Source organism: Streptomyces sp. NPDC104581, from assembly GCF_055583685.1.
Window position 1 is genome coordinate 269,194 of the sequence record NZ_JBVJNN010000001.1, and the last position, 100,553, is coordinate 369,746.

At 71.1% G+C, this 100,553-nt stretch carries 83 protein-coding genes and 1 pseudogene; 36 read left to right on the forward strand and 48 right to left on the reverse strand.

The window, feature by feature from the left end; genetic code table 11:
* Positions 1-114: 114 nt before the first annotated feature.
* Together ACZ61E_RS01150 and ACZ61E_RS01155 are read right to left on the reverse strand one after the other, a co-directional pair.
* Complete coding sequence (locus ACZ61E_RS01150; RefSeq protein ID WP_469696494.1) at positions 115-1,056, reverse strand: endo-beta-N-acetylglucosaminidase H; 942 nt, start codon at positions 1,054-1,056, stop codon at positions 115-117.
* Positions 1,057-1,290: 234 nt separating this feature from the next.
* Positions 1,291-1,746, reverse strand: coding sequence for a DUF5707 domain-containing protein (locus tag ACZ61E_RS01155; protein ID WP_469696496.1), 456 nt, complete (start codon positions 1,744-1,746; stop codon positions 1,291-1,293).
* Positions 1,747-1,895: 149 nt separating this feature from the next.
* On the opposite strand from ACZ61E_RS01155, the pseudogene ACZ61E_RS01160 reads away from it, so the two are divergent.
* The 4 genes and pseudogenes from ACZ61E_RS01160 to ACZ61E_RS01175 form a co-directional block, all read left to right on the forward strand.
* A pseudogene (locus ACZ61E_RS01160) lies at positions 1,896-1,973 on the forward strand (VOC family protein); the annotation flags it as partial.
* A gap of 214 nt (positions 1,974-2,187) precedes the next feature.
* Positions 2,188-3,414 (forward strand): hypothetical protein, encoded by a 1,227-nt coding sequence (locus tag ACZ61E_RS01165; protein ID WP_469696498.1) that lies wholly within the window; start codon positions 2,188-2,190, stop codon positions 3,412-3,414.
* A 152-nt stretch (positions 3,415-3,566) separates the two neighbouring features.
* Positions 3,567-4,424, forward strand: coding sequence for an aldo/keto reductase (locus ACZ61E_RS01170; RefSeq protein WP_469696499.1), 858 nt, complete (start codon positions 3,567-3,569; stop codon positions 4,422-4,424).
* A 245-nt stretch (positions 4,425-4,669) separates the two neighbouring features.
* Complete coding sequence (locus ACZ61E_RS01175) at positions 4,670-4,861, forward strand: hypothetical protein (protein ID WP_469696501.1); 192 nt, start codon at positions 4,670-4,672, stop codon at positions 4,859-4,861.
* A 29-nt stretch (positions 4,862-4,890) separates the two neighbouring features.
* On the opposite strand, the gene ACZ61E_RS01180 is transcribed toward ACZ61E_RS01175, so the two are convergent.
* Together ACZ61E_RS01180 and ACZ61E_RS01185 are read right to left on the reverse strand one after the other, a co-directional pair.
* Entirely contained in the window at positions 4,891-5,271 is a 381-nt protein-coding gene (locus ACZ61E_RS01180) for a hypothetical protein (protein ID WP_469696503.1), read from the reverse strand.
* A gap of 182 nt (positions 5,272-5,453) precedes the next feature.
* The gene (locus ACZ61E_RS01185) at positions 5,454-5,912 is read right to left on the reverse strand and encodes an ATP-binding protein (protein ID WP_469696505.1); all 459 of its coding nucleotides are present in this window, start codon (positions 5,910-5,912) and stop codon (positions 5,454-5,456) included.
* A gap of 324 nt (positions 5,913-6,236) precedes the next feature.
* On the opposite strand from ACZ61E_RS01185, the gene ACZ61E_RS01190 reads away from it, so the two are divergent.
* The 3 genes from ACZ61E_RS01190 (at position 6,237) to ACZ61E_RS01200 (ending at position 8,264) form a co-directional block, all read left to right on the forward strand.
* Positions 6,237-7,103, forward strand: coding sequence for a helix-turn-helix domain-containing protein (locus tag ACZ61E_RS01190; RefSeq protein ID WP_469696506.1), 867 nt, complete (start codon positions 6,237-6,239; stop codon positions 7,101-7,103).
* Positions 7,100-7,366, forward strand: a complete 267-nt coding sequence (locus tag ACZ61E_RS01195; protein ID WP_469696508.1) for a DUF397 domain-containing protein — start codon at positions 7,100-7,102, stop codon at positions 7,364-7,366. Before ACZ61E_RS01190 ends, ACZ61E_RS01195 begins: the two co-directional genes overlap by 4 nt.
* A gap of 79 nt (positions 7,367-7,445) precedes the next feature.
* The gene (locus ACZ61E_RS01200; protein ID WP_469696509.1) at positions 7,446-8,264 is read left to right on the forward strand and encodes an SAM-dependent methyltransferase; all 819 of its coding nucleotides are present in this window, start codon (positions 7,446-7,448) and stop codon (positions 8,262-8,264) included.
* Positions 8,265-8,279: 15 nt separating this feature from the next.
* On the opposite strand, the gene ACZ61E_RS01205 is transcribed toward ACZ61E_RS01200, so the two are convergent.
* Positions 8,280-9,926 (reverse strand): hypothetical protein, encoded by a 1,647-nt coding sequence (locus ACZ61E_RS01205; protein ID WP_469696510.1) that lies wholly within the window; start codon positions 9,924-9,926, stop codon positions 8,280-8,282.
* Between the two features lie 476 nt (positions 9,927-10,402).
* Between ACZ61E_RS01205 and ACZ61E_RS01210 the strand changes: the two genes are divergently transcribed.
* The 3 genes from ACZ61E_RS01210 to ACZ61E_RS01220 all read left to right on the forward strand — a co-directional run bounded on the left by ACZ61E_RS01210 (position 10,403) and on the right by ACZ61E_RS01220 (position 14,000).
* Entirely contained in the window at positions 10,403-11,086 is a 684-nt protein-coding gene (locus ACZ61E_RS01210) for a LuxR C-terminal-related transcriptional regulator (RefSeq protein ID WP_469696511.1), read from the forward strand.
* A 348-nt stretch (positions 11,087-11,434) separates the two neighbouring features.
* A complete protein-coding gene (locus tag ACZ61E_RS01215; protein WP_469696513.1) occupies positions 11,435-12,502 on the forward strand; it encodes a ParB/RepB/Spo0J family partition protein in 1,068 nt (355 codons plus the stop codon).
* Positions 12,503-12,572: 70 nt separating this feature from the next.
* Positions 12,573-14,000, forward strand: coding sequence for an amidohydrolase family protein (locus tag ACZ61E_RS01220; RefSeq protein ID WP_469696515.1), 1,428 nt, complete (start codon positions 12,573-12,575; stop codon positions 13,998-14,000).
* Between the two features lie 94 nt (positions 14,001-14,094).
* Here the strand turns inward: ACZ61E_RS01220 and alaS are convergent, their stop codons facing one another.
* From alaS to ACZ61E_RS01255, 7 genes are all read right to left on the reverse strand, one after another.
* A complete protein-coding gene (gene alaS, locus ACZ61E_RS01225; protein ID WP_469696517.1) occupies positions 14,095-16,776 on the reverse strand; it encodes an alanine--tRNA ligase in 2,682 nt (893 codons plus the stop codon).
* 129 nt (positions 16,777-16,905) lie between these two features.
* The gene (locus tag ACZ61E_RS01230; RefSeq protein WP_469696518.1) at positions 16,906-27,696 is read right to left on the reverse strand and encodes an amino acid adenylation domain-containing protein; all 10,791 of its coding nucleotides are present in this window, start codon (positions 27,694-27,696) and stop codon (positions 16,906-16,908) included.
* A complete protein-coding gene (locus ACZ61E_RS01235; RefSeq protein WP_469696520.1) occupies positions 27,635-29,011 on the reverse strand; it encodes an MFS transporter in 1,377 nt (458 codons plus the stop codon). The genes ACZ61E_RS01230 and ACZ61E_RS01235 overlap by 62 nt, the downstream gene beginning before the upstream one ends.
* Positions 29,012-29,075: 64 nt before the next feature.
* The gene (locus tag ACZ61E_RS01240; RefSeq protein ID WP_469696521.1) at positions 29,076-30,089 is read right to left on the reverse strand and encodes a beta-ketoacyl-ACP synthase 3; all 1,014 of its coding nucleotides are present in this window, start codon (positions 30,087-30,089) and stop codon (positions 29,076-29,078) included.
* A 57-nt stretch (positions 30,090-30,146) separates the two neighbouring features.
* Positions 30,147-30,830, reverse strand: a complete 684-nt coding sequence (locus ACZ61E_RS01245; RefSeq protein WP_469696522.1) for a nucleoside/nucleotide kinase family protein — start codon at positions 30,828-30,830, stop codon at positions 30,147-30,149.
* The gene (locus ACZ61E_RS01250; RefSeq protein ID WP_469696523.1) at positions 30,827-31,567 is read right to left on the reverse strand and encodes a dTMP kinase; all 741 of its coding nucleotides are present in this window, start codon (positions 31,565-31,567) and stop codon (positions 30,827-30,829) included. The genes ACZ61E_RS01245 and ACZ61E_RS01250 overlap by 4 nt, the downstream gene beginning before the upstream one ends.
* Before the next feature lie 96 nt (positions 31,568-31,663).
* Complete coding sequence (locus tag ACZ61E_RS01255; RefSeq protein WP_469696525.1) at positions 31,664-32,491, reverse strand: hypothetical protein; 828 nt, start codon at positions 32,489-32,491, stop codon at positions 31,664-31,666.
* 173 nt (positions 32,492-32,664) lie between these two features.
* On the opposite strand from ACZ61E_RS01255, the gene ACZ61E_RS01260 reads away from it, so the two are divergent.
* Positions 32,665-33,621, forward strand: a complete 957-nt coding sequence (locus ACZ61E_RS01260) for a phosphotransferase enzyme family protein (RefSeq protein ID WP_469696527.1) — start codon at positions 32,665-32,667, stop codon at positions 33,619-33,621.
* Positions 33,622-33,743: 122 nt separating this feature from the next.
* On the opposite strand, the gene ACZ61E_RS01265 is transcribed toward ACZ61E_RS01260, so the two are convergent.
* From ACZ61E_RS01265 to ACZ61E_RS01305, 9 genes are all read right to left on the reverse strand, one after another.
* Complete coding sequence (locus tag ACZ61E_RS01265; protein ID WP_469696528.1) at positions 33,744-34,109, reverse strand: thioesterase family protein; 366 nt, start codon at positions 34,107-34,109, stop codon at positions 33,744-33,746.
* Between the two features lie 115 nt (positions 34,110-34,224).
* A complete protein-coding gene (locus tag ACZ61E_RS01270) occupies positions 34,225-35,553 on the reverse strand; it encodes a preATP grasp domain-containing protein (RefSeq protein ID WP_469696530.1) in 1,329 nt (442 codons plus the stop codon).
* 11 nt (positions 35,554-35,564) lie between these two features.
* Entirely contained in the window at positions 35,565-36,821 is a 1,257-nt protein-coding gene (locus ACZ61E_RS01275) for an aminotransferase class III-fold pyridoxal phosphate-dependent enzyme (RefSeq protein ID WP_469696532.1), read from the reverse strand.
* Positions 36,821-38,014 (reverse strand): acyl-CoA dehydrogenase family protein, encoded by a 1,194-nt coding sequence (locus ACZ61E_RS01280; RefSeq protein WP_469696533.1) that lies wholly within the window; start codon positions 38,012-38,014, stop codon positions 36,821-36,823. The genes ACZ61E_RS01275 and ACZ61E_RS01280 overlap by 1 nt, the downstream gene beginning before the upstream one ends.
* On the reverse strand, positions 38,011-39,066 hold the full coding sequence (locus ACZ61E_RS01285) for a 3-oxoacyl-ACP synthase III family protein (protein ID WP_469696534.1): 1,056 nt from the start codon (positions 39,064-39,066) through the stop codon (positions 38,011-38,013). Before ACZ61E_RS01285 ends, ACZ61E_RS01280 begins: the two co-directional genes overlap by 4 nt.
* Positions 39,066-39,998 carry an ATP-grasp domain-containing protein gene (locus ACZ61E_RS01290; RefSeq protein ID WP_469696536.1) on the reverse strand — a complete coding sequence of 311 codons (933 nt, stop codon included), beginning with the start codon at positions 39,996-39,998 and terminating at the stop codon, positions 39,066-39,068. Before ACZ61E_RS01290 ends, ACZ61E_RS01285 begins: the two co-directional genes overlap by 1 nt.
* A 268-nt stretch (positions 39,999-40,266) precedes the next feature.
* A complete protein-coding gene (folE, locus tag ACZ61E_RS01295; protein ID WP_469696537.1) occupies positions 40,267-40,839 on the reverse strand; it encodes a GTP cyclohydrolase I in 573 nt (190 codons plus the stop codon).
* Complete coding sequence (locus ACZ61E_RS01300) at positions 40,840-41,592, reverse strand: 7-carboxy-7-deazaguanine synthase QueE (protein ID WP_469696538.1); 753 nt, start codon at positions 41,590-41,592, stop codon at positions 40,840-40,842.
* A complete protein-coding gene (locus ACZ61E_RS01305; RefSeq protein ID WP_469696540.1) occupies positions 41,589-42,140 on the reverse strand; it encodes a 6-pyruvoyl trahydropterin synthase family protein in 552 nt (183 codons plus the stop codon). Before ACZ61E_RS01305 ends, ACZ61E_RS01300 begins: the two co-directional genes overlap by 4 nt.
* 451 nt (positions 42,141-42,591) lie before the next feature.
* On the opposite strand from ACZ61E_RS01305, the gene ACZ61E_RS01310 reads away from it, so the two are divergent.
* A complete protein-coding gene (locus ACZ61E_RS01310) occupies positions 42,592-44,226 on the forward strand; it encodes a dihydroorotase (RefSeq protein WP_469696542.1) in 1,635 nt (544 codons plus the stop codon).
* Complete coding sequence (locus ACZ61E_RS01315; protein WP_469696543.1) at positions 44,223-45,035, forward strand: isochorismatase family protein; 813 nt, start codon at positions 44,223-44,225, stop codon at positions 45,033-45,035. Before ACZ61E_RS01310 ends, ACZ61E_RS01315 begins: the two co-directional genes overlap by 4 nt.
* A 39-nt stretch (positions 45,036-45,074) precedes the next feature.
* Here ACZ61E_RS01315 and ACZ61E_RS01320 read toward each other — a convergent pair whose 3' ends face one another.
* The 3 genes from ACZ61E_RS01320 to ACZ61E_RS01330 are packed head-to-tail and all read right to left on the reverse strand — an operon-like array spanning position 45,075 to position 47,607.
* The gene (locus ACZ61E_RS01320) at positions 45,075-45,554 is read right to left on the reverse strand and encodes a peptidoglycan recognition protein family protein (RefSeq protein WP_469696545.1); all 480 of its coding nucleotides are present in this window, start codon (positions 45,552-45,554) and stop codon (positions 45,075-45,077) included.
* Positions 45,551-46,300: a type 1 glutamine amidotransferase gene (locus tag ACZ61E_RS01325; protein WP_469696546.1), complete on the reverse strand. Its 750-nt coding sequence runs from the start codon at positions 46,298-46,300 to the stop codon at positions 45,551-45,553. Before ACZ61E_RS01325 ends, ACZ61E_RS01320 begins: the two co-directional genes overlap by 4 nt.
* Complete coding sequence (locus ACZ61E_RS01330) at positions 46,297-47,607, reverse strand: MurT ligase domain-containing protein (protein WP_469696547.1); 1,311 nt, start codon at positions 47,605-47,607, stop codon at positions 46,297-46,299. Before ACZ61E_RS01330 ends, ACZ61E_RS01325 begins: the two co-directional genes overlap by 4 nt.
* A 208-nt stretch (positions 47,608-47,815) precedes the next feature.
* Here ACZ61E_RS01330 and ACZ61E_RS01335 point away from each other — a divergent pair, with 208 nt between their 5' ends.
* The 7 genes from ACZ61E_RS01335 (at position 47,816) to ACZ61E_RS01365 (ending at position 54,510) form a co-directional block, all read left to right on the forward strand.
* The gene (locus ACZ61E_RS01335; RefSeq protein ID WP_469696549.1) at positions 47,816-49,168 is read left to right on the forward strand and encodes a diaminopimelate decarboxylase family protein; all 1,353 of its coding nucleotides are present in this window, start codon (positions 47,816-47,818) and stop codon (positions 49,166-49,168) included.
* Positions 49,165-50,622: an aldehyde dehydrogenase family protein gene (locus tag ACZ61E_RS01340; RefSeq protein WP_469696551.1), complete on the forward strand. Its 1,458-nt coding sequence runs from the start codon at positions 49,165-49,167 to the stop codon at positions 50,620-50,622. Before ACZ61E_RS01335 ends, ACZ61E_RS01340 begins: the two co-directional genes overlap by 4 nt.
* Positions 50,619-51,659 carry an ABC transporter ATP-binding protein gene (locus ACZ61E_RS01345; protein WP_469696553.1) on the forward strand — a complete coding sequence of 347 codons (1,041 nt, stop codon included), beginning with the start codon at positions 50,619-50,621 and terminating at the stop codon, positions 51,657-51,659. The genes ACZ61E_RS01340 and ACZ61E_RS01345 overlap by 4 nt, the downstream gene beginning before the upstream one ends.
* Positions 51,656-52,435, forward strand: a complete 780-nt coding sequence (locus ACZ61E_RS01350) for an ABC transporter permease (RefSeq protein ID WP_469696555.1) — start codon at positions 51,656-51,658, stop codon at positions 52,433-52,435. Before ACZ61E_RS01345 ends, ACZ61E_RS01350 begins: the two co-directional genes overlap by 4 nt.
* 13 nt (positions 52,436-52,448) lie before the next feature.
* Complete coding sequence (locus tag ACZ61E_RS01355; protein ID WP_469696557.1) at positions 52,449-53,237, forward strand: ABC transporter permease; 789 nt, start codon at positions 52,449-52,451, stop codon at positions 53,235-53,237.
* Positions 53,238-53,299: 62 nt separating this feature from the next.
* On the forward strand, positions 53,300-54,202 hold the full coding sequence (locus ACZ61E_RS01360) for a hypothetical protein (protein ID WP_469696558.1): 903 nt from the start codon (positions 53,300-53,302) through the stop codon (positions 54,200-54,202).
* Complete coding sequence (locus ACZ61E_RS01365) at positions 54,199-54,510, forward strand: PqqD family protein (protein ID WP_469696559.1); 312 nt, start codon at positions 54,199-54,201, stop codon at positions 54,508-54,510. The genes ACZ61E_RS01360 and ACZ61E_RS01365 overlap by 4 nt, the downstream gene beginning before the upstream one ends.
* Before the next feature lie 103 nt (positions 54,511-54,613).
* On the opposite strand, the gene ACZ61E_RS01370 is transcribed toward ACZ61E_RS01365, so the two are convergent.
* Both ACZ61E_RS01370 and ACZ61E_RS01375 read right to left on the reverse strand, forming a co-directional pair.
* Positions 54,614-55,480 carry a GyrI-like domain-containing protein gene (locus tag ACZ61E_RS01370; protein ID WP_469696560.1) on the reverse strand — a complete coding sequence of 289 codons (867 nt, stop codon included), beginning with the start codon at positions 55,478-55,480 and terminating at the stop codon, positions 54,614-54,616.
* A gap of 61 nt (positions 55,481-55,541) precedes the next feature.
* Positions 55,542-56,354, reverse strand: a complete 813-nt coding sequence (locus ACZ61E_RS01375; protein WP_469696561.1) for a phytanoyl-CoA dioxygenase family protein — start codon at positions 56,352-56,354, stop codon at positions 55,542-55,544.
* A gap of 535 nt (positions 56,355-56,889) precedes the next feature.
* On the opposite strand from ACZ61E_RS01375, the gene ACZ61E_RS01380 reads away from it, so the two are divergent.
* Positions 56,890-57,132: a phage holin family protein gene (locus ACZ61E_RS01380; RefSeq protein WP_469696562.1), complete on the forward strand. Its 243-nt coding sequence runs from the start codon at positions 56,890-56,892 to the stop codon at positions 57,130-57,132.
* Positions 57,133-57,288: 156 nt separating this feature from the next.
* The gene (locus ACZ61E_RS01385) at positions 57,289-57,870 is read left to right on the forward strand and encodes a M23 family metallopeptidase (protein WP_469696563.1); all 582 of its coding nucleotides are present in this window, start codon (positions 57,289-57,291) and stop codon (positions 57,868-57,870) included.
* Positions 57,871-57,995: 125 nt separating this feature from the next.
* Here ACZ61E_RS01385 and ACZ61E_RS01390 read toward each other — a convergent pair whose 3' ends face one another.
* The 5 genes from ACZ61E_RS01390 to ACZ61E_RS01410 form a co-directional block, all read right to left on the reverse strand.
* Positions 57,996-60,884, reverse strand: coding sequence for an AfsR/SARP family transcriptional regulator (locus ACZ61E_RS01390; RefSeq protein WP_469696565.1), 2,889 nt, complete (start codon positions 60,882-60,884; stop codon positions 57,996-57,998).
* Between the two features lie 196 nt (positions 60,885-61,080).
* Positions 61,081-61,410, reverse strand: a complete 330-nt coding sequence (locus ACZ61E_RS01395) for a MerR family transcriptional regulator (protein WP_469696567.1) — start codon at positions 61,408-61,410, stop codon at positions 61,081-61,083.
* Between the two features lie 631 nt (positions 61,411-62,041).
* The gene (locus ACZ61E_RS01400) at positions 62,042-64,288 is read right to left on the reverse strand and encodes a bifunctional serine/threonine-protein kinase/ABC transporter substrate-binding protein (RefSeq protein WP_469696569.1); all 2,247 of its coding nucleotides are present in this window, start codon (positions 64,286-64,288) and stop codon (positions 62,042-62,044) included.
* A gap of 3 nt (positions 64,289-64,291) precedes the next feature.
* The gene (locus ACZ61E_RS01405; RefSeq protein WP_469696570.1) at positions 64,292-66,622 is read right to left on the reverse strand and encodes a bifunctional serine/threonine-protein kinase/ABC transporter substrate-binding protein; all 2,331 of its coding nucleotides are present in this window, start codon (positions 66,620-66,622) and stop codon (positions 64,292-64,294) included.
* Complete coding sequence (locus ACZ61E_RS01410) at positions 66,619-67,473, reverse strand: hypothetical protein (protein ID WP_469696571.1); 855 nt, start codon at positions 67,471-67,473, stop codon at positions 66,619-66,621. The genes ACZ61E_RS01405 and ACZ61E_RS01410 overlap by 4 nt, the downstream gene beginning before the upstream one ends.
* 902 nt (positions 67,474-68,375) lie before the next feature.
* Here ACZ61E_RS01410 and ACZ61E_RS01415 point away from each other — a divergent pair.
* Positions 68,376-71,531 carry a tetratricopeptide repeat protein gene (locus tag ACZ61E_RS01415; protein ID WP_469696573.1) on the forward strand — a complete coding sequence of 1,052 codons (3,156 nt, stop codon included), beginning with the start codon at positions 68,376-68,378 and terminating at the stop codon, positions 71,529-71,531.
* A 240-nt stretch (positions 71,532-71,771) separates the two neighbouring features.
* Here ACZ61E_RS01415 and ACZ61E_RS01420 read toward each other — a convergent pair whose 3' ends face one another.
* Entirely contained in the window at positions 71,772-72,068 is a 297-nt protein-coding gene (locus ACZ61E_RS01420; RefSeq protein ID WP_469696575.1) for a hypothetical protein, read from the reverse strand.
* Positions 72,069-72,102: 34 nt separating this feature from the next.
* On the reverse strand, positions 72,103-73,068 hold the full coding sequence (locus ACZ61E_RS01425; protein ID WP_469696576.1) for a pirin family protein: 966 nt from the start codon (positions 73,066-73,068) through the stop codon (positions 72,103-72,105).
* Between the two features lie 147 nt (positions 73,069-73,215).
* On the opposite strand from ACZ61E_RS01425, the gene ACZ61E_RS01430 reads away from it, so the two are divergent.
* On the forward strand, positions 73,216-73,569 hold the full coding sequence (locus ACZ61E_RS01430) for a tetratricopeptide repeat protein (RefSeq protein WP_469696578.1): 354 nt from the start codon (positions 73,216-73,218) through the stop codon (positions 73,567-73,569).
* 61 nt (positions 73,570-73,630) lie between these two features.
* Here ACZ61E_RS01430 and ligD read toward each other — a convergent pair whose 3' ends face one another.
* The 8 genes from ligD to ACZ61E_RS01470 all read right to left on the reverse strand — a co-directional run bounded on the left by ligD (position 73,631) and on the right by ACZ61E_RS01470 (position 78,318).
* Complete coding sequence (gene ligD / locus ACZ61E_RS01435) at positions 73,631-74,590, reverse strand: non-homologous end-joining DNA ligase (protein WP_469696580.1); 960 nt, start codon at positions 74,588-74,590, stop codon at positions 73,631-73,633.
* A 76-nt stretch (positions 74,591-74,666) separates the two neighbouring features.
* Positions 74,667-75,044: a WhiB family transcriptional regulator gene (locus ACZ61E_RS01440; protein WP_469696581.1), complete on the reverse strand. Its 378-nt coding sequence runs from the start codon at positions 75,042-75,044 to the stop codon at positions 74,667-74,669.
* Positions 75,044-75,220 carry a hypothetical protein gene (locus ACZ61E_RS01445; protein WP_469696582.1) on the reverse strand — a complete coding sequence of 59 codons (177 nt, stop codon included), beginning with the start codon at positions 75,218-75,220 and terminating at the stop codon, positions 75,044-75,046. The genes ACZ61E_RS01440 and ACZ61E_RS01445 overlap by 1 nt, the downstream gene beginning before the upstream one ends.
* Before the next feature lie 279 nt (positions 75,221-75,499).
* On the reverse strand, positions 75,500-76,000 hold the full coding sequence (locus ACZ61E_RS01450) for an ATP-binding protein (RefSeq protein WP_469696584.1): 501 nt from the start codon (positions 75,998-76,000) through the stop codon (positions 75,500-75,502).
* A gap of 232 nt (positions 76,001-76,232) precedes the next feature.
* The gene (locus ACZ61E_RS01455; protein WP_469696585.1) at positions 76,233-76,607 is read right to left on the reverse strand and encodes a VOC family protein; all 375 of its coding nucleotides are present in this window, start codon (positions 76,605-76,607) and stop codon (positions 76,233-76,235) included.
* Positions 76,608-76,655: 48 nt separating this feature from the next.
* Positions 76,656-77,048, reverse strand: coding sequence for a hypothetical protein (locus ACZ61E_RS01460; RefSeq protein WP_469696587.1), 393 nt, complete (start codon positions 77,046-77,048; stop codon positions 76,656-76,658).
* Positions 77,049-77,085: 37 nt separating this feature from the next.
* Positions 77,086-77,388 carry a hypothetical protein gene (locus ACZ61E_RS01465; protein WP_469696589.1) on the reverse strand — a complete coding sequence of 101 codons (303 nt, stop codon included), beginning with the start codon at positions 77,386-77,388 and terminating at the stop codon, positions 77,086-77,088.
* A 138-nt stretch (positions 77,389-77,526) separates the two neighbouring features.
* Positions 77,527-78,318 carry a VOC family protein gene (locus tag ACZ61E_RS01470; protein ID WP_469696590.1) on the reverse strand — a complete coding sequence of 264 codons (792 nt, stop codon included), beginning with the start codon at positions 78,316-78,318 and terminating at the stop codon, positions 77,527-77,529.
* Between the two features lie 275 nt (positions 78,319-78,593).
* Between ACZ61E_RS01470 and ACZ61E_RS01475 the strand changes: the two genes are divergently transcribed.
* The 3 genes from ACZ61E_RS01475 (at position 78,594) to ACZ61E_RS01485 (ending at position 85,685) form a co-directional block, all read left to right on the forward strand.
* Positions 78,594-79,733 carry a magnesium and cobalt transport protein CorA gene (locus ACZ61E_RS01475; protein ID WP_469696591.1) on the forward strand — a complete coding sequence of 380 codons (1,140 nt, stop codon included), beginning with the start codon at positions 78,594-78,596 and terminating at the stop codon, positions 79,731-79,733.
* A gap of 130 nt (positions 79,734-79,863) precedes the next feature.
* Positions 79,864-82,134, forward strand: a complete 2,271-nt coding sequence (locus ACZ61E_RS01480; protein ID WP_469696592.1) for an ATP-binding cassette domain-containing protein — start codon at positions 79,864-79,866, stop codon at positions 82,132-82,134.
* A 164-nt stretch (positions 82,135-82,298) separates the two neighbouring features.
* Positions 82,299-85,685: a hypothetical protein gene (locus tag ACZ61E_RS01485; protein ID WP_469696593.1), complete on the forward strand. Its 3,387-nt coding sequence runs from the start codon at positions 82,299-82,301 to the stop codon at positions 85,683-85,685.
* 160 nt (positions 85,686-85,845) lie between these two features.
* Here ACZ61E_RS01485 and ACZ61E_RS01490 read toward each other — a convergent pair whose 3' ends face one another.
* Positions 85,846-87,276, reverse strand: a complete 1,431-nt coding sequence (locus ACZ61E_RS01490) for a dihydrolipoyl dehydrogenase family protein (protein ID WP_469696594.1) — start codon at positions 87,274-87,276, stop codon at positions 85,846-85,848.
* Between the two features lie 129 nt (positions 87,277-87,405).
* Here ACZ61E_RS01490 and trxA point away from each other — a divergent pair, with 129 nt between their 5' ends.
* On the forward strand, positions 87,406-87,819 hold the full coding sequence (trxA, locus tag ACZ61E_RS01495) for a thioredoxin (protein ID WP_469696596.1): 414 nt from the start codon (positions 87,406-87,408) through the stop codon (positions 87,817-87,819).
* A 23-nt stretch (positions 87,820-87,842) separates the two neighbouring features.
* Here trxA and ACZ61E_RS01500 read toward each other — a convergent pair whose 3' ends face one another.
* From ACZ61E_RS01500 to ACZ61E_RS01510, 3 genes are all read right to left on the reverse strand, one after another.
* Positions 87,843-89,033: a thiolase family protein gene (locus ACZ61E_RS01500; protein WP_469696638.1), complete on the reverse strand. Its 1,191-nt coding sequence runs from the start codon at positions 89,031-89,033 to the stop codon at positions 87,843-87,845.
* Between the two features lie 131 nt (positions 89,034-89,164).
* Positions 89,165-89,467, reverse strand: a complete 303-nt coding sequence (locus ACZ61E_RS01505; RefSeq protein ID WP_469696598.1) for a hypothetical protein — start codon at positions 89,465-89,467, stop codon at positions 89,165-89,167.
* Positions 89,468-89,519: 52 nt separating this feature from the next.
* Positions 89,520-90,641, reverse strand: coding sequence for a LacI family DNA-binding transcriptional regulator (locus tag ACZ61E_RS01510; RefSeq protein ID WP_469696599.1), 1,122 nt, complete (start codon positions 90,639-90,641; stop codon positions 89,520-89,522).
* A gap of 102 nt (positions 90,642-90,743) precedes the next feature.
* On the opposite strand from ACZ61E_RS01510, the gene ACZ61E_RS01515 reads away from it, so the two are divergent.
* Positions 90,744-91,451 carry an alpha/beta fold hydrolase gene (locus ACZ61E_RS01515; RefSeq protein WP_469696600.1) on the forward strand — a complete coding sequence of 236 codons (708 nt, stop codon included), beginning with the start codon at positions 90,744-90,746 and terminating at the stop codon, positions 91,449-91,451.
* Positions 91,452-91,537: 86 nt separating this feature from the next.
* Complete coding sequence (locus tag ACZ61E_RS01520) at positions 91,538-92,011, forward strand: type II toxin-antitoxin system PemK/MazF family toxin (protein WP_469696602.1); 474 nt, start codon at positions 91,538-91,540, stop codon at positions 92,009-92,011.
* Here the strand turns inward: ACZ61E_RS01520 and ACZ61E_RS01525 are convergent.
* Complete coding sequence (locus ACZ61E_RS01525) at positions 91,996-92,961, reverse strand: TIGR02452 family protein (protein ID WP_469696604.1); 966 nt, start codon at positions 92,959-92,961, stop codon at positions 91,996-91,998. The two genes, ACZ61E_RS01520 and ACZ61E_RS01525, sit on opposite strands and share 16 nt — an antisense overlap.
* A gap of 163 nt (positions 92,962-93,124) precedes the next feature.
* On the opposite strand from ACZ61E_RS01525, the gene egtA reads away from it, so the two are divergent.
* From egtA to egtD, 4 genes are read left to right on the forward strand one after another with little or no spacing between them, the layout of a single operon-like run.
* On the forward strand, positions 93,125-94,399 hold the full coding sequence (gene egtA / locus ACZ61E_RS01530; protein WP_469696606.1) for an ergothioneine biosynthesis glutamate--cysteine ligase EgtA: 1,275 nt from the start codon (positions 93,125-93,127) through the stop codon (positions 94,397-94,399).
* Complete coding sequence (gene egtB, locus ACZ61E_RS01535; RefSeq protein WP_469696607.1) at positions 94,396-95,787, forward strand: ergothioneine biosynthesis protein EgtB; 1,392 nt, start codon at positions 94,396-94,398, stop codon at positions 95,785-95,787. Before egtA ends, egtB begins: the two co-directional genes overlap by 4 nt.
* Positions 95,787-96,542, forward strand: a complete 756-nt coding sequence (egtC, locus tag ACZ61E_RS01540) for an ergothioneine biosynthesis protein EgtC (protein WP_469696609.1) — start codon at positions 95,787-95,789, stop codon at positions 96,540-96,542. Before egtB ends, egtC begins: the two co-directional genes overlap by 1 nt.
* Positions 96,539-97,501 (forward strand): L-histidine N(alpha)-methyltransferase, encoded by a 963-nt coding sequence (gene egtD / locus ACZ61E_RS01545; RefSeq protein ID WP_469696611.1) that lies wholly within the window; start codon positions 96,539-96,541, stop codon positions 97,499-97,501. Before egtC ends, egtD begins: the two co-directional genes overlap by 4 nt.
* Positions 97,502-97,694: 193 nt before the next feature.
* Here the strand turns inward: egtD and ACZ61E_RS01550 are convergent, their stop codons facing one another.
* Positions 97,695-98,936, reverse strand: coding sequence for an extracellular solute-binding protein (locus ACZ61E_RS01550; protein WP_469696613.1), 1,242 nt, complete (start codon positions 98,934-98,936; stop codon positions 97,695-97,697).
* 236 nt (positions 98,937-99,172) lie between these two features.
* Between ACZ61E_RS01550 and ACZ61E_RS01555 the strand changes: the two genes are divergently transcribed.
* Positions 99,173-99,397 (forward strand): dodecin, encoded by a 225-nt coding sequence (locus ACZ61E_RS01555; RefSeq protein WP_469696615.1) that lies wholly within the window; start codon positions 99,173-99,175, stop codon positions 99,395-99,397.
* A 79-nt stretch (positions 99,398-99,476) separates the two neighbouring features.
* Here ACZ61E_RS01555 and ACZ61E_RS01560 read toward each other — a convergent pair whose 3' ends face one another.
* Complete coding sequence (locus ACZ61E_RS01560) at positions 99,477-99,944, reverse strand: phosphatase domain-containing protein (RefSeq protein WP_469696640.1); 468 nt, start codon at positions 99,942-99,944, stop codon at positions 99,477-99,479.
* 333 nt (positions 99,945-100,277) lie between these two features.
* On the opposite strand from ACZ61E_RS01560, the gene ACZ61E_RS01565 reads away from it, so the two are divergent.
* Positions 100,278-100,553: LLM class flavin-dependent oxidoreductase (locus tag ACZ61E_RS01565; RefSeq protein ID WP_469696642.1), on the forward strand; the 276-nt coding region annotated here is incomplete at its 3' end.

Consider the following 100,553-nt stretch of genomic DNA (forward strand, 5'->3'; position numbering starts at 1 on the left):
ACCGGGGTGGGCTTAAGCTGAAGGTTGTGGGAAGGAGAGGGGAGACACGACACCACCCCCCCTAGCAACACCGTTGTCCCCCTCCCCAGAGGGGGCCGGGGCCACACGGTCGCCCTACGGGGTGTAGACGGCGTCGCTGCCGTACAACTCCCTGGTGAACGCCGAGACATCGGCACTGCGGTCGGAGCCGTCGAGGTTGTACGTGAGATAGACGCCGTACCCCTCACCGACGGTGCGGCGGGCCAGATCGGCGGCCGTGGTCTGCGAGGTCCGGCCGATCTCGACGGCGGCCGGGGACAGCTTCGACTTGGGCAGCGCGATGCGGGGGACCTGCCAGGAGCCGTAGTACGGGTTCCAGGCGTAGTCGAACTTGGACGAGAGGTCGACGCCGCCGTAGGAGAGACGCGAGGCGGCCGGGCCTATGTTGTAGAGGCTGATGATCTTGTCCGGCATGTTCGCGCGCAGCGCCGTCACCAGGTGCACGAACGAACTGTCGTTGGGCTGGCCGGTGCCGTTCTTGCCGTACTCGGCGTACTCGTCGTCGAAGTCGATGCCGTCGAGACCGTACTGGGCCACGGTGTCCGACAGTTGTACAGCGAACGCCGAAGCCGCCTGCTGGTTCGGGAAGTTGGCGAAGCCCGCCCCCTGGTGGTTGCCGAGCACCGAGAGGACGACCTTGATGCCCTTCTGCTGCAACGGCCGGATCTCGGTGGCTGCGTTGTCGAGGACGCGCCGCACGTTCTCGTTGAAGTGCAGATACGCCGCCTTCGTGCCCGTGTCGTAGTTGATGTTCGCCGCGAAGATCACGGCGACGTCGAAGACGCTGTCCGTACCGCCGGCGAGGGTGTACTTGCCGACGTTGAGCATGCTGTGGTTGTTCACCTCGACGTACGCCACCGAGGTCGGGCCCTGCTTCGCGGGTGCGGGACCAGGGGCTGGGGCGGGGGCGGGCGCGGCTGTCGCGCCGGTCGTGGTGGTCGTACCGAAGGCGAGGGCCGCGACGGCCGAGAGCGCGAGCGCGGCAGTCCGCGCTCTGCTCCGTACCAGAGTGAACATCGTTGATCGGTCTCCCATCGCATGGGGGGTGCCCGGCCAGTTGGAGCGCCGAGTGAGCCCTCCAAGTTTTCCGCTCCCGTGACCGAACCCCGAGAATCTTGCACGAACCCTCACGACCTTCACGGGACGTCCCACGCCAACGCGGGCTCTGCGTACGGGAGTTGACGCACCCGCGCCGATCGTCCGGAGGCACCGGACGCGTCGGTACGCACCGTACGTCGAAGTGATAAGGCGTCAGCCGACGTTGAACCGGGTCGCCTTCGGGTCGAGCGTCGTGGAGCCGTCACCGGCTCGGGCCAGTACCGCGACGTGCCAGGTTCCACGGGGGGATTCGGCGGCTTCGGCGGCGGTCACGGGCACGGTGTAGGCGCAGCGCACGGTGTCCTCACCGGAGGACTCGCACGTGGCCGGCTCGGCGGTGGCCATGTCCCGGGCGGTCAGCTCCTTCTCCGCGAACGCCGAATCCGCGGGCCAGGCGAGCACCTTGACGTCCTCGACGCCGGAGGACGCGGTCGCGTCGGTCGTGAAGACCAGCGAGCCGGCACGGTCGCCGTCGGGGGCCGTGTAACGGGCGGTGCTCCGCTCCAGGGCGGGCGGCTGCTCCCCGGCGTGCGCGAGGGCGAACGCCCCCGCGCCTCCCAGCACGGCGACCGCGGCGGTCACGGACAGAAGAACGGTGCGTCGGGACATGAGGGTTCTCCACCATCGTCGTCGTCTGAGGTGTCCGAACCGGCGTTCGCTGCGCCGCCGGTGGGTCGATGCTCGTCCGGCGAGGCGACACCGGGCATGAGTACCGGCACTCAGATCGATTGAGTAGAGGCGGCCGGGCGAGCGGCGGGGCAGCGTTGTACGGCATGCTCACCGACCGGTTCGGAGTCACCTGGGTCCTCGACGTCGCCGCCCCGTACAACGGCTGATGCGACCGGCCGGGGCGCTCCGGATCAGGTGAGGGGCAGCCCGTACTCGTTCGGTACTCCGATGACCGGCTGCCCGGAGGTGCGGCCCGACGCCGCGCGGTTGCCACCGGCGGCCGTTTCGAACCGGAAGCAGGACCGGCGGGCCGAAAGGCATCCGTGGAGCACCTGTTTGCGTCCTTCCCAGCAGGTTCCACCACGGAGAGAGGGAAACCCGATGGATCAGCGAACGTCCGACCGGAACGCCGACGCGACCACCGAGTTCGAGCGGGACGTCGTCCAGCTCCTGCTGGAGACGATGATCAAGGTGGCCAAGGAGGAGCGCGAGGACGTCGGTACGGAGAGCGTGCTGAACGCGCTCGTGTCGGGTGACTCGGCCGCGGGTTCCGCGATCGCCCCCGGTATGAGGGCCTCCGGCTCGCTCGCCGGTTCGATCGGGTGCCGGGGGACGTCCGTGTGGGTCAGTGCCGACGCGGGGGACGCTACGGCGGAAGTCCGGGACGACGACGAGCGGGAGATCGACGCCCTGTGGCGGGAGGTCCGGCAGGAGGAGGCCAAGCGGCTGCGCTGGAAGAATCGGAAGAAGACGGATGAGGAGCAGGAGAGCATTCAACTCCCGCCGATGACAGGCGCGTTGCGGTCCTGCCTGCGCAAGGCGCTGGAGACCGCGCGGGAGGAGGGCACTGTCTCGGTGCGCGTGCGCCATGTGGCGCGCGCACTGGTCGAGTTGGACGACACGCGGGCCCGCGAGGCCATGCTGGTGGAGAAGCTGGACGTCTCGGCTGCCGCGACGGCTCTCGACGCGTTGCGGGGCAGCGACGGAACGCCGGAGCCGTCGACGGTGCTGGTGCTGCGCAAGGCGGGGACGTTCGGGAAGAGCGGCAATCCGCTGACCCGGAAGTTCACCGAGTGGGTCTTCGGGGGCGGTGCGGGGTTCGGCTCGGCGGTCGTCGGTGTGGTGAGGTCGGAGGCACGGCGGGGCGCGGTGCGGCGCGGGGTGCCGAAGATCGAGCCGGTCGATGTGCTGCTGGGAATCCTGGCGCTGGACCGGTCGCTGACCGTCGCCGACCGCGAACTGCCCGAGAAGCTGGCGGGCGCGAACCGGGGTGCGGAACTCCTGCGCCGGCACGGTGCGCGACAGGACGCCATCACCCGGGTGCTGCTGCCCTCCACCGGGGTCGCCGATGAGGAGCCCCCGGAGGTCGACGGCACGGCCGACTTCGACCGGCGCCTGCTGCATGTCACACAGCTCACCGCCGCATCTCAGGACTCCCCCACGGTCGGCACGACCCATCTGCTGGCCGCGCTGCTGAAGGGAACCGGGACGGACGCGGAGTCCGCGGCGACGATCGAGCGCGTACTGACCGAGAGCGGTGTGGACGTCGCCGGGCTGCGGGCGGAGCCGGAGCTCCGGGTCCCGGCGGGATCCGCGCGAGCCGCGTGAGCCGGGGCCTCCCGAGCGCCGGTGCCGGTTCCTGTCCGGGGTAGGGGAACGGTGGGCCCGACGGGTACGGAACGCTCCGCCGGGCAGGGACCTGGGGGGAGCCTGCCGGGGACCCGGCAGCGCACGACAGCGGCAAGGGAGAGCGACACACCATGAAGACTCGCCGTATTGGTACCGCCGAGGTGGGCGCGATCGGCCTGGGCGGTATGCCCATGTCGATCGAGGGACGGCCGGACGAGGCCCGTTCCCTGGCCACCGTCCACGCGGCGCTGGACGCCGGGGTGACGCTGATCGACACGGCGGACGCCTACCACCTGCACGCCGGCGAGGTGGGCCACAACGAGTCCCTGATCGCGAAGGCGCTGGCGACGCACAGCCGGGGCTCCGAGGTCCTGGTCGCCACCAAGGGCGGCCATCTGCGGCCGGGTGACGGCTCCTGGACGGTGGACGGCTCCCCCGAGTACCTCAAGCGCGCCTGTGAGGCTTCGCTCGGGCGGCTCGGGGTGGAGGCGATCGGGCTGTACCAGTTCCACCGCCCCGACCCCGGGGTGCCGTACGAGGAGTCCGTCGGCGCGCTGCGGGACCTGCTCGACGAGGGGAAGATCCAGCAGGCCGGTGTCTCCAACGCGAATCCGGAGCAGATCCGGCTGGCCTACGACATTCTCGGCGGCCGGCTCGTCTCCGTACAGAATCAGTTCTCACCGGCGTTCCGTTCCAGCGAGCCGGAGCTGGAGCTGTGCGCGGAGCTGGGGATCGCGTTCCTGCCGTGGAGTCCGTTCGGCGGTATCAGGAACGCAGGCGGGCTCGGCTCCGCGCACTCCCGGTTCCGGACCGTCGCCGACGCCCACGGAGTGAGTCCGCAGCAAGCCTGCCTGGCGTGGCTGCTGGCGAAGTCCCCCACGGTGGTGCCGATCCCGGGCTCCAGCCGGCCGGAGACCGTCACCGACTCGGCCGCGGCGGCCGATCTGGAACTCACCGCCGCCGAGCTGGCGGAGCTCGACGCCGCCTGACACTTCTGGACGGCTGGTCGCCAGGCCGGGGGCGACCAGCCGTCGCCGTACGGGGAGTCACCGGTCACCGGTGCGGCCCCACCGCGGGACGGCCCCGCCGGGCGCCGCCATCACCGTTGGTCGTCGGCGGACGCGACTTGTGGCGACTGTTCCCGGTCCCTTCCTGGCGGTGACGATGGTTCAACTGCCGACCGAGGTCGGCGCAGTCGCGACAGTCCGTCCGCCGAGACCAGGTGCCGAGGATCATGACCAGATGCAAGAAGTGCGGGGCGCGCAAGCGCCGTTGGCCTCGTCCCTGTCCCCGGTGCCGTGCCGGTGACGACGCGCTGGAGACGGCCACGGACGCCGCCGAACTGGCCGTGGAGGTCGGGCTGTTCCAGTGGGCCGTGCGCGGCGCCGTGGGAGTCGTGCGGATGCTGGCCCGCGCTCTGGGATGACTGGCCGGGCGTCGTCGGACGGGGCCGGATCACCAGGCCCCGCAGCCCTTCGACGAGAGGGGCGCCCAGGTGTACCGGACGTGCACGCCCTGGTCGTGGAGCCAGGCGACCTCGCGGTGCCGGAGCTCGTGCGCGGGCTCCGGGGCGATGGAGCTGGGCCAGCGGACCAGTACCGCCGTGACGTGGCCCGTCCGTGCCAGCTGTCTCACCCGCTGCCACCCTCTGCGCAGGGCCGGGTCGGGCTCACCGTACGTATCGGTGACGACCTCGGCGATCGCCAGTCCGCGCTCCTCGGCGTAGGCGTGGCCCTCCGTCCGCGCGCGCTGCGTGGCTCCCGTCTGCACGCCCCGGGCCCGGTCGGCGCACACGTACAGCACGACGGGCGGAGCGGCTTCCTCGGGTGGGGTCATGGGCACCTTCCGCAGGGGGTCGGGGAGGAGGGGTTCCACCGCGCGAAGGGAACTCAGCGGTGCCGTGCGCTCGCTGCTGTCTCGGACGGGGCGACTCGTCCGGTGGGCGGCCGGCCGGTCCCGGCCACGCCGGTCCGGGCTTCCGCCGCCGGGACCGGCGCCGTCCGGCGTCGACCGCCGCGTCAGGGGTGGGCCGTCAACTCCGCCCAGACGACCTTGCCCCCGGCCCACTTCGAGCGCGCGGAGCCCCAGCTGTACGAGAGCTGCTGAACGAGCAACAGCCCTCGTCCGCCCTCCGCCCCGGGACCGACGGCGGTCTCGGGCGGACGGACCGGGGTGTCGCCCTCGTCGTGCAGTTCGATACGCAGGCGCCGCTGGTCGCCGGTCAGCGTGAGACCGCACAGGACATGACCGCTGCTGGTGTGGAGCACCGCGTTCGTCGTCAGCTCGGAGACCAGCAGCACCGCGTCGCAGCAGGTGTCGCCGGGCAGCTTCCACGCGCGGAGCAGGTCGCGCACGGTGTCCCGGGCGGATCTGGCGCTGGTGGGCAGGGCGGGCAGGCCGAACCAGTACTCCCGGCGCGACTTGGTCCCGGCTAACGAGGGGGTCGATGCCGGGACTGAGGGCGTGGACAGAGTCACGGTTGTCGCCTTCCAGCGCCTTCCGGAGGTGGGCGCGATGAGGTGGTGGGGGGATGCGGGACTCAACTCGAACCGTGAAGAGGTCTACGTCGAGCCGGACACCCGGCAACGGGGGCCGACGACGGCATCGACATCACATGCCCTCTCCGGACCGGATCCGCGCGCCATTGCTGAGACTTGACCGCTCACACGTCCACTATGCAAGTGCTGACGCTCATGCTGCAACCGACTCCCTGATAATTTCAGCGGCGCCGGTATCACCCTGGCGTCGACATCAAGTCGCTGTCAGAATGGTGTTATTGACGGCTCCTCAGGAGGTTGGGTGTGAGCGAAGCCCGTTCCAGCACCAGCGCACCGACAGTTCTGCGCATGATCCTCGGCCGCCGGCTGCAGGAGAAGCGGCAGAGCGTCGGTGCCTCGCTGGAGGACGCGGCGCAGGCTCTGCGGGTGACCACCCTGACGATCCGCCGCCTGGAGAAGGCCGAGGTCGCCCTGAAGCCTCTCTACGCGGAGAAGCTTCTGGAGACCTTCGGCGCGGACCGCCAGGAGATCGAAGAGTTCGTCGACCTCGCCGAGCAGGCCAACAAACCCGGCTGGTGGCACTCCTACCGTGACGCCGTCCCCAGCTGGTTCACCGCCTACGTCAGCCTGGAGGCCGGCGCCAAGACCCTGCGCACCTACGAACCCCAGTACGTCACCGGTCTTCTTCAGACCCCTGACTACGCACGCGCCGTGCTGCGCGGCGGGTTACCGAACGGCAGCGAGGAGGAACTCGCACGCCGGGTCGAGCTGCGTCTGCGCCGCCAGAGCCTGCTGGACCAGGAGAACGCCCCCACGTTGTGGGTGGTCATGGAGGAAGCCGTGCTGCACCGGGTGGTGGGCAGCCCCCATGTGATGCGGGAGCAGCTCGAACGCCTCCTGGAGGTCTCGGAGTTGGCGCATGTCAGCCTCGACATCGTGCCCTTCGCCGCGGGCGCGCATGTCGGAGCGTGCGCCCCGTTCACCTACTTCCGGTTCGAGGAACCCGAACTGCCGGACATCGTCTACAGCGAACTCCTGTGCGCCTCGGTCTATCTGGACCAGCGCGCGGACGTCGTCTCCCATCTCGAGGCACATTCCCGCATGGCGCTGCTGACGTCGTCCGAGGACAGCAGGGCGCTCCTGAACCGTATGCGCAAGGAGTACTCATGACGATCACCGGTGAGGGTGTCTACAACGGCATGCCGGCGCGCAATCTCGGAGAACAGGGCTGGGAGCGCCCGTGGAGCGGGCCGAACGGCGGTCAGTGCGTCGAGACGAAACAACTCGCCGACGGCCGCGTGGCCGTACGGCAGTCCGCCGATCCGGCGGGCCCGGCGCTGATCTACACGCCGGAGGAGATCACCGCGTTCGTCCGCGGAGTCAAAGAGGGCTTGGCCGATCACTTGACCGCCGGTCATCTGACCGCCGGGTGATCCGGCGGTGAGCGGAAGGGACGAGGCACGTACCCGTCCCTGGCCTGCGGGCCGACAGACACAGATTGAAGGGAAGCACATGACCACCAGGCACGCCGGCCAGGATCTCGACACGAGCAAGGCCCACTCGGCCCGGATGTACGACTACTTCCTTGGCGGCAAGGACCACTTCGAGATAGACAAGGAAGCGGCTCTGGTCGCCGCGCAGGCGCACCCCGGCATCTATGTGACCGCGCGCGAGAACCGGGCGTTCATGCACCGGGCCACCCGGGTCCTGGCGCAGGAGTACGGCATCCGCCAGTGGCTCGACATCGGTACGGGCATCCCGACCGAGCCCAACCTCCACCAGATCGCACAGTCCGTCACGAGCGACGCCCGCGTCGTGTACGCGGACAACGACCCGCTCGTCCTGAAGTACGCCGAACGCCTCATGCGCAGCACGACACAGGGGCGCACGGCCTACGTGCAGGCCAGCGTCACCGACCCGGACGCGCTGATGGGGGCCGTGGAGGACGCGGGGGTGCTGGACTTCGACCGGCCCATCGCCCTGTCCCTCAACGCGCTCATGCACTTCATCACCGACCCCCACGACCCTTATGCCATCATCCAGCGGCTCCTGGACCCGCTCCCGGTGGGCAGCGCGCTCGCGATGAACCACTGCACGCCGGACTTCGACCCCGTCACCTGGAACAAGGTCGCGGAGGTCTACACGAAGTCCGGGTCCCCGGTGCAGTTCCGTTCGCACGGCGAGGTGCGCCGTTTCTTCGACGGGCTCGACCTGATCGAACCGGGCATCTGCTGCTGCCACCGCTGGCGCCCCGCCGAGCCCGCCGCGGACGGGGCCGACATCCCGGACGCACAGATCAGCCTGCTGGCGGGCGTGGGCATCAAACGGTAGCCGGGCCCCGGGGGTTCAGACGATCGGGCTGGTCTGTGTGCAGTTCTTCCACTCGACCCAGGGCCGGGCCCCGCCGTTCTTCGGACCGGTGGCGTACGTCGGGTCCCCGGTGATCGTCTGGTTCTTCTCCTCGTGCGTGATGTCGATGCCGAACAGCTTGAAGCCCATCGTCACCTGGCCTGCCGAGATGCCGAACCCGATTCCCAACGACGCGTTCCACCAGTCGGTGTTGGCCTTGTAGTCGAGCCGGGACAGCTTGCCCTTGTCGTGCAGCAGCCGCTCCAGCGGTCCCGCGTCGCTGCCCGGCACCTCCGCCGCGTCCGAGGGGGTGGGCAGGGCGTCACCGGCGGGGAAGTCGCCCCGGCCACGCAGCCAGTCCTCCACCAGCTTGCCGTCGGCGTCGTTGTCGAGGACGACCTCGGCCGACTCGGTGTGGATCTGCGACTCGATGGTGCCGCCACCGCCGCCGACATCGATCGTCACCGGCGTACCCGGGACATTGGCACCGGCACCGACCTGGACACCGGCGCCCGCGCCGTTCTCCTGGCTGGTGGTGATGACCAGCTTCTCCGGTCGGTGCTCCTTGCCGTCCTTCTCCTCCTGGTCGAACGTCGCCGCGTCGTAGGTCACGGAGACCTGCTGCATACGCGTGGCCTTGCCCTGCGCGACCTGGCCACCCTTGCCGTCGACGCTGAAGGTGTAGACGAAGGTGATCTTCCCGGCGTCGGGGCCGGTGTTGGCGCGCATGACCACGACGTCCTCGGTCATCGAACCGCTGAGCCCGTCGACGGAGATGCTGCCGAGATCCTTGGACTTGCCGTTCGCGTCCTTGCCGCCGGCGCCCTTCTTGAAGGACTTGCCGAAGCTCACCCCGCCCGACACCTCGGTGGTGGTCTTGGTGATGTCGACGTCCGGCATCCGCTCGGGGTTGGCGGCCTGCATCTGCGACATGGCGTTGTTCTTGCACCCGACCTGGCTGATCGGCGAGACGGGGGAGCCGATCATCGCGTCGCACACGTCCGACTGCTTGAGCGCGGCGGCGAACTCCTCGGCGTCGGCGAGGTTCGCGGCGAGGTCGGCCTGCGGGTCGTCGCTCTTGTTACTGGCGAACACCCACTGCCCGCCCTGGCCCTTGCCCTTGCTGTAGGTGCCGTTCAGCGAGGCACTGCCGCCCCAGTCCTTCAGGCCCGGAATGCCGGCGGAGACGCTGGCCGTGACCCCGACGCTGCTGTCCGTCACCCGCTCCAGAGTGACCGTCCCGTCCGACCACTGCTGGACCTTGAGCTGTTCCGAGCCGCTGATCTTGATGAAGAGGATCTGGACGACGACCGTGTCCTTGGTCTGATCCTGGGAGAGCAGGCACTTCGCGGGCTGGAAGGGGTCACCGGGCGGCCCCTCGGGTATGTCGCCGTCCCCGTCCTCTCCCCCTCCCCCGTCGTCCCCGTTCCCGCCGCCGGAGTCGCAGCCCTCCCCGCCGTCACCGGCGTTGACGATGCGGCACACCGCGTCGTTCAGCGCGACCGACGTGTCGTCCGGGACCGTCAGCGCCACGATCGCGCCGACGATCGCGGCGACGACACCTATCAGCGCGACGTACTCGACACCGCCCTGGCCCCTGGCATCACGTTGCGGCGCTCTCGGGTCGCTCTGGACGCTGATCATCGGACTCCCAAGTCCACGCGGTTACCTCGGCCAGAGAGAGACAGTAGAGATCGACGGGACCGATACGCAGGGCCCCCGGGCCCAACCTGGGCCCAACGGAACACGTGGGCACCGGCTTTGCGCAGCCGCCGCCGGAAGAGGGCGACGCCCTCGGCCACCTCCGTCTGCCGGCCGGGACGACCGGCGGTCCCGCCGGAGGCGGCGACCGCGTGCCCAACCCGGCAGACGACGCCGGACCTGGGATTTTGTGGGGCGAACAACCGACAGATTCAGTGCCGGGGCAGGACTATCGTGCCCCCATTGCATCGGCGGGTGATCAAGCGGTCCATCGCGCGCCGAAGATCAGCGGGGAGAACGGCGTGCACACTGTCGGGAACACGGAACTTGAAGCGCGGCACGGAGAATGGCCGGGTCCCAGCGGGAACCGGCGACAGGGGGACCGCGCCCATGGCGGCGCCGGAAGGCGCGCGTTGCTGGTGCGTGTCCTGGTGGTCGATGAACAGGCGCTGTTCCGCGCCGGCATCCGGCACCTGCTGGCCGACGTGGACGGCTTCGAACTGGTGGGCGAGGCGGAGTCGACCGAGGGAGTACTGCGTTTACTGCCGGAGCTCCCGGCCCCGCCCGATGTCGTGCTGATCGAGCCCCGGCTGGAGGGCGGCGCGGGAATGGCCGCCATCCGGACCCTGCGGTCGGGTCTCCCCCCGGCGCGGAGCGCGGTGAACGGGACCCAGCACAGCGGGGGCCCACGCGTACTGGCCGTCTCGGTCCGGGACGACGACGACTCGGTGGTGGCGGCCATGCGGGCCGGGGCCAGCGGCTACATCACCAAACGGACCTCGGAACAGGAACTGCTGCGCGCCATCGAGATCGTCGCCGAGGGCGGCGCCGTGTTCAGCGCGGTGATAGCGAGGCGGCTGGGCGAGTACTTCTCGGAACCCCACGCCGTGTCCCACCGGTCGGCCTTCCCACAGCTGACGGGGCGTGAGGCCGAGGTGCTCGACCTGCTGGCGCGCGGCTGGAACAACCGCCGGATCGCCAGGGACCTGGTGCTGGCGGAGAAGACGGTCCGCAACTACGTCTCGCAGATCCTGGGCAAGCTGGACGTGCACTACCGGATGGAGGCGGTCGTGCGGGCGCGCGAAGCCGGGCTGGGGGGCTGACGCGCACCGTGAGCGTGCGGCCCGGCCCCCCGGCACCTGGCAGGCACGCCGCGCCGCCGTCCCTACCGTACGGACGGGGCAGATCGCCATGAAGCGGTGACGGAACCGGTGCCGGGGACCCGTCAGCCGGGACATATATGGGACATCCGCCCCAGGAACCCGGGACACCGGGCTGTCTAGCGTGTGAAGAGACGCCCAGTACTTGTGCGTTCGCTCTCACCGCCCGGAGCCACCGTGAGGAGCCAGCTCACGTGCCCCGACCGTCTCCGCGGGCGGTGGGGATCCGCGGCCTCCGGAGCGGGGCCGACGGCCAACGAGGGGATCAGAGCCTTGAATCAGGTGGACGCGATGCCGGTATCAGCCCTCCACGAGGAATCGACGCCCCCCTGCGGCGGTATCGCGGACGACGGCCTGCCCGCGGGGCGGGGGCCCTGGGTTCTCCCACTCGCCGGCCTCACGCTGGGGCGCTCTCCACGCCTGGGAGGAAGGGACGAGGAGCACGTCGCGCGCCTCGCGGAGATCGGCGACGAACTTCCGCCGATCCTCGTGGACCGGCGAACGAGGGAAGTGGTCGACGGGGCCCACCGATTCATGGCGGCCCTGCTCAACGGGAAAGAGACCATCAGCGTCGAGTTCTTCGAAGGAACCGCCGAGGACGCGTTCCTCTGCGCGGTCAAGGCGAATGTGAGGCATGGCCTCCCGCTGTCGCGCGCCGACCGGCGGGCGGCCGCTGCGGGCATCATCGCCTCGCACCCCGAGATGTCCGATCGGGCGATCGCCGAGGTGGTCGGCATGGCGGCCAAGATCGTCGCAGAGATACGGCACACGGCCCAGGACGTGTCGTCGCTGCCGTCCGCCCGCGTGGGACGCGACGGCAGGACCCGGCCGTTGAGCACGGTGGAAGGCCGGCTCAAGGCCGCCAGGATGCTGGCCGACCAGCCGCGGTCGTCACTGCGGGAGGTGGCCAAGATCTCCGGGATATCGCCGAACACGGTCGCCGATGTGCGCGCCCGCCTGGCACGCGGCGAAGATCCGGTACCGTCCGCGCACTCGTCCGACAGGGACCGCCGGTCGGGCTCCCAGGTGTCACCGGCCGGGCGTCGCCCGGAGTCGCGCCCGCTGCGGGCCTCGCTGTCGGCGGCGGCGGACCCGGCCAGCATCATCACCAAGCTGGCGCGCGATCCTTCCATGCGCCACCAGCAGGCCGGACGACAGCTTCTCCAGTTGTTGCAGGCGAACGCGTCAGGGTTGCTGGAGCCCGCCTCGCTCGCCTCGACGGTGCCTTCACACAGTGTCTCCATGATGATTCAACTCGCCCGCCAGTACGCCCAGTTGTGGGGCGACTTCGCTCAGGAACTGGAAGGGTGCGCCCGTTTCATGCCCGAAAGGAGAACCCGGGACGTGTCCGGGCTCTGAAGCCCCGGTGGCTTTCGGGGCACGCCCCGCAACCGACTCCGACACCGTATGAGAAACAGGTGCGCATCCGATGACCGAACGGTCCGACCGCCCGCATCCGACGGGGACTCCGGGGGAGACCGCCGCTCTCCCCGAGCCGGACGCGGGTTTTCTGATTCGCGGCAAGTACGTCCTGACGGCGTCCGATCCCGAGATGATCCCGGACGGCGCCGTACGCGTGGTGGGTGACACGATCCGGGACGTCGGGTCGTTCGCCGATCTGTCCGGCAGGTTTCCCCGCCTGGCCGTTCTCGGCGGGCCCGACGACATCGTCACCCCCGGGTTCATCAACACGCACGGGCACTTCTCCGAAGCCCTCGTGACGGGAATCGCGGAGAACTTCGCTCTCGGTGACTGGCTTCGGGTGCTGATCGACGCCGTCGCTCCCCAACTCGACCGGGAGAGCGCCTTCATCGGGACCATGCTCGCCGGCGCTCAGATGCTGAGGACCGGGATCACGCTGACGAACGACATGTTCGTCTGCGACCCGAGAGCGACTCCCGTCACGCCCGGAGTCGTCCAGGGCCTCGAAGAACTGGGCCTCCGGGGCATCGTCTCCTACGGCGCGAGTGACCGGCGGGCGGGCGCCGCGGTGGAGGACGTGTTCGCCGAACACACCGCACTGCGTGAGGCCGCGGCCGCCGGCACCCTGTGCCGGTTCCGCGTCGGTATCGCGACGGTGGCCGCGCAATCCCCGTCGATGTTCGCACGGTCGGTCGATTTCGCCTCGTCCCACGCGGACGGGGTCCATATCCACCTCCACGAGTCGCGAGAGGAGATCGAGTTCATCCGGGAGACCCGCCGTACGAGCCCCATCGGATACTGCGCGCGGAACGGTCTGTTCGCGTCGCCGACACTCGCGGCGCACTGCGTGTGGCTCGGGGACGCCGACATCCGCCTCCTTGCCTCGCACGGCGTCGGCGTCTCGTACAACCCGGTGTCGAACATGGTCCTCGCGTCGGGGGTGTGCCCGGTCTCACGGCTGCGCGGCAGTGGGATCAATGTCGGGCTCGGCGTGGACGGCCCGGCCAGCAACGACCGTCAGGACATGCTGGAAGCGATCAAGACCGGCGTCCTTCTGCAACGACTGGATCAGCTCGACCCCGCCGCCCTGAGCGCGCGAGCTGCCTTGCGCATGGCGACCGTCGAAGGTGCCGCCGCGCTGGACCTCGATACTGAGGTCGGTTCGCTGGAACCCGGCAAGGCCGCCGACCTGGTTGTCTTCGACGGCGACTCTCCGGCCCTCGCCAATGTCCACGACCCGTTCCAGGCGATCGTCTACTGCGCGGGACCCCGCGAGGTGAAGGACGTCTGGGTGGCGGGACGGCGGAGGGTGGCCGACGGCGAACTGCTGGGCCTCGACGTGCCCGCCCTGGTGCGTGAATCGCGCACACTGGCTCACCGCCTGGCTCAGCGGGCCGGCCTCGGGAAACTGTCGTTGCTCGCGGCGGCGGACTGAGAGGGCGGTCGACGGCCTCGGTGCCGGCCGGGCTCCACGTCGGCCTCGGGGATCGACATCGGCGTGGCGCCCAGCCGCAACGGGCGGGACTGTTCTACAGACTCCGAGACGGAGCCCGCGTGAGAACGGCCCGCCGCACCGCGGCGATCGCCCGGTCCACGGCGCCGGTGTCGGTGCCCGCTCCCTGCGCCGCGCCGTCCTTGCCGCCTCCGCGACCGCCGAGGACCGTCATCGCCGTACGGATCAGCTCGCCGGCCCTCACTCCGCTCGCCTGTGCCTTCTCATTCGCCGCGATCGCACACAGCGGTCGGCCGTCCTTGACGGAGAACAGGGCGACCGCGGCTTCCGTGGAAGGGAACCGCGCGCACACATCCTGTGCCATCCGCCGCAGGTCGTCCATCGCTATCCCCTCGCCCGCCTCGGACGCGACCAGTGCGACACCCCCGACCTGCTCGGCGGACCCCACCAGCGACGCGCTCGCCCGGATGAGACCGTCCCGCCGGAAGCGGTCGATCTCCTTGTCCGCGTCCCGGATTCGCGTGATCATGCCGGCGATCCTCTCCGGCAGCTCCTCCGGCTTGCCCTTGACCAGCTCGGTCAGCTGCCTCAGCAACGTGTGCTCGCGGGCCAGGAAGCGGTAGGCGTCCACTCCGACCAGTGCCTCGACTCGCCGGACGCCCGCGCCGATGGACGACTCGCCCATCAGCTTCACCAGGCCGAGCTGCCCGGTGTTGCGGACGTGCGTTCCGCCGCACAGTTCCTTGGAGTAGTCGCCGATGGTCACGACGCGCACCCGGTCGCCGTACTTCTCGCCGAACATCGCGACGGCGCCCTGCTTGCGGGCCTCGTCCATGGTCATCACCGCCGCGGTCACTTCCAGCTCGCGGGCCAGCACTTCGTTGATCTCCTGCTCGACGTCCGCGAGTACGGAGTGGGGCACCGCGGACGGTGAGGCGAAGTCGAAGCGGAACCGCCCGGGGGAGTTCTCCGAGCCGGCCTGCGCGGCCGACGGGCCGAGCGCGTCGCGCAGGGCCTGGTGCGTCAGGTGGGTCGCCGAGTGCGCGCGGGAGACGGCACGACGGCGGTCGACATCGACCTTCGCGAACACCGCCGAGCCGAGGGCGACTTCACCGACCAGGACCGTGCCCGAGTGCACCAGGACCCCGGGCACCGGCTGCTGCACGTCGCGTACGGCCACGGTCGCGCCCGAGTCTGTCCGGATGCGGCCGTGGTCGGCCAACTGGCCGCCGCCCTCGGCGTAGAAGGGCGTCCGGCTCAGAACGATCTCGACATCGTCGCCTTCGGACGCCGCGGGCGAGGGGAGCCCGTCGACCAGCAGGCCGACGACCGATGCCTCGTCCTCCAGCGACTCGTATCCGGTGAACTCGACGCTCCCCGTGCGGTCCATGACATCCCGATAGGCGGAAAGGTCGGCGTGGCCGAGCTTCTTCGCACGGGCGTCGGCCTTGGCGCGGTCCCGTTGCTCTTTCATGAGCTGCCGGAAAGCGCCCTCGTCGACCTCCAGTCCCTGCTCGGCGGCCATTTCCAGAGTCAGGTCGATGGGGAAGCCGTAGGTGTCGTGCAGCATGAACGCCTTGTCGCCGACCAGGACCGAGGAACCGCGGCGTTTGGTCTCGGTGACCGCCTCGTCGAGAATGGCGGTGCCGGTTCTCAGCGTCTTGAGGAATGCGGCTTCCTCCGCCAGGACGACTATCTCGATGCGCGCACGGTCCTCACGGAGCTCGGAGTACTGCTCACCCATGATGTCGAGGACGGCGTCGAGCAGGGCTCCGGCGACCGGCCCGGTGGAGCCGAGCAGCCGCATATTGCGGATGGCACGGCGCAGGATCCGGCGCAGCACATAACCGCGGCCCTCGTTGCCGGGCGTGACCCCGTCTCCGACCAGCATGGCCGACGCCCGCATATGGTCCGACACGATGCGCAGTGAGACATCCGATTCGGGATCCGCGCCGTACGGAACCCCGGTCAGCTCGGTCGCCCTGTCGATGACGGCTCGCGAGGTGTCGATCTCGAAGATGTTGTTCACGCCCTGGAGAATCATCGCCAGCCGTTCGAGGCCGAGACCGGTGTCGATGTTCTTCGCCGGCAGCTCCCCGAGGATCTCGAAGTCCTCCTTTCCGGTTCCGTCACCGCGTTCGTACTGCATGAAGACGAGGTTCCAGAGTTCGATGTAACGCTCGTCGTTGACGGCCGGGCCGCCTTCGGCGCCGAACTCCGGGCCCCGGTCGTAACAGATCTCGGACGAGGGTCCGCAGGGGCCCGGCACGTCCATGGACCAGAAGTTCGGCCCCATACCGAGGCGTTGGATCCGCTCCGGCGGGACGCCGACGACATCACGCCAGATCGCCTCGGCTTCGGAGTCCTCGTGGAAGACGGTGATCCACAACCGCTCGGGTTCCATACCGAAGCCGCCCGCGTCCTGCGGGCCGGTCAGCAGTTCCCAGGCGAGGGTGATCGCTTCCTTCTTGAAGTAGTCCCCGAATGAGAAGTTGCCGCACATCTGGAAGAACGTGGCATGGCGGGTGGTCTTGCCGACATCGTCGATGTCCGGGGTCCGCACGCATTTCTGGATGCTCGTGGCGCGCTGGAAGGGCGGCTTTTCCTGGCCGATGAAGTACGGCTTGAACGGCACCATACCGGCAGGTACCAGCAGCAGTGTCGGGTCGTCCGCGATCAACGATGCCGAAGGCACGACCGTGTGCCCGCGATCCTCGAAATAGCCGAGCCATCGTTTGCGGATTTCCGCCGACCTCATTGACGTTCTTCCTTCCCAGTGGCCGAGCGATCCCTCTCGTGGAGGTCCCCCGAGCTCGTCGTGCATTTCCCGTCGAGTGTGACACGTTGCCATGTGCCGTCGGGCGGTCCGGCTGTGAACAGAATGAGTTCACGAGCGCAGACTCTCCAGTGGACCCCCGGGATTCTCTGCCGCCTTTCGCAGGACCTCCGTGAAGGATCGCGCCCAGCTTTCGATGGTCGTAGGGGTGAACAGGTCCGTGGAGTACTCGAAAGTGACGGTCGTGCACGTCTCCCCCGGGGACACGACGGCGTAGAGCTCGTTCCGTGCCACCCCGGACATGGGCAGGTCTCGCATCGAGGCCGACACCGGCCCCAGGCCGAGGCTGGGTGGCGGGGTGGTGACCACGGTGAACAGCACGGTGGGGAACAGCGCGTCCCCGGTCTCGGGTGCGACCAGTTCGACGACGTCCGTCAGCGGCAGATCCTGGTGGTCCAGCGCGGTGAAGAGGGTCTTGCCCAGCCGTGTCACGAGGTCGGCGAAGGTCCGCGCCTCGCCGGTCCGGGCGCGCAGCAGGACCGCGTCGCCCAGCAGCCCGACCACATCGGCACGCTCGCGTCCCGTACGGTTCGCGCTCGACGCGGCCAGCACCACGTCGCCGGACGTACCGCACAGTCCGGCCAGCCAGGTGGCGAACGCGGAGGCCAGCACGGCGTACGGGGTCGTGCCCAGCCGGGTGGCCGTGTCCTCGACCTCACGCAACACGTCACCGTCGATGGTCCAGGTGTGCAGCGCGCCCCGGCCCGACAGTGTCACGGGTCGCGGCTGGTCGCAGGGCAGGGCGGGGCGCAGGGTCACGTCGTCGAGTTCGGCGCGCCAGAAGCGTTCGAGTTCCGCCCTGCGCCCCTCCCCCACTCCGTGCTCGGCCCGCGCGAAATCGGTGAACTGCGTGACGACCGGTGGAAGTTGGGCTGCCGTTCCGGCACTGCGCGCGTTGTACAACTCCTGGAGCTCACGCCAGACGATCCCCATGGACCAGCCGTCGACGATCGCGTGGTGGAACACGGTCACGAACACCCAGCGGTCCGGGCCGAGTCGGGCGAGGCGGAATCGGAACAGGGGTGCGCGGTCCATGGCGAACGCGCCGGACACCTGCTCCTGGCACCACCGCTGCACGGACGCGGTGTCCTGCGCGTGTGCCGAGAGATCGGTGACCGGCAGGTCCACGGGGACGTCCGCCAGCACCTCGACCGCGTACTCGCCCACGCCCTCGTCGCCATCAGGGCGCTGTACGGCTCTGCTGCGCAGGGCGTGATGCCGGCCCACCAGTTCCTCCAGGGCACCGACCAGGGTGCGGGGGTCCAGTTCGCCGTGCAGGTCGATGCGGTGGGCGACGTTGTACACACTCGGGTCGGAGTGATCGTGGTGGCGCCGCCACAGCCGGCGCAGCGTGGACGGCATCGGCGCGGTGTCCACCACCCGGTCCGAGGGTGCCGCCGGGTCGCGGCGGGTGGTGATGGCGCGGATGGTGGGGTCGAGGAAGAAGTCGGCCATGGTGAGGTCGATGTCGAGGCGCTCCCGCATCCGGTTGAGCAGCCGGATCGCGCCGAGGGAGTGACCGCCCAGCTGGAAGAAGGAACGGGTCACCGGTATCCGCCGGGCGCCGAGTTCCTCGCACCACAGGTCGTGCAGGGCTTTCTCCAGCGGGGAGGCCGGTCCGGCCTCCGTCCCGCCGGAGTCGGCGCCCGGAGTGGGGCCGGGCAGGGCGTCGCGGTCCAGCTTGCCGGAGGCGTTGACCGGGAGCCGTTGCAGCAGCGTCCAGTGGCGGGGCACCAGATGGGCGGGAAGTCCGGCCGAGAGGGCGGCGCGCAGCTCGCGCACATCGGCGGCCCGGTCGGCGGGGACGACGTAGGCGATGAGCTCCAGGTCGCCGTGGCGGTCGCGGTGGGGCACGACGGCCGCGTCCCGGACGCCGGGGAGGGCGGTCAACGCCGCCTGGATCTCGCCGGGTTCCACCCGGTGGCCACGGATCTTGATCTGGTCGTCGGTGCGGCCGTGGTACTGGAGTGTGCCGTCCGCGCGCCAGCGGCCGAGGTCGCCCGTCCGGTACAGCGGAGCTTCCGGCCCCTGGTCGAGGAAGGCCGCCGCGGTCTCGTCGGGCCGGGCGTGGTAGCCGTGGGCGACCGGCACACCGGCTATGTGGATCTCGCCGACGGCGCCCACCGGCACCTCCCGCCCGGCGCCGTCCAGCAGCCGGATCCGCGCTCCGGGCACCGGCGTGCCGATCGGCGGCCACTCCTCGCCGGCGGGGTCGACGCGGTGGGAGGTGACGACGACCGACGTCTCCGTGGGCCCGTACTGGTTGTACAGGGCGCACCGGGGGTGGGCGGCGAGGAAGCGGCGGAACGCACCGGTGAGTTGCAGGGCCTCGCCGGCCGAGAACAGCTCGCGCAGCGACGGCAGTTCGGGACCCGTCCCGATGAGGTACTTCAGCGGGGTGCAGGGCATGAACAGCCGCTCCACCTCGTGCCGGCGCACGGCCTCGGCCAGGGCCGCGGGGTCGTGCCGCACCTCGTCGTCGATCAGGACGAGCGCCGCTCCGGCGGCCAGCGTGGTGAAGATCTCCTGCACGCTGACGTCGAACGCGGGCGAGGTCCACTGGAGGGTACGCAGCGCGGGATGCGATGCGAGATGTCCGCGGACGAGGTTCGCCGGACCGCGGTGGGGTACGACGACGCCCTTGGGGCCGCCGGTCGAGCCGGAGGTGTAGACGCAGTAGGCCGGGTCCCCGGGTCCGGCCACGTGGTCCTCCAGTGGTTCGGCCGGGAACGTGTCGTCGATCTCGTCGGCCCGCTGCACGGGCACCGGCGCCGCGAGCCGTGGGTGCCGCGCGAGGACGGTGTCGTCGGTCAGCAGCAGGACGGGTGCTCCGTCGTCGAGCAGTGCGGCGATCCGGCGGGTGGGCAGTGACGGGTCGAGCGGCAGACAGGCGGCCCCGCTCTTGAGTACGGCCAGCAGGGCGGTGATCAGCCGCGGGCCGCGGGGCAGCAGTACTGCCACACGCTCCGCAGGTACCGCGCCCCGGGCGCGCAGCCGCCGGGCCATCCGGTTGGCGCTGTCCTCCAACTCCGCGTAGGTGAGGCGTTGTTCGTCGCTGATCAGCGCGACGGCGTCCGGGGTCCGCCGTACCTGCTGCTCGAACAGACCGTGCAAGGTGTGCGCGGCGGCGGGCCGCGGCTCGTCCAGGTGTCCCAGCTGGGCCAGGGCGGCACGGTCGGTGTCCGTGACCGCGGTCAGCTCGGCGAGCGGCGCGCCGGGAGCGTCCAGGGCGCGGCGCAGCGTCTGCTCCACGTACTCCACGAGACGGCGTACGGTGCCCTCGTCGAAGAGGGCGGTGTCGTACTCGACCATGAACCGCACGCCGTCGCGGTGGTGGGTCAGATAGACGCTGAGGTCGAACGGGGCGCGGTCGCTCGGCGTGTCGAGCAGGGTGGCCGTCAGCCGCGGCGGGTCGAAATCCACCTCGCCCTCGTTCTCGTACTCCACCATCACCTGGAACAGCGGGTTGCGGCCCGGGTCACGGCGTGGGTTCAGCGCACCCACGAGCTCGTCGAACGGGACGGCGCGGTGTTCGTACGCCGCCGTGCTGCCGTCGCGTACGCGCGTGAGCAGCGTCGGGAAGTCCGGGTCGCCGGTGAGGTCGAGGCGCAACGGCACGGTGTCGAGGAAGAGGCCGACGTACTGCCCCGCGTCGGTGGGGCGAGCCGCGACGGCGGTGCCGAGCAGCACGTCCTGCTGTCCCGCGAACCGGCCGAGCGTCGCGCCGATGGCGCTGGTCAGGGTCATGAAGAGGGTGGCACGGTGCGCGGCGGCGAACGTACGCAGTCTGCCGACGAGTTCGGCGTCCAGGGCGTGGGTGAGGCTCGCGCCGGCTCCGGACCGGACGGGCGGGCGGGGCCGGTCGGTGGGCAGGTCGAGGTCGGGGGCGTCGGCCAGTTCGGCACGCCAGAAGTCCAGGGAGGCCGACAGGGCGGCGGAGTCCGGCGGTGCGACGGGGGGCGGGCCGGGCAGAGGCGGCAGCCCGGGGCCGCCAGCGCACCGGGCCCGGTAGCAGGCGGCGAGGTCCCGGACCAGCACCACCGTGGAGGAGGAGTCGAAGACGATGTGATGCGCCATCAGGAAGAGCAGGTGCCGCTCACCCGACAGGCGCAGCAGCCGTGCGCCGACCAGCGGTCCGGCGCCCGGGTCGAGGGTCCGGTGTTCCTCGGAGGCCAGTGCGGCGCGCAGCGCCTCCCGCTCCGTCGCCCCGGTGTGGTCGTCCAGCGGGCAGTCGAGCCGTATCCGGTCCTGTATCTCCTGGTAAGGCACTCCGTCGCGGTCGCCGAACACCGTGCGCAGCGCGGGCTGCCGGTCGGCGACCTGTTGCAGCGCGCCGCGCAGCGCGGCGACGTCCAGCGGGCCGTCGAGGCGGATCGCCTTGGGCTCGTGGTACATGCGCGTCCCGGGATGCAGCCGCTCCAGGAACCAGATGCGGCGCTGCGCGGGTGTGAGCGGCACGGGCCGTGGCAGGACCGCGACCGGGTCCGCCGTCCGGGGCTGCTCGCGGCGGCGGAGCCGGTCGAGCAGGGGCAGGGCCGCGAGAACCTTGTCCTTCGGCACGCCGAAGTCCACGAAGCAGGCGATCTCGTCCGCACCGGCCTCCGTCAGAAGGCGCACCGTCTCGGCGGCGGTGTGCTCGTCGCCGATCAGGGCCCGCGACTCGCAGTAGCGCTCGTAGGCGCGCCCGAGCAGGAACTCCACGTCGTCCTCGGGAGTGTTGTCCAGGTCGACGTCGACGCCGAGGCTGTTCGTCACCTGGTTGAAGAGCGAGAGCGAGGAACGCAGGTAGGAGATGAACGGCCGGAACGCCTCGGAGCGCGCGCGCTCCGCGTCCTCGCCGAGGTAGCTGTGCACCAGCACCACCACACGGCCCGCCGCCGGGTCGAGGCCGTGCTCGGCTCGGGTGCGCCGGTACAGCGCGATGTTCTCGGCCAGCCGCTCCACGGTCTGCGTCATCAGGTTGGTGACCACGCCCAGGCCCTCGGCGGCGGCCCGGCGGTAGCTGTCCGGATTGCCCACCACGGCCACGTAGACGGGCAGTCGCTCCTGTACGGGCCGGGGGTACAGCCGTACGTCCACGGGCTTGCCGTCGCCCGCCGTCGTCGTCACCGGCCGGCCGGACCAGAGCTGCCGTACGGTCGCCAGGTGCTCGAACATCACCTCCCGGTTCCGCCCGAAGTTCTCCGGGGCGAGGGCGAAGTCGGTGGCGTGCCAGCCACTCGCGACGCACAGCCCGGCCCTGCCGTGGGAGATGTTGTCGACGACGGACCACTCCTCCGCCACCCGGACGGGATGGTGCAGCGGGAGGACGACGGAACCCGCGTGCAGCCGAATGCGGCTCGTCCTGGCCGCGAGGGCGGCGGCGAGCACGGACGGGTTCGGGAAGAGCGCGCCGAAGGAGTTGAAGTGGCGCTCCGGGAACCAGAGGGCGTGGAACCCGTGCCGGTCGGCGAAGTCCGAAGCCTCCATGATCAGGGCGTACTTGTCGTCGTCCGTGTCCTGCGGATAGTCGCCGAAGAAATAGAGGCTGAAGTCGCAGCCCGTGGAAGGGGCGGGTGCGGTCTCGGGGGCGGTGGGCGCCTGTTCGGGGCGCGGGGTCCGGGTCGTTGTCGGGGCCTGGATCGGTGCCTGGGCACGGGGCACCGGTGCCGGGGCGGCGGACGGCGGCGTCCCGTTGACGGACGTCAGCGCGTCGATCTGACGGTTCATCAACTCGTGCACCTGATTGCCGACCTGCTCCGCCAGTTGCAGCTGCCGGCTGAAGAGAGCCTGGAGTTCCGGGGACGCCGCCGGCGCATCGGACTCCGTGGGCACCGGGTGCGCCACGGACGCCGCGGCGACCGGCACTCCGGGGGTCCCGTTCGCGTCGCCCCGCAGCTCCGCCAGGCGTTCCGCCAGCCTGCGCGGGGTGTCGGCCAAGTCGAAGAGCTCCCGGACCGGGACACGCACCCCGTATCGCTCCGCCATCTCGGTCGTCATGCCCATCAGCGAGAGCGAGTCGGCGCCCAGATCGAAGAACGAGCTGTCGGGCGTGACCTCGGCAGGCGGCCTGCCCAGCTTGTCCGCCGTCAACCGCCGGACGGAATCGAGCAGTTCGTCCGCCGCGGCACCGGGAGCCGTCGGAGCGGCCGACGGCTCGGGCGTCCGCACGGCAGGAACGGCCCGGAATGCCACCCGATTCTGTCGCAGGGGGTGCCCCGGCAGCGGCACCCGGCCTCCGCCGTGAGTGAGCGCGCGCCAGTCGAGATCGGCTCCCCTGCGGTACAGCGAGCCGAGCGCGGTGAGCAGCCCATGCGCCTGCTGCGCCGCCTCGTCGGCCTCTCCCTGTCCGCTCAGCCAGCGGCTCGCCGGTACGCAGTGGCGGCCGAGGGCGGTGAGGGTGGCCCCGGCCCCGATCTCCACGAACTCCTCGCACCCCTGAGCGGCGGCGGTTTCCATGGCCAGGTCGAAGCGGACCGGCTGCCGCGCCTGACGGCACAGGTGGTCGGCGTCGACCGTCCAGCCGGCATGGCGGATCTCACCGTCCGCCGATGTCACCAGCGGAGTGCGGAGCGGGCTGTACGTCACTTTCTCGGCGTGGGCGCGAAACTCACGCAGCGCCGGTTCGATCGCCGTCGAGTGGAACGCCCGGTCGACGGCCAGCGTCCGCCACCGCAGCCCCGCCCGGTCGAGCAGACGGGCCGCCTCCTGAATGCTGTGCGGTGTACCGGAGAGCACCTGGGCGCGCGGGCCGTTGACGGCGGCCAGTTCCGCACCGGCGGTGTCGGCGATGCGCTCGGCGGCGTCCCGGTCTGCCCGGACGGCGAGCATGCCGCCCGGCGGGCAGGCCGTGTGCATCAGATGCCCGCGCCAAGCGGTGAGGACGAGCCCGTCCTCCAGCGTCAGCGCGCCGGCCGCGTAGAGCGCCGCGTACTCACCCACGCTGTGGCCCAGCAGCAGAGCGGGACGGACACCGGCGGCGCGCCACACGTCGGCGAGCGCCGCCTGGTGGGCGAACAGCGCGGCCTGGGCCGTCTCGGTCGGCCAGACGTCGTCCTCGGTCCCGGCCCCGTCCAGCAGGTGCGGCAGCAGCGTGCCGCCGAACTCGTCGGCGTAGATCTCCGCGCACCGCTCAAGCGTCTGCCGGGCGGCGGGAGCCATGGCGTACAGGCCGCTTGCCATGCCGCGCCGTGCGCTGCCCTGCCCGGGGAAGGCGAAGGCAACCGCTCCGAGCGGAGCGGGCGACGCGGGCTGTCGCTCGGTGAGCGCCCGGGCGAGTTCCCCGGCGTTCCGGCCCACGGCCACGGCGCGTGCCGTGTGGTGCGGTCTGCCGAGCGCCAGGGTGGCGGCCACATCGGCGGCCGCAGGCTCCGGCCGCTGCCGCAGCCGGTCCCGGAGCCTGCCGGTGAACTCGTCCAGGGCCTCGTCGTCGCGGGCCGACACCGGTACGAGTACGGGCAGTTCGGAGGGGGCTGCCGGAGTCACGGGCGGTGCCTCCTCCAACACCACGTGGGCGTTGGTGCCGCCGACACCGAGCGCGCTGACACCGGCCCGGCGCGGTACACCGTCCGGCACCGACCACGGCCGCAGCTCGGTGGCCAGTGTCAACGGACCACCTTCCAGGTGGAGTTCCGGGTTGGGGCGGTTCAGGTGCGGGGTCGGCACCAGGGTGCGGTGGCGCAGCATGAGGACCGTCTTGATCAGCCCGGCCATGCCGGCGCAACTGTCGAGATGCCCGATGTTCGACTTCACCGAGCCGACCGCGCAGAAGCCGGTGCGCCCGGTTCCCTCGTCCAGTGCCCGGCCGAGCGCCTCCAGTTCCACCGGATCCCCGATCCGGGTCCCGGTCCCGTGCGCCTCGACGTACGAGATCGACTCCCCCGGGACGGCTGCTCGGCGCAGTGCCTGCCGCACGACGTCGACCTGCCCCGCGACGCCCGGTGCGCTGAAGCCGATCTTCCCCGCGCCGTCGTTGTTGACCGCGGAGCCCAGGATCACCGCGTGAACGGTGTCCCCGTCGGCCAGCGCCCGGTCGAGCCGTTTGAGCAGAACGGCGGCGACACCGTTGCCGCCGACCGTGCCGTCCGCCTCCGAGTCGAACGGGCGGCAGCGCCCGGTGGGCGACAGGATCGACCCGGGGTGGCTGCGGTAACCGGTCTGCTGGGGCAGGTGCACGGCCGCGGCGCCCGCGAGCGCCAGGTCGGCCTCTCCCGTCAACAGGGCCTGCACCGCCAGGTGCACGGCGACCAGCGAGGTCGAGCAGGCCGTCTGCACACCGATGGCGGGGCCGGTGAGCCCGAGCCGGTAGGCGACGCGGGTGGCGAGGAAGTCCGGCCGGCTGCCGACGGCCGTCTGCATGCCGGTGACGGGATCGGTTCCGCCGTCCGGCCCGGACGGCGCTCCGGTCGCGGCCTGCTGCTGGTGGTCGTAGAGGTTCATGCCCGAACCCGCGAACACCCCGATCCTGGTGCCCGGTTCGGCCGCGGCGTACCCGCCCTCCTCCAGAGCCCGGTGGCAGCTCTCCAGGAACAGCCGGTGCGCCGGATGTGTCAGCTCGGTCTCCCTGGGGCTCATGCCGAAGAAGTCCGTGTCGAACTCCTCGACCCCGTCGAGGATTCCGGCGGCGGGCACCAGGTCCGGGGCGCGGCGCTGTTCCGGCGTGAGGCCCGTCGCGGCGAGTTCCTCCTCGCCGAAGACCTGCACGCTGTCCACGCCGTCGCGCAGGTTCGCCCAGAATCCCTCCGGCGAGTCCGCTCCCGGGAAGCGCAACGACATGCCGACGACCGCGACGCGCCGGTCGGTGGTGTCCGCCGGGGAGGTGTCGCCGTACGCACGCTCCTCGCGGGCGCGGTGCTCCTCCCGGCCGCCGGGGCGTTGCGCGTCCGTCCCGTCCCCGTGGGGTGCGCCGAGGACGGACAGGTGCGCCGCGAGCGCGGTGGCCGTCGGGTGCTCGAAGAACGCGGTCTGGGCGACCGGTGTCCCGAGCCGCTCCTCCAGCCGGGTCCGCAGGCGTACGAGAAGGACGGAGGTCAGGCCGAGCTCGTAGAACGGCCTGTCCCCGTCGACCGGGCGCCCCAGGACGGCGCCGAGTTCGTCGCGCACCGCCTTCGCCACGGCGCCGGCGTCCAGCCGCGTACGCGGTACGGCGCCCGTGTCGAAGCCGCCGCCCATCAGGTGGTCCCGGAGCTCGCCGCGGCGCACCTTCCCCGCGGGCGTCGTCGGGAACCCGTCCCGGGGAACGGGCAGGACATGGGCGGCGATGAGCCCGAGTCTCGTGAACAGCGCCGCTTTCACCTCGCCCGCGATCCGCGAGTCCTCCGCGGCGCCCCGGCTGACGAAGAACACGGCCAGTGACTCCGTGCCGCTGTTCTGGTCCGGTATGCCGCAGGCGGCCACTTCGCCCTGCCGGACTCCGTCGACGGCGGCGGCGGCCTCCTCCACCTCGTGGCAGTAGAAGTTGAGCCCGTTGAGGATGATCACGTCCTTGCGCCGGCCGGTGATCACGACCTGTCCGTGGTCGAGGAAGGCCAGGTCACCCGTGTCCAGCCAGTCCCGGCCGGTGGGGAAGGCTGCCGCGTCCGACTCCGGGTCGTTCACGTAGCCGGGTGTGAGGCGGGCGGGCGAGTGGACTTGCAGCCGTCCGATCCTGCCCTCGGGCACGACCTCGCCGAGGTCGTCCAGGACACGCAGGGTGACTCCGTGCGCCGGTGCTCCGGAGGCGACGAAGGTGACGCACTCGTTCTCCGGCGTTCCCTCGTCGGCGGGTACGACGTCGCCGCCGAGGCTGTTCTTGAGCAGCCGGTGCACCGTGCCCGGCCGGTCGAGCCGACCGTAGGTGACGGCCGTGACCGTCTCGGCCATCCCCCACACGGGAACGACGTGCTCCTCGCGGACCCCGTGCGGAGCCGTCCTGTCGAGGAAGCGCCGCAGCACCGGCAGCGAGATCCGCTCGCCGCCGCACACCAGGGTCTTCAGACCGTCGAGGTTCCAGCGCCTGTCGGGCCGCTCGTCCGGCGCGTCCGCGACGAGTCCGTAGGCGAACGTCGGCGCCCAGCTGTGCTGTGCCCGGTGCTCGTGGAGGAGATCGAGCCAGCGCAGCGGTTCGGCCAGGACCCAGTCGGTGCGTGCGTGCACGTTGGTGCAGCCGGTGAAGACGGCGAGCAGGTGGTACAGGAGGAACGCGCCGCTGTGGTCCACCGGCAGCCAGTTCACCATGGTGTCGTCCGGCCGCACGTCCAGGATCCGCCGGCTGCTCGCCGCGAGGTCCGCCAGACCCGCGTGGGTCAGGCGCGCGGCCTTGGGAACACCGGTACTGCCCGAGGACAGCATCAGCAGCGCGGTGTCGGACTCGGCCGGCTCCACGTGGTCCTCCGCGGGCAGCACGTCCGGACAGTCGCGGACGACATGGACGCGCAGCTCGGGTGCGCACCGCGCGAGCGAGGCCGCGCCGTCCGTGTCGCTGAGGACCAGAGGCCCGTCGAGCAACTGGACGGCGTGCACCAGGCGGGCAAGGGCGGGCGAGTCCGGAGCGGGGTGCTCCGCTATCGCCGCGGGTCGTGCTCCGCCGAGCACACAGGCCCAGAAGGCGGGGAAGAAGTCGGCCGGCGGCAGCCCGCACAGCACCACCGTGTCACCGGGGCGCAGCCCCTGTTCGCGCAGCCCGGTGAGCAACCGCCGCGCCGTGTCGAGCAGTTCGGGATACGACCGCGAGGTGGTCGTACCGTCCGCGCCGACGGTGACGAGGGATCCGCCGGAGGGGGACTGGGCGGCCCTCAGCAGCGCCTGCACGGCGTCGCGCGCGTCATCCTCGGTGCGGTCCGGCTCCGGCCCCGGGCTGACTGCCTGACCCCGTACGCGTCCCATGGGCGTCCCCTCTCTCGTCTTCCTTCGTGAATGGCTCTGGCTTGGTGGACGGCTCTGGCTTCGTGGACGGCTCTGGCCGGGCCTCGCCGGCCCCGCGGGCGACGCACCACAGCAGAACCAGCGCCCCGCAGAAGGCCGCACCGTGGAACGCGCCCACGACGGCCAGGGCGGGCAGCGCCTCCAGAGCCGCCGCAGCCAGCACCGTCCCCACCGCGAACCCTGATTGCTCCGTTGTCGCCGACAGTCCGAAGAGTCGGCTGCGCTGCCGGTCGGGGACCGCCTGAAGTCGCGAGATGTAGACGATCTCGGTCCAGCCGTCCGCGAAGCCCGCCGCCATGGCCACCACGACCAACGCGAGCGCGGGCAGACCCAGGAACGCTGTCACGAACGAGAGCGCCATCGCGCAGGTGCCGAGGGCGAACGCGCGCTCGCCCCATGCCCGTTCGCCCCGTCCCCGCCTCAGCACCAGGTGGGCGAGGACGGTCCCCACCGCCCACGCGGCCCAGAACCGGGTCATGACCACGGCGGGCTCCGCCGGGTGGGTCGCGTGCGCGACCACGGGCAGCGCGACGTTGTGCGAGGAGGACGCCAGGGCGTCGACCCCTCTGAGGAGGAGCATGCCGAGCAGGAGGGGCGGCAGTCCCGCCGCCACGCGCCACACGGGCACGCCGCGCTCACCGGGCGAGGACTCGCCATCCCCTCGGGCACCGGGGTCCGCCGGCGCGTGCCCCTCCCCGTCCGTCCACTCGTCGTCGGTGCGCGGTCTCAGGGCCAGCAGCGCCACGGCGGACACCAGGAAAGTGGCGCCGTTGACCGCGAACGCGACGGCGAAACCGCCGAACCCGATCACGGGGGCCGCCGAGGCGAACCCGAACACCGTGCCCAGGGAACGCGCCGTCACCAGCAGTCCGTTGGCCCGGGTACGGGCCTCCTCACCGACCATGACGGGGATCGCACTGCGCAGGGAGACGGTGAAGAACGTGTTCCCCGCACCCAGGACGGTGACCGCGACCGCGAGCAGCCACAGAGGTGTGCGCGGGGCATGGAGCGCCATGACGGCCATGACCGCGCCCTGGGCGACGTCGGCTTGGATCATCACGGCCCGTCGGGTGACGCGCGCCGACAGCGCCCCGGCGGCGAGACCGGCCACGAAGCCGGCGAAGAGCCGCAGGGCCATCACAGCACCGACACCGAACGCCGTGCCCGTGACCTCGTAGGAGAAAAGGCTCAGCGCGATCAGGTTGAGGTAATTGCCGTAAGTGGATACGGCATAGGCGGACGCGAGCGCGTGAAATCGTCCGTCCACACCCCCCATTGCGCCCTCTCACGGTAGAAACAGAATTGACTCACCGGTCACGGACCGGGTTGCTCGTAAGAGCTCAGGGAACGGTGACGACCTGCGCCGAGTAACCGAGCCCGGAGCCGAATCCGGCCAGCACCGCCAGATCTCCGGACCGGACTTCTCCGGCGGCACACAACGCCTCCAGCGCCATCGGAATCGACGCCGCGGACGTGTTGCCGTCCTCACGAATACTGCGCGCCACGACGACGGACGCCGGCAGACTGAGCTGATTCGCGATGCTGTCTATGATCCGTACGTTCGCCTGATGCGGTATCAGGGCATTGATGTCGGCGGGCTCCAGACCCGCGGCGTCCAGCGCCTCACGGATGACATCCGCGAGTGCGCCGGTCGCCCATCGGAACACCTCCGTCCCGGCCATCTCCAGATAGGGCCAACGGACTTCGTTCGATGTCTTCAGGGCCGAGAAGGAGCCGCTCTGCTCGATCGCGTGCAGATGTGTGGTGTCGCTGCCCCAGACGACGGGACCGATGCCCGGCCGCTCCGAGGGTCCGACCACGACGGCGCCGGCGCCGTCGCCGAACAGGAACGCCGTGGACCGGTCCGTGATGTCGACGATGTCGCTCATCCGCTCCGCGCCGGCGACGACCACGTACCGGGCGTCGCCCGATGCGACGAGACCGCCGGCCACCGCCAGGGCCTGGGAGAACCCCGCGCAGGCGCCTCCGATGTCGAAGGCCGCCGCTCCGGTCGCCTCCAGTTCCGCCACGCATGCGGCGGCGGCCGGCGGTGCCTGGTGCAGATAGGACATCGTCGCGAGAATGACGCACGAGACGTCCTTCGGCGTGAGGCCGGCGGCACTGAGCGCCTTGCTCGCGGACCAGGCCGCCATCTCGGGGATGCTCTCGGCGTCGGCGAACCGGCGCGAGACGATGCCCGACCTGGTCCGGATCCACGTGTCGTCGGATTCGATGTACCTGCTGATCTCCTCGTTGCCCACGACACGGTTCGGCCGATAGGCGCCGATTCCCAGGATGCGGGCGGACCGCAGTCCGCGGCCGTGGGTCTGCGCCGAAATGACTCCGTCACTCATCGGTTCTTCACACTCCCAAGAACGGTCCGCACCGGCGGAATGCAGTCGACGTCGGCCTCACGACAGCTCGCCCCGCCTCGGCCGCAGCATCTCCCGCAGGAGAGGTCCGACACTTTCGAAGTCGTTGGGTGCGCTCGTGTCCACGACCGAGTAGAGATTCTTCTCGGCCAATTCCCGGAAGCGCCGTACCTCGACGGCCTTGTCGCGCCGCGTCTGCGGGTGCACGACCGAGTCGGCGCGCGCCAGCACACGGTCGAAAAGGAGATCGCTCGGCGCGTCGAAGATCAGCCCGAGGTCCGGCCGGTGAAGTCGCCGCAGCGGCTCCGAGAACATCTCGTCGCAGTTGAAGACCAGCGGAGTGAGCGCGTATCGCTCACAGATCACGAGGTGGCCCCGCCGGAGAGCGGGTTCGATGATCGCCCGCTGCCGGACCAGACGATCGCCGACCGCCATCAGCTTCAGGCCGACGTCGTCGATGAGGCTCCGATCGAATCCAAGGGACTCGTTGCTCCATGCCCGCCAGAGGTCATAGGCGCGCAGGTGCTCTCCCGGCATCAGCACGTGCGTGCACGGGATTTCGTCACCCATGGCCGCCATGAGCCACGAGGCGAAATAGGACTTCCCGGATCCGTCCGACCCTTCGATGGCGAGAAGGCGGCCGGGGAATCCGTGGGGAGGGGCGTCCAGTACGACGGGAGTCCAGTCCTCGCGTCGGTCGTCGCGTCGTTCGTCGTGACTCATCCTCGCTCCCCGGCGCTGACGACTGTGCGGGGACCGCGCGCCTCGGAGGGCAGCGCGCCGATGGCGGCGAGACGATCCATCACAACCCCCATGGAATGCGCGAGGCCGATATCCGTTCGAACCAGTACGCCGTCGTTCGACACCGCGAATTCACGAAAGAGCTTCGCTCTTATCGACATGGCTGCCAGATCGACAGAATCCGCTTCCGCTCCCCCGCGGTCCCGCAGCCGGTCAGCGGCAACCTCCACCGGAGCGTCGGTGAAAAGGTAGCAGTCCGGCTGGGGAAAATGCCCCGCGCAGTCCCAGACGGAACGGCGCTCATGATCCGAGTGCGGTGTCAGCAAGAACTCCACCAGTGTCGTGAACAGATATCGGTCGACAATCACCGTGTGTCCGGCCCGGAGATGGCCGATCACCTGATTCCGCATCGTGAGCAGGCGATCTCCCATCAGGACGAGCGTCAGCCCGAACGGGTCGACGACACCGCGGTCCAGACTCCCCTGGCGGTCCCTGTCGAACTCCCGGAAAAGGGCCGTCTCCTTGAGCTTCCGGGACGGGAACTTGAAGCGCCGCACCACGATCGAGCGGCGCTTCGACTCCGCCGCGATACGCCGGATCAACGTCGTCTTGCCGCTCGCGTCGATTCCTGACACGGCAATGAGCTTCCCGGGCCAGGGATGACGTCGCATATGGATACGGAAATCCAGATCACCGTAACCAGTTTCAGGATGATTCATCCAGTGTCCTTCTCCACCCGCCGACCGCCGGGCACGGGCTGTCCCCCCACCCGGCGCAGTCGAACACTTCCGGTCCCGCCTCGCCGTCCGCACGGCTCAGGGAATGTCCACCTCGATCGCCGTGGTCCGCGTGAAGGTCAGCACCGCCATGTCCTTGACGAAGGTGGTCCCGTGGGGATCGAGGAGCTCCCGCACGTCGTCGGCGCGGGTCCGCGCCGCCTCCGTCGGGGCGGCGTGGGGGTTCCGCCCCAGCCGGACGCCGTGCGCGAGGTTGTGCGGATAGCCGAGGACCAGCGCGGCACCCTCGTACTCCTCGGGCGCGAACGTGATGTCGTGGTCGCGGCCCCGTAGTTCGCCGGTGGGAAGGCCGGAGAAGTGAGCGCCGAACTCCGCCCCCTCGATGTTCTGCGTTCTCACCGTGGGATAGAAGATCACACTGCCCACCGGCTCCTGAGGGGAAGCGATGTCGCGGTGGAGAAATCCTTCGTAGACCTGCCCGGCGCGGGCGGTCACCCGGTAGAGGAACAGCGTCACGATCACGCGTTGCTCGTCGAACTCGGCCGGGATCGCCAGTTGGGCGGCGAGGCGCACGACGCCGTCGAGGTGTGCGAACGCCGGCACCTCGGTCACATCGGGGAGTTCGAGTCCCGGTTCCCCACGGGGCTCGAACTTGGTCTCGGAGAACGAGAACGACGACTTGACCGCGCCGGCGACCAGCGGCGGAGTCTCGCCGCGCCCCAGAGAAGCGCGCTGATAGTTGTCCCAGCCCCGAAGTCGCGTGGCCACGTCTTCGGTAGGTGAATCTCTCAGACGGTCGGTGATCCCCGAGAACACCTGTTGGAGATGGCCGATCGAGGAACTGACCGATTCCTCACTCACCAACCGTGCCATCGGCTCCGGCCGCTCCTTGTCGGGCTCAGCCATTGCAAACTCCTTCGAAGTAGTTTTGCAGCGGTATCGGGAGAGGTACTGTAAACACGCGAATCTCACCTGTTACCGAAGCAGGAAATCGACATGGTAAGCGCGGGGAGCATTGCAGCATGACATCGATTCGACGTCCAATTCGGCCGCCCTACGACGGCGCACCATTCCCGACCGTGACTCCGGTTCAGTCATCGGCGGTCATCGACCGGTACCAGCTCGACATTGATCCGCGGAAGACGAAGCGGCTCAATTCGTCGGGCAATGTGCATTCGGTGTACCGGCTCGGCGACAACTATATCCTCAAGATACCGCGAGACCATCCGCGAGCGATCGGAGAAACACTCACCGCCTCGGTGGCGGTGCCGGCCGCCACTTCGGCCGGTGTCCGGACCGGATCACTCGTCGCGTTCGACGACAGCCTGGAGATATTCAGCGTCCCGTTCTCGGTTTTCGAGTACGTGCGCGGCGAGTCGGTGACCCCGTCCTCGCGAGTCCTGCCGTCCGACGCCGCAGTCTGGCACGGTGTGGGGAGCGAACTCGCGACACTGCACCACACCGTGGGTCACGTGGACGATCCGAAGGGGTGGCTCGAGGAGTGGGCGCGCCCGCTCGACCACACCGCGATCCTGACGGGGCTCGTCGATGCCGGCGTCGTGGCCACGCACCTGGCGGAGTGGTTCGACGAATTGCTGAGCGCCCTGAAACCCGCTGTCAGCGGCGCGAACCGGTACCGGCGGTTCGTACACGGCGACCTCAAGCCGGCAAACATCCTCCAGTTCGACGACCGGCTCCGCGCGTTCATCGACTGGGATGACGCGGGGTGGTTCGATCCCGCGATCGACTTCGCGCAGATACCTCTGCACCTGGTCGACGTCGCTCTCGCCGGCTACCGGTCCGTCGCCCCGCTGGACGGCGACGACACCGCCGAGCAGCGGATCCTGTGGGACCACGTGATGACCGCGCTGACGGAGCTCTGGCGGCTCCGTATCGACATGGCCAAGATCTACCACCCCTGCCCCGGCGACGGGCTCGTCGAGGTGCTCGCCCTCGCCGTCGACGGCACCTCGTCCCTGCTGGAGTACTTCCCGGCCCGCCGGGGCCGCCTGTCCCCGCAGGCGGCACTGGGCTGACCGTGATCCGCCGCCGGGACCCGCACCTCGGCCGCCCGTCGGCGACGGCTTTCGCCGGTCCACGAGCGGCCGAGGTGGGAAGTGCGTCCGGGAAACGCGTCCGGGAAGTACGGGGAGGGATCTCAGGCGGATACGCGGGCGCGGAACCGGTCGGCGTCGACCACGGCGCGCCGGTGAACACCCTCGCAGAGCACACTGCCGTCAACACTCCTGACGGCGAAGTCGAATCGGGGCTGCGAGCCGGATTCGGCGGCGGTCGCCTCGATGACGACGACCTGGCCGACCCGGGCGGGGGCACGGTGGTTCATGACGACCTGCACACCGACCGTCATCTCACCGGGTGCCAGCCGCGGCTCCAGCAGATCAGCACAGAGACGCTCCACATGGCCGAGGATGGCCGGTGTCGAAAGCACCTCGACACCGGGGTTCCCCCAGCGCGAGGCGGAGTCCTCCGGACTGACGGTTATACGGCGTTCATTGCTGGTCATGGATGTTTCTCCCGGCATGTAGAGACTCCCTCACGACCGCTGATCACGGTGGGCAGAGGGAGTCATGAACATTCTCTCGGCGTCCGCCCGGCTCTCCGCCGGACTCCGGACGCCGTCAGCGTGACGTCGGCAGCAGGCGGAGCCGCCGCTCGTACTCGTCGGCCGTGGCGACATCGGCCCCCACGGCGCAGTACTCGACCGCCCCGGACTGGGCGGTGTGGTCGCAGGTGAGGATGACGCCCTCACCGTGTTCGGGGTCGAACGCCAGGCCCGCCCGCTCCAGCGCCTCCAGGGCGCCGGAGAAGGAATCAACCTTCAGATCGTTGTTGCTGACGAGGTAGCGGCGTCGCAGGTAGTCGTCGCCGAAGAGCGTCCGCCCGATCCGGTGGAGATGGGTGGAGCCGCCGAGGCGGCCGTTGAACTCGTTGAGGACGACGGTTTCGCCTCCGCCGGCCGCCAGTCCGTCGATGTTGATGAGCCCCCGATAGCCCATCGCCTGCACGACGTCCGCCAGTTCGAGCGCGTACCGCGAGAACTCGGCGACGCACTCCTCGGAGATCGAACTCGGCGGTATCAGGAGTCCGTCGAAGACCGGCGTCATCCGCATCTCCGCGGTGTGGCGCATGACCGGGGACTCGCCGTCCACGCTCACCTCGCACCCCAACGAGACCGCGTTCTCCAGGTAGTGCTCGATGACGACGGGATCGCGACCGTTCGAGCTGAAGCGCGGCCACTGCTCGCCCAGTCGCTCCTCGACGGCGTGGCGGTCCGCCACGACGGTGAGCACGGAGGCTCCGAGCTGAGCGGTGTCCGCCGACGGCGTGAGGATCTCATTGCCGTGACCGCCTTGGTGCGCATCCTGTTTGACGATCACGGACCGCCCCGCCTCGATGAGCGAGGCGACGAAGTCGGTGGCGTCACCGACCGACCGGGTCACCAGGCCGTCGGCGACGGGGACCCCGGCTCCTCCGCAGAGTGCCCGAAACACCGCCTTCCGGTTGAGCAGCTCGACACCGCCGGCCTCACAGAACGCGACGTTGCGGTCGTGCGCCCCGATTCCGGTGTCGCGGGCGAGCGACGCGACCGTCTCGTCGTAGCAGTAGGGGACGATGCGATCGAGTCCCCGGACAGCGGCCGTCGCCCGCAACTCGTCGGTGAACCGGCCCTCCCGAAGCCGGTCGGCCGTCAGCACGTCCTCACCGAAGCGGCCCGGCGGCGGAACGACGATGTCCGACGATGTGACGGGCACACCTGTCAACCGCGAGGCGTAGCCGAGGAAATCGTCGCCGATGGGTTGCGGGCTGACGAGGAGGTCGTCGGGTCCCATCAACCAGACCAGCCGGCAGGACAGGTTGCCGCCGATCCGGCGCTCCAGCGGGTCGAACCGGCCGAGGTCGCCGACGAGTGTCTCGTTGAACGAGTTCCCGACGTACAGGGTTGTCATCGTCACCGTCCTCAGACGTGCTCTGCCGCGAACGAATGGGACACCGCGCGAGTGAAACGCGCGATCAGCATCTCGACCTCGCGGTCACGGATCGTCAGTGGCGGGCACACCATCACCGACTGCGTACGCGCGTCGACGCCAGAGGGATACACCAGAAGCCCGTTCCGCAGTGCGGCGTCGACGATGCGGCGGTTCAGCGGCGCGGTCGCGAACTCGACCGGGTCCTGCTCGATCCCCAGGCCGAGGAGCAGACCCCGGCCACGTGGCGGCTGGAGGAAGGGGACGGACTCGGCTATCAGTTGCAGCTCTCCGCGCAGGTAGCCGCCCACCTCCCGCGCCCGCGCGACGAGCCGGTGCTCGCTCGTGTAGGTGAGTACGGCGAGCGCCGCCGCGGCGGCCAGCGGATTGCCGCTCATCGTGTGCCCCATCGACACCTCCGCCGCCGAGGCACCGGCCAGCACGCGTTCCCCCACGACGCAGGCGCCGATCGGAAGGTAGCCGCCGCTGAGGCCCTTCCCGGTGACCATGAGGTCGGGCCCGATCCCGGACTCCGTCACACCGAACCACGCACCGGTCCGGCCGAATCCGGTCATGACCTCGTCCGCGATCAGCAGCGCGCCGACGCGGTCGCAGAAGTCACGGAGTCCCCGGAGCGTCCGGGCATCCGTCTCCGCCGCTCCGCTGGCCGCGCCTCCGACCGGTTCGAGGACCACGGCGGCCACGCGCGCGGGATCCATCCGTTCGAGGACGAGCAACCAGTCCTCCAGTGAGGGGAGGATGTCGGCGTCGCGCGAGGACGACACCTGCTCCAGCCCGGCCGCCCCGCCGAGCAGGGCTTCGAGGTTGCGGCGCCGAGGCGGATGTCCGGACACCGCGAGCGCACCGACGGTCATGCCGTGATAGCTCGGCCGCTGCGAGACGATGATGTCCCGCCCGGTCCCGGCCTGGTGGTGCATGACGAGCCGGAGCGCGGTCTCCATCGCCTCCGAGCCGGAGTTGGTGTAGACGACTTCCCGGTATCCGGGGCCGGCGATCGCCAGCACCATGGCGGTCAGGTCCTCGACGGGCTGATTGCGGAACTGGCTGCGATGGGCGAACGTCACGCGCCGGGACTGCGCCGCGATCGCCTCGACCACGTCGGGCACGCCGTGACCGATGTTCACGCAGATCGTGCCCGAGCACCCGTCGACGTATTCCCAGCCGTCGGTGTCGACGACCATGACACCGTTCGCCCGGTCCACCATCGGAAGTGCGGATGCTCCCGTCATCACGTCCCCGACTCCTTCGGACCCCGGTCGAACTCTCGGGACCGGTAGGCGCGCCGGACGTGGTTGAAGATGTTCTTCTTCTGCATCTCGTCCGTCCCGGCGGCGATCTTGAAGGCCACCGAGTCGCGCAGGTTGCGTTCCACCGCGCTGCCGGCTTCGTAGCCCGAGTGACCGAACGCCTGGACCAGGTCGAGACCCGAGCCGACGAGACCCGTCGACGCCAGCAGCTTCGTCACCGAGGCACTGAGGCTGTATCCGTCGTGCCGACCGTTCAGCAGGTCGAACGACCGGTAGGCGAGCGCACGGGACCCTTCGACGGCCATGGCGAGCGACACGACCTTCTCCTGCATGTACTGGTGCTCGCTCAGCGGTACGCCGAACGCGTGCCTCGTCTCCAGCTGCCGGATCAGCGGCGCGAGCTGTGCCTCCAGCGAGCTCCCGACGATGATCCCGAAGAGGATCCTGTCGTACGCCAACGTGTCGTAGAGGCGTGTCAGACCTTCACCGACGCCGCCGATCACCGCGTCGGCGTCGACGCGCACGTCGCGGAACGTGATCGGCCCGGTGGGACTCGTCCGGAGCCCCAGGAGATCCTCACCGGCTCCGGTCTCGACCCCGTCGACGCTGGTGCGCGTCACGAACAGGCTGAGCTCGAAGGCCCCCGGCTCGGTGTCGGTGCGGGCCGCGAGCATGACGACGTCCGCGACGGGCGCGTTGGTGATGTGCGCCTTGCCGCCGTTCAGGACGAAGCCCCCGCCGGGTGCGGGGACCGCCCGGGTCGAGAGCCCTCGGACGTCGGACCCGCCGGACTCCTCGGTGGACCCCGTGGACGCGATGTCGCCGGATGTCAGGCCCGGCAGCCACTTGTCCTGCTGCTCCGCGGTGCCGGCCGTCACCAGCAGCCGGATGAGGCCGCTCTGGGACGCGACGGACATGAGGAAGCCGAGGTCACGCGCACCGAGCGCCAGGCCCTCCATCGCCGCCGGCCAGTCCCAGGCGTCCTCGGCGAGGCCCCCGATCTCAGCCGGGACCTGTAGTCGCCAGAAGTCGGTGGCCGCCAGCTCCTTCCAGATCCCCCGGTCGAAGGATCCGTCCCGATCGCGGGCCTCGGTCCCGACCGCCACCAGATCGGCGGCGATCTGGTGGAACCGCTCGCGGATCTCCAACTGACGCTTGTTCCAAGTCAGGTTCACGGTTCCTCCACCCTGGCACCCGGGTTCGACCATCTGATCAGGGTGCCTCCCCACGACATTCCGGCACCGAAGGCGGCGAGCAGTACCAAAGACCCCTGTCGCAGCCGGCCGTCCTTGACCGCCACGTCGATACCGAGTGGCACCGACGCTCCGACGGTGTTGCCGAACACCTCTCCGGTACTCACATTCCGGTCCCCGGCGAAGCCCGCTTCCTCGGCGCACCGCGCCACGAGTCTGGGGTTCGCCTGGTGACAGATCAGGTAGTCGACGTCCGCCACGGTGACGCCCGCCATCTGCGTCACGGTGTTCGCCAACTTCGGCAGTTCCTGCTGCAACAACTCGGCGATGTCCCGGCCGCGCATCTTGAAGAGGTGGCCGGCGCCGTCGGGGGCCAGATCCGGCAGCGGAGGTGAGAAGCCGCCCACGGCGTAGTCGCCCAGCGCGCCGTTCGTGGCGAGCTTCGTCGCCATGAACCCGCCCTCCTCGACCGGGCCGAGCACCACGGCCCCGGCCCCGTCTCCGAAGAGCGGCCAGGTCTGACGGTCGAGCGGGTCCGTCATCCGCGACCAGACGTCACAGCCGACGACCAGAACGAACGGCCGCTCGGCATCCACCCCGACCAGCGGCCGGGCGACCTCCAGCGCGAAGACGAACCCCGCACACGCCGCGTTGAGGTCGAACGCGAAGGCGTGCGTCGCGCCGAGGCGGTCCTGGACCCGGGCGGCGACCGCCGGGACCGGCGGGTCGGAGCTGACGGTGGCCACGATGACGGTCCGGACTTCGTCGGGGCTGACACCGGCGGCGCGCAGGGCCTCCTGTCCGGCGCCGACGGCCAGATCGGTGAGCGATGTGCCGGCGGGGGCACGACGCCGTTCCCGGACCCCCGTCGCACGCTGCGTCCAGCCGGGTCTGGCATCGAGTGCCCGATCCATCTCGTCGCAGGTCACGACGGTGCTCGGCAGACACGAGCCGGTGCCGATGATCCCGGTCGACAAGCCCGCGGCAGCGGGGCCCGCGCGGCCCTCCGACCGACTGCTGGCCTCGTCGTTCATCAGCTCCACCGCCCTGCCGGCCGCGCACCGATGCTGCCCCGGGCGTTGAACCGCGCCTCCGCGAGCTCCACGAGCCGGAGGTTGGGGACCCGTGCCATCTCCGGGGTCCACGCGGCCCAGCCCGGCACCGGGTTCACCTCGATCACGGTCAGCTCGGAACCGCTCATGACGATGTCGACGCCGGCCGTCGTCAGCTCCGTCGCCTTCACCGCTTGCAGGGCCAGGGACGCGAGCTCGTACGACGGCTCGATGAAGTCGGAGCTGACCGGATCGTCGGCGGGGTCACCGGAGAAGGGCTTCCAGTCGTCGCCGTCGGTGTCGAACCGCGAACTGGTGGAGACCTCCGACCCGATGACGAGCACTCGGAAGTCGCCCTTGTGGGCCAGGTAGGGCTGGCACAGCAGCGTGCCGTGGCGTTCGAGGAGTGTCCCGGTCAGCTCCAGCGCCGAGGCGGTCGGACCTTCGAGGAGGCGCTCGACGTCGAGCCCCCGGTAGCCCAGAGCCGGCTTGACCACCACCTGGCCCCACTGTTCGAGCGCGGCGCGCACGTCGGCGGTGTCATGACACTCCCTGGTCGGGGGGACGGGGATGCCGTGCAGCGTGAGCTGCTGGAGCATGGCTCGCTTGCTCGCCGCTCTGATGTGCGCCTGTAGCGGATCGAGGACGATCACGCCCGGTTCGCCGTTGAGCAGGAGAAGCTGCTGGATCTTCTCCGTCCAGGGCGGCGTGCTGAGATCGCACCGGCAGAGTACGACGTCGAACTCCGAAAGGGGGGTCCCCCGGACGGTCGCCACCGCGCCCGCGGGACCGGAATCACAGCGTATGTCGTCGAGTTCGAACACCGTCGCGCTGTGCCCGCGCTCCCTGGCGATGTCCGCCACTCCGAGCGCTTCCGGCTCCGCTCGCTCCCAGGCGAGGATCCCGAGTCTCACGGCGCCCACCAGAGCGCGGGCACGTTGGTGACAGTGGTCATCAATGTTCTCCATTCGCAGATGACTTACGCCGATCGCAGCAGCTTCTGACGGCCGCTCGGCAGAGGTGTTGGCTCTCGACACCCGCGGGTACAGGGCGGTCGACGATGACGGACGTCCGGCTCCGGATCTCGTCCGTGCAACTGGGGATTCTCCTCAGTTGCACAACTCGGCCGAACGGACCGGCCGGGAACGGGGGATTGGGGGATTCCCGAATGCCCTTGAGTGCTCAGACACTCCGGGCCGTGTGCTCCGCGAGAATCGCCTGAAGATCGGCGTGCCCCGGCTGCCACTCGCCGCCCGCCGCCTGCGTCGTGGTCAGCACTCCGTGTTCCAGGACCCCCCGGGTGCTGATGCAGCCGTGCCCCGCCGTGATGACGCACGCGGCGCCGACCGGGTCGAGCTTCTGGCATATCGCCTCCACCACCTGGTAGCCGATGCGCTCCTGCACCTGGAGTCGCCGCGCGTACCCGTGGAGTACGCGGGCGAGCTTGGACAGGCCGACGATGGGTGATCCCGGTCGCGGGCGGTAGGCGACCGTCGCGGTGCCGGTGATCGGCAGCAGATGGTGCGCGCATGTGGAGGTCAGGCGGATCCCGCTGAGCACGACGAGGCCGGGCTCCGACGGCCCGGTGAACGTCACGTCGAGGTGCGTGACCGGATCGACGTCGTATCCGGCGAGGCACTCGGCCCATGCCTCGGCGACGCGCCGGGGCGTGTCGTCCGTATGCGAATCGCGCTCCGCACCGAGCGCGAGCAGGAGGTCGGAAACACTCGACGCGACCTTGTCAATGTCAATCATTCAGTGACCTCTACAATCCTGCCAGGCGAGAACATGCAGCCGGTGGGTGGCGTTGATGCCGGCGTGGGCGGCCGCCTCCGCGATCGCGTGCCAGCGGCCGTTCAGCTCTTGCGCGCTCGTCCCCTCCGGCATGACCCAGACTTGGCCGAGGGGCCAGCCGGTCGTACGAGCGATTCCGACGGCGCCCGAGACGTCGTCGACCGAAGCGCACACCACCTTCAGGTGCGCGTTGCCGGATTCCGCGACCTCGACCCACGCCGTACGCAGTGCCGGATCGATGTTGCCGCGATGAACACCCGCGTTCGCGAGCTTCGGTGACACCACGAATGCCTGGACGGAGCTTCGAGTGGTGACGTTCGGTGCGATCGTTCCGTTGGTCTCGACGTGCAGCGTGCAGCCGCGCTCTCGCAGCCCGGTGCACAGTGCGCGCCAGGCGGGCCGGTTCTGGTGCAGCAGCGGCTCTCCACCGGTGATGACGACCAGCGACGACGACGGAATCCGGTCGACAACCTCCTCCACCGGTGTCATCGGGATCTCGCGCCGCAGGTCGTAGCGCTGCGCGTCCCAGGTGTACGCCGAGTCGCACCAGGAACACGAGAGATTGCAGCCGCCGAGCCGGACGAACCACGCGTTGCGGCCGGCGTACGGGCCTTCGCCCTGGATGGTCGGTCCGAACACCTCGGAGACCGGCAGTGCCGGCATACCGCCGTCACCGAGCGCGGGCGGATCCTGTTCGGCCTCGTCCGTCCTCACCGTGAGACCTCTGCGGCGTTGACATGGGTCTCACGCACCACGACCCGGGACACGCGCACACCCGGCCACTCCCGCGACCGGATGCATCCGGCCGTGACCCGGGTGAGAAGCTCGGCGACGTTCTCAACCGTCGGCCAGTCGAGGCCGATCGAGGGGTACGAGTCGCCGAAGACGAACACCTTGGAGTCCGCCGCCTTCAACGCCGGCACCAGTTCGTCCTCGCGGCCCAGCATGGTCCCGTGATCGAGATTGCCGTCGATCCACTCCCGCAGACAGCGCTTCAGGTCGTGGAAATCCACGACGATGCCGTCGGGTCCGGCGTCGCCGGCGACGGTTGCCTCCACCCACCAGGAGTGACCATGGAGATTCCGGCATTTTCCGCCCAGTCGCGGCAGCCGATGCGCGGTTTCGAAGTTGTGCCTCACGGTGACCGCGGTAGTCGCCGCGGCCGGTGGGAATTCACTGTGGCCGGTCTCTTGCCCGTCCTCGCCCCATGTCGCGCCGTGTGCGATTTCATCGGTTCTTCCAGCCATCAAGCTCTCCTCCATTTCGCACCGGGCCTCGTGCGGTCCAGGCGGGTTTGATCGCACGGTCAACCAGTCGAGCTTGAGCGACAATTCATTGCGACGACCACACCGAGTGTCAACACTTCATGGACGACCGGGGTGGGCGCTCCCGAGGTCTTGGCCCGTCCGACTCGCTGTTCAACTGCCGATAATCCTCAGTCGAACGGACGTCTCCGGGGAATCGGATTCGGTCCGCGCTTCGCACACGTGCGCGCGACGAGTAGTCGCCGTATTGTCGCGGGGAGATCGCGTCGGGCCACCGTGCGGGAATGACTCGCCGTACGGGCCACAGCCGGGCTGCGCCCCTTCATCGCAGAGGGCGATACGCCTGCCCGAAATCACGTCGTCCCACGACGTGTCGCCCCTTCCATGCGCGGGTTCCGTCGTATTCCCCGCGCCCACCGTTTATCGCGCACTCACCGAAGGACATATCGTGGCTGGTGAAATCCTTGATCTCGTCGTGGCGAACGGGACCGTCGTGCTCGGCGACGGACGCCGCAACGTGGCGGTAGGCGTCAAGGACGGGAAGGTGGTCGCCCTCGCGCCCGAGGAGCTGCTGCCACCCGCGAAGGAACGCATCGACGCGCGCGGGAACTACATCCTCCCGGGCATCGTCGACTCGGAGGCCCACCCCGGCTGTTACGTGCCCTTCGAGTACGACATGCGCACGGAGTCACGGACCGCGGCGTGCGCCGGGGTGACGACCTGGGGCATCCAGGCGCCGGTGACGCGCATGGGCACCGAACCGTTCCAGGAGGTCGTCAACAGGTCCGACGTGGTCTCGTTCCATCAGGCGTTCCCCTCGGCCCGGAAGGTGATCGATACCGTTTCGCACGTCGACGCCTACCTCACCTACATGCTCGAAACCGATGAGCAGGCCCACGAGATCCAGGAGTACGCCGAGGCGCATGGCGTCACCTCGTTCAAGCTCTACCTTCAGACGCGCGGCCTCAAGGCCATGAGCGACGGTGACGACAGCAACTGGCCGTCCCGGCGCGCGGGCCTCGGCACCGGCATCGACGACGGAACCGTCTACCTGGTGATGGAGCAGGTGGCCCACCTCGGCTACCCGGGGATGGTGCACATCCACCCGGAGAACTGGGAGATCGGCCGGGTCTTCGAGGAGCGTCTGCGCGCGGCCGGCCGCACCGACTTCGGTGCCTGGACGGACCGTTCCCCCGACTTCCTGGAGGCACAGCACATCCGCGCCTACTCGTATCTGGCGCGGCAGACGCCCGGAAATCCTCCGCTGTACCTTCAGCACTGCACCACGGGCCTCAGCTTCGAGGAGGTCGCGAAGGCACGCGCGGAGGGCGGGCGGGTGTTCGCGCAGACCGGCCCGGCGTGGCTGTGGGCGCAGCCGGAGGACGGCTGGCGGATCAACGTACCGCTGCGGCGCCGGGAGAACATCGACGCCCTGTGGCAGGCGCTGGCCGACGGCACCGTTGACGTCGTCGGGTCCGATCATGTCGTCGGCTGGGAGCCGGCGAGTTTCGAGGAGATGTACAACCCGAACATCTGGGACTGCCGTACCGGCTTCAGCCGGGTCGAACTCTTCCTGCCCGTCCTGCTGTCCGAGGGCGTGCACAAGGGCCGGATCAGCATGGACCGCCTGGTGCAGGTGAGTTGCGAGAACCCGGCCAAGACCAGCGGCCTCTGGGGCCGCAAGGGCTCGCTCCTGCCCGGCTTCGACGCGGACATGGTCATCGTCGACGCCGGGCGCGAGGTCACCGTCGGCAAGGAACACATCAACACCCGGGCCGGATGGTCGATCATGGAGGGCCACACCTTCCACGGCTGGCCGGTCATGACGATCATGCGTGGCAAGGTCACCGCCGAATGGGCCGACGACTCTCCGGGGATGCGTCCGGTGGGCGAGGCCCGGGGCGAGTACCTGGCGCGGCACCCGCAGGGCGCCGCGCACGACTACCCGGTCGCGGAGCCGACCGCCGTCGACCTGTCGCACCCCCGGTGGAACGGTTCGGACTTCAGCCGGCCCGGCTTCAGCCCGGAGACCCAGCTGTACACCTCCGTGCGCGCGAACGGGCTCGGGGAGGCCGGACGATGAGCGACAGCACCCGGGGCAGTGACATCAACGGGGACGCCACCGTCAACCATGAGGTGTGGGCGGACGTCCTCGGCGAGACCGACCGGACGGTCTTCGAGGCCGCCGGCTGGGGACGCCGGGCAGGCTTCGGCCGGCGGCCCGCCCTGGTGGTGGTCGACGTGAACTACAACTTCTGCGGAGACCGGCCCGAACCGGTCCTCAAGTCGATCGAACGCTGGCGGTACTCGTGCGGCGAGGTCGCGTGGACCACGGCGATACCGGCGATCCGGCGGCTGCTGGAGGTCGCCCGGCGCAAGCGGCTCCCGGTGATCTACACGACCAACCCCCGGCGGCCGGACGGTTTCGACCTCGGTGTCTGGACGTCGAAGAGCACCCGCAGCGGTGACGCGGTGGACGTGAACGGGCACCTGGGCAACCGGATCGTCGCAGAGGTCGCACCGGAAACCGATGACATCCTCATCGAGAAGCGGAAACCCTCTGCCTTCTTCGGCACACCACTGATGAGTCATCTGACGATGCTCGGCGCCGACTCGCTGATCGTCACGGGCACCACCACGAGCGGCTGCGTGCGGGCCACGGCCGTGGACGCCGTCTCCTACGATCTTCGGGTCACCATCCCTCATGAGGCGGTCTTCGACAGGGCGGTGCTCTCCCACAAGGTGAGCCTGATGGACATCCATATGAAGTACGCCGACGTCACCGGGCTCGACGAGGTCCTCGGCCATCTCGAAGGACTCGGCACGGGGATGTTCGACGACGTCTATCCCCCGGCGGCGGCCAGGGCCGGCCGGAGCCCGGACGGCGGGTAGGCGCCTGCCGCGGTCCTGACACCCCCGCGAGCGGGGGTGTCAGGAGAAGAAACCCCGGTCCAGGAGTTCCCCGACGACCCGTCCCGGACATTCCGTGGCGAAGAATTCCCTGTGCCCCCGCACACAGGGCGTGACCCCGAGGTCCAGCAGGAGTCCACGGAACTCGGCCAGCCCGCCGAGTTGGGCTTCCGTGGGGATTTCGGCGCCGCCGATCATAAGAGAGACGCTGTAGTAGTCGGAGTTTCCGGCAGCGGTGCCCTGGGCGGCCTGGTATCTGCCGAATCCGCGCCCGGTGAAGACTTCGCCGTGCGGGCACACGCCGAAGCTGTAACCGATGTCCACCCATCCGTTGCCGTCGATGTGGAACGCGCGGACACGCTGCCAGTAGGCGACGCAGTCCGCGTGCCCGCGCAGTCCGGTGGCGCTGCCGTTGTAATGCAGCACGAGCCCTTCCGTGGGTTCGGCGGGATCCGCTTCGGTGGGGGGCCAGCCGAAGTGGTCCCGCAGCCGGAGAATCATTGCGCAGCTCCCTCGGTCTCGGCACGTGTCACGGGATGGTGGCCCAGGGCTGTCAGCCGTTCGCTGCGGAGGCCCTCGGTCCAGGGATCGTTCATCACCGGCAGACTGCCACCGGTGGCCCAGGAGAGCAGGAGATCGGCGAGCGCGGGGTTGCGGACCAGGGCGGGTCCGTGCAGATAGGTCCCCATGATGTGACGGTGGAAACCGCCCTCGGTCCCGTCGCCGTTGCCCACCCCGACGGTCGTCCGGGCCAGGGGGCGGGTGTCCCCGCTCAGTACGGTGATTCCGCGGTGGTTCTCGAACCCGGTGACGGGGGGCAGTGAGAGCGGCGCGGGCACCGTGCCCAGCAGTTCGCCCACGGCGCGCCGGGCAGCGCGCTCGCTGCGGATGTCGAGCAGCCCCAGCCCGTCGGCCGTCCTGCCGTCGTGGGTCACGAAGCTCGTGCCGAGGAGCTGGTAGCCCGCGCAGACGCCGAAGACGACACGGCCGGCCCCGGCCGCGCGGCGCAGTCCCCGGTCGTTGCCGAGTCGCCGCGCGGCTTCCTCCTGGGCCAGGTCCTCACCGCCTCCGATGAGATGGATGTCGGCGGACTCGGGCACGGGCTGTCCCACGTCGACCCGGAGGACGCGGACCGGGATGGCCCGTGCCCGCGCGCGGGAGACCAGGGCGATGACATTGCCCCGGTCTCCGTAGGTGCCCAGGAGTTCGGGGCAGATCCAGGCGATGGTGAGATGTTCCCGGGTCATGGTCGCCCCGCTTCGGCGGTCCGCGGTCCGGTGCTCCGGACGGTGCGGATGGCGGACAGGAAGGCGGTGTAGTTGGCGACCACATCGAGCCGGTCACCGGCGTCCGCGGCGTCGTCGCGGACGCAGGCCGCGGCGAGGGTGTCGACCATCCGGAACGGGACCTGCTCGTAGTACAGCCGGGTGGCGATGTCGTAACGGCGTTCTCCCGTGACGAAGACCGACCGGTTCCGCAGTCCCGAGAAGTCGACGTCCCACAGCCACGAGGTGTCGAGTCCGTCGAGCTCCCGGGCGTTGAGGGAGAACAGCACGCGCGGGCTGTCGGTGAGTACCTCCATGGTCTCCAGCCAGCTGGCGGGATTCTTGGCCAGCAGGAGACGGACTCGTCGCCCCTGGTACTGGAAGTCCTCGTACCGCCCCGACACACTGCCGACGCCGGCCATCGCACCCAGTGCCGGGCCCGCGGACACACCGTGGACCCGTGCGGCGGCCAGCGCCATGGTCGCGTTCGCCTCGTTGATCCTGCCGGGCAGCCGCAGGTTCAGCGGGTGTGCCGTCCCGCTCCGCGAGTCGACCGCGCGGCCTCCGTCGAGGGTCCATCGCGGAGAGGGGCGGGAGAGGGCGCAGTGCGTGCAGCTCCACGAGCTCCTTCCCTCCCTGGCCAGTCGGTTGCCACAGCCGGGACAGACCGATGAGTCCTCGGTCCAGCGCTGGCGCACGGAGACCCAGACGACCCTGTGGGCGTCTCGGCACGCCCAGACGATCCACGGGTCGTCGGCGTTGGCCACGACGGTCGCCCGGGTACCGGCGAGCGCGGCGGTCCACGACTCGGCCGTCATCCGGCACTCGGGATTGCGGTCCAGCTGATCCCTGCTCAGATTGAGCAGGAGGACCAGGCTGGGGTCCGTCTCCAGGACGGCTCGTGGCAGATGGCGTTCGTCGACCTCCAGGACGGCGTGCTCGACCCCGCCGCCCGCGGACAGGAGCGCGGTCGTGATGCCGTCGGGCAGATTGGCTCCGAGGCTGTTGCTGACGACGCCGGCGGAAGTGGCCAGCGCCTCCGCAGCGAGACGGGTGGTGGTCGTCTTGCCGTTGGTGCCGCTGACCAGCGTGACGGTGAACCGTCCGGCCAGGGAGCTCAGTACGCGGGGTGAGACGCGCAGCGCGGCGCGTCCCCCGGCGAAGGACCCGCCGGGGCGGCCGGTGCGGAGGTGGTAGCCGGACACTGCCCGGCCCACGAGGACGGCGAACCGGTCCCGTGTGCGCCGGACGCGCACTGCCTCCGGCCGGGCAAGGAGAGAGCTCGACAAGGCTACTCCAGGGGTGAGGGCTCGGCATGCTCCGGTAAGAGTCACCGCTCGGCCGACATGGTGCCGAAAATCGGCGCCGTCCTCCACTCCTCACGAATGTCGGGGCGTTCAGGATTTCAGCTGCCGAAGTCCCTTTGAACGGCATTGACTTACGGGCCGGGCGCCGACAATTCTGTGGCGCAGAGAGAGGGCCCAGAGAGGAACACGGATGCCTGATGACGCGGACACACCGCTGCGCGGATTGTCCCGCGAACAACTGAGGCGCATCGACGAGGTCGTCCCTTATCTCGGCTACGCCGACGGACTGCTGCACGCATTCGGAGCGCCGGTAACGGAACTGTGGCCGGGAGATCACCCTCGGATCGTCTTCTTTCCGGAGCGTGCGGTCGGCAACTACCGCAATCTGCACAGCGCGTTCTCACGGCATTTCGGTCCGGACACCGCGATCCATTTCGCTCTGAAAAGCTGTTACGTACCGGCGATCGCGCAGGCGCTGCACGCCGCCGGTGCCGGGGCCGAGATCATGAGCGCCTTCGAGTGGCGGCTCGCCCGTCGGTACGGCTTCGCCCCGGACACCGTGGTGGCCAACGCCATTCGCCGGAACGAGGAGTTCCGCGAGACGCTCCTCGGTGCCGGAGCCCGGGTGATCGGCGTCGACGGCCCGGAGGAACTGGATGCGGTGTGCGCCACGGCCCGGCGGCTCGGCGTACGGCCGGACATCACCGTGCGGGTGAACCCGTTCGAGGCGGACACGTTCTTCGGCGGCAGTTCCAAACTGGGCACGCCGGCCAAGGAGGCAGGCGCGCTCCTCGAAGCGGCCCTGAGGTCCCCGGACCTCGGCACCGTCGGGGTGCACAGCCACCAGCTGCGAAAATGCGTGGACCCGCAGCGGTTCGGCACGCTGGTCCGCGCGCTGGGCGATCTCGCCGCCGACGCCTCCACCGACCGGCACCGTGTCGCCATCGTCAACCTCGGCGGCGGGCTGGAGTCACGTCATGTGATGGAGCAGCAGGGAGTCGGCTGTGGCGACTTCGCCGACGTCGCCAGGGACGCGCTCTCCGGGATGCGGCCAGGTTTCCGCCTGATACTGGAACCCGGCCGGCATCTGGTGTCCGACGCGGCTGTCGCCTTCACCCGGCTCCTCGGAACCAAGCGGACGGCGGACACGCACTGGGCGGTCACAGAGATCGGGACGAACGTCCTGGTGCCGTTCCCGGATCGCGCCTACCGCCCCGTTCCCCTGGCGTGGCACGCCGGGGACACCTGGGAGACGTACCACCTCTCCGACGCCATCGCCGCGCCCAATCTGATCTGCGCCGACGCCCCGCTCCCCGAGTCGGCCGGCCGGTCCGGTCTCGCCGTGCTCGATTGCGGGGCCTACACCACGGTCTACAGCGAGCTGTGGGGCTGCGACCTGCCGGACGTGGCCGTCTTCGACGGTGGACGGACCCGCAGGGTCTTCGGCCCGGCCGAGCGTGAGGGCATGTTCATGAGCCTGTACGGCGGCGACGCCGAAGCGGCCACCCGTCCGCCGGCGGACAGGGCCGAGGTGGCGGGATGACGGCGCCGGCCGAGCCGGCGGACGGGACGCGGGGCACGCTGTTCCACGCGGGTGGCCGGTGGGTGCCGGCGAGCGGCGAGGCGCTGGACGTCATGAACCCGGCGACGGGCCGGCCGCTGGGCCGGGTGGTGGCCGCCACCGTCCAGGACGTCGATCTGGCGGTCCAGCAGGCCGGGGCGGCCGCCCCGTTGTGTGCCGACCTCCCGCTCGCCGAGCGCCGGAGGCTGCTGCTCAGGCTGCGTGACCTGCTGGCCAGGGACACCCAACAGCTCGCGCGGCTGATCACCGCCGAGATGGGGATGCCGCTGCGACAGTCCGTCGAAGCGCAGGTCGGCTGGTGTGCCGAGGTGATCGAGGACGCCGTGGCCATGGCCCCGGACGCTCTCGCGGACGACAGCACCCGGGATTCGGTGGTCCGCCACCCACCGGTCGGGGTGGTCGCGTGCATCACCCCCTGGAACTTCCCCCTGCACCAGATCCTCGGCCGGGTGGCCGAAGCCTTCGTGGCCGGTTGCCCCAGTGTGGTGAAGGCCAGCGAACTCGCGCCCTTCTCCCCGCTGGCCCTCGCCGGCCTCGTGGCCGAAGCCGGCTGGCCGCCCGGGGCCTTCAACTTGGTCAGCGGCGGGCCGGAGACGGGCGCCGCTCTGGTGGCCCACCCGGCGGTGGACCTGATCGCCTTCACGGGCTCCACACGACGCGGCCGGACGGTTGCGCGTGAGGCGGGCGGTTCGCTGAAACGCGTCCTCCTCGAACTCGGCGGCAAATCCCCCTCGGTGGTCCTCGACGGGACCCGTCTGGAGCAGGCGGTCAGGGCGACACTGGCGAGCTGCTTCTTCAACTCCGGCCAGATGTGCTCCGCGCTCACCAGACTCCTGGTGCCGCGCCGTCTCATGGACGACGTCGCCGACATCGCCGGGGAGGTGCTCCGGGGCGAGCGGACCGGCGACCCCCTTGACCCGGGAACCGTGCGCGGGCCCCTGGTCTCAGCCGGCCAACTGGACCGCGTACAGGAGTATCTCGGCCTGGCACGCGCGGCCGGCATCCGGACGCTCGACGCGCCGCCCCCCGCCGCCGCGGGCGGCTACTACGTCCGGCCGACGGTCTGTCTGGGCACCGACCCCTGGTCCCGGCTCGCCACGGAGGAGATCTTCGGCCCGGTCCTGTCCGTCGTGCCCTACGAGACCGACGAACAGGCCGTCACCTTCGCCAACGCCGGCCACTACGGCCTGAGTGCCAGGGTGTGGAGCGCCGACCGGGACAGGGCGCTGGCCGTCGCCACCGGAATCCGTGCCGGCCAGGTCGGGATCAACGACTCCCCCTTCGACGGCCGCGCGCCGTTCGGCGGGTTCAAGCACTCCGGAACCGGACGCGCCCACGGAGTGGCGGGGATCCGGACATTCACCGAGGACCAGGTGCTTCCGGTGGCACCAGGGGGCGGAAGAGGAACCCCGTGACTGATCAGTTCCATGACCAACCGGCCATCCAGGCCGTCGACCTGACACGTACGTACAACCTGCGCAAGGGATGGCTCAGGCCCACGTTCGAGACCGTGGAAGCCGTGCGAGCGGTGAACTTCTCGGTGTACGCGGGTGAGACGTTCGGGCTGCTGGGGCCCAACGGCGCCGGCAAGACAACGACGATAAAGATGCTGAACACCCTGCTGCTGCCGACCGGTGGCACGGCACGGGTACTGGGATTCGACGTGGCCAAGGACCCGGTGGAGGTCCGCCGCCGTATCGGTTACGTCTTCGGCGGCGACAAGGGCCTGTACGACCGGCTGTCCGCCGTCGACAACCTGCGGTACTTCGCGGAGCTGTACGGCGTCGCTCCGAGGGAGCAGCGCGGTCGTGTCCGGGAACTCCTGGACAAGGTCGGGCTGTCGGGGCGGGCGCACGAGCGGGTGGAGGGCTACTCCCGCGGCATGCGCCAGCGACTCCACATCGCGCGGGGTCTTCTGCACCGTCCCCAGGTCCTCTTCCTGGACGAACCCTCGCTCGGCCTCGACCCGGTGGCCGCACGCGAACTGCGCCGCACCGTGGCCGAACTGTCCGGTGAGGGTGTCACCACGGTGCTCACCACCCACTACATGGCCGAGGCGGACGAACTGTGCGACCGCATAGCCATCGTGGACTCCGGTGCGATCCGGGCGCTGGGCACGCCGGACGAACTCAAGGGGGCAGTCGCACGGGGAACCGTGGTGGAGGCGACGGTGCGCGGAGCCGACGAGGCACATCTGTCGAGGCTGCGCGAACTGCCCTCCGTACAGGGGGTCGTGGCGACGCGGACCGGCGGTCCGGAGACGGTGCTCACCGTCCGGGCGGAGGACGGCACGGACATCCACACCCATGTCGTGAGCGCCCTGCGAGGGCTGCGTATCACCAGGCTGACCAGCAGAGAACCCACCCTTGAGGACGCCTACGTGGCCATCGTCGGTTCGGGTGCCGACGCCGGTGCCAGGGGCCGGGAGACGTCGCCGGGGGCGGCGGTATGACCGCCGGCCGCATCTGCCGTGTGGTGGCGGCCGGTATCCGGCTGCACTTCATCGGCGCCTCCCGCTCCCGGATCTGGCTGCTGTTCACCATGATCACTCCGGTGGTCTACGCGCTGGTGGCCCTCTATCTGCTCGACGCGGCCCGCCGTCCTGACACACTCCCGGAGGCCGCCGTCAGCGCCGGGCTGATGGGCGTGTGGTCATCGGTCCTCTTCGGTTCGGGTACGGCCATCCAGGACATGCGGTTCCGGGGAACGCTCGAACCGGTCATGGTGGCGCCCACCCCCTTCAGCCTCGCGCTCATTCCCGTGACGGTGTCCTCGTCGGTCATCGGCCTCTACTCCATGGTCGCCACGGTCCTCTGCGGCGCCGCCTTCTTCGGCGCGCCACTGGACTATCCGGCGCCCGCCGCACTGCTGTTCGCCGTGGTGGTCTGCCTGTTCGCGACCGGGATGATGGGCATGCTGCTCGCCACCACCTTCGTGCTGATGCGCAACGCCAACGCGGTCGTCAACACCCTCGACCACCCGGTGTGGATGCTCTCCGGGACCATCATGCCGCTGGCGCTGCTCCCCGGTTGGCTGCACCCGCTCTCCTGGATCCTGCCCAGCACGTGGGGAGCGGAGGCCGTGCACCGCGCGCTCGCCGCCGAATCCGTGGTCCGCCCGGCCGTCCTCGCGGTACTGACCGGCCTCGTCTACCTGGGCCTGTCCCTGCTGGCGCTCAGACATGTCGAGCACCGGGCACGAGTGACCGCCTCACTGGCGCTGGCGTGAAAGGACGCTCCTGATGCGTACCCTGCGGCTGATCGGGACGGGGGGCCTGATCTCCTACCGTGCTCTCTTCAACTGGACCACTCCCTCGCTCTTCATCGGCTCGCTCCTGGCCGCCCCGGTGTTCCAGCTGCTCTTCTTCGTGCTGCTGGGACGGCACACGGGGACGGCGGACGACGACTTCTACATCCTCGGCAACGTCGTCCTCTCGGCGACCGGCCCGTGCGTGACCGGCGGCACCATGGCCATCGCCAACGAGCGACGGTTCGGCACCCTCGGACCGGTGCTGCTCAGTCCACGCAGCAGGCTGGCACTCTGGGGTGGCAGGGCCTTTCCGTACATCGGAAACGCGCTGCTGGTGATGGCCTTCACCCTTGCCTGCGCGACGCTCCTGCTGGGCGCGGCCGTACCCGCGAGTGCCCTCGGCCCGCTGTCCGTCGCGCTGCTGTCGGCCGCGCTGTCCGGCACCGCGTTCGGCATGGTCATCGGCGCGATCGGGCTGCGGGTGCGCAACACGCTGATCACGGCGAACGTGACCAACACGCTGCTGATCCTGCTGACCGGTGGCGTGGTGCCCAGGGAACACCTTCCGACGTGGCTGGACAGGCTCGGCGAAGTACTGCCACTCACCCATGCGATCGAGGCCGCGCGTGCCTGTGCGAGCGGCTCGTCGGCCTTCTCCGTCGTACGGGGCCCGGTGCTGACGGAGCTGGCGCTCTGCCTGGTCTACGCGTTGCTCGCGGCGCTGCTGCTCCGCTTCTTCGAACGCTCCAGCGTCCGCGGCGGGACCCTCGACACCGTATGACGAGCCACACCACAGGCAGGACGGCCAGAAATTCCGGAACGGCCGAAGGAACGGAGAGATCGATGGCGTTTGAAAGCCCGGTACTGGAACTGCGGAAAGGCAGCGGAGAGGAGGCGAGTGCGGAACAGAGTGCGGCTCTCCGTGAGGCCGTACGCAGCGGGACGCTCCCCACCCATGAGGAATTCCTCGACGCCTACCCCCAGTTCGCCACGGCGGCGTGCACGTTTCTCAGTGGATCCCTCGTGGAGGGCTGGGGAAATGTGAAGAGCGACATCGACGCCTTCGTCGTCACCGAGGAGGCCGAACCCCCGCGGTCACCGTCGCTCGTGCTCATGGAGGAGTCGGTGTCCACCCAGGATCCGACGGTGTGGATAGCGCTGGGGCAGCTCGGTCCGTTCCGGGTCGACATCGAAGTGTGGCATGTCGCGCAGATCGATGAGCTGGTCGGCCGTTTCGTCAGGCCCGCCGAGGACGGCCGGAACCACTATCAGGGCTACACCGGAAGCATGTCGCTGCACGAGCGGGACCTTTTCTACCGCCTGTGCGTGGGCAGGCCGCTCAGCGGTTCGGACTGGTGGGAGCGGCAACGCCGGGCGATCACCGACTCCGACTACGCCCTGTGGCTCGCCGAGGACCACAAGGTGGACGGGGAGAACCGCCTTGAGGACGTGCTCGGGATGCTCTCGAACGGGGACAACAGGTCGGCGGCCCTGGCCGCCCGTGAAGCCTTCATCATCGCGCTGACCGCGGTCCTCGCCGCCCACGGGGACATCTGCCCCGGCCGGAAATGGCTTCCGCAGCGCCTGGAACGTCACCGCCCACCGGAGATCTCCTCCGACGAGGCATGGCGCGTGCTCTCCATGGCCGGCTGCGTGGACTCCCCGGGCGAGTGGGCGTCCGAGACCGCGCGTGTGTGCCACCGGCTGTTCCTGGCCGTCGAACGTGCCCTCACGGAGCGACGATGAGCGCCGGGGCGAGCCGCGCGGTGGCTCCCGGCGGGGCCGCCCCGCCGTGCCCGCGGCGCGAGATCGACGTACGCACCTACCGCGGTGGCGGCGACACCTTCCTGGTGCAGCGCATCGACCGTTACCGGACCAACGAGGTCGGCGGCTACATCTGGTCCCTGTGTGACGGGGAGACCCCGGTGGACGACATCGGGAGCGCCGTGGCCCTCCGGTACGGGGTGACACCGGAGCTGGCCCGGAGCGCGGTCCGGGATTTCCTGTCGGACCTCGGAAGATGCGGGTTCCTCGGCCGGCACGGACGAGCCTGATTCCGCCGGGTATCCCGGGGGTGTCGGCCTCCGCCGGGGAGAGCGCCCGCCGGTGGGCGACACCGTGCCCCCTCACCGGTCGACGAGGGGGCCGTCGGCGGGGTCAGCCGTGTTCGGGCTCCACCGGGAGCCACAGTTCGGCGGCGGCCCCGGCCCCCTCCGGTGACGGGCGGGTGCGGAGGATCTCGGGGCCGGCGCGGGTGCGGTACGGGTTCGACGGGAACCACTCGGTGAACACGTCACGCCACAGCTCCTGGATCGCCTGTGGTGCCGGTCCGGAGGTGGTGAAGACCGCCCAGGTGCCGGCCGGGACGGCTAGCGTCGTCGTGCCTTCCGGAGCGGCCGCGGAGGTGAGCACACCGTGGTGGTAGTCGAGTTCAGTGCCCTCGGCGCGGCCGGGGTCCATGCCGTCGCAGACCGCGACGACGCCGTACGGCTCCTGGTCCGACAGCTTCTCCAGGCGCTCCAGGGTCCGCGGGTCGATCCCACGGAGAAAGCCCATGATCGCCTCGTTCGGTCCCGTATGCACCAGCGGTACCCGGGCCCTGAGCCCGACGACGGTGAAGTCCGGCTTGTCGACGACGCGGTAGCGCATACGGCTGCTGCCCTCGACGGTGAGACGGAAGGCCATCCGGGACTGGGAGGTGAGCGCGGCGCCGGTACGGCGGGCCTCGCCCGGACCGACGCCGTGCATGGCACGGAACGCCCGCGCGAACGCCTCGCCGGACCCGTAGCCTCGGCGCACCGCGATCTCCAGCAACGTCTCGCGTCCCGCGAGCACTTCGGCGCCCGCGAGGGTGAGCCGGCGGCGGCGGACGTACTCCGACAGCGGCATTCCCGCGAGCGCGGAGAACATCCGGCGCAGGTGGTGCTCCGAAGTCGCCGCGACGCGGGCCAGTTCCGCCACGTCGAGGTCCCGGTCGAGATGATCCTCGATGTGCTCCATGGCCTGGTTCAGCCGCTCCAGCACGCCGGAACTCCTCTCTCTGCGCCTTTGCGCGATCACCGTCTACCGTGGTCGTGGGGCACGTCTACCCGGCGCGGCGGCCGCTGCCGCCCCCGTCCGGACCGGGGGCGCCGAGCCCCAGGCCCCGTCGGATCGCGATCTCCACGGGTGAGTACGCGCCGTCGGCCCGTTCCAGCTCGTACGGCGCGGCGGGCATCAGCGGCGGCTGGGCCATGAAGCGCGGTCGCACCCCGTGGTGCGGCTGAGCCGCGTGCACCAGGAACGGATGACACAGGAACACGTCGCCCGGAGACCCGGTGGCGAGGGCGAGCGGCCGGTGGCCGGACGCTCCCGCCAGTTCGGGGGCGAGGGCGTGTCCGCTCGCCCCGTCCTCGCCGTGCCCGGCCAGCACTTCCGGTACGTCGAGGTGTGAGCCGACCCGGATCCGGGTCGGCGCGTCCCCCTCACCGACCTCGCTGAACAGGAAGAGCATCAGCAGCGCCCGGCCCCGGGAGCGCAGATTGGTGAAGTACCGGCTCTCGCCCTCCGGCAGATAGCTCCCCTCGATGTGCCAGCCGGCATCGTCCGGCTCCTCCTCGTGCGGGAAACGCAGCGGGAACGTGCCCAGTGAGTAGCGCGGCTCCCAGCGTCCCGCGCCGACGAGCAGGTCGTACGCGTGATGCAGGGACGGGGAGTTGGGCGCGGCGGCGAACGGCCCCCGGGCCATGCCGCCCACCCACCGCACGGGCCGCGTCCACGTCGTCGGGTCGTCGGGGTCGCAGCCCGTCTCCCGCCACAGCAGCCGCGCGCAGTCCGCGGCCACGCGCGGCGCGACGGCGCCCTCCAGCTTCACGAAGCCGTCGTCGAGGAAGCGGGAGATCAAGGTCGCGTCGTCCATGGCCCCATCGTGCGGGGGCCCGGCCCCGATCACCCGACATTCCCCGCACCGCCTCTGTCGGGTGCTCACCGGAACGCGGTCGGGCAGCGTGGACCGGTGAGCCGCGGCTCGGCCTGGGTTCGCTACCGAGTGCGCGGAGACCAGCAGAATCAAGCCGATCTTTCGTCCGCATTCATCCCGACAACAGTTGCCGTCAGGCAAGTTTTTCCCGTCGAACAACCGCGAGTGCGCGGTCATCAATATGGCCGAAAAGCAACGCCGAACCCGTCAGCTCGCTCGCCTTATGAACGCCGAGCGGTCAAGGTCGATGCAGGAACCACCCAACCCGACAGCGGACCATCCCCGGGCTCCAGCCCTGGGACACGGCTATCCCCCACGCCACAAACAGCCGCCCAGCACACCGACGCCACGACCGTCAACGGCCGCGGCTGGGCGCTCTCCAGGGGGAAGAAACGTGACCCGCCACACCGTCACACGACCATTTTTCGCCACCCGTCGTGCCGGTCAGCTCCTGTGCTGGACGCACGGCTGCGCCATGGCACTCACCGCCGTCGAAGCCCTCGCCGCCCCCACCCCCGCGTGGTGGGCGTACCTCTGGCCCACCGCCTGGGTCCTCACCGGCCTGGCCCTCGCCGCCTGGCTCATCTGCCGCGCCGCCGAGAGGCACACACCGTTCCGTGCCACCGGCGAAGGCACCCCCGGCCCCGACGCCGGCCCCGATCCGTACCCGGACCCCGACTCCACCGACACCCGCGCCGCCTACGACCAGGCCACCTGAGAGCGCGCCGACGGCACCGTGCGACGCCCTCCCGCCACCGGCCCGGCGGCCCCGGCGGGCGCCGTCGGCCGCCTCCCGCCACCGCTCACGGGGTTGTATCCGCTTTGTATGCCCACCTTCTTGAATCTTGCAGTCACCGACTTCAAGGAGATGAGCATGCAGAGACACATCGGGCGGCTTCTGGCGGCCGTGAGCGTGGCCGTCACTCTCACTGTCACCGCGTCGGCCGCCGTCGCGGCCCCGCAGGAAGCCTCGCCGGCCGGAGCACTGATCGCGAGCCGCCCCGTCTTCAAGATGCCGTTCGACTGCGGTCAGAGCTGGCGCGGCAGCAACTGGAACGGACACAGCCCGGCGCACTCGATCGACTGGAACCACTACAACTCCAGCGGCACCCCGGACGACTTGGGCCGCCGGGTGTTCGCCAGCGCCGGCGGCACGGTCCTCTCCTCCTACTACGCCACGGACACCGGTTACGGCAACACCGTCGTGATCGGGCACGGAAACGGCTGGCGGACGCGGTACGCGCACCTGAAGACGCGTGACGTCCAGAAGGGCCAGACGGTCAAGATCGGTCAGCGGATCGGAGAAGTCGGCGCCACGTCCGCGCTCTACGACCTCTCTCCGCACCTGCACTACGAGCAGATACACAACGGATCGGTCGTCGTCGCGGTCGTCCAGGGCGTCCAGTGGAACGACCACCTGACGCGCTATCAGACCAGCAACAACAGGTGCGGCTGACGGAGTTGGTACGGCCGGTGCCGGCCGGTGGCCGGCACCGCGTTCGTCGCCCGACAGCCGCGCGTCCGGCTGTCGGGCGGGCCCGGAACGTGATCCGCCTCGCGGGAAGCGGCCCACGACGCGGGTCAGTTCAGCAACCGCAGCTTGGCGTCGACGAGTTCGGCCTGCTCCCGAGCGTCGAGCCGGCGCCAGGTGGACAGCGAACGGTGGAAGTAGCGTCTCGCGGTCTGCTCCCGGCCGGTCGCGTGGTGCAACTCGCCCAGCAGGCAGGCGACACGCGCCTCCGCCCGCCGGTCGCCGAGCTGCTGTTGCACGGCGAGCGCGTCGACCAGCAGGGCCGACGCCTGCCCGGCGTCGCCCTGTCGCAGGCACAGCTCCCCGATGCTCTGCTGCACGCAGGCCGCGCAGTGCGTGTCGGCCAGGTCGTCGAAGATTCCGAGTGCGCACTCCAGTTCCGCCTGTGCCAGGCGCAGTTCGCCGCGCAGTTCGTACATCGCCGCGATCCGGCGGCGCACCTGTGCCTCGCGGTGCCGGTCGCCGACCTCGCGGGACAGCTCCAGGGCACCTTCGAGCCACGGCGCCGCGGCTTCGGGGTCCCGCCCCTCCAGCCACACCGAGGCGATCGCGTTGCACGCGACCGCTTCGCCGTGCCGGTCACCGGCCTTGCCGAATCCGCACAGCGCCGCGACGAAGGTCTCCAGCGCGGCGTCGAGGTCATTGACGACCCGGTACACGGACCCGGTCCCCAGCGCGGCCATCGCCTCGCCGGACAGGTGCCCGAGACCGGCGAAGAGCGCACGCGAGGTCTCGAACGACGTGATCGCGTCGGTGTACCGGTCCCCGTAGAGGTGGAGCTGGCCCAGGTTGCGCAGCAGCGCCGCGGTCTGGGCGTCGGACGGGGCCGGCGTCGCGTCGAGTACGAGCCGGTGCGTCCGCAGCCAGTCGCCGTAATAGCCCCGCATGTCGAAGAAGCTCGCCAGCTCGATCGCGAGATCGGCGGCGCGGGAGACATGACCGAGCCGTAACGCGGACTCCACGGCGGCGACGAGGGTGCGGCGTTCGGTCTCGAACCACGGCACGGGCCGGGCACGCACCGCGGGCGAGATGGCGGGGGCGGTCGCGGCGGCGGTCCCGTCCGGCTCGCCGAGTACGCCGAGGAACCGCGCGGGCATCGCCGAATTGGCGCAGCGGGCGAGTGCGATCAGCGTGTCGATGACGTCCAGCCGGCGCTGCGCCCGTACGTCGGCGCCGTCCGATTCGGCCAGTTCCTCGGCGTAGCAGCGCAGCAGGTTGTGCATGCGGTAACGCTGCGACCCGAGGGAGTCGGTGCCCACCACTTCGACCAGGTGCTCGTCGGCCAGCGTCTCCAGTTCCCTCGCGGCCCCGTCCGCCCGCCCCATGGCCACCGCGACGAGCCAGCCCGCCACCGGCTCGTCGGCCAGCTGCCCGAAGGCACGGAAGGCCGTCGCCGCCCGCTCGGGCAGATGCCGGTAGCTCAGCTCCGCGCTCGCCCGTACCTCCATCTCCCCCGTCCGGAGCTGGTCCAGGCGTCCGCGCTCGTCGTGCAGGAGGTCGGCCAGTGTCCCGACGGTCCAGCCCGGCCGGTTCGACAGCCGGGAGCCGGCGATCCGTACGGCCAGTGGCAGCGAGCCGCAGCCCGCGAGCACCCGGTCGGTGTCCGCTCCTTCCAGGCGCAGCCGGTCGGGTCCGACGATCGTGCCGAACAGCGCGCGGGCCTCGTCGTGCCTCATCACGCCGACGGGGATGTGATGGGCCGGGAGGCCGGGCATACGGCGCCGCGAGCTGACGAGCACCGCCGATCCCCCGGTGCCCGGGAGCAGGGGGCGCACCTGCGCACCGTCGGCGGCGTCGTCCAGGACGACGAGGAACCGCCGCTGCGCCAGGCGTGAGCGGAACAGCGCGGCCCGCTCGCTCAGTTCACCGGGAACGGCGCTGTCGATGACACCGAGCCCGCGCAGCATCTCGGCCAGCACGTCGGCCGGCTCGCGCGGCCGGTCGCCCATCCCGCCGAGATCGACGAAGAGCTGGCCGTCCGGAAAGGCGTCACGCACTCGGTGCGCCACATGAACCGCCAGTGTGGACTTCCCCGAGCCCGGCGGACCGGTGAGGACCACGGCGACCGGCTGTCGGCCGGCCGCCGACAACAACTTCTCCAGTGTGCCGATTTCCTCGGCGCGACCGGTGAAGTCCGGTACGTCGATGGGAAGTTGGCACACCGGTGTGAGTGGCGCGCGGCGCCGGCCGGCATACCCGTTGGCCTCCTGCCCGGCGTCGCGCAGCGACGAGCCGGGTTCGATGCCGAGTTCGGCGGCGAGGACCCGCTCCGCCGCGGCGTACGCGGACCGTGCCTCGCCGGTGCGGCCCGAACCGTGCAGCGCGCGCACCAGCATCTGCCACAGGTCCTCCCGCAGCGGGTCCTCGGTCAGCCGGGACCGCAGCTCCGCGATCAGCGGCGGATAGTCCCCCGTACGCAGCCGCACGTCGAGACATTCGGCGACGGCGGCCGATCGTGCTTCCTCCGCCCTGCTGATCGCCTGATCCCACACCACACTCGACGGCACGTCCTGCAGGACGCTGCCGCGCCAGAGCACGAGTGCCGATTCGTAGCCGCGCAGCGCGGCGGCGTTGTCGCCGCGGTCCCGCTCGGCGCGCGCCCGGTCCAGCCGCTGTCCGAAGAGGAGCAGGTCGATGTCGCCGGGTGCGACGTCGAACGCGTAGCCCGACGGCCGGGTGCTGAGTCTGTCGGTGTCGACCCCCGCCTCCGACAGCGCCCGGCGGAGGGTGCGTACGTACGTGCGGACATTGGCGACCGCGGACCGGGGCGCGCCGCCGGGCCACAGGACCTCGGTCAGTACGTCGAGCGAGACGAAGCCGCCCGGCTGCAACAGCAACGTGGCGAGAATCGCTCGTGGTTTGGCGCCACCGATGCGGACCGGGGCGCCGTCCACCCGCACCCGCAGCGGGCCCAGCACCCCGAATGTCGGTTCCCCCACCCGTGCCTCCGCGACGGTCGGTGACTGGGGGGACAGCGTACTGGTGCTCGAAGTGGCCGAACAGACCCATCTTTCGGTGCCACCGGCCCCTGCCCCCGCCGGCCGGAGCCGACCCGGCGGCTGTCGCCCCGGCCCACGGCTCCGCGGGCCACGCCGTCGCGTTCGCCCGGGCCGAGAGCGCCTCTCCCGCCAGGGTTCAGCCGGTGGTGTTGTGCTGCCGGCTCAGTCGTTCGTTGACGCGCTGGGCCTCTTCGAGCTGGTCTTCGAGGAAGACAATGCGGCAAGCGGCCTCTATCGGTGTGCCCTTGTCGACGAGTTGACGGGCGCGGGCGGCGATACGCAACTGGTGGCGGGAGTAGCGGCGGTGCCCGCCGGCCGAGCGCAGCGGGGTGATGAGCCGGTTCTCGCCGAGCGCGCGGAGAAAGGCCGGACTGGTGCCGAGCAACTCGGCGGCGCGGCCCATGGTGAAGGCGGGGTAGTCGTCGTCGTCGAGCCTGTCGGCGGGGCGGGTTTCCTCAGGGGGCACAGCACCTCTGTTCCAGGGACGCATCGAGGGGCCCGGATGCCGAAACGGCACCCGGGCCCCGGGGTTCAACACCATCTGCCGGCTACCGCGCCGGCGTTCGTCTTCCGCTTCCCGCCCGTGGGGCCGGGCGAGCCTGCGGGGATCGCGTATTCGTGACCGGGGACCACCTTCCGTTCCGGGGCCTGCGGTACCCGGGCGTGGTATCGCTCGCCCGGGCGATCCTGACGGTGTCCACTCCTCACTTCCTTCGGGTCGTACTGCCGGATTCCGCGAGGCCGCTCGCGGCCCCCGAGGCCGCATGGTCCGGCAGCCGGTCCGGCGGGGCCAACTGGTCCCGCCCCGCCGCTCCACTGCCGTTCCACAACCTGCTCGACCCGGCCCGCGCGGCGGTACAGCCTCTGCCGCGCCTTCTTCACTGCCTGGCTACGAGAAGAACGTTAGCCCCGCGGGGGGCCGGATGTCTATCTTCGCCACGACAGATTTTCTGCCACCACGAGTCGGCGTTCCTCTGTCGTCCGGAGGGCCGGAATGCCAGCCTCCGGGCTTTCGGGCCTCCGGGCTTCCGGGCGGAGCCCGGCGGACCGATGCGGCCGGGCGTTCGCTGCGCCGGCCCGCCGGGGGGCCGTGCCCGCTACGTCGCGTCGTCGTACCGGCCCAGGAACCGCGGCACGCCCTTCTCCACCTCGTGCAGGAAGATGCCGTTCGTGAAGACGAAGGCGCCCGTCGAGTCGTAGAACTCGATGCTCTTCGCGAGGCCCTGGTAGGTGATCGCCCGCAGCCGGCTCACCATCGCTCCCCGTTCGACGCCTGTGCCGCCCAGCTCCCGCATCCCCTGGGCGATGAAGTTCACCGCGTCGTACGCCTCCAGCGCGTACGGCTCGATCCTCAACGGCCCGCCGGTGCGGGGACCGTGGCGCTTTCCGTACGACGTCACGAAACCCTTCGCCGCGGGCAGTTCCGCCGGGTCGGTGTACGTCGTGACGATCACCCAGCCGTCGGCCGCCTCCCCCGCCCCGACCAGGAACGACGGCTGGAGCACCGGTTCGCGCGCCATACGGGTGCCGCGGAAGCCCGACTCGGTCAGCGCTCGGGCGCAGCGGGCCGCGCGGCTCGGGGACGTGCCGCAGTACACCACGGCGTCCGCGGCGGCGGACGCGGCGGCCACGGGGCCGAAGTCGTCGCTGCCCGCCGACACGGTGAGGGTCGTCGTCGCGCCTTCGTCGTCGGGGAGTTGGTCCGTCAGGTCCACCACGAGCCGGTCGCTCGTGCGGCCGGCCGCCCGGTCGTCGACGAGGACCGTCCGGCGCCTGTCCGGCGCCCGCAGGAGGTGGGCGGCGAAGCCGATGCTCATGCTGTCGCCGTCCGGGCGGAGTTGGAAGAACGACGAGGTGTCGGCCGTCGAGATCGCGTCACTGTCGCAGGAGACGGTCACCAGGGCCAGCAGCGCCTTCTCGTGCCGGGCCGCGACGGGTTCGATCCCCGCCGTCCCGGTCGGTCCGATCACCGCGTACACGTCGGGGTCCGCGACGAACGCCGCCGCCACGCCCTCGGCGCGCCGCACGTCGCCCGCGTCGTCCCGCACCCGCAGCGCCAGGTCGAAGGTGCGGTCGTCACGGGCGTTGTGGTCGGCGACGGCCAGCCGCGCGCCGTGTTCCTGCGCGCGGCCCGCCGCTTCACCGGGGCCGGAGAGGTCGGCGTGCAGGCCGACGACATGGCGCGGCAGGGAGCCTCCACCCGTACCCGGCCCCTTCCCGCCTCCCGGCCGGGAGGCGGCCCAGGCCGCGAGTCCCCCGCCGACCGCGACGACCCCGGCCGCCGAGGCGACCGTCAGCACCCGCCGCCGTGACGGCACCGGGGCGGGTGCGGGTGTCGTCGCCGCAGGCGCCGCCGTGACCGTGGCAGCGTCGGCGCCAGCGGCCGGGCCGGAGACGGCCGCACCCCCGGGGACCGGGGCGGGCTCCGGATCCGGCAGTGCCAGCACCGCCGCCGACCGCTCCGCCACCAGCCGCGTCAGCGTGCCCGGCAGCCAGCTCCCCGGTGCTCCGCCGGTGGCCGCCAGCGCAGCCCGTACCTCCTCCGGACCCGGCCTGTCCCCGGGCTCCTTGGCCAGGCAGGCTCTCAGGAGGTCGAGCAGTCCCTCCGGTACGCCGTCGAGATCCGGCTGCTCGTGGACCGTACGGAACAGGACGGCCGCCGCCGAGCCCGTACCGAACGGCCGCCGGCCCGTCGCCGCGTACACCAGCACGCACCCGAGCGAGAACACGTCGCTGGACGGCCCGAGTTCACCGGTGCGCGCCCGCGCCTGCTCGGGCGAGAGGTAGCCGGGCGAGCCGATCACCACATCGCTCTCGGTCAGCGCGGTCGCACCGGTGGAGCGCGCGATGCCGAAGTCGATGAGCCGGGGGCCGTCGAGGGCCAGCAGGACGTTCCCCGGCTTGACGTCCCGGTGCACCAGCCCCGCCGCGTGCACCTCGGCGAGGGCCTCGGCGAGCCGGGCACCGAGGGCGCGTACCGCCTCCGGCGGCAGCGGACCGTGCAGCGTGACGGCCTCCGCCAGCGAGGGGCCGGGGACGTAGGCGGTCGCCAGCCACGGCTCGCGTTCCCGTGACGCCGCGGCGACGACCGGCACCACCCAGCGCCCGGTGAGCCGCCCCGCAGCCTCGGCCTCGCGGCGGAAGCGGACGCGGAAGCCGTGGTCGGCCGCGTGCTCGGCGCGGATGACCTTCAGCGCGACCAGCGCACCGCCCGCGGAACGGGCCAGATACACCACGCCCATCCCGCCCGCGCCGAGCCGTCCGAGCAGCCGGTACCCGCCGACGGTGGCCGGATCGGCCGCCTTGAGAGGGTGGACCGCCCCGTGCGGCGGTGTCCCGGTCACCGGTTACGCGCCGGTGGGAGCGGGGCCCAGGAAGCGGAAGCCGCCGTCCCTGACCTCGTACAGGAACACGCCCTCCCCGGCGAAGCTCCCCCGCTCCGCGTCGAACGCGAAACGCTTCGTCGTCCCCCGGTAGGTGCTCTTGCGCAGCAGGCCCACCAACTCGGCGCGCTTCGGCGGCTGTTGCCCCGGCAGGGAGTCCGGCTCGTTGCCCTTGCCCCTGCCCGTCGCCGGAGCCGCCGGCTTCGCTCCCTTCACCAGCTCCTGGACGACCAGGTTCACCGTGTCGTACGCCTCCGCCGCGTAGTACGGGGGCGGGGAACCGAAGCGCTCGCGGTAGGCGGCGGTGAAGTCCGCCGCCTCGGGGGTGTCGGCGGCCGACACGAACGACGCGGTCAGCAGCCAGCCCTCCGCCGCGTCCCCCGCCAGCTCCAGGAACTCCGGGTCGAGCACGGCCTGCGGCGCCAGCCGGGGCCCCTCGAAACCGGCCGCCGCCAGCTCGCGCGCCACCTTCGCGGCCCCCGGCGCGGCACCGGCGTAGACGAAGGAGCCGGTGCCGGCCTTCAGGATGTCGGCGACGACGGGTTCCATGTCCTCGACACCGGGCGGGATCACCCGGGGGTACGCCGGCATGCCGGAATCGCGCAGCAGCAGCGCGGTGATGGTGGCGCACTCCCAGGCGTACGTCTGCACCGTACGGTCCTGGAGGAGCCCCGGCCGCCCCATGTCCCGGTCCTTCGCCGCCTGTTGGGCGAGATGGACGGCGATGGGCACGGACAGCGCGGCATCACCGGGGCGGCAGTGCACGAGGGACCGCGGCTGCCCGCGGGTCATCATCATGCCGCCGGCCGACACGGTCAGGACGGGCAGCAGCGCCTCGTCGTACGCGCCCATGACGGCCTCGGCCGCGGCCTCGCTCGTCGGGCCGATCACGGCGAGGACGTCCGGGTCGCCGATCAGCTTCTTCGCGGCGGCCGGGGCGCGGTGCGCGGTACCCCCGTCGTCGGCGGTGCGCAGCGCGAGTGCGAAGGGTCTGTCCTTGCCGGGCTCACGGGCGTTGTACTGCTCGATCGCCAGCCGTGCCCCCCGCTCCTGCGCGAGACCGACCGCCTTGCCGCTGCCGGACAGGTCCGCCTGGACGCCGACGGCCCAGCGCGGCCCCGTGTCCTCGCCCGTACGGGAGCCGTCGTCCCGCAGGGCGGCCCAGGCCCCGCCACCGGCCGCGACGGCGAGCAGCGCGCCGCCGGTGAGGGCGAACAGCCGCCTGCGGGAGGGCTGTTGGGGGCCGTCGTCCGCACCGGTCACCGCGGTCACGGGTTCCCCGGCTTCCGGCGCCGGCCCGCCCGCCGCCGTCGGCTCGATGTCGGGCAGCGCCAGCAGCTCGGCCGCCCGGTCGGCGATACCCCGTACGACGTCCTCCGGCAGCCAGCCGGCCGCGCCGTGACGGTCCTCGGGGGTGTTGTTCCCAGGCGCTTCGTTCCCGGGGGCGGGTGCGGGGTGTTCCGGCGCGGCGTCCCCGGCCAGCTCCGCGGCGAGGTGCTCGGCCGTGGGCCGCTCGGCCGGGTCCTTCGCCAGGCAGGAGAGCACGAGCCGGCGCAGTTGTGGGTCCTGTTCGCCCCAGGCGCCGTCCGCGCCGATGTCCGGTTCGTCGTGCACCGTGCGGTAGAGCAGCGCGTCCGCCGTCCCCCCGCCGAACGGGGGCCGTCCCGTCAGCGCGTACGCGAGCAGACACCCGAGCGAGAACACGTCGCTCGCCGGTCCCACCCCGCTCCCCCGGGCCTCCGCCTGCTCGGGCGAGAGGAAGCCGGGCGTGCCGACGACCATGTCGGTCGCGGTGAGCGCGGTCTCGTCCGTCGCGCGGGCGATCCCGAAATCGATCAGCCTCGGTCCGTCCATCGCCAGCAGGACGTTGCCCGGTTTGACGTCGCGGTGCACCAGCCCGGCACCGTGCACCGCGCTCAGCGCCCCGGCGAGCATCCGGGCCAGCGCCCGGACGCTGCGCACCGGCAGCGCACCGTGCCGGGCGACCGCCTCCCCGAGCGAGGGGCCGGGGACGAAAGCCGTGGCGAGCCAGGGCTCCTCGGCTTCCGGTTCGGCGCCGGTGACGGGCACCGCCCAGGGGCTGGACACCCGGCGGGCCAGGTCCACCTCGCGGCGGAAGCGGGCACGGAAGCCGGGATCGTCGGCGTACTCGGCCTGGATGACCTTGACCGCGGCCAGCGCCCCCGGCTCCGTACGGCCGAGATAGACCACACCCATGCCGCCGGCGCCGAGGCGGGCCAGCAACCGGTGGCCGCCGATCGACGCGGGATCGGTGGGCAGCAGCGGCTCGCTCACCGGGGACCCTCCAGTTCGTTCTCGGCCAGGGCGAGCATGACGCCCGTACCTTCGGTGACGGCCGTGTCGATCTCCTCCGGGGTGTGGCCCTTGGAGCCCTTGCCGACCGCCGAGACCGTGACCTTGCCCAGCCTGCTCTGGCCCCAGATGTAGTGGTGAGGCCCGCCGAGCGCGTCGCTGTGGTACTCACCGCTCTCGGAGATCGAGTCGTCGGAGGAGAACTGTCCGACACCGAACGGCAGTCCCGCCGACAGCAGCCCGGTGAGCCGCTCGTCCTGGCTGAGCTGCTGCTCGGGGCAGCGCAGCGCCTCTTCCAGGGTGCGCGCCATCTCCCATTCCGCGTCGGAGACCGCCCGGTGCACGATGACGGTGGCGGCGATCCGGATCGGGCCCTTGTCACCCTTCGCGGGCAGTTCGCTGTAGCGGGTGAAGCTGGTCAGTACGGAGGACGGGAGCGGCTCGCGCTGCCAGACACAGTCCTCGTCGAGCACGGCGAGCGATCCGGGGTCACTCTCGAACGGGCTCCGCTCGACGTACCCGGCCCCGAACCGCCGGGGCTCGGCGGCCACGGCGCGGGCCAGTCGCAGGGCCTCGGCGCGCGTGCGCGGTTCGCGGCTCCCGTCGGGCGAGAAGTCCAGCCCCGTGGTCGCCCCGGCGTCCGGTGCCGCGCCACCGCCCTTCGCCCCCGTGGCGCCGGAATCCGTCGCCGCGCGCTCGGCCCCGTCCGTGTCCGGGGTGTCACCGCCGCCGGAACACCCCGCGAGCAGCACGCCGACGGCGAGACCGACAGCGCCGTGACGCCACCGGCCGGGTCTGCCGTGGCCCCTGAACTCACCTGCCGCACAACGCACTTCGCCCCTCCAACCTGAACGTAACCTGTGGGACGCAGCAGCACCGCGATCAGTTCTCGTCAGACACGACCGAACGCGGCCACCACCTCCGACAGAGGCGCTGTCGGCGATGATGTCGGCGTGGAGTACGTGTCCAAGGTGCCCGGTCCGCCGCTGGACGGGCTGATCGACGACCTCTGCTACCTGGAGGGCGCTCCGCCCTACCCCCGGTTGATGCCGCCGGCGGCGCCCGCGCCTCTGCTCATCGTCACCTCGGGGCGCCGTTCCTCATCCGCGCGGGCACCGGCGTGGAAGCCGTGGAGTACACCGACGGCTGCGGGGTCACGATGTGGGGCCGCTGCCTCAGGCGAAGCTGTCCTGTGCGTAGGCGCAGAACGCGCCGGCGTAGCGGTCCGACTTGGCAGCCTGGGCCTGTGGCGCTGTCAGGCCGAGCCCAGCCATGGACAGCATGACTGTCCCGGCCCAGCGCGGTCCTCTGATGCGGGCGCTGCTGCGAGTCTTCTTCATGAAGCCGTCCTCCGTTGACTTTTCTGGTCTGAGCCCGCAAGGCGGGGGGCGGCTACAACCCTGCGCCCCTGTTCGTGCAGGAACCTTGCACGAACTTGGAACTGCTGGTGGGGGCATGTCTGTGGGCGGCGCGGCATGGTCAGGGGGTGGTTATGAAGTGTTGAAGGTCCGGCGGTCAACGATGGACGCGCGGATGCGGGGGGATGAAGGTCGTGGTCCAACCGCCGGAGGACCGCTGGGGGCGATGGCGAAGCTGTTCTTCTTCTCACGCTCGGAAGCGACACATCACGACGGGTGACGGGGCATCATGTACCTGTATTCGGGGGGTGTTTGGTGTGGCCGTTCGGAGGCCGTCTCGGCAGGAGATCAATCGGCGTCGCGGGAGTGCGGGGTTCGTGGGGCGCCGTGGTGAACTGGCCGTCTTCCGGGAGGCGTTCGCCCGAAATCCGGAGGAGGTTGACTTCCCCTACCTGTTCCATGTCCATGGCAATGGAGGGGTGGGGAAGTCGACGCTCGTACGCCAGTGGGAGGCGATGGCACGCGAGCAGGCCTCGGTGGCCACGGCACTGATGGACGACGAAGTGCACGACCCACTCGAGGCGATGGAGACAGTGAGCGCGCGGCTGGGCCGGCAGGGCCACGCGCTGAAGAAGTTCGACAAGCAACTGGCCACGTACCGTCAGCGGCGTCATCAGGCCGAGAGCACAGTGCCGGTGCCGCAGCCGGCTCCGGGCGACGGGGGCTCCGGAGAGCCGCCGGCGGCATCCCCGTCGAGCACAGTCGCAGCTCAGGTCGGACTGGTCGGGCTGGGAATGCTGCCTGGGGTCGGGGCGTTCGCGGGGGCGGTGGATCCGGGACAGGTCGCGCTCGGGGCAGACCGAGTACGTGCGTTGCTGAACACCCGGCTCCGCAGTCACGACGACGTGCAGTTGGTGATGAATCCGGTGGCGAACCTGACACCGGTGTTTCTGGAAGATCTCGCCGAGGTCGCGGAGCGGTGCGAGCGGGTGGTGCTGTTCTTCGATGTGTACGAACGGACCGGACCGGTACTCGACGCCTGGCTGCGGAGCATCATCTTCACCGAGGACCACGGCTCGCTGCCCGTCAACGTGCAGATCGTGCTGTCCGGCCGGTCACACCTGGACCCCGGTGTCTGGGGCGACGGCCTGGGCGACGTGACCGAGGTGGGCCTCGAGGTGTTCACCGAAGACGAGGCCCGAACCCTGCTCGCCACCCGCGGCGTCGCCGACGAAGAGAACATCCAGCTGGTCCTGCGCCTGTCGGGCCGACTGCCGCTCCTCGTCGACATGCTCGCCCGTAGCGACCCGGCCACCGGCGACACCGCCATCGACCCCTCAGAGACCGCGGTCGAAAGGTTCCTCAAATGGGAACCCGACCCCGAGCGCCGCGAATCCGCACAGGCGTGCGCGCTCCCCCTCCAACTCGACCAGGACATCTACCAGGTAGCCGCCGCGGAGTCCGCCGCAGACGGTTACCCATGGCTGCGAGCCCTGGCATTCGTGTCCCGCCAGGCCGGCCGCTGCCGCTATCACGACGTCGTACGCGACAGCATGCTCCGTCTCCAGCGCACCCAGTCCCCCACCCGCTGGCAGCAGCAGCACACCCGCCTGGCAGAGGCATTCGAACGGTGGCGCCGAGGCTCTGAAGCCGGGCTGGGATCAGACACCGACGCGTACTGGGACGATGCCACCTGGCGCGAACACCGCCTCAACGAGACCTACCACCGCCTGTGCGCCGACCCCCGCACCGCGTTGCCCAGCGCACTCCTCGAGACCGTCCATGCCATCGACCATGACGTGACCACGCTGCGCCGCTGGGCGCAGATCCTCGGCCACGCCGGGCGGGACACCGATGCCCCCGTTCTCACCGCATGGGGCCACCGCCTCGAAACTGCTACAGAGGGCGAGAAGGCTGGTGTCATGGTACTGACGCTGCTGCTGGCAGCACCCGAACTCGATTCCACAGCCCGCGCCTTGGCCCACACCGTTCGAGCCCGGGACCACCGGTTCGCGGGCAACTACGACAAGGCCCTCACCGACTACGCGACAGCCCAGCAACTGGCCCCCGATACGCCACGAGTCCACGCCGGACGCGGCGAGACCTACCGGCTCATGGGCCGGTACGACGAAGCACTCACCGACTTCGACCGCGCCATCGAACTCGACCCCCAAGCCAGCTGGGTCGTCGCCAGCCGCGGCCAGACCTACCGGCTCATGCGCCGATACGACGAAGCACTCACCGACCTCAACCGCGCCATCGAACTCGACCCCCAAACCGACTGGGCCATCGCCGACCGCGGACTGACCTACCGGCTCATGCGCCGATACGACGAAGCACTCACCGACCTCAGCCGCGCCATCGAACTCGACCCGGACTACGCCTGGGCCATCGCCAGCCGCGGACTGACCTGTCAAGCCCTGGACCGCCACGACGAAGCACTCACCGACTTCGACCGCGCCATCGAACTCGACCCCCAAGCCGACTGGGCCATCGCCAGCCGCGGCGAGACCTACCGGCTCATGCGCCGATACGACGAAGCACTCACCGACCTCAACCGCGCCATCGAACTCGACCCGGACTACGCCTGGGCCATCGCCAGCCGCGGCCAGACCTACCGGCTCATGCGCCGATACGACGAAGCACTCACCGACCTCAACCGCGCCATCGAACTCGACCCCCAAGCCGACTGGGCCATCGCCGACCGCGGCGAGACCCACCGGCTCATGCGCCGATACGACGAAGCACTCACCGACCTCAACCGCGCCATCGACATCAACCCGGACTACGCCTGGGCCATCGCCAGCCGCGGCCAGACCTACCAGGTCCTGGACCGCCACGACGAAGCACTCACCGACCTCAGCCGCGCCCTCGAACTCGACCCGGACTACGCCTGGGCCATCGCCAGCCGCGGCGAGACCCACCGGCTCACGCGCCGATACGACGAAGCACTCACCGACTTCAACCGCGCCATCGAACTCGACCCGGACTACGCCTGGGCCATCGCCAGCCGCGGCCAGACCTATCAAGCACTGGACCGCCACGACGAAGCACTCACCGACTTCGACCGGGCCATCGAACTCAGCCCCGAAACAGACTGGGCCGTCGCCGGCCGCGGACTGACGTATCGGAGCATGGGCCGGTACGACGAGGCACTCACCGACCTCGACCGGGCCATCGAACTCGACCCGGACTACGCCTGGGCCTTCTACGAACGAGCGATGACCCTTCGCGCTGCTGGACGTGGCGACGGTGTTTCCGACCTGGTTCAGGCCGTTGAGTTCTTCACAAGGGATGCTGAGGGATCCGACCGCGGTGGTGCGACCGGCAGGGCGAACCTGGTCGTCGCCTTCTGTGCCATGAGCCGATGGACTGACGCGGAACACGCACTTGCCGTGTTCTCGGAGTCCCAGCCCTCGCGGATCAGCGTCCTTGAGTTGATCAATGATCTCGATGAGTTGCTGCTGCTGACGGCATCGGACCGCGAGCCAGTGCTCCGCCTTCGGGAAAGGCTTCAGGCGAGTACTCAGTAGGCGTGCTCTGTGAATGGCGTATGTGTGCCGCCGTGATCCTCAGGTGCGTTTCCCTCTGCTCGACGTCCGTCTTCTACAGCACGATGTCGGGCCCGGCCGGTACGGGTGGGCGAGGGGCCTCAGTCGAACCGCTCGGGAGGCGGGGTGCGTTGGGCGGACATCAGTATGTCGACACCAGGAGTGCCCCGCTCAGGTTACGACCCGAAGACGCAGAAGAGGTCCCGTATGCACGCACGTCTGTCAGAGCGCATCCTCAACGGCTTCCATTCGCCTCTGGCACAGGGGGAGTTCGGGCAGCTCCCGGACACGATACAGCCGGGACGCGAGGACCCACAGCACGCTCAGCACGGCACCCGTCGTGCCAATCCACAAGGTGGTCCGCAGCCCGAGCGCGGTGCCCAGCGTGCCGGCCAGCACCGCGCCGATCGGACGCGCCCCGAAGTTGGCTGTCCGGACCACGCCCATCACGCGGGAGCGCAGCGTGGAAGGGATGACGGCGATCAAGTAGCTGTTGGCGGAGATGTCCAGGATCGCCACTCCGCAGCCGGCACCGAGGTAGGCGGCGGCCAGTTCAGCGCACCCGGCCGCGTGGTTTGAGGGCCACCGGGGGGAGTTCCGGGGCGGGGAGGCGGGCGCCGGCGTAGCCCTTGACCTCGCCGAAGCGGGTGGCGTCCATCCAGTCCTTGCGCGCCGCCTCGATCTCCTCGTGGGAGCGGCCGATGAAATTCCACCACATCACGATCTCCTCCTCGAACGGCTCGCCGCCCAGCAGCATCAGGCCCGCCGCGGAATCCGTGCGGAGAGGGAGTTCCGTGCGTCCGCAGCCGAGGTAGAGCATCGAGCCCGCCGGGACCGGGACGCCGTCGACCTCCGCCTCGCCCGACATCGCCAGCACCGCGTACTCGAAGTCCGGGTCGAGGGGCAGCCGGGCGTCCGTGCCCGGGGTGAGTGCCAGGTCGGCGCCGACCAGGGGGGTGTACGTCGTGCCCGGCGAGGTGGTGCCGTCCAGGGTGCCGAGGATGACGGTAGCCGTCAGGCCCGGGGCCGTGACCTCGGGGAGGTCCGCGTGGTGCTGGAAGTGCGGGTCCACGTCGCGGTGGGCGTCGGGGAGCGCGACCCACAGCTGGGCGCCGTGCAGGAACCGGGCGTGGGACCGGGGGCTCTCCTCGGAGTGGCTGATCGCCCGGCCCGAGGTCATGAGGCCCAGCTCCCGGGGCCGTACGGTCTGGAGGCTGCCCAGGCTGTCGCGGTGCAGGACCTCGCCGTCGTGGAGCCAGCTGACCGTCTGGAGGCCCATGTGCGGGTGGGGCGGCACCTGCATGCCGGGCTCGTCGGCGATGTCGTCGGGGCCGTAGTGATCGACGAAGGCCCACGCGCCGACCATGCGGCGCCCGAGGTTGGGCAGCAGCCGGCGGACCTCGGTGGACTCGCCGAGCTTGACGTGACGGGGGCTGAGGAGTTCACGCACCGGCTCGGCGACGACGAAGCCGCGGCCGCCGCAGACGGAGGGCGTCGCCTGACGATCAAGATTGCTCATGGCGCACAACCTAATCCCGACCGGCACCTCGCGGCAGCATCCACGCGATAACGGTCGGAGAGATAATAAAACTTTCAACCATCGGAATGTCCGGGCCCCTCGCGCTGTTGTGAGCTGGTGAACAGCACGAGGACCAGGAGGAGAGCAGTGGAGACCAGCACGTACTACGACTTCGGAACCGCCGCCGAGCGCTGGGGACGCGCCCAGCAGTTCTTCGAGGCGCAGGAGTACGTCACGGCGGCAGGCATCCTCGAAGGGCTCGTGGCAGAGGTCCCCGAGCAGGTCGCGCCGCGACTGCTGCTCGCCCGCGCCTACTACCACTCCGCCCGGCTCCGGAAGGCGGAGACGGAGCTGCTCGCCGTACTGGAGCGCGACCCCGTCGAGCAGTACGCGCGCCTCATGCTGGGCCGCACGCTGGAGCGGCAGGGGCGGGCGACCGACGCCGGACCGCATCTGCGGATGGCCGCCGCGCTGGCGGGAGAGTTCCCCGACAGCGTCTGAGCGCGCTCCGGACACGGCCCGTGACGAGTACGGGCTGCACGGTCTCGGTACGGCAGTACGGCTAAGGGGACAGGGCGCGGAGCCTCCGCCGGGCCGGGCCGAGCGCCCTGCCCCTGGCCGGAATTCCGGACCAGGGGCGGGTGCGCGCCTGGTCCAGTACGTTCGTCACCGTCCAGCGCCGCGCGTCGACCTCGGGATCCTTCAGCTGGTCCCAGCTGATGGGTGCCGCGACGGGTGCGCCCGCCCGCGGGCGCACCGAGAACGGCGCGACCGCCGTCTGCGCGTACGCGTTGCGCTGGACGTCGAGATACAGCCGGCCGGCGCGGGCGTCCGTGCGCTGCTCCGTGGTCAGCCGGTCCGGCGCACGGGCCGCAAGAACGCGCGCCACGTCGGTGGCGAAACCGCGCACCTCGTCGTATCCCGCGGCTCTGTCCAGCCGGACGACGACGTGCAGCCCCTTGGACCCGGTCGTCATCAGCGTGGCCGGCAGCCGGAGTTCGTCGAGCAGTTCACCGAGCAGCAGCGCGGCGTCGCGTACGGGCTCGAAGTCGTCGTCGGGCGGGTCGAGATCGAACACCAGCCGGTCCGGGTTGTCCGGGCGGTCCTCCCGTGACAGCCACCGGTGGAAGGTGATGCTCGCCTGGTCGGCGAGGTGGACGAGCGTCGCGGTGTCGTCGCACACCGGGTGCGTGACGGTCCCGCCCTTCTTCGTCATCTCGGCACGCCGCGCCCACTCCGGATAGTTGCCGGGGATGTTCTTCTGCATGAAGCGGGGACCGTCGAGCCCGTCCGGATGGCGCTCCAACATCAGTGGTCTGTCCCGGAGTTCAGGGAGCATGTACCGGGCGACGGAGCGGTAGTACGCGACGAGGTCCGCCTTGGTGAGGTCCCGGCCGCCACCGGAGGCGGGGAGGAGGACCTTGTCCGGCCGGTGGACGGTCACGGTCCGGCCGCTCGCCCGTACACGGCCCTCGGCCGCCGGAGCGGAGTCCGCCGAGCCGACTCCTCGGATGCTGCTCATCGAACTCACGCTCCCTGAAAGGGCGTTGAACCGGCGGAGCCGGGACGCCCCCGCGCCCGACACGTACGGAGGCGCCTCAGTGGCCCCGAGGGCGACGCGTGCCGCCCGGCCCCGACGCCTGTGTCTGCCTGCCGCGCGGCGCCGGCACCCGACGTCGTCCGTTGCGGCGCAGCTTGCGCCGTTCGTCGTCGTCCGTACCACCCCAAACTCCGGACGTACGGCCGGTGTTGAGAGCCCATTCGAGGCACTGGCTCTCCACCGGGCAGCTGTGGCACACCTCCTTCGCGCGCTCCACCTGCTCGGCGGCGGGCCCGGAGTCCCCCACCGGGAAGAACAGTTCGGGATCCGCGTGCGCGCAGGCCGCGTCCCGCAGCCATTCCCACGCGTCGGCACCGGGTCCCGCCAGACTCTCGTCCGCCGTACCTGTCTGATCGATGTGCAGCCTCGCTGTCATCAGTCCTCTCCCCGCACGACGTTCCACTCCTGATCCACCGTCTCCTGCTTTCCCTGGCCGGTGTCTCTCGGTTCGCCGTCGCGCACGGTGATCCGCGCCGGGAGGCACGTACGCAACCGCCCCTCGCGCTCGGCCGATCGGCCGCGGGGCGTCCGCGTGCCCTGGTCGGTTCCCATCTCTGACTCCTTGTCTCCGCGCCGCACGGACGCGGACTCTCGTCGAACGCGTACCCGACGTCCCCGGACCGAAAAGCACGGACTTGGGCGCGGGCCGCGGGACCACCGAAGACGCACCCGGAACGGACCCGAACGCGGACCCGGACGCAGATCCGGAATGTGACTCCGGAACAGATCCGGGACGCGGGCCGTCCACGGACCCACCCGCGAGGGGTTGCTTCGGCTCCGGGCCGGGCCGGGGACCGCCCTGCCGCCGCGATGGGTGCCGCGGCGCCGCGGTCAGGCCGTGGCCAGGAACGGCGCGAAGGCCGGCGGGGCCGGCGTCACTGCCGGGACCGGCTCCTTCGCCGCCGCGTCGGTCCCGCCCACCGGGACCGCGGGCAGCCGCAGGACGTTCTGCGGCGCCTCCACACTCCTGGTGAACCAGACGACCTTGCCTTCCACCGTCCCACAGGTACCCCAGCTGTCGCTCAGTGAGGCGAGGCGGGCGAGTCCGCCGCCACCGGCCGAGGACAGTCGGGGCAGCTCAGGACCGTTGTCCGAGACGGCGGCCGTGAGATACCGGCCGGTCCAGCGGAGTTCCACCGTGCACTTGGTGCCCTCACCGACATGACGGTGGACATTGGTCAGCAGTTCGTCGATGCCCGAGCAGACCGGGTCGACCTGTGATTCGAGATTCCAGTGCCGAAGGTGCGCGGCGACGATGCGCCGGATCTGCGATACGCGCTCCGAAGAGGCGTGCAATTCCACCTCGTAGTAGCGGCCGAGTGGAATCGTCATGTTCCAGGCTCCTCACACACAGGGGCCCACTTACTTCACCTCGTTGCTGCAACGACCCCCGAATACGAAGCGTGAGCGTAAGCCACTTCTGGGTCACTGAAAAGATTGACCCGGCGGAGCCGAATGCGCAACTCGTCACATCCCCCGCGGCTGCCCCCGGCCACGCGACGGGACAGCGCTCCGAGTCGACCAGGGCGGGAAACGCGCTGGTCGGACTGGGTTCGGGGGCCGGTCAGACGGCGCGGCAGAGGCAGAAGGGATGGCCGGCCGGATCCGCGTACACCCGGAAGCCACGTTTGCCGCCGTCGTCGTCGACATCGAGAGCGGTGGCGCCGAGCGCGAGCACCTTCTCCTGCGCGGCCGCCATGTCAGCCACCGTGAGGTCGAGATGCGCCTGCTGGGAGTTGGAGCCGGCGCTCGGCCAGTCCGGGGCGCGGTGACCGGGGGCCCGCTGGAAGGCGATCCGGGCGCCGTCCGGTTCGCGCAGCACCCACCAGTCCTCGTGCTCGTGGCTGATCTCACCGCCCAGCACGCCCCGGTAGAAGCCGGCGAGGGCCGCCGGGTCCTGACAGTCCAGCGCCACCAGCGAATACGTCACACTCGTCACTGCTCCGCCTCCTCGTCTCCCCGCCCACGGTGCCTTGTTGACGGCGTCTCATGGACGGCGTGTGTCCAGCCGCAGCTGGACCTCCTGTTCCTGGTCACCCGCAGCCGTACCCAGCACCTGTACGGCGAACGCGCCGGTCAGCTCCTCCTGTAGTTTCGCGACCGCCCAGTAGCCGCCCTGCACATCCGCGGTCACGGGCCTGCTCAGCCGGGTCGGGCCGGCCTTCCGCCGTACCTCGGACACGTCGAAGGTCGAACTCCACACCGTCGGACGGGCGCCGGCCACCTCCCGCGGCCTGTCGTCCGGCGCGCGGTCGGAGGCGAAGGCGGTGCGCAGCGCGCCGAACACGGCGTGCGCGTCCTCCGTCTCGCATCCGCTGAGTTCCACCGTCACTTCCGAGTCGATGCCGTGTGCCGCCGTGGGCTCTCGCGTGCTTTTCACCGTCTGCTCCTCCACTGGGAAGTGGGCGCCGGGCCGGTCAGCCCGACGGTTCGTCGGGGACGGGCTGCTCGGGATGCACCCCGCCGGTGTTGGGTTCGCCGCGCCTGCCCGCGCCGGCCTCGTCCGCGTCGGGCAGCGCCCGGTCGGGCCCGTGCGGCTCCTCGGCCGTGTCCGGCGCCGTGTCCGGGGCGTCGTCGGGCTCGCCGGACTCGTCGGGCTCGTCGATGCCCGCCACGTCGATGTCCAGCGGATCCTCGCCGGGGCGGGCGTGCTGGTCGGGGAGGTCCCTCGGGACGGCCGCGCCGTTCCCCTCGGTGCCGTCCGGATGTCGCTCGTTCACGGTGATTCCCTTCGTCGGCTGATGGCCGTGGCCGGCGTCGTCGGGTGACGCGCGGTCGCCGGGCCGCATACCCGATCGCGGGCCGATAACCCGGACCGGCGGACTCCGGTGCCCCGCCCGCCGGCAGGCGGCCGGTTCTCAGCGGCCCGTCAGGGTGAACAGCCCGCCGTCGGGGTCCCGCAGCGTCACCTGTTCCCCGTCCTCGTACGCCGCCTTCCCCGACGCGACCACGGCGCCGCCCATCGCCTCCGCTGTCTCGGCCGCCGCCCTGACCGCCTTCACACCCTCCACGGCGAACGACACGTGCCAGCGCGGGCGCAGATGCGGGTCCGCCGCCGCCTCGACACCGCCACCGGCTATTCGCGCCACGACGTGCCCGGAGCCCCGTCCCGTACGGAGCACGACGTGGTCCTGCTCGTAGCTGACGTCGATGCCGCCCGTTCCGTCCTCGGCCCACCTGAGCACCTCGCCGTAGAAGATCGCCGACGCGATGGCGTCGTGGGTGCGCAGTTCCAGGCGGAACGGGGGGCCACCGAGCTTGGCGGTGGTGTCGGGCAGCGGCTCGCCCTCCCAGAAGCCGAAGACGGCGCCGTCCCGGTCGGCGGCGAGCGCCGCCCGCCCCATCTCGAAGGCCAGGGGTCCCACGGCGACCGTCGCGCTGCGCTCCCTGATGCGGGCGGCCGTCGCGTCCACGTCGCCCACGACGAAGTACGGCGTCCAGGCCACTGCGACCTGGAGCGTGGGGGCCAGCGCGCCGATGCTCGCGACCGGTACGCCGTCCGTCTCCGCCACGACGAACTGGTCGCCGAGCTCGGCGGGGCGGAAGGTCCAGCCCAGTACGGCACCGTAGAAGCTCTGCGTTTCCGCGAGGTCACGGGCCAGCAGGCTCGCCCAGCACGGCGCCCCGAACACAGGATGCCTCGGTGCCATGGCCGCTCGCCTCACTCCGGTCGTGCCAGTGGAAGCCCCCGGCTCCCCTCCGCTCCCTGACGACTGTGCCAGCAGAGCACCGCGCCCGCATGTCGCCCGCATGCCGGACGGGGCGCGCGGACACGGGCCGCCGACCGGGGCCGTTCCGGCGACCGCCGACCGTCCGGGACGGACTCGGTGCCCGTGGTACACAGCCTCTTCGGAGGGAGGCGGGACGGCCCCCGAGGGGTGGTGGCAGACTGACCGCCGATCCTCCGAACGGAGCCCCTGTGCCCATGATCCGCCGCCTCCGCCGGGCGGTGCGGCGCGTCCGTCGCGGCACCGTCGACCTCAGCCACCCGGCCCGGTCACCGCTCGGCAGCGCCGTCGTGAACTGTGTGGTCTACCGGGACGGCGTACGGCAGCCGGGCGACCGCCCGGCCGGGGAAGCGGTGCGACAGGTCCGCGAATCCGGCGGGGGCTTCGTCTGGATCGGTCTGCACGAACCGGACCAGGCGGAGTTCAAGGGCCTCGCGGACCTGTTCGGGCTCCATCCGCTCGCCGTCGAGGACGCCGTGCACGCCCATCAGCGGCCGAAGGTGGAGCAGTACGACGGGGCGCTGTTCGCGGTCTTCAAGACCTGCCGCTACGTGGAGCACGAAGTGCTCACCGCGACCAGTGAGGTGGTCGACACGGGCGAGCTGATGGTCTTCACGGGGCAGGACTTCGTGATCACGATCAGACACGGCAGGCACGGTTCGCTCGGCCCGCTCAGGGAGCGGCTGGAGGCCGCGCCCGAGCGGCTGGCCATGGGCCCGTCGTCCGTCCTGCACGCGATCGCGGACCAGGTGGTGGACGACTGTCTCGCTGTCGCGGACGCCGTCCAGGACGACGTCGACCGTGTCGAGAACGAGGTCTTCGACGATTCGGCGGGCCGGACGGGCCGCCGAACGGGCCGGACGGGCCGGACGGGCCGGACGGGCCGGACGGGCCGGGGTGACGCCGGACGCATCTACCAGCTCAAGCGCGAACTGCTGGAGCTGAAGCGGGCCGTGGCGCCGCTGGACCGGCCGCTCGACACGCTGGCCAACCGGAAGCTGCCGGCCGTCACCGCCGAGGTGCGGCCGTACTTCCGAGACGTCGCCGACCATCTGGCCCGGCTGACCGATCAGATCGCCGCTTTCGACAGTCTGCTGGACTCCGTCCTCCAGGCGCATCTCGCGCGGGTGACCGTCGCGCAGAACGAGGACATGCGCAGGATCACCGCGTGGGCCGCGATCATCGCCGTGCCGACCATGGTCTGCGGTGTCTACGGGATGAACTTCGAGCACCTGCCGGGCCTGGGGTGGACATACGGCTATCCGGCCGTCGTCGCTCTCATGGCGACGGCCTGCTACGTCCTTCACCGCGGCTTCCGCCGCAACGGCTGGCTGTAGCGGCACAGCCGGCCGCGTCCACGGAACCACGCCCCGTGTACTGATACACCTCGGGTATCGAAAATATGTGCGACTCCGACTGAGTACGGTGTACGCTAGCCGCTCGCCGAGAAGCACGAGGAGTCCTTCCGTGAACATCCCAGCCGCCGACAGTCACAACGTGATCCAGGTCCGCGGGGCCCGCGAGAACAACCTGAGGGGGGTCTCGCTCGACATCCCCAAGCGCCGGCTCACGGTCTTCACCGGCGTCTCGGGATCCGGCAAGTCCTCCCTGGTCTTCGGCACCATCGCCGCCGAGTCCCAGCGTCTGATCAACGAGACGTACACCGCGTTCATCCAGTCGTTCATGCCGAGCATGGGACGGCCCGACGTCGACTCGCTGCACAATCTGAGCGCCGCGATCGTGGTCGACCAGGAGCGGATGGGCGTCAACTCCCGTTCCACCGTGGGGACGGCGACCGACGCGTACACCATGCTGCGGATCATCTTCAGCCGGCTCGGCACCCCGCACATCGGGACCTCCTCCGCCTTCAGCTTCAACGCCGCCGAAGGCATGTGCGCCGAGTGCGAGGGGATCGGCCAGGTCTCGAAGATCGACATCGACCAGCTCGTGAACCGTGAACTCTCCCTGAACGAGGGCGCGATCACCGTCCCCGGCTTCCAGGTGGACGCCTGGTACTGGCAGATCATGGTTGCTTCGGGCTTCTACGACCCGGACAAGAAGCTCAAGGACTTCACCCCCGAGGAGTGGGAGGTCTTCCTCCACAAGACCGCCACCAAGGTCAAGGTCGGCTCCAACAACCTGACGTACGAGGGGCTCGTCACCAAGGTCAACCGGACGATCCTGGTCAAGGACCGCGATGCGATGCAGGCCCCGGTCAGGGCCTTCGTGGACCGGGCCGTGGTCTTCGCCGAGTGCCCGTCCTGCGGCGGCAGCAGGCTGAGCGCCGCCGCGCTGTCCTCGAAGGTCAACGGCGTGAACATCGCGGAGTGTTCGGCGATGCAGATCAGCGATCTGGCCGAGTACGTGCGGAAGATCGACGACCCGGGCGTCGCACCGCTGCTCGGCAATCTGCGGGATCTGCTGGAGTCGCTCGTCGAGATCGGGCTCGGCTATCTGAGCCTGGACCGTGTCTCCTCCTCGCTCTCCGGCGGTGAGGCGCAGCGCGTGAAGATGGTGCGCCATCTCGGCTCCAGCCTCACCGACGCCACGTACATCTTCGACGAGCCGACGATCGGGCTGCACCCGCACGACATCCGGCGGATGAACGATCTGCTGCTGCGGCTGCGGGACAAGGGCAACACGGTGCTGGTCGTGGAGCACAAGCCCGAGGTCATCGCGATAGCCGACCACGTGGTGGATCTGGGCCCCGGCGCCGGCACGGCCGGTGGGCGGATCTGCTACACGGGCGACGTGGCGGGGCTGCGCGCCTCGGACACACTGACCGGTCGGCATCTCGAACACCGGGCGCGGCTGCGGGAGTCGGTGCGTGAACCGAACGGACAACTGTCGATCGAGGGCGCCGATCTGCACAACCTCAAGAACGTGAGCGTCGACATCCCGACCGGTGTGCTGAGCGTGATCACCGGGGTCGCGGGGTCGGGCAAGTCCTCACTGATCCACGGCTATCTCTCGAACAGGGAGGGCGTCGTGGTGGCGGACCAGTCGCCGATCCGGGGCTCGCGGCGGAGCAACCCGGCCACGTACACGGGGCTGCTGAGCCCGATCCGTACCGCCTTCGCCAAGGCGAACGGGGTCAAGGCGGCGCTGTTCAGCGCGAATTCTGAGGGCGCCTGCCCCAACTGCAACGGACTCGGGCTCGTCTACACCGACCTCGCGATGATGGCGGGCGTCGCCTCGGTCTGTGAGGAGTGCGAGGGCAAGCGGTTCACTCCGCAGGTGCTCACCTACCGGCTGAACGGCAAGAACATCAGCGAGGTGCTCTCCATGTCGGTCGCGGAGGCGTACGACTACTTCCCCGGCGGGCAGGCCCACGCGATCCTCGGCCGGCTCAACGACGTGGGGCTGAGCTATCTGCGGCTCGGCCAGCCGCTGAACACCCTGTCGGGCGGTGAGCGGCAGCGGCTGAAGCTGGCGATCCAGATGGCGGAGAAGTCGTCCGTCTACATCCTGGACGAGCCGACGACCGGGCTGCACATGGCGGACGTGGACAAGCTGCTCGCGCTGCTCGACCGGCTGGTGGACGCGGGCAACACCGTGGTCGTCATCGAGCACCACCAGGCGGTGATGGCCCACGCGGACTGGCTGGTCGACCTCGGGCCGGGCGGCGGACACGACGGCGGGCAGGTCGTCTTCACGGGCACCCCGGCCGATCTGGTGGCGCACTCGGACACGGTCACGGCGCGGCATCTGCGGGAGTACGTCGGTACGGACGCGTAGTCCGGTGCCCTACGGGCAGGGGCCCGGCGGGTGGCGGCACCGACCGCACGCGTCCGCCGGGCCCGACGGCTCCGGGGCCGGACAGGCCCGCCGGCCCCGCGGGCGACGGCGGGCCCGCGCATATCCGGTGGGCTCGCGGAGTCCGTCCCGGCACAATCACGGTCATGTCACTCACGGTCGACCGTCTGCTCGCCGCACTCGAACCACTGTCGTACCCGGATCGCCTCAAACACCTCGCCGAGAGCGCCCGAGCACTCCACCCGGCCAATGAACTACCGTCCCTGGTCGACGAGTTGGCGGAGAGTGGCACCTATGGGCGACGGCTCGCCGCGTTCGCCGCGCTGGCCGGACGACAGCTCGGCTTCCTGGCCGAGCGGCTGACCGACCGGGACCCGGTGGTCCGCGCGTACGCGATACGGGCCGCCCGCACCCTGCCGCTCCCGGACGAGGCGATCGAGGCGGCGTACGAGGACGCCTCGGCCGACACCCGGCAGCGGCTGGGCGAGGCCGTGCTGGCGAGCGGACGCACGGCCCTGGCCGAGCGCCTGGTCCCCAGGCTGCGCGAGCAGTGGGGGGACCACACGGCGGCCAAACTGCTGCCCGTCTGCTCGGCGGAGTTCGTGGCGGCGGCCCTGCCCGAACTCTCCTACGCCGTCGACTCCTGGACCCGGATCGGCCTCAACTTCCCCGATCAGGTGCTCGACCACGCCGAGCGTGACCTCGCGTCCCGCCCGCGCGCCGAGCGCGACACCTCCTGGCTCCGGCACGAGGAGGGGGTGGCCGCGGCCGTCTCCGCCCGCGCCGAGCGGGTGCTGTCGATGCTGGAGCGGCACCGTCCCGACACGCTGCCCGCGGCCCTGGTCCCGCGGCTCAACGAGCTGGTGGCCGTCGACGCGGAGCGCGCCGTACGCCTGCTGATCCCGGCGGAGGGCTCCGGGCAGTCGTACCCGCCGCTTCCCTCGGCGTCCGTCCTGCGGCGGATCGTGCGGGCCGACCCGCCCTCGCTGCCCGCGCTCGGCCGGCACTGGATCGGCCGCGCGCACTTCGCCGTGCTCCTCAAGGCGCTGCCGCCGCACCGCCGGAGCGACTTCCTCGACCTGGCGACCGCAGGTGTGGAGCAGCACGACGCCGACGGCGTGCTGCCGGTACTCGGCCTGCTGCCGCGCGAACGCCGCTGGGCCGAGGCCCGCCGGTGGGCGGCCGAGCGGCGCGAGAGGGGCGGGTCCTGGTACGAGGTGCTGGAGCTGGTCGCGTACGGTCCGGTCACCGAGGCGCGCGCCGAACTGCTCGCGGGGACCCGCCGCCCGGACGCCGGTGACCGCGCCCGTGCCTGGCCGCTGCTGATCGCCAACGCCGCGCGCACGCGCGACCCCGCGTGCGTGCGGGAGGTGTTGGCCGAGCTGCCGCGGCTGCGCAACGAACAGGATCCGGTGCGCCGCGCCGCCCTCGGCGCGCTCGCGGATGTACGCCCCGATCTGTTCACGGCCGGTGCCACATCTCGGCTGGACCGGATCCTCCAGGACGCCCTGGAGGCGCGGGACATCTCCTACGGCACAAGGGAGGCCGTCCGGCGCCTGGCCGTCGCCCTGCTGCGTGAGCACGCGACGGACGGTGAACAGGCGCTGGTCGTCTGGTCGTTGAGGGCGCTGGAGCGTATCGCCGCGCATGTCGGGGTGGGACATCTGGGCCCGCTCGACCGATCGCTGCGGCGCGGTCAGGAGCACCAGGTGCTCGACGCGCTGCGTCCGTGGCTGGACGCGGCGATGGACAGGGCCGACTACCGGTTGCTGTTCACGCTGACCGGTTCGCTCGGCAGACGGGCCCACCGGATGCCGGAGCTCCAGGGGCTGCTTGAGGAAGCGCTGAAGTACGGCGACGACGGCGCGTTCACGACGGCGGTGAGGTACTGGCTGGAGCCGCCGCCGAACCGGCACGAGCGGGTGGCCAGGGTTCTGGAGCTCGAACCGTCGGCGGCCGTACTCGCCCCGGTCCAACGCATTCTGACGGAGCGTCGGACCGATCTCCTGGACGTGCTGCTCGACGCGCGACCGCCCTACGGCCGCTTCCTCAAGCGCGGTACGCGCCGCACGCTGCCCGAACTCCACCGCGCCGCACGCTGGTTGCCGCGCCAGCAGGAAGCGGCGGGCGCCATGGCCGCAGCGGCGGCCGACGACGAGTCGCAGCCGCTCCACGGCCGGGCCGCGGCGATCCGGGCCGCGGCGGCGGTCCCGGAGCACGGGCGCGCTCTCGCCCTGCGGTACGCCGGGTCCTCGGAGGTGGTGCTGGCCGAGGCCGCGCTCGCCGCGCTCGTCTGGGCGGACCAGCCGCAGGACGCGCTTCCCGTGCTGCTGGCGCATGTCGGTGACGACCGCGCGCGGGTCGCCGTGCACGCGTTGACGCGCGCCACGCGCTTCGCCGCGCCCTCCCTGCTCGCCGAGCGGCTGGGCGCGGTGCTCACCGCGGGCGAGGGCGTGAAGGTGACGAGCAGAAAGGAGGCGGTACGGCTGGTGGCGACGCGGCTGCCGATCCCCCGCGCCGCCGCTCTGCTCGCCGACGCCTTCGACGCGCCGCCCCGGCACCCCGACGTACAGGCGGCCGTGGTGGCGTTCTCGGCCGGACTGCTCGCCGAGGAGCGGACGTGGTCACTGCTCACGGCTGCCGCCGCAGGCCCGCCGCAGGTGCTCCGGGCGGTCGTACAGCCCGCCGCCTGGTCCCTGCCGGAGAGGCACCGGCCCCGCTACGCCCGTCTGGTGGGCGAGGTGTGCCGGTCGGCGGACCCGGCGGCGGCGACGGCCGGACTGCATGCGCTCCCCCTGTGGGCGCGGTACGCCCCCGACGTGGTGGAAGGCCTGTCCGCGCGGGTCACCGACCTCACCGAGGGGGCCGGCACACGCGCCGTCTGGCGGGCCGCGGTGACGGCGATCGGCCGGCTGGCCGTATCCGGCCTGCCCCATCCCGTCGGCGGCGCGGCGCCGGGAAGTCCGCTGCGGGACGCGCTGACGGTGCTGCTCCCCGCGATCGCCGCGGGTGAGCCGGACGCTCCCGAGGACCGCGACCTGCCGGCCCGGCAGCGGGCGCTCGCGCTCCTGCGGGCCCTTCCCGACCGGCCGGGTCCCGGCACACGCCCGGTCCTGGAGGGTGTGGCGGCGCTGCTCGCCGGTGAGCCGTCACTCGCCGGGGCCCGCGCGGACGTGCTCCGCGCCCTGGTGGACCCGGACGCCGGGCTTCCCGAACTGACGGCGCGACTGGGGGACTTGGCGGCGAACGCGGCCGGCCGCCCCGCCCTCGCGGCGGCCACGGCGCACCAGCTCCGCGGCCGTTTCGGCTCCGGCCCGCTCCCGTCCGACCCGTCCACGGTGCTGGCGGCCGCGACCCGGCTGACCACCAACGGCGACCCGGCCACCGGCCTCCTGGCGGTCGCCCTGGTCTCCGCCACGGGCAGCCGCCTCGGCTGGCCCGCCGAATGGCGCGCGTCCTTGCGCGCGCTCCGCCACCACCCGGCGCCGGACGTGCGGGACGCGGCGCTGGGGGTGGTGCTGCGGACGGAGTGAGCCGCCTCGCGCCCGGTCGGCCACAGCTGGCCGGTACGGCAACCGGCCCGCGCGTCCCGCCGTCCGCGCGGACCACGTGAACGGGCGGGACCGACGGGGACCGGCCCGACGGGCGGGACCGACGGGGACGGGCGCGGCAGGCAGGGACCGCGGGGCGTTCTCAGGCGTCCCGGTAGGTCTCCAGCAGCCGCAGCCAGACCTCGCTGATCGTCGGGTAGGACGGGACCGCGTGCCACAGGCGGCTGATCGGGACCTCACCGGCCACCGCCACCGTGGCCGAGTGGAGCAGTTCGCCGACGCCGGGGCCCACGAAGGTCACGCCCCGCAGGATCTCACTGTCCAGGTCCACGATCATCCGGGCGCGGCCCCGGTAGCCGTCCGCGTACAGGCTCGCGCCCGCGACATTGGCCATGTCGTAGTCGACCGCGCGGACCCGGTGGCCCGCCTGCTCGGCCTCCTTGAGGCTGAGGCCGACCGAGGCTGCCTCCGGTTCGGTGAAGACGACCTGGGGGACGGCCGCGTGGTCGGCCGTCGCCGCGTGGGCTCCCCAGCGGTCGTCCTCCAGCAGGGGGACGCGCCGGGCCCTGGCCCCGATGGCGGCGCCCGCGATCCGGGCCTGGTACTTGCCCTGGTGGGTGAGGAGCGCGCGGTGGTTGACGTCGCCGACCGCGTAGAGCCAGTCGCTGCCCTCGACCCGGCAGCTGTCGTCGACCGTCAGCCAGCCCGCCTTCAGCCCCACCGTCTCCAGCCCGATGTCCGAGGTGCGGGGTGCCCGGCCGGTCGCGAAGAGGATCTCGTCCGCCTCGATCCGCTCGCCGTCGTCGAGGACCACCGTGACCGGTCCGGTGCCGCCGTCGCGCTCGACCGAGGCGGCGGAGACGCCCGTACGTACGGAGGCGCCCGCCTCGGTCAGTGAGTCCGCGACGAGTTCCCCCACGAAGGGCTCCATACGGGGCAGCAGACCGTCGCCCCGTACGAGGAGGGTGACGTCCGAGCCGAACCCCTGGTAGGCGGTGGCCATCTCGACGCCGACCACTCCCCCGCCCACGACCACGAGCCGACCGGGCACGGTCCGGGAGCTGGTCGCCTCGCGGCTCGTCCAGGGCCTGGCGTCCGCCAGGCCCGGCAGGTCGGGCACGATCGCGCCGGTTCCGGTGCAGACCGCGACCGCGTGGCGGGCGGTGAGGACCTGGACGCCGCCCTCGGGGCCGGTGACGGTCACCCGCTTCTCGCCGTCGAGCCGGCCGTGGCCCCGGTGGAGCACGGCGCCGATCGAGTCGAGCCACGCGACCTGGCCGTCGTCCTTCCAGTGCGAGGTGAACCCGTCACGGTGGGCGAACACGGCCGGCACATCGAGCGGGCCCTGTACGGAGGGGCTCAGACCGGGCACCCGGCGTGCCTCCGCACGGGCGATGACCGGGCGCAGCAGGGCCTTGCTCGGCATGCACGCCCAGTAGGAGCACTCGCCGCCGACCAGCTCGCTCTCGACGATCGCCGCGCTCAGTCCGGCGGCCCTGACGCGGTCGGCGACGTTCTCCCCGACCGGTCCGGCGCCCAGCACCACGACGTCGTACTCAATGGCTTCCGTCATGGGGACAGTCTGGTGCGCTGCCCGGCGCATGGCCACACGATCTTCGGGAATGGGCCAGGAATACGGCGGGGGTACGCGCCGTTGTCCGAGGCGGCTTCATCCGGAGAGAACAGGAAGAGGTATCAGGTCATGGCCACTGTGGAACTCACCAAGGAGAACTTCGACCGGACGGTGTCGGAGAACGACTTCATCCTGATCGACTTCTGGGCTTCATGGTGCGGTCCGTGCCGGCAGTTCGCCCCGGTGTACGAGCAGGCGTCCGAGCGCCACGACGACCTGGTCTTCGCCAAGGTCGACACGGAGGCTCAGCAGGAGCTGGCCGCGGCGTTCGAGATCCGTTCCATCCCGACGCTGATGATCGTCAGGGACAACGTCGCGGTGTTCGCCCAGCCCGGTGCGCTGCCCGAGACGGCCCTGGAGGACGTGATCGGGCAGGCGCGCGCGCTCGACATGGACGAGGTCCGCAAGTCGGTCGCCGAGGCGGAGGCCGCGGCGAAGGCGCAGGGCGACGGCACGGGGTCCGGGACCGCCGCGAGCGCGTAGGGCGGGGGCGCGGGGCCCGCGCGTCAGCGTTCCAGTACGAGCGCGAGGCCTTGGCCGACACCGATGCACAGGGCGGCGAGACCGGTCCCCGAGCCCGCCGCCGCGAGCTGGTGGGCGACGGAACCGGCCAGGCGCGCGCCGGAGGCGCCCAGGGGATGACCGATGGCGATGGCGCCGCCGCGCGGGTTCACGACGGCCGGGTCCAGCTCCGGCCATTCGGCGAGGCAGCCCAACGACTGGGCGGCGAAGGCCTCGTTGAGTTCGAACGTGGTGAGTTCGGCGAAGTCCCGGCCCGCCTTCTTCAGCGCGCGGCGCACCGCCTCGACCGGGCCGAGTCCGAAGAGCTGCGGCTCGATGCCGGTGACGGCGGAGGTCCGGATCCGGGCGAGGGGTTCGCGCCCGGTCGCGCGCAGCCCCGCCGCGTCGACGAGGAGCAGGGCGGCGGCGCCGTCGTTGAGCGGTGAGGCGTTGCCCGCCGTGACCGTCCCCGCCCCCTCCTCACGGAAGCTGGGCCTGAGCCTGCCGAGGGCTTCGAGGGAGGTGTTGTCGCGGACGCATTCGTCGCGCGCGAGTTCCACTCCCGCGTACGGCACGACCTCGGCCCCGTAGAGTCCCTCGCTCCACGCGCGGGCCGCCTTGCGGTGGCTCTCCAGCGCGAACGCGTCCTGTGCCTCCCTGGTGATCGCGTGTTTGTCGGCGATCAGTTCGGCGCCCTCGCCGAGCGGGACGGTCCACTCGGCGGGCATCGCGGGGTTGGTCATGCGCCAGCCGAGCGTCGTGGAGTGCAGCTGCTGGTGCCCGGCGGGAAAGGCGCGTTCGGGCTTCTGGAGCACCCAGGGGGCGCGCGACATGGACTCCACGCCGCCCGCGACGACGATCGACGCGTCGCCGAGCGCGACGGCGCGCGCCGCCTGGATGACCGCTTCGAGCCCCGAGCCGCAGAGCCGGTTGACGGTGACGCCGGGGACGGTCACCGGAAGCCCGGCGAGCAGCGCCGCCATGCGCGCCACGTCGCGGTTGTCCTCACCGGCGCCGTTGGCCGCGCCGAGCACCACGTCGTCGATCCTGGCCGGGTCGAGGTCCGGCGTACGGTCCACGAGCGCCCGCACGACGTGCGCGGCGAGATCGTCCGGCCGTACGGAGGAGAGCGCGCCGCCGAACTTTCCGATCGGCGTGCGGACGGCGTCGACGACGTAGACGTCGCGGATGGTCATCGGATCGCTCATCGGCTCTCTCCCCTTCGGTCGGCTGTTCGCTCGCGCACTCTTTCATGGGAGGCGCGCGGAGAGTCGGGGGAGGGGGACGGCGTCCGGAGAACGGCGGGTGGCGGTCAGTTCGCGTGGGGCTAAGCGCCGCCCGGGGTGTCCGGACCGGCGGGGGCGTCGACGACGCGCGCCGACAGCCCGTAGTCCACCTCGTAGCCGTCGATCAGCAGCCCTTCGACGGTACGGGTCTCCGGGTCGATGTCCGCGACCATGCCGCCGCCCTCGTAGTGCGGGTAACCGGACTCACCGGTCTCCCCCGTCGCCTCCACGACGGCGGAGCGCAGGGCGGTCGCCGCGTCCGGCGGGCCCGCGCGGCCGTCGATGTGCTCCGGCACCAGCAGGATCTCGAAGCGCCGCGGATAGGGGTGCCACTGAGTGCTCATGCTGGTGACGCTAGACAACGGCCGGGGGCCGCGCATGTCGTCCGGGCCCGTGTCAGGTCGACTCGCGCCGTACCGCCCGCGCCCCCATCAGATCGTGCCGCTCCGGTTCCCCGCCGGGATCGCGCACCACGCGGTCGACCAGGGCCGCCAGCCGCTGCCCGGTGACGAGGTCGATCCGCACGGTGGATAGCCGGGGCCGCAGCAGCCTGCCGAGCAGCAGGTCGTCGGCGCCGAGCACGGCCGTGTCGCCGGGGACGGTGACACCGGCGTCCTGGAGCGCCCTCATCAGGAGCATCGCGTACTCGTCGTTGTAGGCGTAGACCGCGTCGAGCCCGAGGCCGTCCCAGCGGGCGGCGAGCCGGGCCGCCGACTCCTCGGTGTAGGCCAGCGGCAGCGGTTCGACGCGCGCGCCGGTGGGCGCCTCCGCCGCTGCGGCCCGAGCCCCGGCGAGCCGGGGCTCGGAGAAGAGGTCGAGACCCGGCTCCTCGGGCATCACCACGCCGATCCGGCGGCGTCCGCGCTCCAGCAGGTGTTCAGCGGCGCGAGCGCCGATCTCGCGCTGGTCCATGACCAGCGCGTGCGCGCCCTCGACCCGTCGCGGGCCGAGCGTGATGACGGCTTTCGCGCCGGAGCGCTTGAGTATCTCCACCCCTTGGGAGGTGAGCGCGATCTCGCCGAGGGAGACGACGGCCACGGGGCGCAGTTCGGCCCAGGCGCGCGCGGCCTCGTCACCGTCGAGGCCGAGGCTGCCGTACTGGACGACTGTGTAGTCCAACCGCCGCAGCGCCCAATGGAGTTCGTCGAGGAAGCGGCTGTAGAGGGGGCCGACGGGGACGTGCGCGGTGGGGAGCAGCACAATTCTGGTGTGCCCCGCGCGCAGGCTGCGCGCGGCGGCGTGGGGGACGTACGCCAGTTCCTCGGCGGCCTCGCGGACCTTGCGACGTGTGGGTTCGCTGATCCGTACGGCGGAGGTGTTGTTGAGGACGTACGAGACGGTGGCCCGGGAGACCCCGGCCAGGCGGGCGACATCGGCGCTGGTGGGAACGGGAGGGCCGGTGGTGCGGCGGGGGCGCTCGGCGGGCGGTTCGGACCGCCGAGCGGAGGGCCGCGGGGAGGGCTGTGGGGACGACTGCGGGGAGGACTGTTCAGGTAACTGGCTCATCGCCCTCGGCATCTTTCCAGACGGCTCGCCGGCGGGATCCGCGGCCTGTCGTCCCGCGCGGTCACCTCGGGTGAATCGCGCCTCTCAACTCACCTTTCGCGACAGGGGATTGTCTTGCGACTGCACACACGTACCTGGGGCGAGGGCGACCGGGTCGCCCTCCTGATCCACGGCATCATGGCCGACCACCGGACCTGGCGCCGGGTGGGCCCCGACCTGGCCGCGCGCGGGCTGCGGGTGATCGCCGTGGATCTGCGCGGCCACGGCGCCAGTGGTCAAGGCCCTTACGGGCCGGGGGACTTCGCCGACGACCTGGTGGAGACGCTGCCCGCCGGCGCGGAGGTGGCGATCGGCCACTCGCTGGGCGGACTGGCGCTCTCGCTCGCGGTGGACCGTCTGGCGCCGCGCCGCGCGGTCTACTGCGATCCGGCGTGGCATCTGCCGGGTCCGGCGGCGGGCGCCACCGAGAGCGGGGGACCGGCGATGCTGGCGGCGGCCAAGTCGTTCTCGCGCGAGGAGATATCCGCGCTCAATCCCCGTTGGGAGGACGTGGACGTGGACCTTGAGGTGGCGAGCCTCGCCGTGTGGGACGAGGGGACGGCGTACGGCATCGCCCCGGCCTTCGGCGCCGACCTGCGGCCCGCCCGTCCGGTGGTACCCTCGCTGGTCACGACTGCCGATCCGAGCCCGATGGTCCCGCCCGCCGATGTGACGGAGCTGCGTGCGCGGGGATTCGAGGTCCGTACGGTCACGGGCGCGGGACACACGGCGCACCGTGACGACTTCGACGCGTTCATGGCCTCGCTGGCGGGCTGGGTCTGAGACCGGGACCGGCAGAGCGCGTCCGGGGACGGTGCCGGGGCGCCCCGGCACGCGGGCGGCGGGGCGGACGCTCTACCGTCGGTCGGATGAAGCCCTTCACCGAATCCGGCGCCGCCGGCCACTCCCCCGGCGCCGAACTCCCCGGCCGGAGCGGTCCCTCGGCCACCACCGAGGCCGAACCGCGTGACGTCGGGCCCGTACGTACCTCGTACGCGCCCGACAGGGACGGCGACCCCGATCCCGGCGAGATCGTCTGGACCTGGGTGCCGTACGAGGAGAACGACGGGCGCGGCAAGGACCGGCCGGTGCTGGTGGTGGCCCGCGAACCGGCCGGGACCCTGCTGGCCGTCCAGCTCTCCAGCAAGCGGCACGACCGCGACCACGAGTGGGTGCCGATCGGGGTCGGGCCGTGGGACAGCCGGGGACGCGAGTCGTGGGTCGATCTGGACCGGGTGCTGCGGATCCACGACGCGGGCATGCGGCGTGAGGCGTGCGCGCTGGACCGGGCGCGGTTCGACCGGGTCGTGGAGCGGCTGCGGGAGCGTTACGGCTGGCGCTGAGCCGCCTGGCCGGAACGGGAGCCGGGGGTCCGGGGCGTGCCGTCCTCGCCGCCGGCTCCCGGGGAGACGTCGGCGAACGTCCGGCGGAAGGCGGCCAGCGTGGCCGAATCCGCCGTCCGGTCGAGCACCGCGAAGACGACCTCGTCGAAGTGTCCGGCGAACCGGCCCGCAGCCGCACCGGCACGCGCGGCCACCGGCTCCCCCGCGCCCGTCCCTGCGCCCTCCCCCGACGCCTCGACCAGCAGCGCCCGGAACGCGCCGGCCACGCCCGCCGGGTCGTTGCGGAAGACGCCGCAGCCCCACGCCCCGAGGACCAGCCGCCGGTAGCCGCCCGCCACGGCCACCTCCAGGACCCGTTCGGCGCGGGAGGCGAGCACGGCCGGCACACGGTGGCTCTCCCGGGGGTGGTCGCGGGCGACGATCCCGGCGTTCGGGGCGGGCGAGGTGAGGAAACCGACGGTGAACGGGGCGGCGAGCAGCAGGCCCCGGTCGTCGCGGAACACCGGGACGCCGGGTGAGTGGATCACGCGGTCGCTGTAGAAGGGGCTGCGGTCGGCCCGGTGGTGCGCGTAGTACTCGGGGGCCCGCAGCAGGGTGGCGTAGAGGGCGGAGGCCCGGCAGAGGGCCTCTTCCTGCGCCTGTGCTCCGTTCAGGTAGCCGCCGCCCGGGTTGCGCGCGGAGGCGAAGTTCAGGACGGCCACGGGGCCGCCCGGTTCGGCGGTCATCCGCCGGGCGGCCTGGAGGCTGCTCTCGCCGGTGACCTCGAAGGACGTCGTACGGGAGGTGTCGGGGGTGACCGGCACGGGCTCGGGGCCGTACAGCCGGGTCCCTTCGGTGGCGGCCTCCAGCAACGCGGCGAGCGGCACCCGGCGCCCGTCCCCGGCGTGGTAGCCGCCCGCCTCCACGATCTCCTCGGTGTGCTTCGCGATCCCCCGCAGCCGTGCGCTCATGACAGGCATCGTGCGCCGGGGAACCCGCCCGGAGCAACCATGTTTCCGCCCCGGAGGGGCACTCTTGTGCGGAGCGGCCGTAGTGGCCTTAGGTTGGACAAAGCGCTCCGCCCCGGACCCCGGGGCGGGGGCCGGTCACGGTCTTCGACAGGAGGATCCGACCATGCCGTCGGACGAATTCGCAGCTGAGGGCCCCGCTCTCAACGAGGGCGACGCCGAGGCGCTGCTGCGCGGCATATGTTTCAAGACAGGGCCGCCCCGCATCGTCGGTGTTGAACTGGAATGGCTCGTTCACGATCTGTACGACCCCGAACTCCCCGTTCGGGCCGCGCGTCTCGACAAGGTCTTCGGTGGCCTGCGGGACCTCCCCCTGCGATCGGCGCTGACGTTCGAACCGGGTGGCCAGCTGGAGCTCAGCTCGGCGCCCGCGGCCTCCCTGATGGAGTGTGTCGACTCCACCGCGGCGGACCTCGCCGCCGTACGACGCGCACTGCGTACGGCCGGTCTCACGCTCACCGGCCTCGGACAGGATCCGTGGCACTCACCGGCCAGGCTCCTCCAGGAGCCGCGGTACGACGCGATGGAGACCTACCTCGACCGGATCGGCCCATCGGGCCGCGCCATGATGCGTTCCTCCGCCTCCATCCAGGTCTGCCTCGACGCGGGTACCGAGGAGCCGGGCCCCCTCGGCTACGGCAGGCGCTGGCAGCTCGCCCATCTGCTGGGCGCGGTGCTGGTGGCCGCGTTCGCCAACTCGCCCGTCCAGGCCCGCCGCTCCACCGGCTGGCGGTCCACCCGGCAGGCGCTGTGGACGGACCTCGATCCGGCGCGCACCAAGTCGCCCGACATGCGGCGGGAGCCGCGGCGCGCCTGGGCGGCGTACGCGCTGGACGCGCCGGTGATGTGCGTCCGGACGGCGGACGGCCCCTGGGACGTGCCCGAGGGGCTGACCTTCCGTGAGTGGATCCGGTCGGGTGTGCCGCGCCCACCGGTCCGCGCCGACCTCGACTACCACATCACCACCCTCTTCCCGCCGGTGCGTCCGCGGGGTCATCTGGAGCTGCGGATGATCGACGCCCAGCCGGGCGAGGACGGGTGGATGGTGCCGCTGGCGGTGACCACCGCGCTGTTCGACGACGCCGAGGCCGCCGAGACGGTGTACCGCACCGTCAAATCGCTCGCCGAGACGGCCGGGCCGCTGCCCGCGCCGGGCAATCCGCTCTGGGTCACCGCGGCCCGGGACGGACTGGCCGATCCCGAGCTGCACGCGGCGGCCGTGGAGTGTTTCGCCGCCGCGCGGGAGGCCCTGCCCCGTACTGGTGCCTCCGAGGCCGTACGGGAGGCCGTCGCGGCATTCAACGAGCGGTACGTCGTGCCGGGCCGCTGCCCCGCCGACGACCTGGACGTCCCCGTGACGGGGAAGGAGCTCAGCACATGACCGAGCACGCCGGGACACCGGACGGGACCGCGCACAGGAGCGCCGGGGCGTCCGCCGACGGGATACCGGGCGGCGGGGACGTGGACGCGCTGCGGCGGCGGGCCGTCGACGCGCTGACCACCGCGCGCGAGCGCACCGCGCTCCTCACCTCCTGTGTGGACGAGCCCGAACTGACCGCCCAGCACTCACCGTTGATGTCACCGCTGGTCTGGGACCTGGCCCATATCGGCAATCAGGAGGAGCAGTGGCTGCTCCGTACGGTCGGCGGCCGTGCGGCGGTCCGGCCCGAGATCGACTCCGTGTACGACGCCTTCGAGCACCCCAGGGCGCTGCGTCCGGAACTTCCGCTGCTCGCCCCGGTGGAGGCGCGCGCGTACGCCTCCGACATCCGGGACCGGGTCATGGACATCCTCGGCAGCAGCCCGCTCCGGGGCGGTCCGCTGCTGGACGCCGGATTCGCCTTCGGCATGATCGCGCAGCACGAACAGCAGCACGACGAGACGATGCTGATCACCCATCAGCTGCGGCGGGGTCCGGCCGCGCTCACGGCGCCCGAACCGCCGGCCCCGGATCCGGCCGACCTGGCGGAGCTGCCGGCCGAGATCCTCGTCCCGGCCGGGCACTTCACGATGGGCACCTCGGCCGAGCCGTGGGCGCTGGACAACGAGCGGCCCGCGCACCACCGGCTGGTGCCCGCGTTCCACCTGGACACCGTGCCGGTGACCAACGGCGACTACCTGCGCTTCATCGAGGACGGCGGTTACCGGGACGAGCGCTGGTGGGCCCCGGAGGGCTGGGCGCAGATCCGGGAACACTCCATCGCCGCACCGCTGTTCTGGCGGCGCGAGGCCGGACAGTGGCTGCGCCGCAGGTTCGGGGTGGTCGAGCCGGTCCCCGCCGACGAGCCGGTGCTGCACGTGAGCTGGTACGAGGCGGACGCGTACGCCCGCTGGGCGGGGCGGCGGCTGCCGACGGAGGAGGAGTGGGAGAAGGCGGCCCGTCACGATCCGGCCACCGGTGGCTCCCGGCGCCATCCGTGGGGCGACGAGGACCCGACGCCCGAGCACGCCAACCTCGGCCAGCGCCATCTGCGGCCGGCGCCCGCCGGGAGTTATCCGCTGGGCGCGTCACCGCTGGGCGTACGGCAGTTGATCGGCGACGTGTGGGAGTGGACGTCGAGCGACTTCCTGCCCTATCCGGGCTTCGCGGCCTTCCCCTACCGGGAGTACTCCGAGGTGTTCTTCGGCGGTGCGCACAAGGTGCTGCGCGGTGGTTCGTTCGCCGTGGACCGGGTGGCGTGCCGTGGCACGTTCCGCAACTGGGACCTGCCGGTGCGCCGCCAGATCTTCGCCGGTTTCCGTACCGCGCGCAGCGCCGGTGATGTGTGATGTGCCGTCACATCGCTTACGTGGGAACGCCGCTGGCGCTGCGCGAGGTGCTGGTGAACCCCGAGTACGCGCTGTACCGGCAGTCCTGGGAGCCGCGCAGACAGCGGTACGGGACGGTCAACGCCGACGGTTTCGGCGTCGGTTGGTACGCGGACGGCGACCCCGTGCCCGCGCGTTACCGCCGTGCCGGGCCCATCTGGGCTGATCAGAGCGTGGTCGACCTGGCGAGGGCGGTCCGCAGCGGTGCGGTGCTCGCGGCCGTGCGGGACGCCACCGAGTCCGGCGCGGACGGTGAGGCCGCTGCGGCGCCGTTCGCCTCCGGTCCCTGGCTGTTCAGCCACAACGGCGCGGTGCGCGGCTGGCCTTCGAGCCTGGCGCCACCGGCCGCCTCGCTGTCCTCCGCCGAACTGCTGGCGCTGGACGCGCGCACGGACTCCGCGCTCGTGTGGGCGCTGGTGCTGCACCGGCTGCGGGAGGGTGACCCGATGGGCCAGGCCCTGTCCGACACGGTCCTGGAGGTGGCCGGGGCGGCGCCCGGCTCCCGGCTGAATCTGCTGCTCACCGACGGTGCGACGATCACCGCGACCGCCTGGGGCGACACCCTCTGGTATCTCACCGAGCCCGGCCGGGGCACCGTCGTCGCCTCCGAGCCGTACGACGACGACCCGCGCTGGCGCGAGGTCCCCGACCACACCCTGCTGGCGGCGACCCGCGCCGACGTCCTGCTCACCCCCCTCAAGGAGCCACCCGCGTGAGCCCGTACCTGCTGACCCGCACCCTGCCCGAGGACACCACCGACGCGGCGCTGCGCGCCGACGTGCTGCACGGGCTGACCCGCAGCCCGAAGTCCCTGCCCCCCAAGTGGTTCTACGACGCCAGGGGAAGTGAGCTGTTCGAGGAGATCACCGCGCTCGACGAGTACTACCCGACCCGCGCCGAGCGCGAGATCCTGCTCGCCCGCGCGCCCGAGATCGCCGCGGCGACCGGGGCCCGCACCCTGGTCGAGCTGGGCTCGGGATCCTCGGAGAAGACCCGGCACCTGCTCGACGCGCTGCCGCTGCTGCGCGGCTACGTACCGGTGGACGTGAGCGAGAGCGCGCTGCGGGGTGCCGCGGACGCGCTGCTCGCCGAGCGGCCGGACCTGCGGGTGCACGGGCTGATCGCCGACTTCACCAAGGACATGGAGCTGCCGGCGATGCCGAGGCCGCTGCTGATCGCGTTCCTCGGCGGGACGATCGGCAATCTGCTGCCCGGGGAGCGCGCCGAGTTCCTCACGGCCGTGCGCACGCTGCTCGCGCCCGGTGACGCGCTGCTTCTGGGCACGGATCTGGTGAAGGAGGAATCCGTACTGGTCAGGGCCTATGACGACGCGTCAGGGGTGACGGCCGCCTTCAACAAGAACGTCCTGGCCGTCGTCGACCGCGAGCTGGGCGCCGACTTCGACCCGGCGGACTTCGACCATGTGGCCCGCTGGGACGGGGAACAGCAGTGGATCGAGATGCGGCTGAGGGCACGGCGGGCCCTGACCGTGAAGATCCCCGAACTGGATCTGGTGGTCACCTTCGAGGCGGGTGAGGAGCTGCGTACGGAGGTGTCGGCGAAGTTCACTCAGGACCGTGTCCGCACCGAACTGTCAGGGGCGGGAATGGAGTTGACGCACTGGTGGACCGATGAGGCCGGCCGGTTCGCGCTGTCGCTGGCGACGGCGGTCTGAGCGGCGCGGGCCGGCGAGCGGCGGTCCGCGTGACGCGCGGCGGGGATCAGGGGCAGCACCTCGATCTCCGCCGTGAGCCCGCGGGCGAGGACGATCCGCCACAGTGAGACGGCGAGCGGGTCGTCGCCGACGAAGGCGGCGGGACCCAGCGGCCGGTAGTCGGCCGGTGCACCCGCGCCCGTCGCCGCGCGGGCTACCGCAGCGCCGCCGCGATCTTCGCGTCCGCCGCCGCGGCGGCGGCGTTCGGGTCCTCACCTTGGAGAACGGCCGTCATGTACGGCTTGATCGGGTTGTCCAGCTCGACGTTGGCCCACTTCGGCGAGTTGGGCGTCGCGCGCCCCTCCGCCGCGCCGGCCGCCATCGCGGCCGTTGCCTCCTGGCCCTCGATGACGTCCGCGAGCGTCGTCTTGTTCGGCACGTAGCTCATCGTCTTGGCCAGATCCGTCTGCCACTTCTCGCCCGCGAGCGCCTTGACCACCTCGACCGCCGCCGACCGGTGCGAGGAGTTCTTGGGGACGATGAGGTCGGAGCCGCCGGTGAAGACCGCGCCGGGTGCGTCGGCGGTCTTGCCGGGGACCGGGAAGAAGCCGAGCTTGCCCTTGAGGTCCGGGTTCTTCTCCTCGATCTGGACGGCGGAGTTGGGGGTGTCGATGATCTGCGCGATGTCGCCCTTCGCGAACTCGGCCTCCTGCTCCGGCTTGACCTCGTCGGAGTCCTTCGGACCGTCGCCGAGCGCCTGGAGCTGCTTGTAGAACTTCATGCCCCTGATCGACTCGGGGGTGTCGAGCCTGCCCTCCCACTGGCCGCCCGACTCGACGGCCAGTTCGCCGCCCTCGTCCCAGATGAAACCGGAGAGGGTGTACCAGTCCTGGCCGGCGAGATAGATGCCCTGCCCGCCCCCCTCGTCGAGCTGCGCCGTGATGTCCAGCCACTCGGCGCGGGTCTGGGGCGGTTCCTCGATACCGGCCTCCGCGAAGAGGTCCTTGTTGTAGATGACGACGCGGTTGGCGGCGTACCACGGTATGCCGAACTGCGAGCCGTTGATGCTGCCGGGCTCGGCGAGACCCGGCAGCCAGTCCTCGCTGCCCAGGTCCCGTACGGACTCCAGCGTGAGGTCCCGCAGGCCGTTGCTCTCCGCGTACTGCGCGACCTGGGTGTTGCCGACCTCGATGATGTCCGGCGAGTCGTCGGACTCCAGCGCGGCCATCACCTTCTTGCCGATCCCGGTCCACTCCTGGATCTCGACCTCCAGCTCGACCGAGGGGTTCTCCTTCTCGTACGCCTCGGTGAACCGGTCCAGGTACGCGGCCGAGACGCTGTCCTTCATGAGCCAGATGGTGATGACCTTCTCGTCGCCGCCGGGGAGCATCCCGCATCCCACGAGTGCGAGTGCGGACGCGAACACGGCGGAACCGACAAGGAAGCGGTTTTTCACGTAGGTCACCTTCTGGCATGCGGCAGATAAGAGTGAAACCCGACGTGGGGGGAGCAACTGGCGCTCGCACGGGCATTGGCGCGATTTTGGTATGGACCAGGTGGCCGGTCAAGCCCCGTGCCCACGCCATGGGCGGCCGGCGCGGACTCCGCGGCGCCCCGTCCTGCCGCGCGCACCGCCGCGCGGTGGGGCACGGTGGAGTGAGACCGCGACCGGCGCGGAGAGGAGATCGGCCCATGAGCAACCACACCTACCGGGTCACCGAGATCTACGGCACCTCCGAGGCGGGCGTCGACGAGGCGATCCGCAACGGAATCGGCCGGGCGTCCCAGACCCTGCGCGGGCTCGACTGGTTCGAGGTGACGCAGGTCCGCGGCCATATCGTCGACGGGCGGATCGAGCACTACCAGGTCGGGCTGAAGGTCGGCTTCCGCCTGGAGGACGGCGAGACGGCGGGCTGAGCCCGGTACCGAACCGCTCCGAGGTACGACTCCGAGGTGTGACACGCACCCGCCGCGCGCCTACGCGGCGGTCCCGGTCTCAGGTGCGCCCCTCGCGCTCCTGCCCGTCCTTCAGCGCCTGGGACGTACTCGCCCAGCGGGCACGTACGACCCGGAACCCGGCGCGCTCGACGGCGTCGCACACCAGTTCGTCGTCGTCCACGAGGACCCGTACCTCGCGCTTCGCGGCCAGCGCGCGCAGCCGCTCCACCTTGGTGGTGCGGGCGGGCCTGCGGTCGTCGTTGCGGCGCATGAACACCTGGCCGTCCGGCAGTCCGTTCGCCCGCAGCCAGGTCAGTGTGTCGGCGCGGCAGCGCTCGGGACGTCCGGTCAGATACACGACCTCGCACTCCTCGGCGCTTTCGAGGACGAGTGCCACTCCCTCGGCGAGCGGCGTGTCCTGGCCCGCCGCGTCGAAGAAGCCGTTCCAGTCCTTGGGCCTGCGCTCCAGGAAGTGCTGGCGGTGCGCGGTCTCGGCGAGCGTCCCGTCCAGATCGAACACGGCCAGCGGCCTGCCGGCGCCCGCCGCAGGCCTGTTGCCGGCGGTGCGCCCGTTGCCCGCGGTACCCCGCTTGCCCGCCGTACGCCCGCCGCCCGTCCCGCGCCCGTTCTCCGTCACGCGCCCAGCCTAAGGGCTGTCCCGTAATCCCCGGCGGGCGCGCGACGACGGCTACGGCGCCTCGCCGCGTTGTCGGATCGCCCGAACACGCCCAGTACGAGGACGACCATCCGCCTTGCGACGCACCGCATCCGACGCCGCACACTGATCCACCGGGGATGACGGGACAGCCCTTAGAGAACGGACCGGGAATCCTGGCGCCGGGTCGCTGTTGGAAAAGACGTGACCTCAGTGATCGCGAACACCCCGTTCTCCGTACTCGACCGGTCCCGCACCCGCGAGGGCCGGGACGCCCCCGAGGCGCTGCGCGACACCGTGGACCTCGCGCGGCGGCTGGAAGCGCTCGGCTACCACCGGTTCTGGGTCTCCGAGCACCACGGCGTGCCGGGTGTCGCGGGTTCCGCGCCCACGGTCCTGGGGGGGGGGGGGGGGGGGGGGGGGGGGGAAGGGGAGGGGGGGGGGGGGGGGGGGGGGGGGGGGGGGGGGAGAGGAGGCGAT

Bases quoted from the DNA above. Each gene is read 5' to 3' on its own strand.
- ACZ61E_RS01315 (WP_469696543.1), top strand. From the start codon at position 44,223: ATGAGCGACAGCACCCGGGGCAGTGACATCAACGGGGACGCCACCGTC.
- ACZ61E_RS01380 (WP_469696562.1), top strand. From the start codon at position 56,890: ATGGCACTCACCGCCGTCGAAGCCCTCGCCGCCCCCACCCCCGCGTGG.
- ACZ61E_RS01375 (WP_469696561.1), bottom strand. From the start codon at position 56,354: ATGGACGACGCGACCTTGATCTCCCGCTTCCTCGACGACGGCTTCGTG.
- ACZ61E_RS01485 (WP_469696593.1), top strand. From the start codon at position 82,299: ATGTCACTCACGGTCGACCGTCTGCTCGCCGCACTCGAACCACTGTCG.
- egtA (WP_469696606.1), top strand. From the start codon at position 93,125: ATGCCGTCGGACGAATTCGCAGCTGAGGGCCCCGCTCTCAACGAGGGC.
- ACZ61E_RS01335 (WP_469696549.1), top strand. From the start codon at position 47,816: ATGCCTGATGACGCGGACACACCGCTGCGCGGATTGTCCCGCGAACAA.
- ACZ61E_RS01520 (WP_469696602.1), top strand. From the start codon at position 91,538: ATGAAGCCCTTCACCGAATCCGGCGCCGCCGGCCACTCCCCCGGCGCC.
- ACZ61E_RS01555 (WP_469696615.1), top strand. From the start codon at position 99,173: ATGAGCAACCACACCTACCGGGTCACCGAGATCTACGGCACCTCCGAG.
- ACZ61E_RS01325 (WP_469696546.1), bottom strand. From the start codon at position 46,300: ATGACCCGGGAACATCTCACCATCGCCTGGATCTGCCCCGAACTCCTG.
- ACZ61E_RS01250 (WP_469696523.1), bottom strand. From the start codon at position 31,567: ATGAATCATCCTGAAACTGGTTACGGTGATCTGGATTTCCGTATCCAT.
- ACZ61E_RS01275 (WP_469696532.1), bottom strand. From the start codon at position 36,821: ATGACGGGAGCATCCGCACTTCCGATGGTGGACCGGGCGAACGGTGTC.
- ACZ61E_RS01490 (WP_469696594.1), bottom strand. From the start codon at position 87,276: ATGACGGAAGCCATTGAGTACGACGTCGTGGTGCTGGGCGCCGGACCG.
- ACZ61E_RS01220 (WP_469696515.1), top strand. From the start codon at position 12,573: ATGACCGAACGGTCCGACCGCCCGCATCCGACGGGGACTCCGGGGGAG.
- ACZ61E_RS01425 (WP_469696576.1), bottom strand. From the start codon at position 73,068: ATGAGCAATCTTGATCGTCAGGCGACGCCCTCCGTCTGCGGCGGCCGC.
- ACZ61E_RS01305 (WP_469696540.1), bottom strand. From the start codon at position 42,140: ATGGAGGAGAGCTTGATGGCTGGAAGAACCGATGAAATCGCACACGGC.
- ACZ61E_RS01150 (WP_469696494.1), bottom strand. From the start codon at position 1,056: ATGTTCACTCTGGTACGGAGCAGAGCGCGGACTGCCGCGCTCGCGCTC.
- ACZ61E_RS01505 (WP_469696598.1), bottom strand. From the start codon at position 89,467: ATGAGCACTCAGTGGCACCCCTATCCGCGGCGCTTCGAGATCCTGCTG.
- ACZ61E_RS01165 (WP_469696498.1), top strand. From the start codon at position 2,188: ATGGATCAGCGAACGTCCGACCGGAACGCCGACGCGACCACCGAGTTC.
- ACZ61E_RS01170 (WP_469696499.1), top strand. From the start codon at position 3,567: ATGAAGACTCGCCGTATTGGTACCGCCGAGGTGGGCGCGATCGGCCTG.
- ACZ61E_RS01440 (WP_469696581.1), bottom strand. From the start codon at position 75,044: ATGACAGCGAGGCTGCACATCGATCAGACAGGTACGGCGGACGAGAGT.
- ACZ61E_RS01340 (WP_469696551.1), top strand. From the start codon at position 49,165: ATGACGGCGCCGGCCGAGCCGGCGGACGGGACGCGGGGCACGCTGTTC.
- ACZ61E_RS01265 (WP_469696528.1), bottom strand. From the start codon at position 34,109: ATGACCAGCAATGAACGCCGTATAACCGTCAGTCCGGAGGACTCCGCC.
- ACZ61E_RS01180 (WP_469696503.1), bottom strand. From the start codon at position 5,271: ATGACCCCACCCGAGGAAGCCGCTCCGCCCGTCGTGCTGTACGTGTGC.
- ACZ61E_RS01525 (WP_469696604.1), bottom strand. From the start codon at position 92,961: ATGAGCGCACGGCTGCGGGGGATCGCGAAGCACACCGAGGAGATCGTG.
- ACZ61E_RS01155 (WP_469696496.1), bottom strand. From the start codon at position 1,746: ATGTCCCGACGCACCGTTCTTCTGTCCGTGACCGCCGCGGTCGCCGTG.
- ACZ61E_RS01320 (WP_469696545.1), bottom strand. From the start codon at position 45,554: ATGATTCTCCGGCTGCGGGACCACTTCGGCTGGCCCCCCACCGAAGCG.
- ACZ61E_RS01240 (WP_469696521.1), bottom strand. From the start codon at position 30,089: ATGAGTGACGGAGTCATTTCGGCGCAGACCCACGGCCGCGGACTGCGG.
- folE (WP_469696537.1), bottom strand. From the start codon at position 40,839: ATGATTGACATTGACAAGGTCGCGTCGAGTGTTTCCGACCTCCTGCTC.
- ACZ61E_RS01205 (WP_469696510.1), bottom strand. From the start codon at position 9,926: ATGATCAGCGTCCAGAGCGACCCGAGAGCGCCGCAACGTGATGCCAGG.
- ACZ61E_RS01445 (WP_469696582.1), bottom strand. From the start codon at position 75,220: ATGGGAACCGACCAGGGCACGCGGACGCCCCGCGGCCGATCGGCCGAG.
- egtC (WP_469696609.1), top strand. From the start codon at position 95,787: ATGTGCCGTCACATCGCTTACGTGGGAACGCCGCTGGCGCTGCGCGAG.
- ACZ61E_RS01475 (WP_469696591.1), top strand. From the start codon at position 78,594: ATGATCCGCCGCCTCCGCCGGGCGGTGCGGCGCGTCCGTCGCGGCACC.
- ACZ61E_RS01355 (WP_469696557.1), top strand. From the start codon at position 52,449: ATGCGTACCCTGCGGCTGATCGGGACGGGGGGCCTGATCTCCTACCGT.
- ACZ61E_RS01285 (WP_469696534.1), bottom strand. From the start codon at position 39,066: ATGAACGACGAGGCCAGCAGTCGGTCGGAGGGCCGCGCGGGCCCCGCT.
- ACZ61E_RS01270 (WP_469696530.1), bottom strand. From the start codon at position 35,553: ATGACAACCCTGTACGTCGGGAACTCGTTCAACGAGACACTCGTCGGC.
- alaS (WP_469696517.1), bottom strand. From the start codon at position 16,776: ATGAGGTCGGCGGAAATCCGCAAACGATGGCTCGGCTATTTCGAGGAT.
- ACZ61E_RS01175 (WP_469696501.1), top strand. From the start codon at position 4,670: ATGACCAGATGCAAGAAGTGCGGGGCGCGCAAGCGCCGTTGGCCTCGT.
- ACZ61E_RS01255 (WP_469696525.1), bottom strand. From the start codon at position 32,491: ATGGCTGAGCCCGACAAGGAGCGGCCGGAGCCGATGGCACGGTTGGTG.
- egtB (WP_469696607.1), top strand. From the start codon at position 94,396: ATGACCGAGCACGCCGGGACACCGGACGGGACCGCGCACAGGAGCGCC.
- ACZ61E_RS01385 (WP_469696563.1), top strand. From the start codon at position 57,289: ATGCAGAGACACATCGGGCGGCTTCTGGCGGCCGTGAGCGTGGCCGTC.
- ligD (WP_469696580.1), bottom strand. From the start codon at position 74,590: ATGAGCAGCATCCGAGGAGTCGGCTCGGCGGACTCCGCTCCGGCGGCC.
- trxA (WP_469696596.1), top strand. From the start codon at position 87,406: ATGGCCACTGTGGAACTCACCAAGGAGAACTTCGACCGGACGGTGTCG.
- ACZ61E_RS01215 (WP_469696513.1), top strand. From the start codon at position 11,435: ATGCCGGTATCAGCCCTCCACGAGGAATCGACGCCCCCCTGCGGCGGT.
- ACZ61E_RS01510 (WP_469696599.1), bottom strand. From the start codon at position 90,641: ATGCCGAGGGCGATGAGCCAGTTACCTGAACAGTCCTCCCCGCAGTCG.
- ACZ61E_RS01365 (WP_469696559.1), top strand. From the start codon at position 54,199: ATGAGCGCCGGGGCGAGCCGCGCGGTGGCTCCCGGCGGGGCCGCCCCG.
- ACZ61E_RS01200 (WP_469696509.1), top strand. From the start codon at position 7,446: ATGACCACCAGGCACGCCGGCCAGGATCTCGACACGAGCAAGGCCCAC.
- ACZ61E_RS01500 (WP_469696638.1), bottom strand. From the start codon at position 89,033: ATGACCATCCGCGACGTCTACGTCGTCGACGCCGTCCGCACGCCGATC.
- ACZ61E_RS01350 (WP_469696555.1), top strand. From the start codon at position 51,656: ATGACCGCCGGCCGCATCTGCCGTGTGGTGGCGGCCGGTATCCGGCTG.
- ACZ61E_RS01245 (WP_469696522.1), bottom strand. From the start codon at position 30,830: ATGAGTCACGACGAACGACGCGACGACCGACGCGAGGACTGGACTCCC.
- ACZ61E_RS01360 (WP_469696558.1), top strand. From the start codon at position 53,300: ATGGCGTTTGAAAGCCCGGTACTGGAACTGCGGAAAGGCAGCGGAGAG.
- ACZ61E_RS01470 (WP_469696590.1), bottom strand. From the start codon at position 78,318: ATGGCACCGAGGCATCCTGTGTTCGGGGCGCCGTGCTGGGCGAGCCTG.
- ACZ61E_RS01230 (WP_469696518.1), bottom strand. From the start codon at position 27,696: ATGGGACGCGTACGGGGTCAGGCAGTCAGCCCGGGGCCGGAGCCGGAC.
- ACZ61E_RS01450 (WP_469696584.1), bottom strand. From the start codon at position 76,000: ATGACGATTCCACTCGGCCGCTACTACGAGGTGGAATTGCACGCCTCT.
- ACZ61E_RS01235 (WP_469696520.1), bottom strand. From the start codon at position 29,011: ATGGGGGGTGTGGACGGACGATTTCACGCGCTCGCGTCCGCCTATGCC.
- ACZ61E_RS01195 (WP_469696508.1), top strand. From the start codon at position 7,100: ATGACGATCACCGGTGAGGGTGTCTACAACGGCATGCCGGCGCGCAAT.